Genomic DNA, 91759 nt, shown 5'->3' with positions numbered 1-91759 from the left:
GGTCCGCCGGCGTCGCGCCGACCCGCTGCGTGGGCGAGTCCGGCGTCACGAGCTCGGGGAACCGCTCCTCGAGCGCTCGCAGCTCCTTCATGAGGTCGTCGTACTCGACGTCGGAGACCTCGGGGTCGTCGAGCACGTGGTAGCGGTACGAGTGGTAGTTGAGCTTCTCGCGCAGCTCCTCGACCCGGACCTGCGCGTTTGCGAGCTCGCGCTCGAGGGCCTTCGTCACGTCCGATCCGAGCCGCGAGCGATCACGCGGCGAGCTCCTGGCCGTGCCTCACGCGGCGAGCTCCAAGCCGCCCGCCATCCCGATGCGCTCGCCCACGAACACGACGCCGCCGATCACGCCCGGGACGCGATGGAGGTACTCCATCGCGCCCTGCAGGCCGTTCTCCTTCGGAAGGATCGCCCGAACGCCGGCCGCGGCCGCGCTCGCCAGCATGCAGGACTCCGCCAGGACGGCGAGGCCGTCGACGGCCGCGCGCCCGCCCGTGGTCGTCATCGAGACGCCGATCCCGCGCCGGCTCGACGGAACCACCACGGCGACCGAGGAGCCGGGCCGCTTGTAGACGGTGAGCTTCTGCCGCCGGCGCGACTGGATGAAGTAGTCCCCGCCGCAGTTCACCGTCACCTCGTGCACCTCGCGGGCGAGGAACCGCCCGACGTGGTCGGTCACGGCGCCCTGGAACGAGAACATCGGTCCGACGCTGGCGCGACCCGCCGCTGCGGCCATCTCCCGCACGATCTCGGGAGCGTCGTCGGGGACGGCGACGGGGCGCTTCGACGCGCGGAAGTCGGGGTTGCGGATCGTGTAGGCGTGCAGGACCTCCCAGAAGGACAGAGCTGCGGCTCGCGACTCCTCGTCCACGTCCGTCGCCGCCTGGACGTGCAGCGTCATGTCCTGCACCTGGATCTCGAACGTGCGCGACTTGCGCCGCAGCAGCCTCACGCCGGCCGGTCCTTCACCGGCCGATGATATCCGGGCCCGCCGACCTCCTTGCGCTGCTCGACGACCTTTCGGCGGCCGTGCTTCTCAGCGAAGGGACGCGACGATCCGGCCGCCGCCCAGGAGCTCGTCCCCGCGATACACGACCACGCTCTGGCCGGGCGCGACGCCGCGTTGGGTCGTTCGGAACTCCACCTGCATGCGCTCGGCGATGGCCTCGACCACGGCCGGCACGTCGTCGCCCCGGTACCGGATCCGAACCTCGGCCTCGAAGGGTCCGCCCGGCTGCGGCTCGCCCGCCACCCACGAGCAGCGGTCGGCGACGAGCCCTCGGCGCGCGAGCAGCTCGCCGGGCCCCACCACGACGCGGTTGGTCCCCGCGTCCACGTCCAGGACGTACGCCGGATCGGGACGCGAGACGCCGAGACCCCGGCGCTGTCCTACCGTGAACGACGCGGCTCCGGCGTGACGCGCCAGGACGCGGCCGTCGACGTCCACCACGTCGCCCTCGCGCATGAGATGCGGCGCGACGGTCCGCAGGTACGCGCCCGCCTCGCCGCTCGGCGCGAAGCAGAGTTCCTGCGAGTCGGGCTTCGTCGCGACCGGCAGGCCGAACCGCTCGGCGAGCGCCCGGGTCTCGGCCTTCGGGATCGCGCCGACGGGGAACAGCGACCGCGAGAGCTCGCGCTGGCCGAGCATGTGGAGCATGTAGGACTGGTCCTTCGACGGGTCGGCGCCGCGCAGCAGGCGCACCCGGCCGCCGGCGCGCTCGGTCCGAACGTAGTGGCCGGTCGCCACGGCGTCGATCCCGAGCTCGTCCGCCCGCCGCAGGAACGCCCCGAACTTGATCTCGCCGTTGCAGCGCGCGCACGGGTTCGGCGTGCGGCCGGCCTCGTGCTCGGCGACGAAGTCGGCAACGACCGTCCGTTCGAAGGTGTCCGAGAGGTCGCAGATCTCGAACGCGAACCCGGCGATCCGCGCGACCTCGGCCGCGTCGCGCCGAGCGCTCGGGCCGCAGCAGCCGTGCTCGACGCCGTCGAGATGCACGAGGCGCATGTGCGAGCCCAGCACCTCGTAGCCCTGCTCGAGCAGCAGGCAGGCGGCGACCGAGGAGTCGACGCCGCCGGACATCGCGACCAACACGGACGGCATGCCCGAAAGGCTAACGCGGCATCGCGCTCGTGAGCGGCACGGCCCCGCGGGTATCCTCGGCACGCCGACTCGAGCGAAGGGATTCCCGTGCAGGTCGTCGTCCTGGTGAAGTACGTGCCCGAGCCGATGGGGACGCCCACGCTCGGCGAGGACTTCCTGCTCGTCCGCGAGGGCGTCGACGGCGCGCTCGACCCGGGCGACGAGTTCGCGGTCGAGGCCGCGCTCCAGCTCGTCGAGGCCTACGGCGGCGAGGTCGCGTTGGTCTCGATGGGACCCGAGGTGGCGACCGCCGCGCTCCGCAAGGGGTTCTCGATGGGCGCGAGCTCGGGCGTGCTCGTGACCGATCCAGCGCTCCGCGGCGCCGACGTGCTCGCGACGGCGCGGGTGCTCGCGGCGGCGGTCGGGCGGGCGCCGTTCGACCTCCTGCTCGCCGGCGTCGAGTCGACCGACGGGTATACGGGCACCCTGCCGGTGGCCGTGGCCGAGCTCCTCGGCGTGCCGAGCGCCACCTTCGCGCGGAAGGCCGAGGTCGCGGATGGCTCGCTGCGCGTCGAGCGCCAGACGGAGGCCGGCTACGACGTCGTGACCTGTCCGATGCCGGCCGTCGTCACGGTGACCGGCAGCGCGGCCGAACCCCGCTACCCGACGCTCAAGGGCATCATGGCCGCGAAATCGAAGCCGCTCGAGCAGCTCTCGCTCGGCGACCTCGGCCTGTCGGAGGCCGATGTGACGCCGGCGCAGCGCGTCTCCGCGGTGTCCGACGCGCCCGAGAAGAGCGCGGGCGTCGTGATCCAGGCTGGCGACGACGCCGCGGCCAAGGTCGCGGAGCTCCTCGCCGAGGCGAAGGCGATCTGACGTGTCCGGTGTGTGGGTCTACGCCGAGGTGACGCCGGAAGGCCCGAGCGCCTCCGCGCTCGAGCTGCTGACGAAGGCGCGTTCGATCGGCGATGAGGTCGCGGCGGTGGCGCTCGGCCCCGGCGCGGCCGGCGCCGCGCCCGCGCTCGGCGAGCACGGCGCCGCGACGGTGTTCGCGAGCGACGACGCGGTGTACGCGGACACGCTCGGCCAGCCGGCCGCGCACGCGCTGCACACGCTCGTGCAGGAGCACGCGCCAGACGTCGTCCTGTTCTCGACGAGCTACGACGCGCGCGACGTGGCGGGTCGCCTGCAGGCCAAGCTCGGCTGCACGCTCATGAGCAACGCCACGGACGTCTCCGGTCCCGACGCCGCCCAGACCCAGATCTTCGGCGGCAGCCGCGTCGTCGAGGTCGCCCTCGACGGCCCCTCCCCCCGGCTGGTCCTGGTCCGCCCGAAGTCGTTCCCGGCGGAGCCCTCGGGCGGGACGGCGACGGTGGTCCCCGTGCGGGTCGAGATCCCCGACGATCTCACGGTCGCCCGGCGCGTCGAGCGTCATGAGGAAGCGGCATCCGGTCCGCGGCTGGAGGACGCCAAGGTCGTGATCGCAGGGGGGCGCGGCCTTCAGGACGCCTCGAACTTCAAGCTCCTGGACGACCTCGCGGCCGCGATCGGCGACGCGGCGGTCGGGGCGAGCCGCGCCGTCGTGGACGCCGGCTGGGTGCCGTACAGCTACCAGGTCGGCCAGACCGGCAAGACCGTGAAGCCCGAGGTCTACATCGCTGTCGGGATCAGCGGCGCGACGCAGCACGTCGTCGGGATGAAGGCGGCGAAACGGGTCGTCGCGATCAACAAGGACGCGGACGCGCCGATCTTCCGTCTCGCGGACCTCGGCGTCGTGGGCGACGCGCTCGCCGTCGTCCCGAAGCTGATCGAGGAGATCCGAGCCCGGAAGGGCTGACGTGATCGAGGCGCGGTTCGACGACCTGGTTGCCGGCTCCGAGCGGTCGTTCCGCCTCGCCGAGCCCGTCGGCGTGATCGAGGCGCGCCGCCCCACCGAGGTTCCCGGAGCGATCGAGGCCGCGGAGGCCGCCGCGGAGCGCGGCCTGTGGGCCGGCGGGTTCGTGGCGTACGAGGCCGCTCCCGGTCTGGATCCCGAGCTCTCGGTCCGCGTCCGGGCGCCCGACGACCCGTTCGCCGAGCTCCCGCTCGCGTGGTTCGCTTTGTTCGAACGCGCCGAGCCCGTTCCACCGCTCGAGCCTCCCGGCGCCGAACCAGCCGCAACGCTTCGCTCGCCGTGGCGACCGACGAGCGACCGGGCCGCGTACGACGCGGCGATCGAACGGATCCGCGAGCTGATCGCCGCGGGCCACTCGTACCAGGTCAACCACACGATCCGGCTGCGCGCCCTGATCGAGGGCGACGAACGCGGCCTCTACCGGGACCTGTGTCTCGCACAGCGAGGCGGGTACGCGGCATATCTCGACCTCGGCCGTTACCGGATCCTCTCGGCGTCCCCCGAGCTGTTCTTCCGGATCGACGGCGGACGGATCACGACGCGTCCAATGAAGGGGACCGCGCCCCGCGGTCGGTGGCTCGCCGAGGACGAGGAGATCGCGGCGCGCCTCGTCGCCTCGGCAAAGGAGCGCGCCGAGAACGCGATGATCGTCGACCTCCTCCGCAACGACCTGGGCCGGATCTGCCGTCCGGGATCGGTGGAGGTCGCCGGCATGCTGGAGGTCGAACGCTACGAGACCGTCTGGCAGCTGACCTCGACGATCGAGGGCGCCCTGCGCTCGGGCGTCTCGGTCGTCGACGCGTTCCGGGCCCTGTTCCCCAGCGGGTCGGTGACCGGTGCGCCGAAGGTGCGCTCGACCAGGATCATCGCGGACCTCGAGGACTCGGCTCGGGGCCCGTACTGCGGCGCGATCGGGTACCTCGCGCCTTCGGGCTCGGGCGAGCCCCGCGCGAACGTCAACGTCGCGATCCGCACGGTGGTCCTCGACGCCCAGACGCGAACGGCCGAGTACGGCGTCGGCGGCGGGATCACGTTCGACTCCTCGGCCGACGACGAGTTCGAGGAGGTGCTCGCGAAGGTCCGCGTTCTGTCGACCGCGAGACCGGCGTTCGAGCTGTTCGAGACGCTCGCGCACATCCCGGGCGATGGGTTCCGGCACGTGGACGAGCACCTCGAGCGCTTGGGCGCCTCGGCCGCGTACTTCGGGTTCCGCTTCGATCCCGAGGACGCGACCGCGGCGCTGAAGGCCCTCGACGAGTCGGAGCCGCGTGCCGTCAGGCTCACGCTCGATCGCGACGGCTCGCTCACCGCCGATGCGCGTCCGTTGCCACGAACGCCCGACGGACCCGCGCGCCTGGCCCTCGACGACGAGCCCGTCGATCCCTCCGACGTGTGGCTGTTCCACAAGACGACGCGGCGGGCGCCCTACGACCGCCGGCGCGAGAAGCGTCCCGAGGTCGACGACGTCCTCCTCGTGAACGACCGTGGCGAGGTGACCGAGTCCACGATCGCGAACCTCGCCGTCCGGATCGGGGAGAGCTGGGTGACCCCGCCAGTCGACGCGGGGCTGCTGCCCGGGACCTACCGCGCGGTCCTCGTGCGCGAGGGCCGCGTCACCGAGCGACCCGTCTCGATCGCGGAGCTCCGCGCCGCACCGGAGATCGCGCTCGTGAGCTCGGTGCGCGGATGGCGCCCGGCCGTCCTCGAGCAATGAGCGACGACGTCCACACCGTCCACCTCGGGGCGTACACCCACGAGCACGCCGAGGCGATCGCGGCCGAGCTCGAGAGCGCCGGCATCGTCTGGTGGTACAAGGCGCCCGGCTTCTTCAGCCAGATCTGGGAGCGGAGCGTGCGCCTGTTCGTCGATCGCGACCGGCTCGAGGAGTCCCGCGCGATCGCCGAGCGCGTCCTCGCGTCGGATCGTCACTCCGAGGGCGACGGCTCCTCGTCGGGCCAGGCGTAGGGGCGCATCCGGTCCTCGTCGAGCGGACACGCGCAGAGGGGGCACCGGGGCGGGTCCTCGTAGACGAGGACCTCGCGTTCGCAGAAGGGGCACTCGGCCTCCCGCATGTCCGGAGCGCCGACGGCGTCCTGTGGCATCGATCGTCTCGCTTCTTCGGGGGAGCGGGTTCCTGCCCGAGTTGTCGGGAACGCGGGTGCCCTCCTTGATGAGACGTTCACCTTAGGCCGGAAGCCCTCCCGCGTTCGCGGGAGGGCTTCCGTGGGGAAGGCGCGTACGTAGTTACGCGGCCTCCATCTCCTTGCGGCTTCGGCGCTTGCCTCGCGAGATGTACGTGTGGACGGGCTCGTGCTGCCAGCAGAACTCCCATCGGTTGTAGACCGACAGCTTCGTGGTGCACCCCTCGGCCGCGCAGACGCGTCCGCCGGGGTACGTCCGGTTGGGTCGTGGGAGCTCGCGGATGCGGGCTCCGCGGTATGCCGAGTCGGCCATCGCTCCTCTCCTGTGCCTCGGCGGGACGCCGGGGATCGCCGAGGCTTCAATCCGATCATTCGAACCATCCGCGGGCGCGGTTCGTTCCCGGGCGGCCGTGATCGGGCCGCTGGCCCGCGGCCCGGGAGGGGGCTACTCGCCCTCGAGGCGCTCGAGCAGGACCTTCGTCGAGGTCGTGAGCTGGACGACCCGGGAGGTGAACCCCAGGTCCTCCCAGAACTGCATGGCGCCTCGGTTGGGGGCGAAGGTCTTGAGCTCGACCCAGCGGATCCCCCGCTCCGAGGCGAAGCGTCCGGCCTCGTGCACGAGCTCCCGGCCCACCCCGCGCCCCCGGTACCCCGCCCGGACGACCACGCCCGAGAGCTCCAGGGCGCGCTCGTCGGAGAACCTGGACGGCGTGCGGGCCTCGCCGTAGGCCATGCCCACGACCTCGCCCTGATCGTCCTCGGCGACCAGGACGACGGCGTCGGGGTGTCCGAGCGCCTCCCGGTACTTCGCACCGACCTCGTCGTAGAAGCCCGGCCGCGGCGTGAAGACGCGCCAGTCGGCCTGCATGCGGTCCAGCTCCTGGAACAGCGCGACGAGGGACGGGACGTCCTCGGGCGTGGCCTGTCGGACGCGCATCGCTACCGGCCCTCGAACGTCGGCTCGCGCTTCTCGAGGAAGGCGCGCATGCCCTCCTTCTGGTCGTGCGTGGCGAACAGCGGGACGAACGCGTCGCGCTCGGCAGGCAGGCCCTCCGAGAGCGGCCGGTCGCTGGCATCGAGGGCGCGCTTGGCGGCCGCGTACGCGAGCGTCGGGCCCTCGGCGTACCGGCGAGCCTCTTCGACCGCCGTCGCCTGGACCTTCGCAGCGGCGACGACCCGGTCGACGAGCCCGATCTCGAACGCCTCGGCCGCGTTCACGCTGCGGCCCGTGAGGACGAGCTCGCGCGCCTTTGCCAGGCCGATCAGCCGGGGCAGCCGCTGCGTGCCGCCCGAGCCGGGGATGATGCCGAGCTTGATCTCGGGCAGGCCGAGCTGCGCGTCTTCGGACGCGAACCGCAGATCGCAGGCCAGGGCCACCTCGAGCCCGCCGCCGAGCGCGAACCCGTTGATCGTCGCGATCACGGGCTTCGGGATCGCCGCGACGTCGCGGCACGCCTGCTCGAGCGCGCCCACGTGGCCCGCGATGTCCTCGGGCCCGGCGTCGACCATCTCCTTGATGTCGGCGCCGGCCGCGAAGATCCTCTCGCCGCCCCAGATCACGACGGCTCGGATCGCCTCGTCCGCGCCCACGGCCCCGGCGGCCTCCGACAGCTCGAGTGACACCTGCCGCGCGAACGCGTTCGCGGGCGGACGATCCAGGCGGATCGTGGCCACCGCCCCGTCGCGCTCGACGCGCACGAACTCGCCCATCGCCGGCCTATCCTCGCAGACCACGGCGCCGCGCAGCCGCCGGCGTGCACGGGCCGTGATGACGGCCGCGATGCGATGGACTTGCACCTGCAACCCGCTGCTACACTCGCGTCGTGGAACAGGCAACCACCGCCGACCCGATCGCTGTCCTGCGCGATCGCGGCCTTCGGATGACCCCCCAGCGCCGGGCGATCGTCGCCGAGATCATGCGAACGCAGGGCCACATCTCCCCCACGGCCCTCGCCCGCAAGGTCCAGAGCGACATGCCGGGCGTGAACGCGTCGACGATCTACCGGACGTTGGCGCTCCTGGAGGATGCAGGGGTGCTTGCGCACGCGCATCTGGAGGGCGGCGCGGAGTACCACCGGACGGAGGAGGCCGGCCACGTCCACCTCACCTGCTCAAACTGCGGCGCCGAGGACGACCTGTCGATCGAGGAGGCCGCTTCGCTCGTGCGGCTGATCGAGCGGCACCACGGGTTCGAGCCGGACCTCACGCACTTCGCGATCGGCGGCCTGTGCGCCGACTGCGCGCGCGCCCCGGCGAGCTGACGGCCGCTACCCGCCGAACAGCGCGGGGAGCACGGAGCCCTCGCCGAACAGGAACAGCACACCGATGACGAGGCTGAACGTCGCGGTGAGGACGGCGATCGTCACGTAGAGCGTCCAGTTCTTCGACGCCTTCACGAAGCCGAACGCCGACCCCATCGTGATCAGGGTGTTCGACGACAACAACCCGAGGAGGAAGACGGCGAGGAGGAGGATGCCGGCCAGCCGCCCTCCGGCGCCGGCGGCGGTGAGGAAGATGACGACCTGCGTCGGCGTCTCGGCGCCGATCCCGTGGATCATGCCGACGGCGAACGCCGTCCCCCGCCCGTAGTTCATGAACGCCTCGTCGGCCTCCGGATGCTTGTGGTGGTGATGCCCCGGCCGGCCGTGGTGTCCGTGATGCCACTCCGAGACGGGGATGTCGTCGGCCACGGCAACCGACGTCGACGACGGGGCGCCCGCGTGCACGTGGACGGGCTCGAGCTCGTGATCCTCGATCCGCCTGTTCCTGCGCAGCCGGCGATAGAGGTGGGAGGCGCCGCTGAAGATGAGCATCCACCGGCTCCGCATCCGGAACTCGCGCCCGTGACGCACGAGAGCCGCGAACACGTACACGCCGAGGACGATCAGCGTGACCCCCACCACGCGTTCCATGAGGGAATCCACGCCGTCGGGAAGGCTCGACCCGAGGATGATCGCCACGACGCCGATCGCGAACACCACAACGGCGTGCCCGAGGGCGTAGATCGTGCCGAACAGCAGCGCCTGCCTCCGGTCGTCCTGCGATCCGGCGATGTCGGTGATCGCCGCGATGTGATCCCAGTCGATCCCATGCCGGAACCCGAACAGGAAGGCCGACACGAGCAGGCCGACCCCGAGTGCTCCTGCGGCTTCCGCCAGCACAGCCACACCCTTCCGTCGTTCCGACCATGAAACCATGCTGCCGCAGTATCTGGCAACTGCGTGGACTTGCAACTGGCCTCTGCCGCTTCGCCCGAGTTCTCGGAGTGCCGCCGGGTCAGAACCTCGGCGTCTCGGTGTAGGAGCCGAAGACGCCGCGCAGCGTCTCGACGATCTCCCCCTCCGTGCACAGCGCCCGGGCGCACTCGACGAGCGGCTCGATCAGGTTGGCCTCGGTCGCGGCCACCTCACGCAGGCGGTCCAGGGCCGCCCGGGCGGCTTCGGGGTCCCGGCGCTCGCGGACCGCTCGAACCCGTCCGATCTGCTCCACCTCGACCTCGGGAGGGATCTCGAGGAGCTCGATGGGCAGTCCACCCTCCTCGACGAAGTCGGTGACCCCGACCTTGACCAGGTCCCCGCCCTCGAGCCGCTCCTGCTCGCGGAACGCGGACTCTGCGATCTCCTGCTGGAAGTACCCGCGCTCGATCCCGGTCAGGACGCCTTCGAGCATCGAGCCCTTGCCCATGGCGTCGATCCTCGCGAACTCGGCCTCCGCGAGCTCCTCCATCCGGTCGGTGAGCGTCTCGAGGAAGTACGAGCCCCCCAACGGGTCGATCACGTCGGCCACGCCGGTCTCGTGGGCGATGATCTGCTGCGTTCGAAGGGCCAGCTTGGCCGCGTCCTCGGTCGGGAGCGCGAGCACCTCGTCCAGCGCGTTCGTGTGCAGCGACTGCGTGCCGCCCAGGACGGCGGCGAGCGCCTCGACCGCCGTTCGCACGACGTTGTTCATCGGCTGCTGCGCGGTGAGCGAGACGCCGGCGGTCTGCGTGTGGAAGCGCAGGCGCATCGACGACTCGTCCCGCGCTCCGTACCGGTCCCGGAGCCAGCGGGCCCAGATCCGCCGGGCGGCGCGGTACTTCGCGATCTCCTCGAAGAAGTCGATGTGCGCGTTGAAGAAGAACGACAGACCCGGCGCGAACCGGTCCACGTCGAGGCCCCGGTCGAGCCCGAGCTCGACGTAGGCGAACCCGTCCGCGAGCGTGTACGCGAGCTCCTGCCACGCGTTCGCCCCGGCCTCGCGGATGTGGTAGCCCGACACGCTGATCGGATGCCACTTCGAGACGCGTTCGAGGCAGAACTCCATGAGGTCGCCGATCAGCCGGAGATGCGGCCGCGGGGGGAAGATCCACTCCTTCTGCGCGATGTACTCCTTCAGGATGTCCGTCTGCAGCGTGCCGTCGAGGCGCTCCCACGGGACGCCCTGGCCCTCGGCCGCTGCGAGGAAGAAGGCGAACACGATGACGGCGGGACCGCTGATCGTCATCGAGGTCGTGATGTCGCCGAGCGGGATCCCCTCGAACAATGCGTCGACGTCCTCGCGCGTGTCCGTCGCGACGCCGCAGCGGCCGACCTCCCCCTCGGCCATGGGATCGTCGGAGTCCCGGCCCATGAGCGTCGGCATGTCGAAGGCGACCGACAGTCCGCCCTGGCCGTGCTCCAGCAGGAACCGGTACCGGGCGTTCGTCTCCTGCGGCGAGCCGAAGCCCGCGAACTGGCGCATCGTCCACAGGCGCCCGCGGTACATCGTGGGGTAGACGCCGCGGGTGAACGGATACGCGCCCGGCCGCCCGAGCTTGGCGTCGTGATCGAACGACGCGAGGTCCTCGGGCGAGTAGAGAGGCTTCAGCGGCTCGCCCGACAGGGTGAGCGCTTCCGATGACGTTCCTCGGCCGGGCTCGGAGGCGGACCCGGGGCGCTCGCGCTGCTCGACCATTCGCTCCCCGTCCTCGTTACGAACCGTTCTCGATCCGTTCCTCAAGGATAGCGGCGGCCCGGTAGGGGTCGGTGCGCCTCGACGAGAGGTCCTCGATCAGCGCGCCGTCCTCGGACAGCACGCGGCGGACGCGTTCGCGCACGGTCTCGAGCGCGAGGGTCTCGACCTCCCGGAGCAGGCGGTCTCGCCGGCCGCGCTCGAGAGCGCCGGTGGACTCGAGGTGGGAACGATGTGCCTGGACCGCCTCCCACAGCTCGCCGGTCCCCTCGCCGCTCGTGGCGGCCGTGAGCACGACCGGCGGCGACCAGTCCGGCTCGGGGCCCATTCGGAGCATCTGACGAAGGTCCCGCGCGGCGGCCTCGGCGCCCTCGCGATCGGCCTTGTTCACGACGAACACGTCCGCGATCTCGAGGATGCCGGCCTTCGCGACCTGCACCGCGTCGCCCCAACCGGGCGAGACCACAACGAGGGTCGTGTCCGTGGCCGCGGCGACCTCCACCTCGGCCTGCCCGACGCCCACCGTCTCGACGATCACGAGGTCCCGCCCGGAGGCATCGAGGATCCGGATCGCCTCCGGCGCCGCGAGCGCCATCCCGCCGAGGTGCCCGCGCGTCGCCATCGAGCGGATGAACACACCCGGATCGGTCGCGTGCTTCTGCATGCGGAGCCGGTCTCCGAGCAACGCTCCGCCCGAGAGGGGAGACGTGGGGTCGATCGCGAGCACCGCGATCGACCGGTCCGCGGCGCGCGCGACGGCGACGAGCTCGTTCGCGATCGTCGACTTTCCGACGCCGGGCGAGCCCGTGAGCCCGATCGTGTAGGCGCGCCCCGTGTGCGCGTACAGGCCCGCGGAGAGCTCCCGAAGCTCGGGCGCCCCGTCCTCGACCATCGAGATCGCCCGCGCGACCCCACGCGGATCGCCCGCCAGCACGTCGTCGAGGAGCCCCACGGCCGAAGCGTACCCGCACGACCGAGCGCGCCCGTGCGGCGCTACTTCGAGAGCTGGAGGCAGATCGCGCCGGCGACGGTCACGTACACGCCGATCCCGATCGTCGAGATCACGTCGCCGAACGAGCCGCCCGCCTGGTCGATCGACCGGTACAGCTGGAGCGCGAAGCCGAGCACGAGGGCGAGGGCGAGGCTGCCCAGGATCCGGCGGATCCCGACCGAGCGCTCCACGAAGGAGAGCACCGCTCCCGCAGCGCCCAGGACGAGGAACGCGTAGCCGAGCTTGAGCGCGCTGTCGCTCGCGTCGATGTTCCAGACCGCTTCGAGCGGAACGTCCAGGCCGGACAGGGACAGGCCGCCGGAGATCCACGGAAGGAAGACGGCGACCAGGATCACGACCCCGCCGGCCAGGGCCACCGGCTTGAAGGGCGGGATGCGGATCGGCGCCCTCGGCGCCCGCACGACCGGCTGTGGCGGCGGCGGAAGCGCCCTCGGGGGCGCCTCGGGCGCGGGTGTCGTCAGCGCGTCGGGCACCGAGGCGGGGACTCCGGCTGCCTGCTCGGCTGCCGGGCTCGCGGAGGACGCCGCGAGCGGAGCGGTCGTCGCGACCGGAGACTCGTGCAGCTTCGTCTGGCCGGTCCCGAGCGCGTGCCCGCAGTTCCGGCAGAACCGTTCACCCTCGCGACGCTCGAGCCCGCAGTTCGGGCAGTACCGGGTGACGGCCACGGCCGAACGCTACGTCCCGCCTCCGAGGGGCGCAAGACGCGGGGCGGTTACGGCGCCACCGAGAGGAGCCGCGTGAACCGGGAGAGCCGGACGGGGTGGCGGACCATGCCCGACACCCGCACGTCGCGCATGGCGAGGCTCCGGAGCACCGCCCGCCCGCGCGGGTCGAACGCGTCGGGCAGGCCGAACCGGAGCGGCGCCGCCGCGAGCTCGAGCAGGTCGTTCGCCCGGGCGAGGACGCGCAGGTGCGCCGTCGGGCCCGCCGTCCCGTTCGAGACGTCGATGCCGTTCGCGCCGAGTCGGATCGTCGCGCTCGTGTCCGCGTCCCACGCGGTGAGCTCGACGACCGCGGCGGATCGGACCAGCCGGCGGCGTTCGGGGTGTCGGGCGAGGTTCGCCTGGATCAGGCGGCCGACCAGGTCGGCGAGGCCGTTCGGCTCGGCCTGCGCGAACGTGACCCTCACGGCTCAGGGACGGCGAGGACCGCGCTCACGGCTCGAGCAGGACCTTCGTCGCCTGCCGCGTGTCGAACAGCTCATATCCGCGGGCGGCCTCATCGAGCGGCAGCCGGTGCGAGATGAGCGGGATCGGGTCGATCCGCCCGGACTCGACCTCGGCCATCGCGCGCTCCCACCACGCGTGGATCGGCGTCGTCCCCGTGAACCGGATGTCGAGCGCGCGAGCCCACCAGACCCCCACCTGCGCCTGGAGGATCTCGCTCGCGTACACACCCACGACGACGACCGTGCCGCCGCGACGCACGACGTCGAGCGACCGATCCAGCGCCGACAGCGAGCCGACCGCCTCCAGGACGACGTCGGCCCCGCGTCCGTCGGTGTGTTCGTAGACGGCCGTTCGGGCGTTCCGCGCCGACACGTCGATCGCGACGGCGCCGACGCGCTCGGCGAGCGCGAGCCGCGACGGCTCGAGATCCAACGCCAGGACCTCGGCGGCTCCGGCCGCGCGAGCCGCCTGCACGCAGAAGAAGCCGACCGGTCCCGCGCCCACCACGGCAACGGTGTCGCCGCTGCCGATCCGGGCGATCCCCGCCGCGTAGACGCCCGTCGTCAGGGCGTCGCCGACGAACAGCGCGTGCTCGTCGTCCATGCCGGCCGGAACACGAAGCAGGTTCACGTCGGCGACGGGAACACGCAGGAGCTCGGCCTGCGCTCCCCCGAGGTTGCCCCCGAAGATGCCGTAACCGAGGATCTCGAACGTGTCGCAGAGCTGTGTCTGCCCTTTCCGGCAGAACCAGCACGCGCCGCACGCGATGTCGAACGCCGCGACGACGCGGTCCCCCACGGCGAACCGCTCGACGTCCGAGCCGACGGCCTCCACCAGGCCCACCGCCTCGTGGCCCATCGTGTCCCCCGGCTCGAGCGGCGCCTTGCCGTGCAGCAGGTGCAGGTCCGATCCGCAGATCGCGGTCCTGGTGACGCGAACGATCGCGTCCGTTGGCTCGGAGAGGTGCGGTTCGGGAACCTCACTCACCTCGACCCGACCGACGTCCCGGAAGACGACCGCTCGCACGTCGACCGTCGCTCAGCCGTCGCCCAGGAACTCGGTCGGCACGAGCGTGGCAAGGCGCACGAGCTCGTTGGCCGCGCGCACGTGCCGAACGATGGTGGGCAGATCTCCGCGGAGCTTCAGCTTGCCCTGCATCATGCCCTTCACGGGATCGAGCGCACCCGCTAGGACCTCTCGCCACAGGGAGTAGGGAGCGGTGATCGCGTACGCGGCCTTCTCGCCCTCGGCGTCGGTGATCATACGCGCACCCCGGCAGTCGCCGTGCCACAGATCGAGCCACGCGACCAGGTCGTCCGGGACCCCGCGGTCCGGCTCGGCCTCGAGCACGAAGGCGACGTCGCCCTCCCACGTCGCGGCGGCGGCGCGGTACTCCTCGGAGCCGTTGATCACCTCTCGGTACCGCGCAAGCCATTCGGCGCTCGGGAACACGGCCATGGCCTCTCCTACCGGAGCCCCAGGATCAGCACGATGCCGATCACGTTGAACGTGACGTGTGCGGCGATCGGCGTGACGATCGTCCCGCGGCGCTCGTAGACGAACGCGAGCGCCACGCCCGTGAAGAACATCACGATCATGAGGAGGGCGGCGTCCACGGCGGGACCCGGGATGAAGTGGATCAAGCCGAAGCCGAGCCCCGAGCCGATCGCCCCGACGACGAACCCGTGCCGGTCGCGCAGCGTTCGGAACAGCACCCCGCGGAAGAACAGCTCCTCGCCGACCGGAGCGATCGCGATCGCGTACACGATCGTGATGGCGGTCCCGACCGCGGAGAGGTTCTGGCCGACCTGTTCGGGCGCCTCGACCCGCTGGCCCGAGATCGCCTCGAACACGACCACGAGCAGACCCCCGACGACGACGACCATCACCGGGTACAGACCGATCCCGAACAGGACGCCGGCGCCGACCGCTCGCCTCCACGCCCCGCGTTGCGGCACCCCCATCACCGCGGGCCATCCGCGGTGGCGGATCGACAGCCACGCGACGAGCACGCCGACGATCACGAGCGCCGCGATCGTGGTGACGACGATGGTGGCGAGGTCGGTGTCCTCGTCCACGAGGCCGATGAGCGGGAGCGTCGCGATGCCCGCGACGAGGAACGCGACGACGTAGATCCCGACGGCCTCGAGCCAGCTCCACGTCGCGAGAGGCCGCCCGATGGCGCGCGTGTCCGGACGGGCGGGCGCCGGCGGAGGCGGGTGCAGGCTGTCCGGGCGGGGTGGGACGTGCGGCTCGATGCTCACGGCTCCCCTATCTTCCTGGCTCCCGACAGGAGCGACACGCCCAGCAGCCCGCCCAGCCCCAGGCCGAACGCGAAGCCCGCCGCCGCGGGACCGGAGTCGTTCGCGACGTAGGCCACGACCCCGGCAAGCAGCGTCACGAGGATCGCGTCTCGCCACGCCGGGTCGCGTTCGAGGACGGCGCGCAGGCCGCCGGGTGGACGAAGGACGGCCGCGATCGCGACCGGCAGCCCGATCACCGGGACCAGGGCGAACGGGTTCCGCGCGACCAAGTCGAGTCCGACCCGGAGCCGGTCGCCGAACCGCTCGAACGCGCCCGCGAGGCCCACCTGCCCCTCGAACCTCGTGACGTGCGTCTCTATCGGAGAGATCGCGTGGCCGACCAGCACGACGGCGGTCCCGAGCACGGTCACGCCGACGACCGCGCCGATCCCCTTCCACACGCCGAGACGTTCGCGTTCGCGCACGGCGAGCCAGAGCCCGGCAGCCGCGAACAGCGAAACGGAGCCCCCGAGGTTCGCGCCGGCGAACGGCATCCCGGCGAACAGCCCGACGGCCACGATCAGCGCGAAGCCGACGCTCGTCCGCAGCCGCTGCGCAACCCAGAGCGACGATCCGATCAGCAGACCGACGAAGACGTTCGGCAGGCCGTAGAACCGGCCGCCGTCGAGCTCGGATCCGCCGACGAACGGCGTGAGCGCCGCCGTCCATCCGAGGACCGCTTCGATCGCGAAGAACGCGAGCACCGCCACCCCGATCCCCGCCGGCACGAGCAGGACGTCGCGTTGCTCGAGCGGCGCGAACGCCAGCGTTCCGAAGACGGTCACCAACGCGACGAACGGCACCACCGTGGCGTACGACAGCTCAGGCAGATGCCCGGCGGCGAGCAGGCCGCTCGCGAGCGCTGCGACCGACAGGGATCCCCATCCCACGACGCGCCGAAGGCGCCACGCCGTCGCGTTGCCGAGCCATACCCCCGCGATCGCGAGGAGGCCCATGAGGGTGACGTAGAGGGCTCCGGCGGTCCCGATCGGGACGTACATCCGTCGCTGGGCGAGGTACCGGTCGTGCAGCTCGAACGGCGGCGGCCCCTCGACGACCTCGATCGGCGAGCCGACCGAATCGGCGGGCGGGTCGACGCCCAGGAAGTCGGCGATCGTCGGGATCAGGTCGCCGTCCGTGACGACGCCTCCGCGCCGGGTCGAGTCGGAGGTGAGCGACCCAGCCGAACCTCGAGCCCGGAAGACCTCGGTCGGGCTGCCCGTCGCGATCACGATCGGGTGCAGCTCGTCGTTCTCGGCACGCATGCCGGCCGAGGAGCTCGGCGACGTCACGACCACGAGAACCTCGTCGGCTCCCGTGCCCGAGACGATGTCACGGATCCGCGGTCCGATCGCCGCGAGGTCGCCGTCGCTCGGGCACACCCAGCGGAACGCCGTGGCTCCTTTGCCGGGGATCAGCCCGCCTCCGCAGTCGACCGGAGCCTTCGTCCACCGGGCCCCCTGCACGCTCATGAGAGCGGCTCCGCCCGACGCGGCGAGGGCGTGCACCTGAGGAACCGACAGCAGCTCCTCGAAGGAGACATCCGGAACCCGGATCACGAACGCTCGCGGGACGAACAGCGTCGGGTTGCGGGTCGCCGCGGCGCCGACGGGCAGCATGATCACGAGGAACAGGGGCAGCGCGAGGAGCGCGCCCAGACGCGCGCGGGTCACGAGAGGGCCGGCGAGAGCTCGCGTTCGCGGCGGACGACGGCGCCGAGGGCCGTGAGCTTGCCCTCGAGGTCCTGGTAGCCGCGGTCCACGTGGTACATGTCCTCGATCGCGGTCACGCCGTCGGCCGAGAGCGCCGCGACGATCATCGCGGCGCCGGCGCGGATGTCGAGCGCACGGACCGGCGCCGCCGAGAGGCGTCCGACCCCGCGGATTACCGCGTGGTGCCCCTCGGTGCGGATGTCCGCGCCCATGCGGTTCAGCTCGTCGACGAACATGAACCTGCTCTCGAACACGTTCTCGGTCACGATGCTCGTCCCGTCGGCGGAGGCGAGCAGCGCCATCATCTGCGGCTGCAGGTCCGTGGGGAATCCCGGATACGGGAGCGTCACCAGATCGACACACCGCGGACGCGATCCCATCGAAACCGCAACACCGTCCCCCGTCGAGAGCACGTCGGCGCCGGCGTCGGCGAGCTTGGAGAGCACGAGGTCCATGTGGTCGCCCCTGGCTCCGGAGAGCACGACGTGACCGCCCGTCGCGCACACGGCGATCGCGTAGGTCCCCGCCTCGATGCGGTCGGGGATCACTCGGTGGTCGACGGGACCGAACCCCTCGACGCCTTGGATCTCGACGGTCGGCGTGCCGACCCCCTCGACGTGGGCGCCCATCTCGATCAGAAACTCGGCGAGGTCGACGAGCTCGGGCTCGCGCGCGGCGTTCTCGATCACGGTGGTGCCACGAGCGGCGACCGCGGCCATCAGGACGTTCTCGGTCGCGCCCACGCTCGGGAAGTCGAGGTTCACGACGGCGCCGCGCAGGCCGCCCGAGTCGCCGACCAGGAACCCGTGCTCGGACCGGAACCGGGCGCCCATCTTCTCGAGGCCGCGGATGTGCAGGTCGATCGCGCGCGACCCGATGTTGCAACCGCCCGGCATCGCGACCTTCGCCGTCCCGAACCGCGCGAGCAACGGCCCGAGGACAAGGATCGAGGCGCGCATCCGGCTCACGAGCTCGTAGGGCGTCTCGCGGGGCTGCACCCCCGACGTGTCGAGCGCCAACACGCCGTCCTCCCACACACACCCGACGCCGAGATGCTCGAGCACCTCGACCATCGTCACGCAGTCCTGGATCCGCGGGGCGTTGCGGATCGTCGTTCGGCCGTCCGCGAGGACCGCGGCGGCCATGAGCTTCAGGGCCGAGTTCTTCGCGCCCGCGATCCGGACGGTCCCGTCGAGCGGGGTACCTCCGGTCACCAGCAGCCGGTCCATCACCGCTCCCATCCTAGGGCGAGGTATCCCCTCGGACGCACAACCTAGCCGCCGAGTTCCGCGCGAACGAGCGCCTTGGCGAGCTCGCCCTGGAGCGTCGCGTTCTCGCCGCGGGCGATCCGCGCCCGGAGCTCCTCGACCCGCGAGGCGGCGGCCCGCACATCGATCTCGTTCGCCATCTCCGCGTGCGTCGCGAGCACGTCGACGCGGCTCGTGCCCTCGTCGCCCGTGACGTGCAGGAACCCGCCGTCGACGACCGCCGTCTCCCAGCGGTTGCCCTCGACCTGGATCCGCATCGCGCCGATCGCCAGGCGGATCAGCAGCGGGGCATGGCCCGAAAGGATCCCGACCATCCCCGCCGTCCCGCGCGCGATCACCATCTCGGCCGAGCCCGCCCACACCTCGCGTTCGGGCGTGACGAGATGGACGTCGAGGGCCATCTACGCGGCCTGTTCCATCTTCTTGGCGGCCTCGATGGCCTCCTCGATGCCGCCGACGAGCAGGAAGGCCTGCTCGGGGAGATGGTCGTACTCACCGTCGCACAGACCCCGGAACGAGGCGATCGTCTCGTCGACGGGTGTGTACTTGCCCGGGATGCCGGTGAACTGCTCGGCCACGAAGAACGGCTGCGACAGGAAGAGCTGGATCCGCCGGGCTCTGGCGACGGTGACCTTGTCCTCCTCGGAGAGCTCGTCCACCCCGAGGATCGCGATGATGTCCTGGAGGTCCCGGTAGCGCTGGAGGATCTCCTGCACGCGCCGCGCGGTGTCGTAGTGGTCCTGCCCGACGTAGCGCGCGTCCAGGATCCGGCTCGTCGAGTCGAGAGGGTCGACGGCCGGGTAGATGCCGAGGGAGGCGATGTCCCGCGAGAGCACCGTGGTCGCGTCCAGATGCGCGAACGCCGTGTGCGGCGCGGGGTCGGTGATGTCGTCTGCGGGCACGTAGATCGCCTGCAACGACGTGATCGAACGCCCCTTCGTCGAGGTGATCCGCTCCTGCAGGTCGCCCATCTCGTCGGCGAGCGTGGGCTGGTAGCCCACCGCGCTCGGCATGCGCCCGAGCAGCGTCGAGACCTCTGACCCGGCCTGCGTGAAGCGGAAGATGTTGTCCACGAACAGCAGCACGTCCTTGCGCTCGACGTCGCGGAAGTACTCGGCCATCGTGAGGGCCGACAGCGCCACACGAAGCCGGACGCCCGGCGGCTCGTCCATCTGGCCGAATACGAGGGCGGTCTTCTCGATCACGCCGGACTCGGTCATCTCCAGGAACAGGTCGTTGCCCTCGCGCGTACGCTCGCCGACGCCGGCGAAGACCGACACGCCGCCGTGCTGCTCCGCTTGGCGGCGGATCATCTCCTGGATGATGACGGTCTTACCCACCCCGGCGCCGCCGAACATCCCGATCTTTCCGCCCTGGACGTACGGCTCGAGGAGGTCGATGACCTTGATGCCGGTCTCGAGCATCTGCGAGCGGGCCTCCAGCTCCTCGAACGGCGGCGGATCGCGATGGATCGGCCACCGGTCGGCGGCGTGGATGTCCGATGCGTCGGTGTCGAGCGGCTCCCCCAGGACGTTGTACACGTGTCCGAGCACGCCCTCGCCCACGGGCACAGTGATGGGCGAACCGGTGTTCTCGACCGGCGAGCCGCGCACCATCCCGTCGGTCGGCTTGAGTGCGATCGTGCGGACCGTTCCGTGCCCGATGTGCTGGGCGACCTCGCAGGTGATCGTCCTCGTCTCGCCCTCGAGCTCGACGTTCACCTGAAGGGCCGTGTTGATCTCGGGCAACGACTCGGGCGGGAACTCCGCGTCCACCACCGGGCCGATCACCCGGACCACCCGTCCCGTCGAACGATCTTCGTCGGCCATGCCTCACTCCCCTTTCGCCGGGGGGCTAGCGCTCGCGCGTTCGCGCTCGCTTCTTCAGCCCCCCGCACCCCCCGATGCCTGAGCCAGGGCCTCGGCCCCGCCCACGATCTCCATGATCTCCGTCGTGATCTCGTCCTGGCGGGCGCGATTGGCCTGCCGGGTGAGCACCTTGATGAGTTCTTCCGCGTTGTCGGTCGCCGCCGCCATCGCCCGCTGCCGGGCGGCGTTCTCCGAGGCCGCCGACTCGAGCAGGGCGAAGTACACCTTCGTGATGACGTACTGGGGCAGCAGGTCGTCGAGGATCTGCGCCGGCTCGGGCTCGAAGATGTACTCGGGGTGCGGCACCCCCGGTCCCTTGGCGGCGACCTCTTCCGGCGCGATCGGGAGGAACCGCTTGTCGGTGGCTCGGAACGTGAAGGCCGAGCGGAAGTCGGTGTACACGGTGTGCAGCTCGTCGATGCCGCCGGAGCCGAACTCCTCGATCAGCCGCTCGCCGATCTCCTCGGCTGCGGCGTACCGCGGCACCTCCGAGAAGCCCGACCACGAGGCCTCTGGCGCGACGCCTCGGAACCGGAAGTACGAGATCGCCTTCCTCCCGATGAGGTAGAGCACCGGCTCGATGCCCCGAGAGCGAACGCGACGGAGGAGATCCTCGGCTCGCTTCAGCAGGTTCGCGTTGAACGCCCCCGCCAGACCCCGGTCGCTGGTCATGACGAGCACGCCGGCGCGAGCCGGCGCTTCTCGTTCCTCGAGGAGCGGATGGACGATCGATCCTGTCTGCCTGGCGACGTCCTCCATCGCCTGGGTGAGCAGATCGGCGTACGGGCGCGCCTCGATCACGCGCTGCTGCGCCTTCACGATCCGCGAGGCCGCGATGAGCTCCATCGCGCTGGTGATCTTCATCGTCGACTGGACCGAACGGATCCGGCGGCGAACGACGCGGAGCTTGGCGCCCACGTGCCGCTACTCGCCGGTGGGCTCCGTCTCGTCCTCGTCGACGGAGGAGAGACGATCCCAGCCCATGTCGGGGCGAACCTGATCGGGCGGCGCCCCCTGTCCGGCGGCGGCCTCGCTTCCGGGGCCCGCCTCGGTCGGGGCGAAGGCCTGCGCGAAGTCGCCCATCGTCTGCTTGAGGGTCGCCTCGGTCTCGTCCGAGAGCTCGCCCGTCTCCCGGATCGAGTCGAGCACGTCCGTTCGCGCCGCCAGGTGGTCGGTGAACTCCTCGACGAACCGCTCGGCGTCGTCGACCGGGAACTCGTCGAGGTGTCCGCCGGTCCCGACCCAGATCGCGACGACCTGCCGCTCGACCGGCACCGGGCGGTACTGGGGCTGCTTGAGGATCTCGACGACGCGAGCGCCTCGGGCGAGCTGTTGCTGGGACGCCTTGTCGAGCTCGGAACCGAACTGCGCGAACGCCTCGAGCGCGCGGTACTGCGCCAGGTCGATCCGGAGTCGACCCGCGATCTTCTTCATGGCTTTGATCTGCGCGTTGCCGCCGACCCGCGAGACGGAGATGCCCACGTTGATCGCCGGGCGCACACCGGCGAAGAAGAGGTCGGGCTCGAGGTAGATCTGTCCGTCCGTGATCGAGATCACGTTGGTGGGGATGTAGGCGGAGACGTCGTTGCCCTTGGTCTCGATGATGGGCAGCCCCGTGAGCGACCCGCCGCCCAGGTCGTCGGAGAGCTTGGCGCAGCGTTCCAGCAGCCGGGAGTGCAGGTAGAAGACGTCGCCGGGGTAGGCCTCGCGGCCGGCCGGGCGGCGCAGCAGCAGCGAGATCTGCCGGTACGCCTCGGCCTGCTTGGAGAGGTCGTCGAAGACGATGAGCGCGTGCTCGCCCTTGTACATCCAGTGCTGGCCGAGGGCCGAGCCCGCGTACGGGGCGATGTACTTGAACGAGGCGGGCAGCGAGGCGGGGGCGTTCACCACCACCGTGTACTCGAGCGCGCCGTTCTCCTCGAGCGCCCCGACCAGCTCCCGCACGGTGGACGCCTTCTGGCCGATGGCCACGTAGATGCACTTGACCTGCCTGTCGGTGCCCCAGTGCTGGCGCTGGTTGATGATCGCGTCCAGGCAGACGGCGGTCTTGCCGGTCTTCTGGTCGCCGATGATCAGCTCGCGCTGGCCCCGCCCGATGTTGGTCATCGCGTCGATCGCCTTGATGCCGGTCTCGAGCGGCTCCTTGACCGGCTGGCGCTGGACCACGCTGGGCGCCTGCAGCTCGAGGGCGCGGGTCTCCTCGGCCTCGATCTCGCCCTTGCCGTCGAGCGGCCGGCCGAGCGGGTCGACCACCCGGCCGAGGAAGCCGTCGCCGACCGGGACCGACAGGATGCGGCCGGTGTGGCGCACCTCGTCGCCCTCCTCGATGGCGGAGGCGTCGCCGAAGACCACGCAGCCGACCTCGCGGACGTCCAGGTTGAGGGCCACCCCGAGCAGGCCGCCCGGGAACTCGAGCAGCTCGCTGGCCATGGTCGACGGCATGCCCTCGACCATGGCGATGCCGTCGCCGGTCTCGGTCACCCGCCCGACCTCCTCGCGGGTGACGGACGGTCGGAACGACTCGACGTGCTTTCGGAGGGCCGCGGCGATGTCGTCGGGCCGGATGGACAGCTCGGTCACCGTTGCACTTCCTCTCGTGGTTCCTGCGACCTCAGGTGGGGCCGGGCTCGCCTGTCTCGGTCACGCCACGCCGAGCTGCTCGCGGGCGAGCTCCAGCCTGGTGCGGACGCTGCCGTCGAACAGGTCGTCGCCGACACGCACGACCACCGATCCCAAAATAGCCTCATCGACCGTGCAGCGCAGGTCGACGGGCCTGCCGGTGATGCGGGTGAGCACCTCGGCGAGCCGGGCCCGGCGCTCGCCGTCGAGCTCGACGGCGGTGCGCACCTCGGCCACCACCCGGTTGCGGCGCTGGGCGGCCAGCTCGGCCAGGGCCTTGGCCTCGCGGTCCAGGTCGTGGCCCTCGTCCATCTCGACCAGCAGGTCGACCAGGGCGGTGGTGCGGTCGCTGGCCCCGCCGGCGGCGAGCAGCTCGGCCACGAAGGCCCGCTTGTTCTCCACCGGCAGGCCGGGGTTGGTCAGGGCCGAGCGCACCCGGTGGTCGCGCTCGACCAGGGTGGCGAGGCGGAACAGCTCGTCCTCGACCCGCTCCAGCTCGCCCGCCTCCTCGGCGGCGGTGAAGGCGGCCCGGGCGGCCAGCTCGGCCACGACGCCGGTGAACTCCCGGGCCGGTACCCGCTGGCGCTCGGCCGCGGTGGCGAGCACCTCCACGGTGGCCTCGTCGAGCTGCCCGTGGCCGAGCTCGTGGAGCAGGGCGCGCTTGGGTTCGGGCGGCAGGCCAGGGTCGCTGAGCGCCTTGCGCAGCCGGACCTGGGTGGCGAGCAGGCGCGCGAACGCGTCCAGCTCGCTCGCGACCTGGTCGATCGACCGTTGCCGGGTGATCCCGCCGGGGCGGGCCGCCTGGTCGAACAGGGCCTGGGCGTGCTCGGCCAGGGCCGGGCTAACCCTGGCCACCGCTACCGCCCTCACGCCGCGCGGTCATCGCCCCGGAGGACGTCTGCAGGTTGAGGTCCTCGATGTACTGGTCGATCAGGCGGAGCTGACGCTCCCGGTCCAGGGAGTCCCCCACCACCCGGGTGGCGAGCTCCACGGCCAGGGTGCCGACCTCGCGCCGGAGCTCCTGGATGGCCTGGTTGCGCTCCTGGCGGATGGCGGTCCGGGCCCGCTCGATCTCGCGCTCGGCCTCGGCCTCGGCCTTGGCCCGCAGGTCCTTGCGGACCCGCTCGGCGTTGGCGCGCGCCTCGTCGATGATGCGCTGGGTCTCCTCCTCGGCGCTGGCCAGCTTGTTGCGGTACTGCTGCAGGAGCTTCTCGGCCTCCTCCCGCTCCCGCTCGGCCTTCTCGAGCTTGCCCTCGATGTTGGAGGTGCGCTCCTTGAGCGCCTCGTTCATGCGCGGGAACGCGGTCCGCGACAGCAGCACGAGCAGCACGATGAAGGCGAGCGCGCCGACGATGAGCTCGCTCACGTTGGGGATGATCGGGTTCGGCTCGGCCCCCTCGGCCGCGAGGAGGGCCGTGGCGACGACAGCGTGCATGTCGGCGTCTCCTCGGCTAGCTGCGCGCGAACGCGAGCACGAAGCCGAACAGCGCGAGCGCCTCGACGAAGGCGAGGCCGATGAACATGGTGGTGCGCACCTGGCCGGCCGCCTCGGGCTGGCGGGCGATTCCCTCGAGCGCCTTGCCGATCAGGAACCCGAGGCCGATGCCGGGGCCGAGGGCGCCGAGACCGTAGCCGAGCACGTTCAGGTTCCCGTTGATGGCGGCCAGGACGGGGGTGGCGAGGTCCATTGCTCCTGCTCCTTTCGTCAGTGCTCGGGCTCGAGGGCCCCAGCGAGGTACACAGCGGTCAGGATCGTGAAGATGTAGGCCTGCAGCAGCGCGACGACCAGCTCGAAGCCGACCAGGGCGACGGCCATCGCGAACGCTGGCACGGCGAACACGGCGGTCGCCGGGCGCTCGATCAGGTAGACCGTGCCCAGGAAGAACACCGCGAGGATGAGGTGCCCGGCGATCATGTTGGCCAGGAGCCGGACCGAGAGCGTCACCGGCCGCACGATCAGGGTCGAGACGAACTCGATGGGCGCGATCAGGATGTAGAGCGGCCAGGGGATGCCCGGTGGGAACAGCGTGTTGCGGAGGTAGCGGCCGGGTCCCTGCGCCCTGATGCCCACCCAGTTGAACAGCACCCAGGTCAGGATGGCCAGGAACAGCGGCAGGGCCATCCTCGAGGTGGCCGGGAAGTTGATCCCCGGGACGATCTCGAGCACGTTGGCGAAAAAGATGAAGAAGAACAGCGTGGCGAGGTAGGGCAGGAACCGGAGCCCGTCCTGGCCGATGACCTCGAGGATGATCTGCCTGCGGACGAACTCGACGCCGACCTCCATCAGGTTCTGCAGCCCGCGGGGCACGACCTTGGGCCGCCGGAAGGCGACCAGGAACAGCGCGAGCACGACGAGCATGGCCAGGAGCATCAGCAGGGCGGTGCGGTTGATCTCGAGGGTGAACCCACCCAGGTGGATCTCCCAGATCGCCGGCCACTCGAAGTCCTCGGTGCCCGGCGCCTGGAACCCCTCGCGCGCGAGAAGGGTCGGCAGCATCGTCACGTCAGCTCATCACTCCCAAGCTCCCTCGCCCGTCAACCCTGCCCGTAGCGCCGGACCACCAGATAGAAGGCGCCTACGGCACCGACGACGATGCCGACGGGCAGGAAGACGTTGGTTCCCGCCCACTTGTCGACCAGCCAGCCGATGCCGCCCCAGGCGATCACACCCGCCAGCAGGAGGCCGATGATGGACCAGGCCACCTCCGCCCCGCCCGGGCCCTTGCGGTCAGGTGATCCGGCCATGGGCGGGCGAATATACCAGGCCGTCGCGGGGAGCGGCGATCCGGCGGGCCGAGGGGGGCATGGCCGTCACTCCTCGCGGTCCCCGACCACGACGGCGGGGATGCGGGCGCGGGAGGCGAGCCGCAGCTCGGCGCCGAGGAACACGCAGGTCCCGACGACGGTCGAGATCGCGAACGCGGAGCGGTCGAACGCGGTGGTGCCGCCCAGGGTGAGGAACAGCACCCCGAGCCCGACCACCTTGAGCAGGTAGGTGCCGAGGGCGGCGGGCAGCATGAGCTCGTCCGACACCCGGGCCGCGGCACCGACCACCACGACGGTGAGGGCGAAGAAGGCGACGGCGAGCAGGGAGCCGAGCAGCGCCCCGACGACCCCCGCGCGGCCGGCCGCGACCCAGGCCACGCCCGCGACCACCGGGGCGGACAGGAGCGTGGCCACGGCGGCGCCCCGCACGATCCGTGCCTCCGCTGTCATCGGCGCTCCCAGTCCGGTCGGTGTCGAGTCCGTGACCCCGCTCCGCCCGCGCGGACGCGCTCCCGTTGTACGGGGGAGCCTAACCTACCAGGGGCAATCGCCTCCTTGCCAAGGGGCGCACCAGGCCGGGGTCAGGGATGGCGCTGCGGCGGGTCAGGTCCGGTGCCGCAGCGGGTCAGGTCCGGCGCCGCAGGCCGCTCAGGGACGGCGCCGGTGCCGCAGGCGGCTCAGGTCCGGGTGCCGCAGGCGGCTCAGGGACGGGTGCCGCGGCCGGTCAGGTCCGGTGCCGCAGGCGGCGGCGCGGGCCGAGCAGGGCGATGACGCCGACGGTGACCACGGCCAGGAAGCCGGGCAGGACCCGGGTCGGCCCGGTGAACGACAGGGCCACCGCCGCGCTGGCCAGCAGCGCGCTCCAGGCGTACAGGACCAGGACCGCCTTGCGGTGCGAGTGCCCGATCTCGAGGAGCTGGTGGTGCAGGTGGTTCTTGTCGGCGGTCATGATCCCCTTGCCCGACCGCATGCGCCGGCCCACGGCCAGGAAGGTGTCCAGGAAGGGCAGGGCGAGCACGAGCAGGGGGATGGCCACGGGGATCAGCAGGGCGAACTGGTCGCCGGCCTGGGGCTGGCTGGAGCGCCCGATCCCGGTGATGGTCGCGCCCGAGAGCAGCGTGCCCAGCAGCATCGAGCCGGAGTCGCCCATGAAGATGCGGGCCGGGTTGAAGTTGTGGGGCAGGAAGCCGACGCAGGCGCCGAACAGCACGCCGCTGAGCAGCGAGGCCGGCGAGGTGTCGGCGATGATCCCGGTGGCGCCGATCCGGTAGCTGTAGATGAAGTAGGCCAGGGCGCCGATGCCGACCAGCCCGGCCGCGAGCCCGTCGAGCCCGTCCACCAGGTTGACCGCGTTCACGGTGATCACGATGAGCAGCACGGTCACCGGCACCCCGAGGTCGGGCGAGAGCACGACCGTGCCCGCCAGCGGCAGCCAGAACGACAGCACGCGCACGCCGAACAGGGTCATCGTGCTGGCCGCGCAGATCTGCGCGGCCAGCTTGGCCGGGGCGGTCAGGCCCATGGTGTCGTCGATCATGCCGATCACGACCATGAGGGCTGCGCCGATGGCGACCCCGAGCACCTCCGAGACCACCACCACGGGCCCGAACCCGGGCAGGCCCGAGGCCAGGAACAGGGGCTGGAACACCGGCATGCGCGAGGCCACGGCGAGGCCGCCGAGGAAGCCGGCGAACATCGCGAGCCCGCCCAGGGTCGGGGTGGGGATGGCGTGGACCTTGCGACCACCCGGCCGGTCGACCGCGTCCAGCTTGAGTGCGACGAAACGGACGAGCGGCGTCATCAGGTAGGTGAGGACGGCCGCGACCCCGGCCACGAGCAGGTAGGAGCGGAGGTCTCGCACCGGGGCGACCGATCGTGGCTAGCGGGCGGCCTGGGGGTAGCCCGGGAACCGTCCGACGAGCTGGGCCACCTCGTCCCTGATCCCCGCGGCCTCGGTGCTGCCCGGCGCGGCCTTGAGGCCGCGCAGGATGAGCTCGGCCACGGCCGCCATCTCGCCCTCGCGCATGCCGGCCGAGGTCTCGGCCGCCGTGCCCAGGCGGATCCCGCTCGCCTTGGAGGGCGGCTGGGGGTCGAACGGGATGGCGTTCTTGTTCAGCACCACGCCGACCGCGTCGAGCCGCTCCTCGGCGTCCTTGCCGGTCAGCCCCTCGGGGCTCACGTCGGCCAGGAGCAGGTGGGAGTCGGTCCCACCGGAGACCAGCTGCAGGCCGCCCGTGCCCAGGCCCTCGGCCAGGGCGCGGGCGTTGGCCACGACCTGGCCCGCGTAGGCGGTGAAGGCCGGCGCGGCCGCCTCCTTGAGCGCGACCGCCTTGGCCGCGATGCTGTGCATCTGGGGGCCCCCCTGCAGCATCGGGAACACGGCCTTGTCGACGGCAGCGGCGTGCTCGGCCTTGGACAGGATCATCCCGCTGCGTGGGCCGCGCAGGACCTTGTGGGTGGTGAAGGTGACGATGTCGGCGTGGGGCACCGGGCTCGGGTAGGCACCCCCGGCGATCAGGCCGATGTAGTGGGCGACGTCGGCGATGAACACCGCGCCCACCTCGTCGGCGATCTGCCGGAAGCCGGCGAAGTCGATCACCCGAGGGTAGGCGCTCGCCCCGGCCAGGATGATGCGGGGCCGGTGCTCGAGGGCGAGGTCGCGAACCTCATCCATGTCGATCAGCTCGTCGTCCTTGCGCACGCCGTAGGCGACGATCTCGAACCACTTGCCGGAGAAGCTGACCTTGGAGCCGTGGGTCAGGTGCCCGCCGTGGGGCAGGCTCATGGCCAGGACCTTGTCGCCGTGGCCGGCCACGGCGAAGTAGGCGGCCATGTTGGCCTGGGCGCCGGAGTGGGGCTGGACGTTGGCGTGCTCGGCCCCGAACAGCGCCTTGGCCCGCTCGATGGCCAGTTCCTCGACGATGTCGACCTGCTGGCAGCCACCGTAGTAGCGCTTGCCGGGCAGGCCCTCGGCGTACTTGTTGGCCATCACGCAGCCGGTGGCGGCCATGACCGCCGGGCTCGCGAAGTTCTCCGATGCGATCAGCTGGAGCTTGGAGTTGAGCCGGCCGACCTCACCCTGGATGGCCTCGGCCACCTCGGGGTCGGTCGCCGCCAGCAGCTCCCAGTCCGGACCGTAGAACGTCATCGCTGGATCCCTTTCCCCCATCGTCACCCGGTGCAAGACCGATCGAGGCTATCACGCACCCGGAAAGCCTCGGGGGTCACCCCGAAGCCCAAGCAGGGCACCCGAGGTCTTGCCTGTGGCCTCCTGTGGCCTCGCAAGTCCTTTCCTGGTCGCAGCCCTGGTCGCAGCGTCGAGCTACGTGCAGGACTGCTGCGCCACCGCCTAGGAGGTAACCCGGGCGAGTCCGCGGACCACCCCTGGGACAAGCTCCTCCAGGCGCTGGGCGCACAGCGCGTACGCCTCGTCGGTGAGCCCGATCGGGTCGTCGATCTCGTCGCCCGGCTCCTCGGCGACCTCCTTGGCCACCATGGCCAGCAGCTCCTCGGAGGTGGCGGCCATGCGGTCGACCCGGGCCAGGGCACGAGCCCAGCTGGCGAGCAGGAACGTCCGGTCGGCCGCGGAGCGGTCGTAGGCGGCCACATACCCGAGGTGCTCCTGCGCCATGCACAGCACGAGGTCGGCGTCCTGGACCCGGCGCCGGGTGAGCTCGCGGGCGCGGTGCCATTCGAGGTCGGCGCCGAGCGCGGCCGCCGCGGCCACCGTCCGGCTGGTGGCCGGGTTGCCCTCGAGCGCGTGGCTGCCGGCCGAGCTGAACTGCACCGCCGCGTCGGGGTAGCGGGCCAGCTCCCGCCAGGCGACCGCCTCGGCGATCGGCGACCGGCAGATGTTCCCGGTGCAGACGAAGAGGATACTGAGCTCGGGCTCGTCCAGCATGCCCGGAAGTCGCCGTGGATAGCCCAGACCTACACCCCCCAGATCACGTGTGCGTCGGCCTGGCTGTTCTCCAGTCGGCCTGCCTGTTCTCCAATGGTGACACCCTCAGCTCGACTTCGTGGCGTCGACGAGCGGCTCGTCGAGGACGCGCTGGATCTCCTCGTCGGGGATCGCGCCCCGACGCAGCAGCCGCGGCAGGGGCCCGGTCAGGTCCACGATCGTCGATGCCGGGCCGCCGCCGGCCGGGCCGGCGTCGAAGAACACGCCGACCTCGTCGCCAAGCTGCTCGACGATGCCCGGCATGCTGTCAGGCGTGGGCATGCCCGAGCGGTTGGCGCTCGACACCGCGAGCGGGCCGGTCCGCTGGATCAGGGCGAGCGTGAACGTCTGCTTGGGCATGCGCACCAGCAAGGTCCCCCGGCTGTAGCCGAGGTCCCAGCCGATCCCGGGTGCCTCGCGCAGCACGATCGACAGGGGGCCGGGCCACCAGGCCGCGATCAGCGCCTTGGCCTGCTCGGTCACCTCGTCCACGAGCCCGACCGCCTGGCGCCAGCCGTGCACGAGCACGGGCAGGGGCAGGTCGCGGCCACGGCCCTTGGCCCGGAACAGCGCGTCCACGGCCGAGGGGTTGAACGGGTCGCAGCCGACCCCGTACAGGGTGTCGGTCGGGACCACGACGAGGCCGCCGCGGGCGATGACCTGCCCGCCGACCTCGAGCAGCCCGTCCCACAGGCTCTCGTCGTCGGTCACCCGGACCACCCGTGGCTCGTCGGCCAGGGGGTCGTCGCGCTCCACCTCGCCGGTGGCGCCCTGGCCCTCGCGAGTGGCTCGTCCGTCCTCGCCGGTGGCGCGCCCGTCCTCGCCGGTGGCGCGCCCGTCCTCGGCGGCGGCGCGCCCGTCCTCGCCGGTCACGGTCGCCTCCCTTCGATCACGCGGTCCCGACCGACCAGGTCGGGGTGGACGCCGACCTCCCGGAAGCCGGACTCCTCGAGCACACGCACGGCGGTCCCGCCCTGGTCGTCGCCGATCTCGCAGAACAGCCGCCCACCACCGGCGAGCCAGCGCGGCGCTCGCGCCGCCACCGCCCGCAGCACGTCCAGGCCGTCGGGGCCGCCGTCCAGGGCCAGTCGCGGCTCGTGCTCGCGCACGTCGCGCGGGAGCAGGTCGATGGCCGCGGTCGGCACGTAGGGCACGTTGGCGGTCATGACCCGCACCTGGCCGGCCAGCTCGGGCGGGAGGGGCCCGTCGAGGTCCCCCTCGAGCAACTCGACGCCGTGGCGGCCGGTGTTGCGCCGGGCCCAGGCGAGCGCGCCGGGGTCCAGCTCGGTGGCCACGACCCGGGCTCCGGGCACCGCGTGAGCGAGGAAGCACGCGACCGCGCCCGACCCGGTGCACAGGTCGACTGCCACGCGCGGAGCGGGCCCCGCCCGCAGCAGCCTGGCCGCCCGCTCGGCCAGCCCCTCGGTCTCGGGACGGGGCACGAACACGTCCGGGCCGACCTCGAGCCGCAGGCCTCCGAACGGAGCCCAGCCGACGACGTACTGCAGCGGCTCCCCGGACACCCGGCGCGCCACCATCGCGGCCAGCCGCTCGCGTGCCGGCCCGGGCACCGCCGTTCCCCGACCGGCCAGCTCCGGCCGGTCCAGGCCGAGCGCCTCCCCGACCAGCCAGCGCGCCTCGGCCCGGGCCGACACGCAGCCGGCCCCGGCCAGCTCGCGGGTGACCGCCGCGAGCAGGTCGCGGACGGCCGGCGCCTGCTCGGCCCGGGCGGTCATCGGCGCCCCTCCTGCCCGCGCGAGACGATCCCTGGCGAGACGATCCCTGCGCCCGGCCCGCTCATCGGCCGTCCCCGCTCAGCTCGGCCTGGCGGTCGCGCTGGGCCAGCTCGTCGATGATCTTGTCCAGCCCCCGGCCTTCGAGCACGCCGGGCAGGTCCCCAACGGTGAAGCCGATGCGGTGGTCGGTCACCCGGTCCTGCGGGAAGTTGTAGGTGCGCACCCGCTCGGACCGGTCCAGCGAGCGGACCTGCGACCGGCGCTCGGCGGCCAGGGCGGCCTGCTGCTCGCTGACGGCCCGTTCCAGCAGGCGGGCCCGCAGCACCCGGAGCGCCTTCTCGCGGTTCTGGATCTGCGACTTCTCGTCCTGCATGGCCACGACGATGCCGGTGGGCAGGTGGGTGATGCGCACCGCCGAGTCGGTGGTGTTCACCGACTGGCCCCCGGGCCCGGTCGACCGGTAGACGTCGACCTTGAGGTCGGCCGGGTCGACCTGGACGTCGACCTCCTCGGCCTCGGGGAGCACGTTGACCCCGGCGGCCGAGGTGTGGATGCGCCCCTGCGACTCGGTGACCGGCACCCGCTGGACCCGGTGCACGCCCGCCTCGTACTTGAGCCGGGAGTACGCGCCGCGGCCCTTGACCGCGAACACGACCTCCTTGACCCCCTCCAGGTCGGATGCGCTGGACGACAACACCTCGGTCCGGTAGCCATGCTGCTCGGCCCAGCGGGTGTACATGCGGAGCAGGTCGCCGGCGAACAGCGCCGCCTCGTTGCCACCGGTGCCCGCGCGCACCTCGACGATCACGTCCTTGTCGTCGTTGGGGTCGGAGGGTACGAGCGCCTGCTTGAGTCCGGTCTCCAGCTCGGCGATGCGCTCCTGGGCGGACCGGATCTCCTCGTCGAGCAGGGCGCGGCCGTCGGCCGAGCGCTCCTCCCGCTGGAGCTGGCGCGCGGTGGCCAGGTCCTCTCCGGCCGCCCGCCACTGCCGGTAGGCGCGCACCACGTCGCCCAGCTCCGCGTAGCGCCTGGAGAGCTCGACGAAGCGTGGCTGGTCGGCCAGGACGGCGGGGTCGCCGAGCTGGCCTTCGATCTCGTCGTAGGTCCGCTCGATCTCGTCGAGACGTTCGAACACGTGCTGCCTTCTCTCCCTCTCGAGGTGGCCTCAGGGCCACGCCGGGTGGTCCGGGTCGGGGCGCCAGCGCCGCTACCGGCCGCCCGGCAGCCGATCCACCGGAGGGCTCGGGCTCGCCCCCGGGACCGGCTCGGGGGTCGTCTCCGGTGCTGGCGTCGCGTGCACCACGGGCGAGGGCAGGAGTGGGATCTTGTCCCGCTCGGCCGGGGGCAGCACCTGCTCGAGGGCGCGGATGGCGACCTCGATCTGGTCCCGCGAGGGCGGTTTGGTGGTCAGCATCTGCAGCCACAGGCCCGGCTTCATGATCGCCCGGACCAGCGACGAGCGCTCGCGCCCGGCCCCCAGCCGGATGCCCTCGTAGGCGATGCCCACGATCACCGGGACGGCCAGCAGCTGGAGGGGGACGCGGACCAGCAGCGGCGGCCGGCCGGCCAGGGAGAACCCGACGGTGAACAGCACGAGCGTGACCACGAACAGGATGAGCAGGAAGTTCGTGCCGCAGCGGACGTGCAGGGTCGGGAAGCGGTCCACGTTGTCGGGGTCGAGCGGCAGGTCAGCCTCGTAGCAGTGGATCGCCTTGTGCTCGGCCCCGTGGTACTCGAACACCCGCCGGATGTCCCGGAACCGGGAGATCAACAGGATGTAGCCGAGGAAGAAGGCCAGCCGAGCCAGCCCCTCGATCAGGTTGAAGACCAGGTTGTCGGGCACCCGGTGGGAGAGCCAGTTGGTGCCGAACGCGGGCAGCAGGATGAACACGAACGAGAAGAACACCGCGCCGACCGCGAGCGACCAGTTCATCTGCTTGTCGGTGAGCTGCTCGTCCTCGCCCAGGGCCTGGTTGCCGGAGATGGCCAGGGCGCGCACGCCGATCGCCAGCGAGTCGGCCAGCACCCCGATTCCCCGGAAGAACGGCAGCCGGAACAGCCGCACCCGCTTGGCCAGGGGCGAGAGCTGCCGCCGCTCGAGGTAGATCTCGCCCTGGGGACGGCGCACCGCGACCGACCAGGCGTCCTGGCCGCGCATCATCACGCCCTCCAGGACCGCCTGGCCGCCGTAGTAGACCGGCTGGCCGCTCACGGCCTCGTCGGCCATTGCCGCGCTCCGCTTCCCGGCGCGGGCCTCAGGCCCGCGTCTCGGGGGTCTTGCGCTTGCCGTAGCGGCGCTCGAACCGCTCCACCCGGCCACCGGCGTCGACCAGCTTCTGCTTGCCCGTGTAGAAGGGGTGGCACTTCGAGCAGAGGTCGACCCGCAGGTCGGAGACTGTGGATGTGGAGCGGGTCTGGAAGGTCTCGCCGCACGAGCAGTGCACGGTCGTGACCTTGTACTCAGGGTGGATGCCCTGCTTCATGGTGTTGGCGCTCCTTGCAAAAGAAACCTCGGGTCCTCGTGCGCGTTGCATGGCTGCAACCCCTGCCGAACGGCGGACGGCCTCCGAGGCGAACCGGTCGATCCTACACCACCCGGATGCAGCGGCCTTGGCACGCACGCCGGGTACAACGCCGGCCCCGGCCCGCGCATTCCGGCACCCGCCTGACCACAGCGCAGGCACCCTGACCGGTGCGGGGGGTTAGTTGATGTTCGCCCGCTGGATCACCCGCAGAAACTCCGCGTTGCTCTTGCTCGCCCGCATCTTGTCGACCACCAGCTCGAGGGCCTGGGCCGGGTCGAGGGCGCCGAGCACGCGGCGGAGCTTCCACGCCACCACCAGCTCCTCCTCGGTGAGCAGCAGCTCCTCCTTGCGGGTGGAGGAGGCGTCGACATCCAGGGCAGGGAAGATGCGCCGCTCGGAGAGCTTGCGGTCCAGCCGCACCTCCATGTTCCCGGTGCCCTTGAACTCCTCGAAGATGACCTCGTCCATGCGCGAGCCGGTGTCGACCAGCGCGGTGGCCAGGATCGTCAGCGAGCCGCCGTCCTCCAGGTTGCGGGCCGCGCCGAAGAACCGCTTGGGCGGGTAGAGGGCGGAGGAGTCCACGCCACCGGAGAGGATCTTGCCGCTGGCCGGGGTGGCCAGGTTGTAGGCGCGGGACAGGCGCGTGATCCCGTCGAGCAGGATCACCACGTCCTGGCCGTACTCGACGAGCCGCTTGGCCCGCTCGATGGTCAGCTCCGACACCTGGCAGTGGTCCTCGCTCGGACGGTCGAAGGTCGAGTAGATGACCCGCGCCTTGGTCGAGCGCTGCATGTCGGTGACCTCCTCCGGCCGCTCGTCGACCAGGAGGATGATCAGGACGCACTCGGGGTTGTTGTCGGTGATCGCGTTGGCGATCTGCTTCATGAGCATCGTCTTGCCCGCCTTGGGCGGCGAGACGATCAGGCCGCGCTGGCCCTTGCCGATCGGGCACATCAGGTCCATGACGCGGGTCGAGATCTCGGTCGGGTTGTGCTCCAGGCGCAGCCGCTCCTGCGGGTAGAGCGGGGTCAGGTCCTTGAAGTCCGTGCGGTTGCGGGCCTCCTCGGGGTCCATGCCGTTGACCTTGTCCACCCGGGACAGGGCCGCGTACTTCTCGGAGTCGCGCGGTAGCTTGACCGTGCCCTCGATCTCGTCGCCCCGGCGCAGGCCGAGCCGGCGGATCATCGACAGCGGCACGTAGACGTCCTCGGGTCCGGGCAGGTAGCTGCCGACCCGCAGGAAGCCGTAGCCGTCCTGGGAGCGGATGTCGAGGGTGCCGGTGCGGACGACCTCGGGGCGGTCGTCGCCGCCCTGGGCGCCCCGGAAGTCGGGCCGCTCCATGACCGCCACGCCGCCCTGGTCGGGGAACTGGCGGCTGCGGTTGCGGTTCCTGTTGCGGTTGCGGCTCCGCCGGCCGCCGCCCTGCTGCTGGCTCTGGTCCCAGCGGTTGCCGCCCTGACCCTGGTTGGCGTTCCAGTCCCGGCGGGGGCCCTCGCCCCTGCCCTGGCCGTCGGGCTGGCCCTGGCTCTGCTGGCTCTGGCCCTGGCTCTGCTGGCCCTGGCTCTGCTGGCCCTGGGCCCCGCCGCCGGCCTGCTGGCCGTCGGCGGACCCGGACCGCGTCTCGGACGCCTGGCCCTGGGTCTGCCCACCGGGCTGGGCCTCGGCCGGGTCGCTCGCTTCGCGCGAGGCCGGGTCGTTCACGCGCGAGGCCGGGTCGTTCACGGTCGACTGCCGGTCGCCGGCGTCCTGGGCGGGCGGCGAGGCAGCCGTCGTGCTGCCGTTCGGGCTGGCCGCCATGGCCGGGGTCACCTCAGGGGCCGTGTCGCCGGCCGGGCCGGCCTCGCCGTTGGCGGCCGGGCCCAGCGCCTGCTCGGCGTCCCCGCCCCGCCCGCGCCTGGCTGCTCTCCGCCGCTGGCCGCCGTCGCCGGCGCCCGGTTCGGCCGGGCGCCCTGCCGCTTCGGGCAGCGTGGGCTGGGCGGTAGCTGCCGCCTCGGTCAGCGTCGGCTCGGCCTCCGTGCCACGCCGGGACCGGGTCGACGGGCGGGTGGACGGCACGAACTCGACGCCCTGGGCCTTGGCGACGATTGCACCGATGAGGTCGGCCTTGCGGAGTCGCTGGTAGCCCTGGACTCCCATCGACGAGGCGATCGCCTGCAGCTCGGGCAGCACCTTTCCCTGGAGGACGTCTCGTTCGGTGGTTGCCATCTTCACCTTCCTGTGGTCATTCGTGGGCGACCGCGCGCCGCCCGCTGTGATGCTTCGGGCGCACGCCGCCCGTGTCGTCGAGTCGATTGGTCGAGGCAGCTGGAGGACTCGGTGCCGCGGAGGGGCACCCTGGAGGAAGATCCCGCGTCTGCTCCTGTTCCTGCCACCCAGGCTCCAGCTCAGCCAGCACGGAGCCCCGCGCAACATTGCGAAGTGTCGTCTACCGTCGTGCCGGAGACACCCTCAGCCGAAGAGCAACCTCCGCCGAGATGTGGAATCACGCGAGCTCGGCAGCTCATTCGATTAGGAACTGGCAATCTGTCGCCGCTGGCCGGCTGGACGTCCACCCCCAGGAACAGTGACTACCCTGCCGGGCATTCCCGACTATCGCAAAGACGATCTGCGCTTGCGGCTACAGGGTTCGCTCGTAGCGATGAGACAGGGTGGCGGGGGCGTCGACCGAAATGGCCAGCGACGGAGACCTCTCGCATTGTAGGGGCCGAAGGCTGCCCCGCGCAACAGTCTCAACGCGGGGCGGGTCCCCTGGTCACTCCTCCTCACCACGGCCGGACCCTTGATCGCCCCCCCGCACGCAGGGCCGGGCCCTGGTCACTCCTCCATGAGCACCCGGACGTTGCCCTCCTTCTCCAGCAGGGAGAAGCCGGTCGTCTCGCCCTGGCGGCGGAAGACGACCGAGATCGTCGACTGGCCCACCCGCAGGTTGTGCAGCTCGACCATGTTGAGCCAGGGGGGCAGCAGCGGCTTGTTGATGGTCACCTGGTTCTCGGGCGCCCGGGCCGAGATGCCGAGCATCGCCTGCAGGAGCAGGAACGGGGCGCCCGCCGCCCACGCCTGGGGGGCGCAGGCCACCGGGTAGGCCACCGGCCGGTTGGGCGCCCGCCGCGTGAAGCCGCAGAACAGCTCGGGCAGGCGCATGTAGTCGACGTTGACCGCCATGTCGAACATGGCGGTGGCGACCCGGTTGGTCGCCTTGGAATGCCCGTAACGCTTGAGCCCGGCCCCGATGAAGGAGTTGTCGTGCGGCCAGATGGAGCCGTTGTGGTAGCTCATCGGGTTGTAGGCCAGCGCGGACTTCGACATGGTCCGGATGCCCCAGCCGGAGAACATGTCCGGTGCCAGCAGCCGCCTGGCCATCGCGCCGGCCTTGTCGGGGTCGACGATGTCGCAGTACAGGCCGTGGGCCGGGTTGGAGGTCACCGTGGTCACCTGCCGCTTGGCTCCGTCCAGGGCCATGGCGAAGTACTCCTCCTCCTCGACCCAGAACCGCTCGTTGAACCTGGCCTTCAGCTCGGCCGCCTCCCGGCGCAGGGCCGCCCCGCGGTGGGGCTGGCCGAGCGCGTCGTAGACCTCGGCCACCCGCCACTTGGCCAGGTAGACGTAGGCCTGCACCTCGGACAGGGCGATCGGGGGCTCGGCGAGCCGGCCGTCGGGGTGCACGACCGAGTTGTGGGAGTCCTTCCAGCCCTGGTTGGCCAGCCCGCGGGGGCTCGAGCGCTGGTACTCGAGGAAGCCGTCGCCGTCCCTGTCGCCGTACTGGTCGACCCAGGCCAGGGCCCGCTCGGCGTTGGGCAGCAGCTCCCGGCAGAAGTCGAGGTCGCCCGTCCAGCGGTAGTAGGTCCCGAACAGCAGCAGCCACAGCGGCGTGGAGTCGATCGAGCCGTAGTAAGGGGTGTGCGGGATGATGTGGGCGCCGGCCAGCTCCCCCTGGCGCAGCTCGTGCAGGATCTTGCCGGGCTCGGCGTCGCGCCACTCGTCCACCTCGTCGGCCTGGTAGGCGGCCAGGACCTTGAGGGTGGTCTGGGTCAGCTCGGGGTTCAGCATCAGGGTCTGGTGGCAGGTCATCAGGGCGTCGCGTCCGAAGGGGGCCACGAACCAGGGGATGCCGGCCGCCACGATGTCGCCGGGCGGGGTCGGTGTGCGCAGCGCCCGCAGGTCGCGCATGCCCCGGGTGAGCAGGGAGTTGTACAGCTCGTTGTCGGTCCAGATGCGGGTGCAGGACCGCTCCCACGCCTCGTAGGAGCGGCGCAGGTCCTGCACGGCGTTGTCGAACGGCCTGGGTGGCGCGTGGGCGCCGTCCACCCGGGGCTCGACGGTGATCGGGATGACCTCGAACTCGCCGTGCTCCAGACGCACCCGCCAGGAGGCGACCACCCGGTCGCCTTCCACGTCGATCTGGGTCGGGGGCAGCTCGAACGCGATCCGGGTCTCGCGGAAGACGCCGTCCTCGCCCTTGTAGGCGAACACAGCCGAGCCCTTGTCGGCCTTGGGTATCGCCAGCTTGCCTCGCACGGTGCGCTTCAGGCCCCGGACCTCGAAGATGTCGGCGAAGTCGGTGCCGAAGGAGAGCTCGACGGTCAGGTCGACCGGCGTCTCGTTGTAGTTGCGGATGCGGATGCGCTCGTACAGCCGCCCGTTGATGACCCGGGTGCGCCGGATGTTGACCGTGCCCTGCAAGGCGGTGACCTCGCCGTCGTCGCCTTCGTAGAGGTCCTGGTTGGCGACGTCGATGTGGCTCATGTAGGCGCGGTCGGCCGAAGTCGACAGCAGCAGCGGGTCGCGGCCGTCGACCTTCATCACGAAGTCGGAGAGGAAGCGACAGTCCTTGTAGTAGAAGCCGGCGCCGATCGCCTTGTCCGGGTCGAGGTTCCCCTCGGCGTCGGCGAACAGGAACATGTCCCCTTCCTTGGTGGACCAGAGCTGCTCGGTCCGGGCCCGCAGGACGGCGGTGACGCCCTTGACCAGGACGCGGGTGGCCGACTCGTCCGCCAGCACGAACTCCTCGCCCTCGGGCGAGGTCACCTTCTCGGGCAAGGTCACGTTGCTCAGGTCGTTGGCCACCGGGGGCACGCTCCGCACGGGTGCGATGCAGGGGAGGGAGTCCGCGAACCTCTTCGGCGCAGGCTCCCAGGACTTGAGCGAGTCTACGCATGGGCTACGGGATAGCTCAATGGTGCTGCGTAACCTTGCTCAAGTCGTTGCCCTGCGTGACCTTGCTCACGTCGTTGCCGTGGCCTCCGCGCCCGAGCGGGAGACCTCGAGGGCCTTGACGCGCCAGGCGGACCCCTGGACGGCCTCGTCGGCGACCGCGCGCACGTCGTCGAGGCCCGAGCGCGGGGCCAGGACGAGCAGGGACGGCCCGGCCCCGGACAGGAACGCGGCGTGGCCCCGGCTGCGGAGCAGCTCCAGCAGGGCCGCGGTGCCAGGGACGCGGGCGAGCCGCGGCGGCTGGTGCAGCACGTCGTCGGTTGCCGGCAGGAGCAGGTCGAAGTCACCGGCGAGGGCGAGCGGCAGCAGGGCGGCCCGGCTCGCGGTGCGCGCCGCGTCGGCGAAGGGCACCCGCTCGGGCAGCAGGCGGCGGGCCTCCCGGGTCGGCATCGCCTCCGGTGCGACCAGGCCGAGCGCGACCAGGTCGGGGTGCACCTCCACCGGCCGGGAGCGGACCAGCCCGCCCTCCCGCCAGCTCAGGGTCGCGCCGCCGGCCAGGCAGGGGGCGACGTTGTCGGGATGGCCCTCCAGCTCGGTGGCCAGGTCGAGGACCTCGGCGGCGGGCAGGTCCGGGGCGACCAGGGCCCGCGCCGCGAGCAGGCCGAGCACCACGGCGGCGGCGCTCGAGCCGAACCCGCGGCCGAGCGGGAAGCCCTTGACCAGCGAGAGGTGGACCTCGGGCAGGTCGGCGCCCACGCGCTCGGCGAGCCGGGCCATCGCGCGCCTGACCAGGTTGTCGGAGCCGGTGGGGATCAGCTCGGCCTGCTCCCCGGTCACCTGCATGGAGGTGAGCGCGCTCCCGGGCGCGGGGTCGGGGATCAGCTCGAGCCGGTCCCACCAGTCCAGCGCGAGGCCGGCGGTGTCGAACCCCGGGCCGAGGTTGGCGCTGGTGGCGGGCGCCTGGACGTGGACGCGGGCGGTCATGGCCGGGAGCCTACCCGGCCGGCCGCGCCTCCGAGCTGCAGGTGTTTGAGAAGTAGGCGCAGCAGGATGTCGGGGCCAGCGAAATCGTGCCCGCGCCGGGTCGCTCCCGGCGGGTGGGCCCTAGCCCTCCAGGCCCAGGGCTTGGGCGGCGGCCTGGACGTCCACCGGCACCCGGACTGGTGGAGGGGCTCCGGCCACGGCCCAGTCGGGGTCCTTCAGCCCGTTGCCGGTGAGGGTGGCGACCACCAGGCCGCCCCGCTCGACCGAGCCCTCGGCGGCCAAGGCCAGCAGGCCCGCCACGGAGGCGGCCGACGCCATCTCCACGAACACGCCCTCCTCGCGGGCGAGCAGGCGGTAGGCGGCCATGATCTGCCGGTCGGTCACTGCGGCCAGCCCGCCGCCCGACTCCTGCACCGCCTGCCTGGCCCCGGCGGCCGAGGCCGGCTTGCCGATGCGGATCGCGGTGGCAATCGTGGACGGGCTGGCCACCGGCCGGCCGAGCACCAGCGGGGCTGCCCCCGCCGCCTGGAACCCGCGCATGGCCGGGCGCGCAGCGGCCAGCCCGAACTCGGCCGCCTCGCGGTAGCCGAGCCAGGTGGCGGTGATGTTGCCTGCGTTCCCGACCGGGATGCAGTGGACGTCCGGCGCCCGGCCGAGCGCCTCGACGATCTCGAACGCGACCGTCTTCTGCCCCTGGATGCGGAATGGATTCACCGAGTTCACCAGCGTCACCGGGTAGTCGTCGGCGAGGTCGCGGGCGAGCGTCAGGCAGTCGTCGAAGGAGCCGTCCACGGCGAGCACGGTGGCGCCGTGGACCAGCGCCTGCGCGAGCTTGCCGGCGGCGATCTTGCCCTCCGGGACCAGCACGGCGCAGGTGAGGGCGGCCCGGGCCGCGTAGGCGGCCGCGGAGGCCGAGGTGTTGCCGGTCGAAGCGCACAGCACGGCCCGGCTGCCCTCCTCCACCGCCTTGGAGACCGCGACGGTCATGCCCCGGTCCTTGAACGAGCCGGTCGGGTTGGCGCCCTCGATCTTCAGATGCACCTCGCAGCCGGTGCGGGCCGACAGCACGGGTGCGGGCAGCAGCGGGGTGCCGCCCTCGAGCAGGGTGACCACCGGCGTGCTCGGACCGACCGGCAGGCGGTCGCGGTAGCGTTCGACGACCCCGGGCCACGCCCGCCGCGCGGTCATGTTCATCGAGGCACCCCCCTGGGCTCCCCCGAACCCCCACCCGTTCTCATCGGGCACCCCCCCGGGGCTGCCCGAACCCTCCGGCGGTTCACCTGAGCATCACCTCGTCGGCCTCCTCACCTTCGACCCGCATGACGCTCGCCAGGCTGCTGACCACGGGGAGGTCGGCCAGCCGGGCCAGGGTGGCCCGCATGGCCCCCTCCTTGGCCAGGTGAGTGACCAGCACGAGCTGGGCCTGGTCACCCTTGCCCCGCTGCAGGACCGACCGGATGGACACGCCGTGCTCGCCGAACACGGCCGCCACCTGCGCGAGCACGCCCGGCCGGTCGGCCACGTCCAAGGCCAGATAGTACTGCGTGTCGACGTCCTCCATGCCGCGCACCCGCCGCTGGTACACGCAGGTGCAGCCCACCCCGCGGGCGCCCTGGGCGCGGTTGCGGGCCACGCCGACCAGGTCGCCGAGCACGGCCGAACCGGTCGGCAGGCCCCCGGCCCCGCGACCGTAGAACATGAGCTGGCCGACCGCGTCGCCCTCGACGAAGACCGCGTTGTACGCCTCGGTCACGCCGGCGAGCGGATGGGTGTCGGGGACCATGGCCGGGTGCACGCGCACGCTCACCTCGTCGCCCACCTCCTCGGCGATGGCGAGCAGCTTCACCGTGTAGCCCATCCGGGCCGCCGCGGCGATGTCGGCGGCGGTCACGTCGGTGATGCCCTCCCGGTAGACGTCGCTCGCCACGACCCGGGTGTTGAAGGCCAGGCTGGCCAGGATCGCGCACTTGGCGGCGGCGTCGAACCCCTCGACGTCGGCTGACGGGTCTGGCTCGGCATAGCCGAGCTCGGTCGCCTCGGCCAGCGCCTCGGCGTAGCTCGCCCCGGTCGACGCCATGCGCCACAGGACGTAGTTGGTGGTCCCGTTGACGATCCCGAGGACGCGGCGCAGGCGGTCCCCGGCCAGCGACTCCTTGAGGGGGTGGATGATGGGGATCGCGCCGGCCACCGCCGCCTCGAACTTGAGGTCCACCGCGGCCGCGTCTGCGGCCTCGAAGAGCTGCTCACCGTGGGTGGCGAGCAGCTCCTTGTTGGCGGTGACGACAGGCTTGCCGAGCCGCAGGGCCTCCACGATGAGGCTGCGGGCGGGCTCGATGCCGCCCATGACCTCGACCACGACGTCCACCTCGGGGTCGGTGACCACGTCGGCGGCCCTGCCGGTGATCCGGGTCGGGTCGACCGCCGGGTCGCGCTTGCGGGTCACGTCGCGCACCGCGACCCGGTGCAGGAGGATGGGCGCACCGGCCCGGTCAGCGACCCGCACGGCGTGGTCGACCAGAAGCCGGGCCACCCCGGTGCCGACCACGCCGCACCCCAGCATGCCGACCCTGACCGGCTCGCCCACGTGCTCCCGCCCTTTCGTCCCGCGCGCCTGGCACCGGTCGACCCAGACCCGGAGCCCCCTCGACCCAGACCCGGAGCCCCGTCCTGCGGAGGCCGGGCTGGGCCGGGGTCCCTGCGCGTCCACCCGGAGCGAGGTCAGCCCCGGACCACCGCGCCGCCCAGGGTCAGCAGCCCCCAGGCCACGGCATCGGCAGGCGACCATCTTGCCGGACGCGAGGGGTCAACGGCACCCCCGGCCGCGCGCCCACCCCCTGGGCACCTGCCGCCCGGAACCTCGCAGGTCCTTCTGGTCACCGCGTCGAGTTCCGTGCAGGACTTCTGAGCTCCTGCGTGGCACGCCGTCCGGCCGGGTGGGCGATCCGGCCACACCGCGGTCACATGCGCTCGGGCGCGTCCACCCCGATCAGGCCGAGGGTGTTGGCCAGCACCTGGCGGGTTGCCACGGACAGCCACCAGCGGGCGCTCGACAGCGCCAGGTCGTCGGTGAGGACCCGGCACTCGCCATAGAAGCGGTGGAACGCGGCCGCCAGGTCCTCGGCGTAGCGCGTGAGGCGGTGGGGGGCGCGCTGCCGCACGGCCAGCGCGACCAGCTCCTCCATGGCGGCGAGCTGGCGCAGCAGGGCCGCCTCCATCGGGTGGACGAGCAGCCCGAGGTCGGCCTGCTCGACCGGCACAGGCGTGAACCCCTGCTCCTGGCCCTGGCGGAGCACGCTCGAGATGCGGGCGTGGGCGTACTGGACGTAGTAGACCGGGTTGTCCATCGACTGGCGGGTGACCACGTCGATGTCGAGGTCGATCGCGGCGTCGGGCGAGTAGCGCAGCATCGTGTAGCGCGCGGCGTCCTTGCCGACCTCCTCGACCAGCTCGTCGAACAGGATGTAGTCGCCCGAGCGCTTGCTCATCCGCACCGGCTCGCCGCCCCGGAGCAGGTTCACGAACTGGAACACGAGGAACTCGACGGACTCGTCCCCGTGACCGAGGGCCCGGGCGATCGCGCGCATCCGGGGCCCGTACCCGTGGTGGTCGGCGCCCCAGACGTAGACCACCGTCTCGAAGCCGCGCTGGAACTTGTCGCGCATGTAGGCGGCGTCGGCCCCGAAGTAGGTCGGGATCCCGTTCGAGCGGACCAGGGGCCGGTCCTTGTCGTCGCCGAACGCGGTCGTGCGCAGGAACACGGCCCCGTCCCGGTCGTCCACCACCTCGAGCCGGCGGAGCTCCTCGACCGTGGTGAGGATGGCGCCCGACTCGTGGAGGGTGCGCTCGGAGAACCACACGTCGAAGTGGACGCCGAAGCGCTCGAGGGTGTCGCGGATGGAGACCAGCATCTGCCGGTAGGACCACTCGGTGATCAGCTCCCGGCGGGTGTCGGGGTCAAGGCCGGCGAGGGAGGCGCCGCGTTCGGCCTCGAGCGCCTTGGCCAGCTCCCCGATGTAGTCGCCCTTGTAGCCGTCCTCGGGCGGGTCGACCGGGCGCCCTAGCAGGGACAGGTAGGCGGCCTCGACGCTCTGGCCGAGCAGGTCGATCTGGCGGCCGGCGTCGTTGAAGTAATACTCGCGTTCCACCTCGTAGCCGCCGGCGTCGAGCAGGCGGGCGAGCGAGTCGCCCAGGGCGGCACCGCGGGCGTTGCCGACGTGCAGCGGGCCGGTCGGGTTGGCCGAGATGAACTCGACCTGCACCTTGCGGCCCTCACCGATCGCGACCCGGCCGAAGGCGTCGCCCGCTGCGACGACCCGGCGCACCAGGTCGGCGAACCAGCCCTGCGCGAGCCGCACGTTCACGAAGCCCGGCCCGGCCACCTCGACCCCGGCCACCCAGTCGGGGATCTCCAGATGGGCCACCATCGTCTCGGCCACCTTGCGGGGCGGGGCCTTGGCCGCCTTGGCGAGCACCAGGGCGACGTTGGTCGCCCAGTCGCCGTGCTCGGCCTGGCGGGGGCGCTCGAGCACCGGCGTGCCGACCGCGTCAGGGTCGAGGTCGAGCGCGCCGGCCTCGACGGCGCGGCGAAGGGCCCCAGCGAACAGGTCGGACAGCTCCCGCTGGACAGGCAGCACGGCGGCCGCGCTCATTGCAGCCCCGGGCTCGCGCCGTGGTAGTCCCGGCGGGTCAGCAGGTCCGCGACCAGGTCGAGGAGCTGGATCGGATCGAACGGCTTGGTCACGTACGCGGCCACCCCCAGCTCGCTGCCCCGTTTGACGTCGGTGTCCTGGGCCCGGGCGGACAGCAGGACGATCGGGACGGTCGGGCCGCCGGGCTGGTCCTTGAGCCGGCGGGAGACCTCCCAGCCGTCCAGTTTCGGCATCATGATATCGAGCAGCACGAGGTGCGGCTGGAACATCCCGAACGACGCGAGCGCCTCCTCACCGTCCGAGGCGATCTCGACCTCGTAGCCCTCGAGTTCGAGGTTGACCTTGAGCAACTGCTGGATGACCCGATCGTCATCAACGACCAGGATACGAGCATTGGTCATAAAGGGGACCCAGAGAGCGCAGGCGGAAACTTCGGGCGGCGAGCGGGGCGGGCGGGAGCATAGCACAGGGCCTCTAAGCAGCAGCTTCCATGACACGGACGCGATCACGTCCGGATTGGTAACGATACGCGCCGCCCCCCGCCCGGCACCACCCGCAACCCTGCCCACAATGTAGCGTGATCCTCTCGACCTGCCCGGAGCGGAACGGATGGACCGCCGAGCACATCCTCGTCATGCCCGAGCTGCTCGGACGCCCGATGACCCAGGGGAGGATGGCCCCAGGGGAGGATGGCCCCAGGGGAGGAGGTGCATCACCGCGACAAGGTTGCGGGTCCTCGCCTCCTTCCTTAGGATCGGGCTCCAGAGAAGCGTCAAAGAGGCCCGCGTAGCTCAGCGGAACAGAGCGTCTGCCTCCGGAGCAGAAGGCCGCAGGTTCGATTCCTGTCGCGGGCACCCAACTGGACATTGTGCGAACCTTGCCGTGCGGTGGTTGCCCGCCGGGACCCGGAACACCGGGATGATGGCTGCGCGGCTGGTCACCCGAACCTCGTGGACCAGCACGCCGATGAGCGCCTTGCGGGCCGGGGCAGGGCCAGCCTGGATCGTGGCGCGGAGCTGCTGGGTGAGCGCTGCCAGGTCGGCGGGAGTGGGCGGGGGGACTTGGGCGTTTGCGAGCAGCTCGCGGAGCTCGTCCTGGCGGCCGCGCAGGTCGGCGATCTTGGCGGCGAGGGTCTCCAGCCGCTTGCCACACTGCGTTTCCGGGAGGGTGCCCGCCTCGAAGGCGTCCAGGTAGCGTTCGATGGCGGCCTCGGCCTTGCCGATCTCGGTGGTAATCACGACCAGCTCGCCCTGGCAGTCAGCATGGAGCGGCCGGCCCCGTTCCGCAGGTACCAAGTGCGTGGGTCATCCACGATGGTGCGGACGGAGCCACATACGGAAGGAGCCGGCCGTGCCCAGTGTCTCGCATCTCGCCCCGACCCACCTCGGCTTGGACGTCCACAAGGACACCATCTCGGTGGCGATCCTCGCGCCGGACCGCGACGGTCCTGACGTCGAGCGGATCACCCACGACGAGGCGTCGGTGCGCAGGCTCGTTGGCCGCCTCGGCGATCCCCGGCTGCTGCGAGCCTGCTCCCAGCACCGGCCCGACCGGCTACGAGCTGGCCCGGCTGCTGCACAGCATGAGGGTTGGCTGCGAGGTGATCGCGCCCTCGCTGATCCCCAAGGCCCTGGGCGACCGGGTCAAGACCGATAAGCGCGACTGCCGCCGGCTGGCGCGGCTGCACCGGGCCGGGGAGCTGGTCGCGATCCGTATCCCCAGCATCGAGGAGGAGGCGGTCCGGGACCTGTGCCGCGCCCGCGGGGACATCGTCCAGGATCGCACCCGGGCCCGGCACCGCCTGTCGAAGTTCCTGCTGCGCCACGGCCGGCCCTGGCGGGGCGGGAACGCCTGGACGCTGACCCACGAGCGTTGGCTGCTGGCCCAGCGTTTCGACAACCTAGCCCTGGCTGCGACCTATGCGCACTACCGGGCGGTGCTGGACGCCCGCGACGCCCAGCTGCTCGCGATCGAGGCTGACCTGGCCGCCTGGCATGCCATCCCGCCGTTCGCTGCTGCCGTGCACCGCCTGGCCGCCTACCGGGGCAGCACCCGGCCGGGAGCGCTCACGCTGGCCAGCGAGGTCGGTGACTGGCGCCGGTTCGGTCGGGCGGCTGCGTTCGCCGGCTTCTGCGGCCTGGTGCCAAGCGAGTATTCCAGCGGGGCGTCGACCCGGCGGGGCCACATCACTAAGACCGGCAGCGCCCACCTGCGCGCGCAGCTGGTGGAGTCGGCCTCCCGCCTACCAGTACCGCCCCGCCGTCGGGCTCGGGCTGCGCGAACGCCAGCAGGGCTTGGACCCTCAGGTGGTGGCCCGGGCCTGGGCGGCCCAGCTGCGGCTGTGCGGCCGCTTCCGGCGCCTGGCCGCCCGCAAGGATTCCAAGAACGCGGTCGTCACCGCGGTCGCCCACCGAGCTCGCTGGGTTCCTGTGGGCGGAGCTGCTGGCGGCCTGACATGACCAGACCAGCGGGCACCTTGCTCGGCGCCAGGTGCCCGGTAGCTGCACGCCGCGCCGGGACGCCGCCGCTGCAGGACCGATCCCCGTGAGCACTATGCGACGGCCATGCCGGAGCGCGTTTCGTCAAGGGGCACCTTCCTGCGAGGAGCCGACCTGCGGTTTCGACCCGCGTCCAGCAGGGTGGCGGTCCGCCGATCCACCATGCCCCGGCGCGGCGTGCCGACCAGAGAGCCCGCCCACCCCCGATCCAGGACGGGCGCTTCCACCTCGCTGATGAACATGCCACCCGGAACCACGCGCGACGAGCGCTGTTCTCACCTGCACCAAAACCATGCCATCTACCAGGCAAAACAGTTCCCTTGACAAGCCGCTCCACATCAGTGCTCTGGTGCATAAGTTCGATCACGTATCCGCGTAGAGTCTTGGTTCTGTCAGGTTCGTTCGTTTGGCCCCACCAAGACGGCTCGAGATGGCCCCACCCCGTTACGGTTCGTGGCCTGTCCTCGTAACAATCGGTGACGGAACTGGCAACGGCGGATCTCCGGCTGCGCTCGCCCCGCCCGCCAGGGCAGAATGGCCGCATGGATCTCGGATTGCGCGACAGGGTCTACCTCGTGACCGGCGGCAGCCGCGGTCTTGGGTTCGCCGCGGCCCAGGCACTCATCGCAGACGGTGCCCGCGTCGTGCTCAGCGCGCCCCACGAGGCTTCGGCCTCTGCGGCCGCGGCCCGCCTCGCGCAAAACGCCGCCGCGGCTGACACCGCCACCTGGGTCGCCGCCGATAACGCCGATCCCGCCACCCCAGGCCGGCTGATCGCGGCCGCCAAGGACCGTTTTGGCCGCCTGGATGGTGCGCTGATCAGCGTGGGTGGAACGCCAACAGGGACCGTCGCGACCACGACGGACGAAGCGTGGCGGCTCGCGTTCGAAAGCGTCTTCCTCGGTGGCGTCCGGCTGGCGCGGGTTCTCGCGGCAGATCTGGGCGGCGTAAGCGAGGGCGGTACCGTGACCGGCTCCGTCACCGGGACGGGCGGCTCCCTCGTCTTCGTGCTGGCCTCGTCGGTGCGCGTGCCGCTCGCGGAACTCGCCATATCCAATGGGCTATTCCCAGGCCTCGCCGGCGTGGTGAAGACGCTCGCCGGCGAACTCGGCCCGGCCGGGATCCGGATCAACGGGCTGCTGCCCGTCAGGATCGCCACCGACAGGGTCCGTGAACTTGATGCCCTCAGCGGCGACCCTGATGAGGTGCGTGCCCGCCAGTCTGAGCACATCCCGCTGCGCAGGTACGGCGAGCCCGAGGAGTTCGGACGAGTTGCTGCGTTCCTGCTCTCCCCTGCCGCGTCCTTCATTACGGGCGCGATGATCCCGGTTGATGGCGGTGCCATCCCCTCGATCTGAGTACGCAGTCGCTGGCACCGCCCCAGGACCACGGTGTCGGGCGACTCCGTCAGTGAGCACAGCATCTGGGATGGCGCGTCTACGACACCGGAGCGGGACGGCGGTCATGAACGGTCACCGCGGAAATCGCATGGGCGGACGCCTCGTGGGACCATGTCGAGCTGTCCTGGTTGGGACGCTGTTCAGGCGCACCGGCTTCCTCACCGCAGAAACCATCCTTTGGCGAGCCCAGACCTTACGTTGCCATACTTCTGTAGCGGTGTAGTTAGCCGCCGCCTGGTCCCACCATGGCCCCGGCCCGCCGCCGGGGTCATTGGCATCCTGGACGGCAGCCGCTGCCTCGGGGCGGCGCGGTAGCGCCCTCGCCCGCCGGGGACGCTGCGCGTCGGGCGGAACGCCCGACCCGTGGCTTCGAACACCTCGGCCGGTGGCGCCCCCTCCGCCACCAGGGTCGCCACCCGCCGGAGCGCCGCCTGCTCCTCCGCAAGCCGCGCCAGCTCACCGCGATCCTTCGCGCGCGGCTGCTCGAGCTGGCCGGACATGCCCATCGCGTCAAGGTACCCCATAATCGCCGGTGTGCCGACGAGCCGAACGCGGGTGGTGCTGGCGGACGACGACGTCCTCCTGCGCGAGGGCCTGGCGGGCCTGCTCGAGCGCTCCGGCTTGGAGGTCGTGGGCCAGTCCGACAACTCCTCTGAGCTCATCTCGCTCGTTCGCGAGCATCGACCCAAGCTCGCGATCATCGACATAAGGATGCCGCCCACGCATACGAGCGAAGGTCTCGATGCCCCCGCGTGATCCGCTCGGTCGTCGATCCCGTGCTCGTCCAGACGCTCGCCGCCGCCAGCTGCGTCGAAGACCCGCTCGACGTCCTTTCGCCTCGCGAGCGCGAGGCGCTCTCGCTCATGGCCCACCCGCGCTCAAGCGCCGGCATCGCGCATCAGCTCTGGATCACCGACAGGGTCTCGGCAACGTGCCGGAATGTCTGGTTCATGGGCTTGTGACGCCGAGGAGGGCCAGGGGCCGGGTGACGTCGCGGGCGTTGCGGCGTACGGCGGCGATGTTGCGAGCGCCGCGGAGACGCAGGGTCCCGATGGCGACGGAATTTGCGCAAGCGTCGTCGACGGGTGGTACCGAGTGGTTCTCACCGCGGGCAGCCTTGTCATCCCGATCCTGGATGCCCGACGGAGCAGCTCGCTTCGCCACCGCCAGGTCGGCTAGATACTGAACCCACCCGCGATCACCCAGCGGGTCCCTCCAAGCCACGGGAGCAGCAGGATGGAGCAGCAAGCACGCGAGCAGGCGTTCATCAGTGCCCTGACCACCGAACAGTTCGTGCTCCAGGCCGCCCGCAGCGCCAACATCGGCGAGATGAGCGGGCGCGCCACCGTCTACATGGGGACCGTGTCGAGCACGCTGATCGCCTTGGGTTTCTGGCCCAGGTCGCCACCCGCCTGGACCCGTTTGTCGCCGCCGTGCTGCCGGCGGTGTTTCTCCTTGGTGAGTTCACCTTCTTTGCCCTGCTGCGCAACACCCTGGAGAACCTGGTGTTGTTGCGGCAGATGCAGCGGATCCGCGGCTTCTACCGCACCCTGGTGCCCGAGGCCGACCAGTTCTTCGGCCCAGCTGAGGAGGATGAGCGGTTCTCGGCTGCAATGGCGACGGTCGGGCTGCGGGCCTGGCCAGCGACGATGCTGTTCACCGGGGCCAGCGTCATCGCCACGATCAACAGCATCGTGGGCGGTGTCGGCTTGGCGCTGCTGGCCGCCAAGGTCGGTCACCTGGCGGCCAGCGCCGCGCTGCCGGTCGGCATCACCGCCGCCGTGGTCCTGTTCGGGCTGCACCTGCTCTATGAGCACCAGCGAGCCACCTACCTCGCACCGCAGCCTCAGGTCGAGCGGGGTCATCTTGACGCTGAATGAGCGGGGGATGGATCGCGGTGTTACCGTCGGGTGATGCCAGGTCTTAGGGTCGTATCGGGTGCGGTCGCCGCGGGCCTGGTCGCGGCGGGCGCGGCCGCTACCGCCCAGGCGGCGGTGCAGCATTCGCGGGTGGTCGCGGAAGTACAGCGCCGGCTTGCGGACACCACCTACCAACGGCTGGGCGACATCGGCACCGTTGACGCGCTGAGCGTGTTGCCACTGGTCGACCGGCGTGTGCAGCGGCCCGGACTGCGGGGCGAGCCTGGCGTCTCCTACCTGGTGCGCGCCGGCAGGGAGGTGCTGCTCTTCGACACCGGCCTGAACCTGTTTGGCCGCTCCCGCTCCGCCCTGGTCGACAACGCTGAGGCGCTGGGCGTGGACCTCGCCCAGGTGCCGGCGGTCGTGTTGTCGCACCAGCATGACGATCACGTCGGTGGGGTCCGGGCCCGGCGGGCAGGCTCCTTTGCGTTCTCCGGCGACCCGATCGAGCCACCAGGCCTGCTTGCCTACGCCCCCGTGCACCTGCAGCACCCCTCCGCTGAGGTGCGGGTGACGACCCGAGCGACGGTGCTCGCGCCTGGCATCGCGTTGCTCCCGCCGCTTCCGGCCGCGCTGTTTTGGGACGGCGCGCCCGTGCTGGAGCAGGCGCTGGTCGTCAACGTCCGCGGCGTGGGGCTGGTCCTGGTGTCGGGCTGCGGGCATCCCGGTGCGGCAGCGATGCTCAACGTGGCGCAGGAGGTGCTTGACGTCTCGCTGCACGGCGTCATCGGTGGACTACACCTGCCGGTGCGTCCTTGGCCGAGGCATCTGCCGCAGGCACTGACCGGGTCGCCGCGACCACCATGGCGACCGTTGTCGGAGCCCGACATTGATGTTGCGGTGACGCGGCTGCGTGCGGCTGGGGTGTCGCTGGTGGCGGTGAGCGGGCACGACAGCACGCCCCACACCATGAGCCGGTTCGCGGCGGCGTTCGGTGCGGGCTTCCGGGAGGTCCAGGTCGGTGACGAAATCCGCGTCGAGGGCCGCCAGTAGGGTTACGGGCAGGCTGGCGCTCACCGCAGGGTATTGCGGGCCGACGCTCGCCCGGCACCTGCGCGACCTGTGGGTCCACAGCGCTCGGTGCTCAACCATCCGTCTCCGCCTCTGGCGGTTGGGGGTTCGAATCCTCGCGGCGCGCACCAACGCCCAAGGTCAGCGCTCCAGAACGCTTGCTTTTCTTGCCTGGCCGGTAGACCGGTGGTAGTTCAGTCGTAGACGGCACGGACCATTCGGGCGCTGAGATTCTGGGCGAGGCGTCGGGTCCCAGCGCGACCGAGAGGGAGTGATCATGCAACAGCACCCTCGACCTGACAGGCCGATGCCGAGCGAGTCGTTCCCGACCGACCCCTCCGGGCTACCGGAGGCCACCCGGCCGGCGCTGCTGGAGCTGGCCGACGGCGACACGTTCGACCTGCGGATCGGTCCGGTCGCCAAGCGCCTTGGCGACACGACCGTGCGGATGCTGGGCTACAACAGCTCCATCCCCGGCCCCACCATCAAGGTCCAACAGGGCTCCGAGGTGATTGTCAACGTCACCAACCAGGGCGACCTGGAGGCGACCGTCCACTGGCACGGGCTGCGCCTGGAAAACCGCTACGACGGCGTGCCGCACGAGACCCAGACGCCGATCCCGGTCGGCGGGGAGTTCACCTACCGCATCCGGTTCCCCGACCCGGGCCTGTACTGGTACCACCCCCACATCCGCGAGGACTACACCCAGGAGCTGGGCCTGTACGGCAACATCCTCGTGGTCCCCGCCGAGCCCGACTACTGGCCGCCGGCCAACCGCGAGGTCGTCCTCACCCTGGACGACCTGCTGCTCGAGGACGGCAAGGTCGCGCCGTTCAGCCCCTCGGAGACCACCCACACGGCGATGGGCCGGTTCGGCAACCTGCTGCTGACCAGCGGCCAGCCCGACCTCCAGCTCACCGCCATGGCCGGTGAGGTGGTGCGGCTGTGGCTGACCAACACCGCCAACACCCGGGTGTTCAACGTGGCGCTGCCGGGTGCTCGCATGAAGCTGGTCGGCGGCGACAGCGGCCGCTACGAGCACCAGGAGTTCGTCACCGAGGTGCTGCTGGCACCCTCGGAGCGGGCCGTGGTCGACGTGCTGATCGAGCAGCCGGGGCAGCTGACCCTGGAGCACCACACTCCCGACCGGGTCTACCCGATGGCGTCGATCACGGTGGGCGAGGAGCGGGCGGCGCCGTCGCTGGCCGACCAGTTTGAGGTGCTGCGCAGCGCGCCGGAGCTGGAGGCCGAGCGGGAACGTCTCGATGCGTACTTGGCAGCCCCGCCGGACAAGACCCTGGCGCTGGTCGCCGAGATGGATGATCTCGGCGCCCCGCAGGACGGCGGAGGCTCGGTGGTGTACGCCTGTCCGATGCACCCGGAGGTCACCAGCGAGGAGCAAGGCCGATGTCCCAAGTGCGGCATGAAGCTGCTCGCGGCCCAGGTCGTCACCCAGCCGGCGGCCGGCCACCCCGCTGCGGTGGAGCATGACACCGGACACGGCCCCCACGACCACCACGCTGAGGGCCGCGGGCACGGCGAGGGCCACGGCCATGGCGCGGCTGATGGCATCGAGTGGGAAGACGACATGGTGGAGGTCAACCGGCGGACTACCGCCGCCAACATGCGCTGGAAGTTCGTCGATCGGACCGCCGGTGCCGACAGCGCCGCGATCGACTGGCGGTTTACGGTCGGGGATCGGGTGAAGATCCGGTTGGTCAACGAGATGGACTCCGATCATCCCATGCACCATCCCTTCCATCTCCACGGAGCCGGCCGCTTTCTGGTGCTTTCTCGGGATGGGGTGGTGGAGCCCAAGCTGGTGTGGAAGGACACGGTGCTGGTCCGGACCGGGCAGACCGTCGACATCCTGTTCGATGTCAGCAACCCGGGCCTGTGGATGGCGCACTGCCACATCGCCGAGCACATGCAAAGCGGCATGATGTTCAGCTTCACCGTGGCCCGCGACCCGGAGGCGGGTCGACCATGAGCAACACGCAGCACTCCCCTGACACACCAGGCGATCGGTTGCTGGACGTGGTTGTGGTCGGCGGCAGCCAGACCGGCCTGGCCATGGCCTGGCACCTGGCACGGCAGGGACTGCGGTTTGTGGTGCTGGAGGCCGGCCCCGAGCTGGGGCACACCTGGCGCTCGCGCTGGGATTCACTGAAGCTGTTCACCCCAGCCCAGTACGACGCCCTGCCGGGCATGGCATTCCCCGCCCCGGCCGACACCTACCCGACCAAAGACCCGGTCGCCGACTACCTGCAGGCCTACGCGAACGCCGCCGACCTGCCGGTCCGGCTCAACGCCAAGGTGAGCGGACTCCGGCAGCTCGGGGAGGGCTTCGAAGTCCGCACCGCCGACGAGACCTACCACGCCCGCCAGGTGGTGGTGGCGACCGGGCCGTTCCAGGTCCCCTTCGTCCCACCAGCGGCCCGACGGCTGGACGCCTCGGTGACCCAGGTCCACAGCGCCGACTACCGCAGCCCGCAGGCTCTACCCGACGGTCCGGTGCTGGTCGTCGGCGGCGGCAACTCCGGCATGCAGATCGCCGAGGAGCTGGCCGCCACCCGCCAGGTGGACCTGTCGGTCGGTGCCAAGTATCCGATGCTGCCGCAGCGGCTGGGTGGCGAGGACCTGTTCTGGTGGCTCACCCGGCTCGGCCTCATGCGAGTAACGGCCGCCTCCCGGCTCGGCCGGCGGGTGCAGGCCCGCGGGGAGTTCGTGATCGGCACCAACCGGCGCAAGCTCAAGCGAGCAGGGGTCAGGTTTGGGCCGCGGCTGGTCGACGCCGAGGGGCGCACCGTCCGGTTCGCCGATGGCAGCACGCTGGATGTCGGCGTGGTGGTCTGGGCGACCGGCTACCGGTCCGACTACGCCTGGATCCACATCCCCGGCGTGGTGGACGACGGCCACGTCCAACATCGGCGTGGTGTCACCAACGTGCCCGGCCTGTACTTCCTCGGCCTGTCCTGGCAGCACACCCGCGGGTCGGCCCTGCTCGGCTTCGTCGACGACGACGCCGCCTACCTCGCCGACCGCATCGCCAGCTATCAGCACGCCACCGCTGGCGCCGAAGCCGCCACGCAGCAGCCGTCTGGCTGACCAGGGTCCCGCATCACCGCATTCAATTGGGTGCGTTGGGTGCGGCTCAGTTGAAGGGAGTCGTCACGCGGCGGGGATGACGCCGTTGGCGTAGCGCGCTTGGTGTGTTCGTCGTTTCTCTTGGGCGAGGTGGTAGCGCCAGTACTCGGTCAAGTCGCCGTTGCCATGTAGGGCCCGGAGCTTGAGGATCGCCTCCGCGCCGGGCAGCCCCCAGCGTGCGCCGGTGAGGTCCATGCGGTCGTTGACCAGGTGCCGGCAGGCGCCCTCGATGACAACGCCGGTGGCGATCGGCCAGCCGCATTCCAGCGCGGTCGCGTAGTCCAGGTAGGGCCGCTTGCTGGTCAGGTAGTTGGCGCAGGTGTCGGCGTTGCGGCGCTGGCCGGCGGTAAGGCCGGCCCAGGTGGCCTTGCGGCGGATCGCACCGGCCACGTCGCTGCTGCGCCCTTGGAGGATCCGCAGCGCGTGGGTGCGCACCCACGGCTTGGCGTGGGGGTCGCCCTCGTCAAAGCAGCACCAGGCCGCCCGCCACAGGTACTCCAGCACGTGGACGAAGTCGACCACGACGGTCACGCGCACCCCGCGCGCTTGGGCTTCGGCGCGGATGCGGTCGAGCTGGTGGGTGTTGCCGTCGACCAGGGCGACCCAGGTCCGGTGGTGGTTGGGGTCGCGCCGGTCCGCCTCGTCGAACACCGCCGCGATGACCCAGGCGGCGTCGGCGACGACACTGGCCACAAGCCACTTCGAACGCGCCTTCGGCCCTGCGGCGCGCTGATCGTCGCCGCTGGCGAGGATGTCACCCGAGGCGCGAGGCGCCGGCGCGCAGTCATAGACGGCACCGACCTCGGCCATCCGCTTCCGGTTGCGCTGCTCCCCTTTGGACAACCGCGTGGTCAGCTTCTGGGTGGTCTTGGCCGCTGTCTTCCGCGTCGTGGCCCGCAGCCCCTCCGGCCGCATCACGATGCCCTTGCCGTCACAGCTTCCCACCAGCACATTCCCGACCGCGCTCAGGTGCCTTGGCCGCTGGGCGTAGAAGTCGTCGAAGTCACAGGCGGCCCGTTCGGCGAGCTGCTGCACCACACGCTTGCCCAGCCGCTGCCCCGTGGCCCGCTGGACCGCCTCGACCGCGGTGTCGAACGAGCCGCGTGCGCTCTCGACGGCCGCCAGCCGCCGAAGCCCATGGGAGTGCTTCTCGGTGGGCAGGTTCAGCACCCCATCGGCCGGGTGCAGGTTGCCGTACCCGCGGCGACGGTAGGCGATCCGCTCGACGCTCACCGCACCAAACACCGTCGCCAGCCTGCGCTGGTGTCCCGCCTCGGCGCTGCCCCGCACCACGCCATCGGCGCCCACCACCCCGTCCAGCCTGCGCTCCCGCTGCGCCCGCAGGTCCAGATGGTCCTCCCAGCAGCTGCCGGAACAGCTCCCGGCCCTCGACCTGGAGCCGTTCCCCCAGCTCCGCGTGCGTCAGGCCCGCCGATTCCTCACCGTCCAGCCAAGACACCACCGTCTCGAAGCGGTCACACGACCCGCTGAACGGCCCACCTGAGGTCTCCAACGCGTAGGCTTCCACCAGGCTCCTTCTCGTTGTCCACGTTCTGGTTCGACACCCAAGAACGTAGCGAGAAGGAGCCCCTCAAGCGCCCCCACCAACCACCCAGCCCACCACCGGGACTCCGACGCCGTCAGGTCCCTTCAACTGAGCCGCACCCAACTCATAATCCGCCGGTCGCAGGTTCGAGGCCTGCCGGGCCCACTACCTCTGAACAGCGCTGTTGCCGCTTGTAGGGCGACCGGCGGGGTGACCAGGAACAGCGCCTGAGACGACAGGCGGCGTGAGGGCGACGATGAGGGCAGCCCTGGGCGTGCCCTTGGCGGAAGCGTCCTGACCGGCTGGTGGCTGACAAGGGCTACAGCTACAGCAGCGTGCGCGCCGAGCTGCGACGGCGTGGCGTCGGCGTGGTGATCCCGACCCGGGCCGACCAGCCTCGCCTCTCCGGCTTCGACAAGGTCGCCTACCGGGACCGTAACCGGGTGGAGCGCAGCGTGGGCCGGCTCAAGCAGTTCCGCCGGATCGCACCCGCTACGACAGGCTCGCGGTCAACTGCCTGGCGTGGGTCATCCTCCACGTCATTCTGATCTGGCCATGACCCTTTGCGGACACACCGCAGGCGTTGGCGTTGGCCCGCGGGCGTGTGTGTGTCAGTTGGTGACGTTCGGGGGAGCGGCCAGCGTGTCGCCCGAGCGGGTCCGCCGATAGAGCACCGAACGGCCGACGCGGGACCGGGCGGCCAAGCCGCAGCCGAGCAGGACCGACAGGTGCTGGCTGACCGCGCCCGGCGTGACCGACAGGCGGCGGGCGAGCGCCGTGGTGGAGATCGGCTCGGCCAGGGCGACGAGCAGCTCAGCGCGGGTCCGTCCCACGAGGGCGGCCAGGGCGTCCGGGGCTGGTGATCCTCCGGTCTCCCACAGGGTGGCGATCCCGCGGGCTGGATAGGTGATGGTGGGCTGATACGGTTGGATCATCTTGCGCACGGTGGGCCAGCACATCGCGCCCGGCGCCAGCAGGAGCCCTTCCCCCGACAGTCGGCCCGAGTGGTCGTGCGGGTCCCAGACCGACAGCCGATCACCGTGCCAGGTGACGGTTTCGTGCAAGTCGTCGAACACTGCGCGGGCGCCGCCTGTCGCCAGGCGCCGGGAACGCCAGAGGACGTCGGCCTCCAGCAATGCCTGGATCCGCGGCCAGTAGTCGGCGAGCGCGAGATCCCAGTACGCCTGAAGAGTGTCGGCGATGCGGTGGGCGGCGCCGGCGGGGTCGTCACGGATACGCTGCGCGATCGGTGGCGGCACACCGGCAACCTCCGCTGTCTCGGTGACCACACGGTCGGGGGGTGTGCGCCGTACCTGCTCCAGCTCGTCGGCGAGGTCCGGCAAGGGAGACGACGGCGGCGGGGTGAGAAAGTCGGCGGTGTCCCCGCGCAGCGGCACCAGGGCGAACAGCTCCGACAGGTCGAGATCGGTCAGGAGCGGTCGCACTGTCCGAACCCATGGGAGATGCAGGGCGTGCTGCGACGGTGCACGCAGCACGATCAGACTGAGCACCAGTTCCCACAGGGCAGAGAAGGCGAACCGGATCCGGGCGACGTCGTCCGGGGTGAATCTCCACTCGATCACGCGTCCTCACCTTTTAGCTCTGGCTAAAAGTATCGCTCGATGGACAAGCCGCGTCCAGAGTCGACCGCATGACGACGGCGGAGATGCCGGACACCGAGAGGATTGTCATGGGAAGCGTTCTGTTGGACGTCTCGATGTCGCTGGACGGCTTCATCGCCGGGCCGAACGTCGGCGTCGGGCTGCCGCTGGGTGAGGGCGGTGAGCGGCTCCACGACTGGATGTCCAGCGCCGATCCCGATCGAGCCGGCGACTGGCACCGAACGGGAGCGAGCGACCTCGACGCCGAGGTCAAGCAGGAGCTGTTGGTCACGACCGGAGCCGTCGTGATGGGCAGGCGGACGTTCGACGTGGGCGTGGGGCCATGGGGGGACACCCCCTTCCCGGTGCCCTGCTTTGTGCTCACCCATGAGGCTCGAGACCCGCTCGTCAAGGAGAGCGGAACGTTCACCTTCGTCACCGACGGCATCCAAGGTGCACTGCGGCGAGCCCAGGCCGCCGCGGGCGGCAAGCACGTCAGCCTCATGGGTGCGGACCTCGCCCAGCAGGTTCTCAGCGCCGGCCTGCTCGACGAGCTGCACATTCACCTCGCGCCCGTGCTGATCGGTGCAGGTACCCGCCTCTTCGACAACCTCGGTAGCAACCACATCGAGCTGGAGCGCACCAGGCTGATCGAGTCCCCGCTCGCCACGCATCTGACATTCCGCGTCGTACGGCGAGCGGTCGCGGCGGCGGCCGGTCGCGCTGGCCGGTGACCAGGGCTACTCGTATCCCAGCGCGAGGACCGCGCTGCGCCACCCGGGCATCCTCGCGGTGATCCCCACCAGGTCCAACAGCCAAGCTAGGCGGACTTCGACCGGCAGCGGGGGCTGACCATTTCGTTGTGGACGGCCTGCCTGTTCGGCGGCTCGGCGCTGGGCCCGATCGTTAGTGGGGTCATGTTGGAGTACTTCTGGTGGGCTCGGTGTTCCTGCTGGGTGTGCCGGTCATGGTGCTGCTGCTGGTGACCGGCCCATGCTGGCCGGGTTGGTGTGCTCTGCGGTCGCCCTGCTCGTGCTGACGCAGGCTGGCAGGTCGGGCTGGTTGTTGACCGTGGTGGTTTGCGTCGCCGTGGCCGCCTTCGGTGTGGGACCGTTGTTCGCGCTCGGCACCGGCATGGTCGTCGGGTCCGCCCCGCCGGAGAGGGCCGGGTCTGCGGCGTCGCTGTCGGAGACCAGCAACGTGTTCGGCTCCACCCTGGGTCTGGCCATCCTGGGCAGTGTCGGAGCGGCTGTCTACCGCAGTGGGATGGCCGACACCACGCTGGCGGGCGTCCCGGGCGCAGTCGCCGAGGCCGCCCGCCTCAGCCTGCCGCTATCCGGGCCGCCCGCCCGGTGAGGTAGCGCTGTTCGGGCAGGCTTCTGGTGCGCCTGGCGGCGCGCTGGTAGCTGGCCTTCGCCGCTGGCATGTCTCCGGCCAGCTCCAGCAGGTGCGCCCGCACCGCGTCGAGCCGGTGCTGGCCGGAGAGTGCTTCCTCCAAAGTGGACAACAGATCCAGTCCGGCTTGCGGGCCTTTGACCATGGCCAGCGCGACCGCGTGATTGAGCCGCACCATGGGATTGGGCGCCATCCGTTCCAGCAGGCTGTAGAGGGCCAGGATCTGCGGCCAGTCCGTCTCCTGGGCCGTCGGGGCCTCGGCGTGCACCGCGGCAATGGCGGCCTGCAGCTGATACGGCCCCAGTGGCCCGTGCGAGAGCGTCCCGCTGACCAGGGAGATGCCTTCGGCGATGGACCGCTGGTCCCAGCGGGAACGGTCCTGTTCGGACAGGGGGATGAGGCCGCCGTCACCGGCGGTGCGGGTGGCGCGGCGGGCGTCGGTCAGCAGCATCAGCGCCAGCAGCCCGGTCACCTCACCGTCGTGCGGCAGTATTTGGCGCAGCGTCCGGGTGAGCCGGATCGCCTCGCCGGTCAGGCCGGTATCGATCAGCTGCGGCCCGGAGGTGGTGGTGTAACCCTCGTTGAAGATCAGGTACAGGACCTGCAGGACCACCCGCAGCCGCTGCGCCTGCTCGGCCGGCAGCGGAAGGGTGAACGTGGCCCCCGCGGCCTTGATGGCCTGCTTGGCCCGGCTGATCCGCTGGGCCATCGTGGCCTCCGGCACCAGGAACGCCCGGGCGATCTGCGCGGTGCTCAGCCCACCGGCCGCGCGCAGCGTCAGCGCCACCTGCGACGGCGCTGACAGCGCCGGGTGGCAGCACAGCAGCAGCAGTTTCAGCGTGTCATCGGTGCCGGGGACCTCCGCCTGGCCCGCCGGTGCAATTGCCGCCACGGTTTCCTCGCGGCGCCGGCGGGCGTCGTCGCTGCGCCACTGGTCCACCAGCCGCCGCGATGCCACGGTGACCAGCCAGCCGCGCGGGTTGCCCGGCACGCCGTCGTGTGGCCACTGCTGGGCCGCGGCGAGCAGTGCTTCCTGCACCGCGTCCTCAGCCTCGCTGAACTGGCCGTAGCGGTCGATAAGGGTGCCGAGGACCTGCGGCACGAGATCGCGCAGCAGATCCTCGGGCGGACCGGAAGCCGTCACATCTCCGTCCCCGTCTCATCCATGATCGCGCGGACCTCCATGGCGCCAAACCGCGCATCCGGCCAGCGGGCGGCAATGTCCAGGGCACGTTGCTCGGTCTCCACATCCACGATGAGGTACCCGGCCAGCTGTTCCTTAGCCTCAGCGAACGGCCCATCGATCGTCACCGGCAGCCCATCACGGACCCGCACGGTCTTGGTGTTCGACGGGTGTCCCAGCGCCTGGCCGCCGAGAAACTCCCCGGTCTCCCTCAGCTCAGCTACGATCTTATCGACGTCGGCCATGATGCCGTCGCGTTCCTGCGCAGACAGCGACTCCAGGAAATCGGCGTTGTTCCGGATCAGCAGAATGTACTTCATGTCATCTCCCTCTTGAGGTGTGCCTCTGCCAAGAGGCCGGAGCTGCCGCAGCGTGCTCTGGTCCATCCAACCCACCCGTGGCGGGCCCTTATCGCTACCCGGTAGTCCAAGAGCCGGACGCTCGGCCTGTCCACGCCAAGCCACTCGTGTGGGAGGAAGACGACGCGCACAGGCAGGCCCAGCATCAGTTGCCCGGAACGCAGCGGGCAAGGCCGCCTGAGACCCAACCGTCACATCCATCAACCGGCACAGGCCCGATCCTCTCGGCAATCCACTGCCCGACGAGCATCTCCACCCCGTCGGTCCTCCCAGACGGTCAACGCCGGTAACACAGCCTCCCGCCACCCTGAAACTGGCCATCTGCGCGCCACGGTAACGCTGCGGTCAACGGACGCAGCCCACCCTCGCGGTCGGATCAGTCAGGGTGTCCGTGATGCTCGCCCTGGCTTGGCGCAACGCAGTAGCGCCGCCGCGCGCCCCACACCCGGCTGATGCTGGTGACAGATGACGGTTGACCAAATGTTGAAGTTGGTCGTACAGTAGGTGCAACGGCGTCGATGACAGGAGCGCGTCATGAGCAACCAGACCGTGTTGATCTCCGGAGCCGGCATCGCCGGGCCGACGCTGGCGTACTGGCTGGCGCGGCACGGATTCCATCCCACCGTCGTCGAACACGCGGGGGCGCTGCGGTCCAGCGGAAGTCCAGTGGACGTCAGAGGGCGGGCCGTGGACGTGGCCGAGCGGATGGGCGTCATGCCACGCATCCGCGACGCCGGCACGCACGTAACGGACATGAGTTTCGTCAACGCCACGGGCCGGCGCGTCGGCAGGGTCAACATGCGGGCCCTGCAACGAGCGGCCGGCAGCCGCGAGGTTGAGCTGCCACGCGGCGACCTCGCGTCGATCCTGTACCAGGCGAGTCGGGACCAGGCCGACGCCGTTTCGACCTGGTGATCGGCGCCGACGGGCTGCACTCGGCGGTGCGTCGGTTGGCATTCGGGCCGGAATCCGACTTCGTCCACCACATGGGCCTCTACGTCGCGACCATGCGGCTGGATGGTCTGGATGGTCTGATCGAACGGGGGCGGGAGGTCATCATGCACAACACCCCCGGCAGGGCGGTCGCCATCCACCCGTCGCGCGGCGACGCCCTGGCGTTCTTCGCGTTCCGAAGCCCGGCGGTGCCGGACTTCGACCCCCACGACACCGCCCAGCACAAGCGGCTGCTGGCCGCCGCGTTCGCGGACGGCTCCTGGCGGGTGCCCGAGCTGCTGCGCCGCATCCACGCCGCCGATGACCTCTACTTCGACTCCGTGAGCCGAGTGCGTCTGCGCCCCTGGGGGCACGGCCGGGTCGCGCTACTCGGTGACGCCGCGTCCTGCGTATCGCTGTTCGGGGACGGCTCCACCCTGGCCATGGCGGGGGCGTTCACCCTCGCCGACGAGCTGGCGGCCAATCCCGGCGACCACCGGTTGGCCTTCCGCCGCTACGAGGCCAGGCACCGGACCCTGGTGGACCCCAAGCAGCGGAACCTCGCGCGGGGCGCCTCGCTGCTCATCCCGGCGACGCGGCGCGGCATCCTGGCCCGGAACCTGGTCACCCGGCTGTGGCCGCTGGGAGCCGCCGCCGGATGGCTGCGGCGCCGCCCTGCCCCTGTGAGTTGACGAAAACTCGAACTTGGTCATATGGTGGGTGCATGAGCGCGACCGTCGACCGGCTCCGAGACCCGCGGCAGCGGCAGGAACGTGCCACGCGGATCCTCGACGTGGCGGCAGCGTTGCTGCTGCGACACGGCTACCGGCGGGTGACCGTCGACGACGTGGCCGCCGGCGCCGACATCGGCAAGGGCACCGTCTACCTGCACTGGAAGAGCCGCGAGGAGCTGTTCACCGCCGTCTTCGAGCGGGAGGTGCTCCACGCGATCGGCGAGCTGCTGCAGGCGCTGCGCCAGGATCCGCAGCTGTGCCTGCTGCACCGCTTCGCCCGCGCGTACTTCCTGGCGATCATGAACCGGCCGCTCCTGCAAGGGTTCGTCCTGGGCGACGCCGACCTGCTGGGCAAGCTGGCCCAACCCCGCGGCAGTGCCCGCGACGACCGGCACCGCCTGCTGTCCCGCACCTACTTCGAGCTGCTCGCCGAGCACGGCCTGCTGCGCGACGATCTGGACGTCGACGCGATCGCCTACGCGTTCCAGGCCACGTTCGAAGGGTTCCTGCAGGCGGAGGCGGCCGCCGCAGCACCGACGACCGCCGGCCACGCCGCGGCCGGCCTGGACCAGCGGGCGGACCTGCTCGCACGGACCGTCCAGCGGGCGTTCGAGAGCGGGCGCACGATCCCTCGCCGCGCGCAGCAGTCTCTCGCGACCGCCGTCATCGACCTGCTCACCGACCTCACCGACGCCGACCGCGACGACCTCGGCATCGCCGAAGCCTGACAGGGCAGGTTGGCCGCGCTCATCGCCGGGGCTTGGTCACGCGAATTCGCTACTGAAGTCACTGACGCCTGCTGGGGAGCGTGGCACGCTGGCTTCGGCAGACCTGACCAATCGAGCAGGGTGTCGGTCGTCAGCACCGGGACGGTCGAGATCCACCCGGAGCATGCCTTCGGCAGCACAAAGCCGCTGTACTGGTGGCTGCTGACGTCCCGCGGCCGGTCAACGCCTACGTCGTCGAGCATGCCAGGGGGCTCATCCTGTTCGACACCGGGCAGGACCGCGCTTCGGTCACCGACGACTCGAACTTCCCCGCTGGCTTCACGGGATTCCTCTTCCGGCTCAACCACAACATTCCGCCGGCGAGCCAGGCACCCTGGCAGCTCACCGAGGACGGGAGACGATGAGCGGCGGAGGGGGTCTTCGCGGACACCACGATGTCGCTGGACGGGTTCATCATGGGCATCGGCTGATCCTTGACACGTACATCCGCCGCAGCTAGAGGCAGCACCGAACGTCTGGTCGCCGCAGGAGGGTGAGCCGACATTGAACCAACAGTCGCCTTGGTCCGCCTTCGAGCAGTCGGCGCCGCAGCTTGCCACCCACGGGCGTGGGCTCATCGAGCGGTTCGGCTTCGTCTTGCTTGGAACGATTCGCGGTGATGGGACACCTCGGATCAGCCCCGTTGAGGTCCACCTGGTCAACGGCCACCTGATGCTCGCCATGATCCCGCACACCCACAAGGCGCGAGACGTGCAGCGCGATCCCCGCATCGTCCTGCAAACGCCCGTGACCCATGCGGGCGACCCAGGCGACGAGCTGAAGCTGCGCGGCCGCGCCGTCGAGGTCGACACCGAGCAGAGGGAGGCGACCGCGGATGCGATCCAGGCAAGCAGCGGATGGCGTCCGGAGTCGTCGTGGCTCTTCCTGTCAGTGGTGGTGGAGGACGCGGCCTACTTGGGCTGGGAGAAGGGGGAGATGCTGCTGCTGCGTTGGGACCACGAGCGTGGGCTGCGGAGGCCAGAGCGACGCCGCCTCGACGTCCCTGCCGGAAGGTACAAGCCCGTTGAGGCATGAACCATCGACCGAGGCAGATGAGCAGGCCGCGATCGACGCCGACCAGATCCAGGCGACCGGCATCCGGTATGCCAGCAAACGGCGCTGATCCAGCCGCCGACTGTTGGGCTTCGGCACCGACTGTTGGGCTTCGGCACCGACGGAGCCCTGCCTGGATGGGGGACTTGAGGTCAGCGCGACCGTGCTTACTCGACCCTTGGGCCGCCGTCATCCGGCCGCGAGGTTCGCCACCTTCCTGGCCCCCAGCATGCTGCCCACCTACCAGCCAGGCCGCCGGCTGGACCAGCCTCACCCAGACCGCTGCCGGCCCCTGACGCCCTGCGCGGTGGAGGAGGATGCGTCGGAGGCGGCTGCGGCCTGGCGGAGCCGTCCCAGCACGTGGTCGAGGGTGCTGACGAAGCTGGCCAGATCGGCGGCAGGGACGTCACCGAGCAGCAACCGGGCACCCTCCTGATAGTCGGCATGCAGCTTGGCCGCGGCCGCCGCACCTTGCTCGGTGAGGGCGACCAGCGTCGCCCGCCGGTCGGTTGGGTGCCGGCCCCGAGTCACATACCCGCCGGCTTCCAGCGCGTCCAGCAGCCCGGTCACGTTGCGTGGGGTGACCCGCAGCGCCTGGCTGAGCGCCCGCTGGGTCACCGGGCCCTGCTGATGCAGCTGCCAGATCACCGCGGCGCGGGCCCGGGTCAGGCCGCGGTCGAGCAGCCCCAGCTCCATCTGCTCGCCCAGCAGCACCGCCAGCTCGAACAGCCGCATCAGCGCGTCGTGCGCCATCGCTGATGCGAGAGAAGATTCATTGTGTATTTTCTTCACTATGTTGTATCCTCCGGGTTCATCGTAACCCATCCCACGCAAGGCAGGACTCACAGGCGAGGTGGACGCATGACGGACGTTGCCGGTCGGATCGTGGTCTCCGGCCTGAGGAAGACCTACGGCGGCACCACGGCGGTCGACGACCTGAGCCTCACCGTGGAACCAGGCACGATCACCGGGTTCCTCGGCCCCAACGGCGCTGGCAAGACCACCACCCTGCGCATGCTGCTCGGCCTGGTCACCCCGGACGCCGGCACCGCCACCATCAGCGGCCGCAGCTACACCGCCCTGCCGGTCCCCAACGACGAGGTCGGCGCGGTACTGGACGCAGCAGGCTTCCACCCTGCCCGCAGTGGCAGCAACCACCTGCGCGTCTACTGCACCGTCAACGGCTACCCGCCCGCTCGCGCCGACCAGGTCCTGGCGCTCGTCGGGTTGACCGGCGCGAGCCGCCGACCGGTGGGTGGCTACTCGCTCGGGATGCGCCAACGGCTCGCGCTGGCCACCGCGCTGCTCGGCGACCCCCGCGTGCTGGTCCTGGATGAACCCGCCAACGGCCTTGACCCCGAAGGCATCGCCTGGCTACGCCGGCTGCTGCGCGAGCTCGCCGATCAGGGTCGCACCGTGCTGGTCTCCAGCCACGTGCTGTCCGAAGTCCAGCAGCTCGTCGACCACGTGGTCATCCTCCACAAGGGCCGCCTCGTCCGCCAGGGCACCCTGGCCGAACTCTCCGATCGGCATGGGCGGGTGGTGTCGGTTCGCACCCCGCAGCCCGACCGACTTCTCGCCGCGCTCGCCGGGACGGGAGTCGACAGGGCGCGGATCCAGCGGACCGGGCCGGACAGCCTGCAGGTCATCGGCTTGCAGGCCGCCGAGGTCGGCCATCTCGCATTCCTCGAGCGGGTCGAGTTGCACGAGCTGGCCGTCGGACGCAGCGACCTCGAGCAGGCCTTCTTCGCACTGACCGGCCAGACCGGCCAGCAACCAGCCCTCGTGCTCAAGGAGGTGAGCTGACATGCGCCGCCTGGTCGCCGCCGAGTTCCACAAGCTGTTCACCACCCGGCTGTGGCTGTGGCTACTGCTCGGCTCGATCGCGCTGACCGCGCTGTACGCCAGTCTTGCCATCGCGTTTGGCGATTCCCCAGACAACCCGACCCCGCCACTGTCAAGCCCGGGCGGGCAGCGTACCGTGTTCTCCGTCGGCCAGGGCGCCGGCACGCTGCTGGCCGTGCTGGCCGCCATCGGCCTCACCGGGGAGTTCCGGCACAAGACGGCAACCCCGACCTTCCTGGCGACCCCGCGGCGTGGCCGGGTCGTGCTCGCCAAGCTGGTCACCTACGGGCTGGTCGGTGTCGGCTACGCGCTGGTCTGCGTCGCGGTCACGGTTGCGGTCGCGCTGCCATGGCTTGGCGCCAAGGGCATCGACGTGCCGCTGTCCAGCAACGGCATCCCGGCCACGCTGGCCGGCGTCGTCGCCGCGGTCGCGATCTTCGGCCTGATCGGGGTGGGGCTGGGGGCTCTGCTCCGCGACCAGGTCGCCACCGTGGTGGGGCTGCTGGTCTACCTGTTCGTGGTCGAGCCCATCGTGACCCGGATCCCAGCGCTGCGCGGCTGGACGGTCTACCTGCCCGGCGCGGCGGCCAACGCGCTCACCCAGGTCGCCCAGGCCAACCAGCAGTTCCTCCAGCCGTGGCAGGGCGGCATCGTGCTCGCCGGCTACGGCATCGTGCTCGCCGCGGCCGGCACGTTCCTCACCGTCCGCCACGACGTCACCTGACGGCTGCCAAGCGCTCCATCGCCCTGGCGTCGGCTTCGTCAACCTGCGGCTGCAGGACGGCTGGCTGACCAGGCAGGCGCTCCCAGGCGCCCAGCGGCTCGGCGTGGCGCCCGACCCGACGTGCACCGATGAGTCTCGAAGGCGGAGCGCCTTGGCGGGAAGCGGATGATGGGCCCGGACAAGGTGATGGAGGGCGTCGAGATCGGCCAGCTCGCAGACCCCGAGGGACACCTGATCGGGCTCCTCAAGGCAACTTCATAGCGGTCTTGCGGTGTGCGTGACAGGGGCCTGCTGACCGGGCCCCTGTCAGCCATCGGTTGCTGGGCAAGAGGTGGTTTCACAACGTCGGTGGTGATGCGGGATGATCCGCGGCCATGGCGACCTCTTCGTGCTCGGATGAGATGAGAACTGAGCGAGCTACTCAGCTTCATCTGCCTCGGCCGCGCCGTCGGCGATGTCCCGGTCCACTGGCCGCGCGAACACGAGCATGCGGAAATGCTCTGCCAGGTTGGCGAGGTCGCCGCCAAAGGCCCGCGGCTCGGTGAGCGGAGGGAAGTGCTCGCGCGTCTCGGCGACGAACTGGACCAGCTGCGGTGGAAGCCCTCGCTCGGTAGCTGGGAGCCAATGGCAGGCGCCGGCTGCGAGCAGCGCGAGCACGGCAACACAGCACTCAGCGGCGGCCCGTTCTCGTGACCACGCGAGAAATGCCGGCGAGGCGACATCGTTTTGGCCAGGCCCTCCGCGTGGAAGAACCAGCGGCTGCGCTGCCCCACGCGCCTCTTCCGCGTAGCCGACCGCGACCATCATCAGCAAGCGTAGCAGCTCGCGCCTGTCGGACGGCGTACCTGAAGACACGGCGGTGGCGTTGAAGACAAGGTGCTCGACATGGCGCTCGGCAAGCTGACACAGGTCCGCCCAGCAGACAGCGAGATCGTGCAATGCGGCAGAGGCAGCCGCGTTGTGGTAGCCGCCCGTGCTGAGGACGCGGCCGTCCGGATAGCCCGCCGAGGGTGGCAGGTAAACCGGGTTGTCCGACACCGAGCGCAGTGACTCCGTGGCTGTGCGCGAGGCAGCCTCCAGCACACGCTCCGCCTGGCCGAGCACGCGGGGTAAAATGCGGTAGCTGACGGGCGCCTGGTAGGGTCGGCGTCCGGGCGGCGCGTCAGCCAGCAGCACCCGCAGTCGTTGCAGCGCCCGTGCCTCATACTCGTCGCCCCAGAGCTCCTCCAACGCCGCGTCGTAGGCATCGAGGGGCGCACGCAAGGCCTCCACCGACAGCGCGAAGACTGCATAAGCGAGCCTCAGACGGCTACGCGTGGCGAGCACGGCGTCAGCGATCAACGCGGCTGCACAGGGCGAGCCGTTGATCAGCGCGAGCCCCTCCTTCTCGCCGATGTCACGCGACTCGATCAGCGGCCCGAACAGATGGCTCAGCGCGAGGATCTCACCTGATCCGCCGTTGCCCTGCAACGGTACAGAGGGCAACGTCCGGCGATCCAGCAGCTCAGCCACCGCGGCCAGGAGCCTCCCACTGACCGCGGCATGACCTTCGAGGAGGTTCGCCAGCCGAGCGAGCACGATGCCGCGGACCACGCGCTCGGGCAGCGGCTCACCAAACGAGGCAGCGCGGTAGGCTGCGGCCCACGTCTGCTGACGACGCTCCTGCCGACCGAGCCGGACGGCGGCACGTTCGCCATAACCGCTCGTCACGCCATAGACGGTGACCTCTGGGTTCTCCAGCAGCCGGAGGAAGGCGGCGCGCGCCGCGTCCGCCCCCGCCAGCGCGGTGGGCGCGATCCGAACCGGCTCGCCCTGCCATGCAACGCGCTCGAAGAAGTCGAGGGTGATCTGTGAGCGCGACGCAAGCCTGAGAACCATGCCTCTCACAGTATTCCCAGCTGGTGGGCCAGTCGAAGACTCAGCGTGTACGCCTGGCTGCGGCGCGAGGGCACGCTCGAGATGGCGACGGACTGGGGCACTCGAGCCCCGCTTGAAGGGACCGGACGCCACTACGGTAGTTCTGTCCGCTCAAGACGTAAGTGACTTCTTCCTGTCTCGCCATGCGGTGACCGCAGCGCCTGCACCTGGCCTCGCTCAGGCGAGCGCTGCGGCCTCTGGCGACTGCTCCAAGGCTCTGCCACGGGCACCCGGCAGCAGGAAGATCAGCAGGAAGCAGACGAGGTACACGGCGACCTCGAACAGCAGGGTGCGCTCGAAGGCGTCGGAGAAGTTCTGCCTGCGGGCGTCCTCGGCGGCCGCCGTCACCACCTGGCCGATCCGGTCCTGGCCAGGGGCCTGCGCCCGGGTCTGCGCGCGCTGGCAGCTGGCCGGGGTGGCCGACGGGTCCTTGGCGTTGGCCCGGTCCTGGAAGCAGGCCTCGAAGCCGGCGACGACCTGCCGGCTCACCGGTGCGGGCGCCCCCGCCGTCTCAAGGTCGGCACGGAGCCGCGGGGCCAGGTCGGCGGTGACCGCAGCGGCGTGGCTGCCGAGCAGCCCGAAGAAGATCACCCCGATCACGGCCACCCCGACCGCGCCGCCGACCTGCTGGATGGTGGTGAGCACCCCCGAGGCCGAGCCGGCGTCCTGCCCGCGGATGCCGTCGAGCACGATGTTGACCAGCGGCGCGATCACGCAGCCCAGGCCGAGGCCGCATACGGCCAGGGCGGGGATGAGCTGCCAGGAGTCGACCCCGCCGCCGTAGCGGTCGACGGTCCAGCTGAGCCCGGCCATGCCGGCGGCCAGCAGCAGCGTGCCGAGGCTGAGGATGCGCCGGCCCAGCCGGGGCGCCAGCCGCGCCGAGGCGGCCGAGGCGAGCGCCGAGCCGACCGCGAACGGGATGCCGGTGAGCCCGGCGTGCAGGGCGGTGAAGCCGAGCCCGATCTGCAGCCAGAGCGTGAAGGTCAGGAAGAAGGCCGGGATGCCCATGAAGAAGATGCCGGCCACCAGCAGACCGGCGACGAACGCCCGCTGCCGGAACAGGGCCGGTTCGACCAGCGGGGAGCCGTCGGCCGCCTTCTTGCGCCGCTCCCAGACGGCGAAGGCGGCCAGCACGGGCACGGCCGCGGCCATCGACAGGAACGTCCAGGCCGGCCAGTCGAGGTCGCGGCCCTGGACCAGCGGGTAGACCAGCAGCAGCAGGCCGGCGCTGACGATGCCGACGCCGACCAGGTCCAGCCGCAGCGCCTGGGGCGACCTGGACTCGTGCAGGAAGCGCGTGGCCGCGACCAGGGCGGCGATGCCGATGGGGACGTTGACCAGGAAGATCGGCCGCCAGCCGAGGCCCAGCAGGTCGGCCTCGATGAGCAGCCCCCCGACCAGCGGGCCGGTGATCGTGGCCAGCCCGATGGTGGCGCCGAAGCTGCCGAGGGCGGCGGCACGCTCCCGGGGCGGGAAGGTCACCTGGATGACGGCCAGGATCTGCGGGAACATGACCGCGCCCATGAGGCCCTGAAGGAGCCGGGAGCCGATCAGCATGCCGGGGTTCTGGGCCAGGCCGCACAGGGCGGAGGCGAGGGTGAAGCCGGTCATGCCGAGCATGAACATGCGCTTGCGCCCGAAGATGTCGCCGAGCCGGCCGCCCGTGATGAGGGTGACCGCGAAGGCGAGCTGGTAGCCGGCCAGCACCCACTGGATCTGGCTGTAGGTCGCGTCCAGGTCGCGCTGGATCGACGGGATGGCGACGTTGACGATGCTGATGTCGACCAGCTGCATGAAGCCGGCGATCAGCACGACGGCCAGGGCGACCCAGCGGCGCGGGTCGGCGTCCTGGTGGCCGGGCCGCCCGGCCGGGGTGGTCGCGGTAGTGCTCATGCGCGTGTCTCCGTGTCACTGGGTGGGTAGTTGTGTCGGTGAGCCCCGCCAGCAGCGCCCGACCAACGCGGCGGCCGGGCTCGGGCGGTCGCGAAGAGGGAGCAGGTCGGCCCATGAGTTGCTCGACGAAGCCGTACTGCCAGCGCTCGGTCACGTCAAGGGGAGGAACCTCCTTACCCCGGCCGCGGCACGGCCGGCACGCTCCACCCAGTCCTCGCCGCTGATGGCTCGACCCTCGTTACTCATCGGGGCCTCCCCCCGGGAACGCCGATGGCTGAACCCCGGGCACGACCAGGTACTTGCCGAGCGGCGCGCCGGTGAGGGCGCCGGTGAGCGCCGCCTCCAGGGCCTCGAGCCCGATCCGGGGCCCGCACAGCTCGGCCCAGGGCTCGGGACCTCCGGCAAGCAGCCCGAGCGCCTCGGCGATGCAGCGCGGCGTGTGGTGGTAGGCCCCCTGGAGGCGAAGCTCCTCGTAGTGGACCCGGTCGGTGGGGACCGGGACGCGGCTGTCGCGTGGGCAGCCCCCGAACAGGTTCACCACGCCGCCCGGCCGCGCCATGTCGACGGCGAGCTCCCAGGCCTCGGTCCGGCCCACCGCCTCGAAGACCTGGTCGGCGCCCCTGCCCCCCGGGGTCGCCCGCTTGAGGCGCTCGACGTCGGCGGGGCCCCGCTCGGCGCCGACGGTGGCCTCCGCGCCGAACCGTTCGGCCAGGCCGAGCCGCTCCTGGTGGGGGTCGAGGACGATCGGCCTGCCCCCGGCCCGCCGTGCCAGCGCGCAGAGCATGAGGCCCAGGGCGCCGCCGCCCACGATCGCCACGCGGTCGCCGGGTGCGATGCCGGCGCGCTCCACGGCGTGGAGCGCGCAGGCCAGCGGCTCGGCGAGGGGCGCGACCTCGAGGCCGACGCCGGCGGGCAGGGCGTGGAGGTTCCCGGTGACCAGCCGTGCCGGGACCAGTACCTGCTCGGCGAACCCGCCGAGCAGGTAGCGGAGGTCCTCGCAGAGGTTGGGGCGCCCGCCACGGCACTGGAAGCACGCGCCGCAAGGGGCCGAGTCGGCGCAGAAGACCGGCTCGCCCGGCGAGAAGCCGGCGACGCCCTCGCCGACCGAACCGACCACGCCCGCGAACTCGTGGCCGAACCGGGAAGGGTACGGGCCCAGGGCGGGGTGGCCGCGCAGGTACATCTTGCGGTCGGTGCCGCAGGTACCGGCGGCCCGGATCTGGAGCACCACCTCGCCAGGGCCGGGCTCGGGTGCCGCCACCTCGACGATGCGCAGGTCGGCCGGCCCGTAGAGCAGCGCCGCCTTCATGGCCGCGTGTCCCCCAGCACGACCACCTTGATGGCCTGACCGGAGCGGGCGGTCTCGAGGGCCCGTGCGGTGTCGGCGAGCGGGAAGCGGTGGGTGATCACGCCCTCGGCGGTGACCGCGCCTTCGGTGAGCAGCCGGAGGGCCTCGCGGGTGTCCAGCGGCCCGGCCGAGTAGCTCGCCTGGATCGTGATCTCCCTGAAGAACACCTCGTTGGGGTCGACGGTGAGCGCCGTGCCGGGCGTGGACGGCGCGAACAGCTGGACCAGCCCCCCCTCGTCCAGTGCCTGCATCGCGAGCCCGAACGCGTCCGGCTTGCCGGTGCACACGATCGCCACGTCCGGTCGCGCCCCCATGGCCCGAACGACCGCCCCGGCCGTCGCCTCGGCCGGGAGCCCCCCATAGCGGGCCACCGCCCTGCGGCGCCCCTCGAGCGGCTCGGCCACCACGACCGCGCTGCAGCCTCGCGCCCTGGCGGCCTGCACGTGCAGCAGCCCCATCTGCCCGGCGCCCACCACGAGCAGGCGCGTCTGTGGGCCCACGCCGGCGCGGCGCTGCGCCCGGACGCAGCACGCCAGCGGTTCGACCAGCGTCGCCGTCTCCGCCGGCAGCTGCGCTGGGACGGGCAGCAGGTCCAGGCGTGCGTTCTCGGCCGGGACGAGGATCTGCTCGGCCAAGCCTCCCGGGCGGATCCGCGTCTGCTTGAAGGTCGCGCAGAGCGTGTGGTGGCCGCGCCGGCAGCGGTCGCACACCAAGCACGGGACATGGTGGTGGACGACCACGCGGGTCCCCAACGCGACGTCGCAGCCTGCGGGGGCGGGCTCGCCGACCGCGACCACCTCGCCGACCGGCTCGTGCCCCAGCACGACCGGCGCCCGCTGCGACACATACCAGTCCAGCAGGTCGCTGCCGCAGATCCCGCACGCGAGCATCCGCACCAGCACCTCCCCAGGGCCGGGCGGGGGCAGGGTGAGCTCCTCGATCCGCAGATCACCCGGCCCGTGATAGACGCTGGCTTTCACGCTCCGAGTTGAACCACACCCCCGCGGGAACCACAACAGCCGGCCGAGGAGCGGCCCGTGCCGTCGCAGCCCGCCGGCCCGGTCGCCCCGGCGCGCTTGGTCGGCTCATCCTCTTCGACCTTCCCACGGTGCTCCGCGCGTCCCAGGCGGGGTGGGGCGACGCCAGCGCAGCGGCCGGGGGCGAGATCCGTTACGTCGGGGCGTAACGGATGAGACGGGGTCTGGACGGCCGCGCGGAATGCGGCAACAACCCGGCCGACTCGCCTGCCGACCGGGAGGAGCAGCGGACCATCGTCGAGGCCACCAACCGCGCCCTGGGGTACGCCTGGGGGCATGGCGTCACCCTGGTCAGCTCGGCCGGGAACGCGGCGATCGACTACACCAAGCCGAGCGTCGACGGCTCGAGCCCCGACTTCGCCGACGTGCCCGGCGAGGCACCCTACGACCGCGACATCGACCCGGGCGACTGCCTGAGCATGCCCGGCCAGGGCAACCACGTGCTGTCCACCAGTGCGACCGGCATCAGCACCCGCAAGGCCTACTGCTCGAGCTACGGCTACCGGTACGTCGACATCTCAGCCCCGGGCGGCGACGTGTACGACACGCCCGACAACAAGCGCGACATCACCCGGGCGGTGCTCGCCGCCTACCCGGAGAGCGTGCTGCGCGGGCAAGGCCTGCTCGACCCGGCCGGCAACCCGCGGTCCACCGCGGTCGTGCGCGACTGCCAGGGTGGGGTCTGCGGCTACTACCGCTACCTGCAGGGGACCTCGATGGCGTCGCCGCACGCCGTGGGCGTCGCCGCGCTCATCGTGAGCCGCTACGGCTCCACCCTGCCCAGCGGCTTCGGGCTGCGGCCGGCCGTCACCGAGGCGATCCTGCGGGCGACCGCCACCAGGCACGCCTGCCCCGACCCCCGGGCGTTCACCTACACCCGGCTCGTGGCCAACCCTGACGGGACCTTCACCACCGAGACCGACACCCACGTCTGCGAAGGCCCCACCCACAACAACGGGTTCTACGGCAACGGGATCGTGAACGCCCTGCGCGCCGTCCGCCCGCTGGGCGGCTAGCCGACCGGCCACCGGGCGCCGTCCCCCCCGCGGGGGGACGGCGCCCCCCCGCGCCGGGGCGGTGGACCAACACACGGCCCGGCGGACACCCACCAGGCGGGCGCGTCGCCCGCCCGATTTGTGGCATGCTTCGCCGGCATACCAAGCCGATCAGGGGAGATGGCGTCGTCGTGAGGATCATCGTCCGCATCCTCGTCAACGCCGCGGCCCTCGCCGCGGCCGCCGCCCTGGTGGACGGCATCACCATCGGCCAGGGCACCACCGGGGAGCGGGCGCTCGCGCTGCTCGGCGTCGCGGTCGTCTTCGGCCTGGTCAACGCGATCATCCGGCCGATCGTCCGGCTGTTCACCTTTCCGCTGTTCATCCTCACCCTGGGGTTGTTCACCTTCGTGGTGAACGCGCTCATGCTGCTGCTCACATCGTGGCTGAGCGACCAGGTCGACCTGCCCTTCAAGGTCGACGGCTTCGGCGCCGCCCTGCTCGGCGCGCTCGTGGTGAGCGTGGTGAGCTTCCTGCTCAACGTCCTGCTGCCCGACAGGTACGAGCGCTGACGCCCGGCCCGGCCGGTCCAGGTGGAGCCAGGACCGCCGGGGCTGGAGCAAGGACCGCCGGACCGGGTGGAGCCAGGACCGCCGGGGGCGGGTGGAGCCAGGACCGCCGGGGCAGGTGGAGCCAGGACCGCCGGGGCAGGTGGAGCCCAGAACAGGTACGGCGGGAGGGCTAACGGGGGCCTCGCCCGGCCCTGCCCCGGCGGTCCCCCAACCGCCGGCGGGGGGCTACACCCGTTCCCCGTCCCGCCGTACCGCAGGGACCTCTCCCCGGTTCGGTCCCGGGCCAAACCTCCCGTATGCAGGAATCGCAACCGGCAGGCTCGGGCGCCCGGCGCAGCGTGGATCGCCAGCGTTTGCGCGTCCGCTTGATCGGCTACAAAAATGCAGGAGCTGCGCTCGTGACGCGCATGGTCGCAGCTGCCTTGCGTTCGTGCTCGGATGGCGCGTGCGACCGACGGGACGACGGTGCAGCAGAAGCTGGAGTTGCCGCCGGTAGGCGGCTCGCAGGGACGCCGGCGGTGGTGGAGCGACCGCCCGCGGGGGGCGCGGCCCCTGGTCGCTGCGGTGCTGTCGTGCCTGCTGCCAGGAGCCGGCCAGCTCTACCTCGGCCGGACGCGCCGGGGTGCCGCGATGGTCGCGGTCACGGTCGCCTGTGTCCTTGCTGGCGTGGCGCTCTGGCAGGACCGGAGCGGGCTGGCCCGCATGCTGGTCCGGCCGGAGTGGCTGCTCGGCCTGCTCGCGGTCGACGCCGCACTGCTCGGATTCCGGGCCTCCTCGGTCGCTGACGCCTACCGTCTGGGCGCCGCCCACCTCGAGCGCGGGCCGGTCCGGCACCGCGGCATGGCTCGCCTGGTCGTCGTCCTCGTTCTCGGGCTGACAGCCGCGCCCCACGCGGTGGCCGCCTACTACGACCTCGAGGCGTACGACCTGCTGGCGTCGGTCTTCGGCAGACGCGACCCCAGCTGGACGGCAGCGGACCGGCCGGTGCGGGGGGCGACCCCGGCGGTCCCCGGCGACCGCCTCACCGTCCTGCTCCTGGGCGGCGACGCCGGGTGGGGGCGGACCGGCCTGCGCACCGACACCATGATCGTGGCCAGCATGGAGCCGGCCACCGGCAGGGCCGTGCTGTTCGGCCTGCCGCGCAACCTGATCCAGGTACCACTGCCCGACGGCCCGGCCCGGGCGTTCGCCTGCCGCTGCTTCCCCCACCCCCTGAACGAGCTGTACGGCTACGCCGAGGAGCATCCCGACCTGTTCCCGGGTAGCCGGCGCCCTGGTGTCACCGCCGTCATGGGCGCGGCCGAGCGGTTGCTCGGCATCCGCATCGACCACTACGCGCTGGTCGACCTCAAGGGGTTCGTCGAGGTCGTGGACGCGCTGGGCGGCGTGACGGTGACCGTGTCGGAGCCTGTGCGGGTCGAGATCGACCGGCTCGGGGAGGGTGACGGCGGGCCGAGGTTCCACATCAAGCCCGGGCGGCACCATCTCGACGGGCTGACCGCGCTCGCCTTCGCCCGTGCCCGCAAGGAGACCACCGACTACGACCGCATGCGCCGCCAGCGCTGCCTGCTCGGCTCGCTGGCCAGGCAGACCGACGCACGCCGGCTGCTGCGGGCCTTCCCACGGCTCGTCCCGGTCGTCAAGCGCAACGTCTCCACCGACATCCCGCTCGACCGCCTCCCAGACCTGGTCGAGCTGGCCGGCCGGCAACGCGTGAACCTGGCCACGGTCGGCTTCGGGCCCCCCGGCTTCGTCGCCGGCTGGGCGTCCGGAGGCTATCCGGTCCCCGACGTGACCCGCATCCGCGCCACGGTCCGGGCCATGCTCGCCGGCCGCGCCGCCACGACCGTCGCCGAAACCGACCACGGGGGGACGGTGGGGACGAGCCGGCCGAGCAGACCCGCCGCCGGGGGGTCTGCGACCGCCGCCGGGGGGTCGGGGCCCGTGGCCCAAGGGTCGGGGGCCGGTGCCGGGGGGTCGGGCACTGCCACCCAGGGGTCGCATGCCGCCGCCGAGGGGTGGGTCGTAACCGCCCGGGGATCGCACGCCGCCGCCCAGGCGCCGGACGCCTGCACCTCGGTCCGCCGGCTCGAGCCCTGAGTGTCGCCACGGTCTGGCCGGCTCATGTCGCCACGGTCTGGCCGGCTCAGAGGAGCTGGAGCTGGTCGCCGGCTGGCGTGGCGGGCCGGCGCGGCGATCTGGCCGCGGCGTGGACGCGTTCGAGGAGCGTCTCGGTGATGTCGGACAGGAACGGGGAGGGCGTGGCCTCGCGGATCGTGCCGTGCCGGGTGCGGCGGCTGGCACGGGTCAGGTACAGGTGGGACCTGGCCCGGGTCATGCCGACGAAGAACAGCCGGCGCTCCTCGCCGAGGTCGAGGTCGCCGGTCCTGCCCCAGCGGAGGGGGAGCAGGCCGTCCTCGCAGCCGGTGAGGAATACCACTGGGAACTCGAGCCCCTTGGCCGCGTGCAGGGTGAGCAGCGACACGCGGTCGGCCCGCGGATCCAGCGCATCCACCTCGGCGCCAAGCGCGAGGTCGGCCAGGAAGCGCCCCAGGTCCTCGCCGCACCGCTCGGCCAGCGGTGTGAGCAGGTCCATGGCGGTCCGGACGTCCGCCTCTGCGTCGGGCTCCGGGGTGGGGCCGAGGGCGTCGACGGCCGCCTTCACGGCCCGGTGGACCCGGGTCAGGACCGGCACCGGCACCGAGGGTCGGTCCGGGTCGCCGGGCCCGGCCGCGGCGGCCTGGACGCGAAGCAGCGCGATCACAGCGCGGACGCCTGGCCGGTCGGTCAGGCGGTCGTGCGAGCGCTTCTGGAACGGCATGCCGGCGCGGGCCAGAGCCTCGGCCAGCGGCCCGGCCTGGGCGTCGGTGCGGTACAGGACGGCGACGTCGGCGAAGGACAGGCCGCCGTGGCCGTGGCCGCCCGCGCCGGCCCGGCCGCTGTCGATCGAGTAGAACGAGGACCCGCCGAGCAGCTCGTCGATGGTGCGCACCACCAGGTCGGCTTCCCCCTGCTCGGTAGCGGCCTGCTGCACGACGATCCGGGGCGCCGACGCAGCCGCCTCGCCATGGGCGGCCAAGACCCGGCCGCGCACCAGCGTCGAGGGGGCGATGGCCTGGAGCGCGCCGTCGACGATGGCGCGGCTCGAGCGGTAGTTGCGCGTGAGGCGGACGGTCCTGGCCGCCGGGAAGTCCTGCCCGAAGCGGAGGAAGAACCCCACGTCGGCACCGCGGAAGCCGTAGATCGCCTGGTCCGGGTCGCCGATCGCGCAAAGGTGGCCGTCCGGGCCGGTCAGCAGACAGAGCAGCCTGTACTGGAGCTCGTCGACGTCCTGGTACTCGTCCACCGAGATCGACGGCCAGCGGTCCCGGTACGACCTGGCCAGGTCGGGGTCGGCGCCGAGCAGCGCCACCGGCAGCGTGAGGAGGTCGTCGAAGTCGAGCAGGCCACGCTCGCGCAGGGCCCGGTCGTAGCCGGCGAGCCGGTCGGCCAGCTCGCCGGCCTCCGACCCCGGCCTCGACCCCGGCCCCGGCCCCTGCCCCGGGCCGGCGGCCCGGGCCCTTTTGGCGCGCGAGAGCGCATCGAGCAGGCGGCGGGCGTCGCGCTCCGAGCCGCCCGACACCTCTCGGACAAGCTCCAGCCGCTCGCTCTCGTCGGCGATGCCGACGCCTTCTTCGAGGCCGAGCAGTTCGCGTTGCTCGCGCACGATCTGCAGCCCGAGCCCGTGGAAGGTGGTCACCAGGACCCGCTCGGCCGCGTCGGGGAGCAGGGCGCGGAGCCGCTCGTGGAGCTCCTCGCAGGCCCGCCGGGTGAAGGTGATGGCCAGGCAGCGCTCGGGCGGGACGCCATGGTCGCCCACCAGGTGGGCGATCCGGTGGGTGAGCGTGCGGGTCTTGCCCGTGCCCGGCCCGGCCACGATCAGCAGGGGCCCCTCGACGGTCGCGGCGGCCGCCCGCTGGTCCGGGTCGAGCCCACCCAGGACCGTCGTGACCACGCCGGCGGCGTCCACGCCGGCCAGCTGCGGCGGCTCCACCCCGGAGCCGTCTGGCGTCTCGACTACCTCCTCGGTGGGTGGCGGCCCGGCGGAGCGCCCGCTGGGTGGCGGCCCGGCGGAGCGCTCGGTGGGCTCGGGGCCGGCGGAGCGCCCGCTGGGTGGCGGCCCGGCAGCCTCCTCGGTGGGCTCGAGGCCGGCGGTCTCCTCGGTGGGCTCCAGGCCGGCGGCCGCCCGGGCCGGAGGGGACTGCACGGGGTCGGGGGGGTCGAACAGGGTGGCCGTGAGCGAGCCGTGGCCACGCAGCTCGGCCGGGTCGAACAGGCGGATGACGCCGTACTCGCCGTCGTAGCCAGCCTCGCGCACGACGGCGCCGCGGCGGAGCCGGCCGATGGCCTCGGCGAGCAGCGGCGGCCCTGACCGCCCGATCTCCTCGAGCGGCACGTCCTGCAGGATGCCCAGCTCGGGGCCGAGCCGCTCGACCAGGGCGGCGACCTCCTGGCCGACGGCCTTGCTCCTCGGGCCCACCCCGAGCAGCTCGCCGAGGATCTCGGGCAGGGGCACCAGGCAGCGGAAGCCTGCCGCGCCAGGAGGGCGGGCGCCGTCCGAACGGTCCGCGAGCACCTCCACCCGGTGCAGCACCCCGATCGTGAGCGGCTTGCCGCAGACCGGGCAGCGCTCGCCACGCCGACGGGTCTCGGCCGGCTCCTGGCAGACGCCGCAGTTGCGATGGCCGTCGAGGTGGTACTTGCCCTCCTCGGGGAAGAACTCCACCGTCCCCCCGAAGCCCTCGCCGGTCTCGAGCGCCCGCCGCAAGGCGAAGTAGTCGAGCTCGGTGCCGAACACCGACGCCTCCCGGGCCAGCGCGGGCGGGGAGTGGGCGTCGGAGTTGCTGACCAGCCGGTACCGGTCCAGCGAGGACACCCGCCAGTTCATGGCCGGGTCCGATGAGAGCCCGGTCTCCAGCGCGAAGACGTGCCCGGTCAGGTCCCCGAAGCACTCCTCGACCGAGTCGAACCCCGATTTGGAGCCGAGGATGCCGAACCAGGGCGTCCAGGCGTGCGCGGGCACCAGGTAGGCGCCGTCGCCGCTCTGCAGGGTGATGTCGAGCAGGTCGCGCGAGTCCAGGCCGAGGATGGGCCGGCCGTCCGAGGCCAGGTTCCCGATCCGCCCAAGGCTGCGGTTGAACGCGGCCGCCGCGTCCAGGTCGGGCATGTAGACCAGGTGGTGGAGCTTGCGAGTGCGCTCGGCCCGCTTGTAGATGGTGGCGATCTCGACCGAGAGCAGGAAGCGGACCGGCCCGTGGCAGGAGGGTGGGAGCCGCTGGGACACGGCGCGCTCGACGTCGTCGGGGAGCCGGTAAAGGCCGGGCTCGGCCGGCACCAGCGTGGAGCGGAGCGTTTCGAACCAGACCGGGTGGGTGAAGTCACCGGTGCCGACTACCGAAAGACCTTTCCGTCTCGCCCACCAGGCGAGGTGCTCAAGGTCGCAGTCCCGACTGCAAGCCCTTGAGTACTTCGAGTGGATGTGGAGGTCTGCGTAGAAGGGCATGGACCGAACCTATCACGGTGCCCCGACGCGTCTCGGATGGACCGCTCGGAAGGTTGACGGGGGAAGCTGTTGGAAGGTTGACGGGCACCGGGAGGCGGGTTCTCGAAGACGCCGCCAAATTGGGCAGAAACCTGCGCGTTTGTCCACCCCAGACAGACCGCCCGTATGCAAGAATTCCCCCCTTCGCGGCGGTTCGTGCCTCGCCGGGCACGAGCGCCTCGCAGCCAGCCGTGACGGAGGGGGACCCGAAGATGGGCGCTGACGTGGGCCGGAGAGCGTGGGCGGCGGCCGGCGGCCGCGTCCCTTGACGGCTGGCGACGCCGCACCCCGGATCCGGTCCGCCGATGAGAGCCTCATGACCCACCCCCACCGAGACCCCAGACCAGGTGGTCCGTGAGCGACCGACGCGGGTATCCCGCCTGGCTTCTGTACCTGCTGGCCGGCGGAGTGGCCGCCGTGGCCTACCTCACGGTCGGCTCGGACCTGGCCCGGGAGGTGCTGTACGTCGGGCTCGGGCTCTCCGCGGCGCTGGCCACGGTCACCGGAGTCAGGACCCACCGGCCCAGGCGCGCGCTGCCCTGGTGGCTGCTGGCCGCCAGCCTGCTCTCGAACGTCGCGGGCGGCGTCCTCCTCCCCAGCGGCGGGCACATCCTCCCCAGCGGCGGGCACATCCTCAGCGGAGGCCACATCCCCGGCGTCCAGCTCGTGCCGACCGCTGCTGACGCCTTCTATTTAGCCTGCCATCCCCTGTTCGGCGTCGGCCTGCTGCTGCTGGTCCGCGCCCGCGTCCCCGGCCGCGACCGTGCCGGGCTCGTCGACGGGTTGATCGTGGCCACCGGCACCGCCCTGGTCGCCTGGGTGTTCCTCATCTCCCCCCACCTGCGTGACCCGGGCCTCGACCTGGCCGCCCGGGCTGTCTCGACCGCCTACCCGCTGTTCGACGTGCTCATGCTCGCGGTGGCCGCCCGCCTCATGGTGGGCGGTGGTGCCCGGCCTCCCGCCTACCGCCTGCTCGGCGCCGGCGTGGTCGCGATGCTCGCCACCGACGTCTGCCACGTGGTGCTCGGTCTCAACGACCGGTACCAGGCCGGCAGCCCGATCAGCGCCGGCTGGATGGCGGCGTACGCCTGCGCGGGCGCTGCCGCGCTGCACCCGTCCATGGCCCGGGTGGCCACGCCGGCCGACGTGCCAGCGCCCATGCTGCGCCGCCGCCGGCTGGCCGTCCTCGCCGGGGTCTCGCTCCTGGCCCCGGCGCTGCTCGCGGTCGAGGCGTCCGTCGGCACGCCAGCCGACGTGCTGGTCATTGCGGCCGGCTCCGCCCTGCTCTCGGTGCTCGTGGCGGTGCGCATGGCCGGGCTGCTCGGCGTCCTCGCCGGCGCGCTCACCGAGCTGCAGCACCGGGCGCTGCACGACGTGCTCACCGGGCTCGCCCAGCGCGAGCTGTTCGTCGACCGGGTCGAGCAGGCGCTGCTGCGCCACCGTCGGGTGCCCGGCCAGGTCGCGCTGCTCTTCATCGACCTGGACGACTTCAAGCGGGTCAACGACACCCTCGGGCATGCCGCCGGCGACCGGCTGCTCGGCGAGGTGGCCGGGCGGCTGCGGACCTGCCTGCGTGCCGGCGACACCGCGGCACGCCTGGGCGGCGACGAGTTCGCGATCCTGCTCGACGGCGTCCCCGATCCCGGGCTTGGCGCCGTGGTCGCCCGCCGGGTGCTCGCGGCCTTGCGCGAGCCGGTCGACCTGCACGGCATGCGGGTGACGGTCGATGCGAGCATCGGCATCGCGACCACCACGAGCGGGTTCGACCAGGCTGGGACCCTGCTGCGCCGGGCCGACGTCGCCATGTACGCGGCCAAGGGCGGTGGGAAGGGACGCTACAGCTGGTTCGACCCGGCCACCCACGCCGACGAGGAGCACGACGCCGCCTGTCAGGCCGTCGTCGGCACCGGGCCGCCAGGCCACGGGGCCCGCCCCCGTCCGGGCGTGGGCATCGCCGGGCCGCTCGCCGATCCACGCTGGCCGGACGTCGGGGCCATCCTCGGGCAGGTCTCGGCCCGCGCAGCGCCACCGCCTGCCGGGACGCCCGGCCCGGGGGCCTCCGCCCTGCATGCGTTCGCCAATCTGGTGGCCGAGCGCATGCAAGCCGACGAGACCATCCCCGCGCACGCCGGCGACTACGCCAGGCGTCTGGCCCAGGTCCAGGCCGTCACCGACGCCGCCCTGGCCCACCTCGCCGTCGACGACCTGCTCGCGGCCCTCCTCGAGCGGCTCAAGGCGGTGCTCGCGGTCGACGTGCTCACCCTGTTCCTCCCCACCGAGGACGGTCGCTCGCTGCGCCTGCGCGCCTTCCTCGGCCTGGGCGACGAGCTGGCCGGGACGGTCATCCCCATGGGCGAGGGCGTCACCGGCCGGGTGGCCGCCACCGGGACGCCCATGCTGGTCGCCGACCTTCCCATGACCAGGATGCAGACCGCCGCAGCGGCCGGGGCCCGGCTGCGCGCCGTCGCCTGTGTGCCCCTGCGGGTCGAGGGCCGCATCATCGGCACCCTCGGCGTTGGCAGCGAGATGCCCAGCTACTTCGGCCAGGCCGACCTGGAGCTGCTGCAGCTCGTGGCGGACCGGGCCGCTCTGGCGATCGAGCGGACGCGGCTGCTCGAGGCCGAGGCGCGGGCACGCGCCGCGGCCGAGCGGACGGTGGACCGGCTCTCCCGGCTCCAGGCCATCACCGCGGCGTTCTCCCAGGCCCTGACCTCGGGCGAGGTCGCCGAGGTGGGTGTCCGCCAGGGAGTGGCTGCGCTGGACGCGCAGGGCGGTGCGCTTGCCCTGGTGGATGGGGACGACCTCGAGGTCGTCGCCACCCTCGGGTACCCGCCAGAGGTCGTCGAGCAGTGGCGCCGCATGCCGCTCACCGGGGCCGCGCCGCTCAGCCAGGCGGCGCGGTGCTCGACTCCCGTGTTCCTCGGCTCCCCGGCCGCGCGCGAGCGCTGCATGCCCGGCTGGCGCCCGATCATGACCGACGTGCAGGCCTGGGCGGCCGTCCCGCTCGCCGTGCAGGATCGCTGCCTGGGCGTGCTCGGGCTCACCTTCGACGAGCCGCACGCCTTCGCCGAGGAGGACCGCCTGTTCATGGTCGCGCTCGCCGGCCACTGCGGGCAGGCGATCGAGCGGGCCCGGCTCTACGAGGCCGAGCGCGTGGCCCACCGGGCGGCTGCGGCCCGGGCCGAGGAGTTCGCCCGGCGGGCCGGGGTCGCGTTCGACCCGAGCGCGGCTGGCGACCACTGAGCCAGCCTGTGTCCTTGACCGATGTCGAGGAGGGATGGCATGGGGGATCTGGCCGAGCGGCCCGTAGCGTGGTCGCTGAACAGGGCGGCCACGCTGGGGAGCCTGCTGCTCTTCGTCGCCTTGGGCGCGTTCCTCGCCCTGTACGGGCCGGCCATCCCCGTGCTGCGCGAGACGTTCCGGGTCGGCGCCGGAGCGTCGGCCCTGGTGCTCAGCACGCACTTCGCCGGGGCGGTCGCCGGCATCGCAGGCTGGGCGCTGTTCGGACAGCGCCTGCGGACCCGCGCCTGGACGAGCGTGGATCGTGTCCCAGTCCTCGTCGTGGCGGCGGCTAGAACCAGCGCTGGGTGATCACCTTCTGCCGGGTGTAGAAGCGGATCGAGTCGGTGCCGGTGGCGTGCAGGTCGCCGAAGAACGAGTCCTTCCAGCCAGTGAAGGGCAGGAACGCCATGGGCGCGGCCACCCCGATGTTGACCCCGAGCATGCCGGCCTGGATGCGGCGGCGGAACTCGCGCGCGTTCCTGCCGGAGGTGGTGAAGATCGAGGCCATGTTCCCGTAGCTGGAGCGGTTGGCGGTGGCGAGCGCCTCGTCGACGTCGCGGGCCCGCACGACCGACAGGACCGGGCCGAACAGCTCGGTGCGCCACACGTCCATGTCCGGGGTGACGTGGTCGAGGATGCTGGGACCCAGGAAGAAGCCCTCGGAGTCGACCGCGTCGCGGCCGTCGGCGACCAGGGTCGCGCCGGCGTCGCGGCCCTCGCCGACCTGCCTGGCGATGGCCTGCTTGCGCTCGGCCCGGATCACCGGGCCCATGTCGGTGCCCGGCTCGGCGCCCGGCCCGACCTTGAGCGCCGACGCCTGCGCGGCCAGCTCCTCGACCAGCGCGTCGCCGACCGAGCCCACGCCCACCGCAACGCTGCCGGCCAGGCAGCGCTGCCCGGCGTTGCCGAACGCGGACGCGACCAGCGCGGGCACGGTCGCCTCGAGGTCGGCGTCGTCCATCACCAGCAGGTGGTTCTTGGCCCCGCCGAGGGCCTGGACCCGCTTGCCGTTGGCCGCGCCCTGGGTGTAGACGATCCGGGCCACCCGGGCCGAGCCCACGAACGACACCGCGTCGACCTCCGGGTGCTCGAGCAGGCGGGTGACGGCCTGCTCGGCGCCGTGGACGACGTTGAACACACCCTCGGGCAGGCCGGCCCGCTCGAGCAGCTCGGCCAGCTTCATCGCCGACAGCGGGGTCTGCTGGGAGGGCTTGTGCACGAAGGTGTTCCCGCACGCCAGCGCGGTCGGGATCATCCACAGGGGCACCATGTTGGGGAAGTTGAATGGTGTGATGCCGGCCACCACCCCCACGGGGAAGCGGATCAGCCGCTCGTCGATGCCGCTGGCGATCTGGTCGATGGCCGAGCCCATCAGCAGGGTGGGGGCGCCGCAGGCGAAGTCGACCACCTCGATGCCGCGGCGCACCTCCCCGCGCGCCTCGTCCAGGGTCTTGCCGTTCTCCCGGGTGACCAGCGCGGCCAGCTCCTCGAAGGCGTCCTCGAGCAGGGCCTTGAAGCGGAACAGGACCTGCGCCCGGTCGGGGACCGGAGTGTCGGCCCAGCCCGGGAAGGCGGCCCGGGCGGCGGCGGCCGCCTCGTCGATCTCGTCGGTGCTCGAGTAGGGCAGCTCGGCGATGGGCTGGCCCGTGGCCGGGTCGGGGATGGGATGGGTCTCGGCCGCGCCGGACTCGCGCACGCGGCCGGCGATGTAGCTCGGCACCCGGTCGGTCATTGGCGCTCCTCCTGTCCGCGTGGCTTCGGGGTGGCGCCCGCCGTGGTCATCGACGCTCCTCCTGTCCGCGTGCTCTCGGGGTGGCGCCCGCCGTGGTCATCGGCGCTCCTCCTGCCCGCATGGCTTCCGGGTGGCGCCCGCCGTGGTCATTGGTGCCTCCTCTACAGGCCGGAGCGGCTCCGCTCGAGGAACCTGCCCTGGCCGGGCCGGCCCAGGAAGGTGCCGTGGTCGACCAGGATCTCGCCGCGCTGCATGACCACCTCGGGGATCCCGTGCACGCGCCGGCCCTCGTAGCAGGAGTAGTCGACGTTCATGTGGTGAGTGGAGGCCGACAGGGTCCGCTCGGCCTCGGGGTCGAACACCACGACGTCGGCGTCGGACCCCGGCGCGATCGTGCCCTTGCGGGGCCACAGGCCGAACAGCTTGGCCGGGGCGGTCGCGACCAGCTCGACGAAGCGGTTCAGGCCGATGTGGCCTGGCCGCACCCCGCCGTCGTAGATGAGGGTGAAGCGGTCCTCGACCCCGGGCAGGCCGTTGGGGATCTTGGCGAAGTTGCCCCGCCCCATCTCCTTCTGCTCTTTGTAGTCGAAGGGGCAGTGGTCGGTGGAGACGACCTGGAGGTCGTCCTGGCGGAGCCCCTTCCACAGCTCGGCCTGGTGGGCCACGGGCCGCAGCGGCGGCGAGCAGACGTACTTGGCGCCCTCGAACCCCTCCCGGCCGAGGTCGTCGAGGCTGAGGTACAGGTACTGCGGGCAGGTCTCGGCCAGGGTGGCCAGGCCCCGGTCGCGCGCCTCGCGGACCGCGTTGAGCGCGTCGGCCGAGGACAGGTGGACGATGTAGACCGCCACGCCGGCCAGGTCGGCCAGGGCCACGGCCCGGTGCACCGCCTCGCCCTCCATCGACGAGGGACGGGTCAGACCGTGGTTGATCGGGTCGGTCCGGCCCTCGGCCAGGTAGCGCTGGATCAGCACGTCGATCGGGCCGCCGTTCTCGGCGTGGAGCATGATCAGGCCGCCGTTCTCGGAGGTGCGGCTCATCGCCCGGAACAGCGACGCGTCGTCGACCATGAACACACCCGGGTAGGCCATGAACAGCTTGAACGACGGCACCCCGCGGTCGACCAGCGCGTCCATGTCGGCCAGGGTCTGGTCGTTGACCTCCCGCACGATCATGTGGAAGCCGTAGTCGATGTGCGCCTTGGGGCCGGCCTTCTCGTGCCAGCGGTCCAGTCCGGCCTGCAGGGACTCACCGTACTCGTGGATGGCGAAGTCCACGATCGTGGTGGTGCCGCCCCAGGCGGCCGCGGCGGTGCCGGTGGCGAAGTCGTCGGCCGAGAAGGTGCCGCCGAACGGCATCTCCATGTGGGTGTGGACGTCGATCGCGCCAGGCATCACGTACCGTCCGGTCGCGTCGACGGTCCGCTCGGCGCCGGTACCGCCGCCGAGCCCGGTGCCGACCGCGACCACCTTCTCGCCGTCGACCAGCACGTCGGCCCGCATCGTCTCGGCCGCGGTCACCACCGTGCCGCCCTGGATGAGGGTTCGCACTCCGTGCACCTCCTCGTGTTGGAGTCGGCCTCGGGCGCCTAGACGCCCTGGGCGGCCGCGACCGCGGCCCGGATGGTCTCGACCGCCTGCCCCACGTCCTGCTCGGTCACGGTCAGGGGCGGCGCGATCCGCAGCGTGTTGGCGTACAGGCCGCCCTTGCCGACCAGGAGGCCGCGCTCCCGGCAGCGCTCCATCACCTCGGCGGCCGCCTTGACGTTGGGCTCCTTCGAGTCGTGGTCGGCGACCATCTCGACCCCGACCATGAGGCCCTTGCCCCGCACCTCGCCGACGATCGGGGACTCGGCCTCGAGGGGCTTGAGCCCGTCCATCAGGATCCTGCCCGTCCGGGCCGCGTTGGCCTGCAGGTTCTCGCGGCGGATGTAGTCGAGGTTGGCGACCGCGTAGCGGGAGCTGACCGGGCCGCCGCCGAAGGTCGAGATGTGGTTGGCCCGCAGCGAGTCGACCCACTCCGCCTTGGCCACCACCCCGCCGATGGCCAGGCCGTTGCCGAGGCCCTTGGCCATGACGATCGCGTCCGGGCGGACCCCGTAGCTCTCGATGCCCCAGAACGCCTCGCCGGTGCGGCCGAACCCGGTCTGCACCTCGTCGGCGATCAGCGGGATGCCGAAGTCGTCCAGGATCGACTTGACGATCCCGAAGTACTCCGGCGGCGGGGTGACGAACCCGCCCACGCCCTGGATGGGCTCGACGATCATCGCCGCTGGCGCTCCGGTGGTGGTCGTCTCGATCACGTTGCGCAGGTCCTCGGCGCACGCCACGCCGCAGTCGGGGTACTTGAGGCCGAACGGGCAGCGGTAGCAGTAGGGCGTGAGCGCGTAGGACACCTGGAACGGGCTGTAGGAGGAGGCCGACCACGACTTCTGCCCGGTGATCCCGATCGCGGCGAACGAGCGGCCGTGGTAGGAGTTGCGCAGCGCGATGACCTCGTTCGACCTGCGGTACCCGGTCGCAAACAGCAGGGCCGCCTCGTTAGCCTCCGACCCCGAGGTGGTGAAGAACGCCTTGGTGGGGGGGTCGACCGGGGCCAGCTCGGTGAGCCGCTCGGCCAGCTCCACCATCGAGCGGATCAGGTACAGCGTCGAGGTGTGGTTGAGCTTGCCGGCCTGGTCTTCGAGCACCCGGGTCAGCTCGGGCACGTTGTGGCCGGAGATGGTGGTGAGGATGCCGCCGAAGAAGTCGAGGTAGCGGTTGCCGGCCGAGTCCCAGACATGCACGCCCTCGCCGCGCACCAGCTCGACCGGCTCGGCGTAGTAGAGGGTGAGCCAGGCGGGCAGGACCTTGGCGTGCCTGGCCAGCAGCGCGGCCGCGTCGCCGGCGCCGCCCCCGGTGCCGGTCCCGCTCCCGGTGCCGCCCGCGGTCCCGGTGCCGTCGGCCGTCACGGCAGCAGCTCCGTCAGCTCGTGGTAGGTCTCCGGACGCCGGTCGCGCATGAACTGCCAGGTGTTGCGGACCTCGCGGATCTTGTCGAGGTCGAGGTCGGCGACCAGCACCTCGTCCTCGGAGTCGCTCGCCTTGGCCACGATCTGCCCGCGCGGGTCGCAGAAGTACGACGAGCCGTAGAACTTGTTCGGGTTGACCGGCGCCTCGACCCCGACCCGGTTGATCGCGGCGATCCAATAGCCGTTGGCCACCGCGTGGGCCGGCTGCTCGAGCTCCCAAAGGTACTTCGACAGCGACTCGACCGTGGCCGACGGGTTGAACACCAGCTCGGCGCCTTTGAGGCCGACCTGGCGGGCGACCTCCGGGAAGTGCCGGTCGTAGCAGATGATGAGGCCGACCCGGCCCACCGAGGTGTCGAACACCGGGTAGCCGAGGTTGCCCGGCTTGAAGTAGTACTTCTCGAAGAAGCACGGGCCGACCTGCGGGATGTGGGTCTTGCGGTACTTGCCGAGCAGGGTTCCGTCCTTCTCGATGACCGCAGCCGAGTTGTAGTAGACGCCGGTCTGGGCCTCCTCGAACCAAGGGACGACCAGCGCCATCTGGTGCTGGCGGGCGAGCTCGCGCATGCGGGTGACAGTCGGCCCGTCCTCCGGCTCGGCGGTCGCGTACCACTTGGGGTCCTGCTCGGCGCAGAAGTACGGGCCGTGGAAGATCTCCTGCAGGCAGGTGATCTGGGCGCCCTCGGCGGCCGCCTTGGCGATCAGCCCGACGTGCTTGTCGACCGCCTCGTCCTTGGGCATGTTGGCATGGGCCTGGATGATGGCCGCGCGCACGATGGTCATGAGCTTGCTCCTCGATGCTCCTCGGTCGGTGGTGGGTCCTGCGCTCGTCGGTGGGTCCTGTGCTGGTCAGTGGGTCCTGCGCTCGTCGGTGGGTCCTGCGCTCGTCGGTGGGTCCTGTGCTCGTCAGTGGGTCCTGTGCTCGTCGGTGGGTCCTGCGCTGGTCGGGGGCCTAGGCTCGGGGCCCCCGAGCCCCTGCCGAGTTGCCCAGGGACGGGATCAGCTCCTTGCCGAAGGCCCGGATGACGCCCTCGGGGTCGTCGACCATCGAGTAGATGTTGAACTGGTGGACCCCGGCCGCCTCGAGGTCGCGCAGGCGCCGCTCGCACGCGTCGGCCGTGCCGATGACGCAGAAGCGGTCGACCACCTCGTCGGTGACGAAGCCGGCGTGCTCGGCCCCGACCCGGCCGTGGTCGGAGTAGTCGTAGTGGTCCCGCGCGGCGATGTAGTCGGTCAGCTCCTTGGGCAGGTCCTTGGGCTCGTACCGCTTGACCAGGTCGACGACGTGGTTGGAGACCAGCGCGGGGAACCAGCGGACCTGCTCGCGGGCGTGGGCCAGGTCGGCGGTCACGTAGGCGGGCGCCGCGCTCATCACCTTGATGTCCTCGAAGCGCCGGCCGGCCTCCTCGGCACCCTCGCGCACGAACCTGAGCAGCCACTCGACCAGGTAGGGGTCGGCGAGCTGCAGGATGACGCCGTCGCCGACGCGGCCGGCGGCGCGCAGGGCCTTCGGCCCGTACCCCGCGATCCACACCGGCAGGCTGCCCTTGGCCCACTTGAGCCGGAACTCGGTGCCGCCGTGGGTGGCCGGGCGCCCCTCGGCCAGGTCCTTGATGACCCGGGTGGCCTCCTCCAGCTCGGCGACGGTCACGGGTCTGCGGCCGATCACCCGCCGGGCGCTGTCGCCCCGGCCGATGCCCATGTCCATGCGCCCGCTTGAGATCTCGTTCAGGGTGGCGAGCGCGCTCGCGGTCACGGTCGGGTCGCGGGTGGCCGGGTTGGTCACGCACGGGCCCATGCGGATCCGCGAGGTGGCCGCCGCCATCAGCGCGAACACCGGGTACACGTCCTGCCAGAGCACGTGGGAGTCCCACAGCCAGGCGTACTCGAAGCCGGCCTCCTCGGCCGCCCGGGTCAGCTCGACGACCCGGGACGGCGGGGGATCGGTGGCGAAGCAGACGCCGAACGACAGCATGCGTTGGCCTCCTATCCGGCGGACCCGTCGGCGGCGCGGACCGCGGGCTGCGGTCGCACCAACATGCTAGTTCCGGGGGATGAGGGTCGTGAAGGGGTGACGGGTGGATGGCCGGCTACCCAGCCGGGTGAGCCCGTGAGCAGGGCGGGCGGCCGCGGCGACCTCCAGGCCGATGGTCATGGACCACATTCGGTGAGACACCTCTGGCACAATCACCGGCCCCATCCGTCCGTAGAGAGGACCCCGATGTTGCGCAGGATCACCACCGTCGTCGCGCTCGCGGTCCTGGCGGCGCTCTCGATGGTGTCGCCGGCACGAGCCGACCACGACACGGCGCACACCATCGCGCAGATGACGGCGCACTACCAGGACCCCGGGCTGGAGACGCAGAACAAGCCCTTCGCCCTGCTCTACCTCCGCACCACCGAGGGGATGCGCGACGCCAACAACCAGGGCGAGTTCTCCGACCCGGAGTTCTGGGACCAGGTGGTCATCCCCACCTTCGCGACCTACTACCTCGACGCCTACAAGACCTGGAAGCACGGCGACGACAACGACGTCGACATCGCGTGGCGCATCGCGTTCCGCACCGAGCCCGAGCGGCTCAACTGCACCCAGATGCTCTACCTCGGAATCAACGCCCACGTGAACAACGACCTGGCGTTCATGATCGAGCAGGTGGGTCCGCGCTACCTGTACCCCGACCACAAGCACGTGGACGACGTGCTCGTGTTCCGCACCCGGCCGGTGGTGTACCCCGAGATCCAGCGGGACCTGTGCCCCGGCCTGTTCTCGGAGACGGTCCCACCGACCGCCGACCGGGACATCTTCGCGTGGAGGCAGCTGGCGTGGGACAACGCGCAGCGGCTGGTGAGCGCGCCCACCCCGCAGGCGCGGGAGGCGATCGCGACCGAGATCAGGCAGCACGCGCAGGACAAGGCCCGCGAGATCATCCGCTGGTACCGGTAGCCACGAGTCCCTAGTGTCCCGAGTTACTGATTCGCTCCATATTCGTGGCCGTGAACCTCCTGGTCGGAGGACCAAGAGTCGCCTTAGTGGCTGACCGGGCTGGCCGCCGCGCTGGCGGGCCCTGACCGGCCGGCGTCGCTGGTCAGGCGGGAGGGCAAGCACGTCCATGTCCTGCTGTTGCGGTACGAGTGGTCGAAGGTGGCGGGTGGATGTCCGGGATGGGCCGGTGGCCCCGACGTCTCTGGTGAGAGGCACCGGAGTGGTGCCAGCAGACAGGAGAGACCCGTGAAGTACATGATCTTGCTGTACGGCTCGCAGCAGGACTACGACATCCTGGCCGGGAAGGCCACCGACAAGCCGGCCTGGTCCGCGGAGGATGTCGCGGCGATGGGCGCGTTCATGGAGTCGTTCAACAAGGACCTGGTCGAGTCCGGGGAGCTCGTCGACGCCCAGGGCCTGGCCGCCCCCGTACACGCCAGGAGAATCCAGCTGCAGAATGGGGTTCCTGTCGTGACCGACGGGCCGTATCCCGAAACCCAGGAGGTCCTCGCCGGCTACACGATCGTCGAGTGCGAAAGCTTCGACCGGGCGACC

83 protein-coding genes, 1 tRNA gene and 2 pseudogenes are annotated in these 91759 nt (G+C 71.6%); 30 read left to right on the top strand and 56 right to left on the bottom strand.

From position 1 onward, the window contains the following. The 3 genes from VG276_03440 to mnmA all read right to left on the bottom strand — a co-directional run. Window positions 1-229 (bottom strand): NAD-dependent DNA ligase LigA (locus VG276_03440; GenBank protein ID HEV8648462.1); only part of this gene is annotated, 229 nt, incomplete at its 3' end. 48 nt (window positions 230-277) lie between these two features. Beyond that, window positions 278-949, bottom strand: a complete 672-nt coding sequence (locus VG276_03435) for a hypothetical protein (GenBank protein HEV8648461.1) — start codon at window positions 947-949, stop codon at window positions 278-280. An 84-nt stretch (window positions 950-1033) separates the two neighbouring features. Continuing rightward, complete coding sequence (gene mnmA, locus VG276_03430; GenBank protein ID HEV8648460.1) at window positions 1034-2098, bottom strand: tRNA 2-thiouridine(34) synthase MnmA; 1065 nt, start codon at window positions 2096-2098, stop codon at window positions 1034-1036. Between the two features lie 87 nt (window positions 2099-2185). Between mnmA and VG276_03425 the strand changes: the two genes are divergently transcribed. The 4 genes from VG276_03425 to VG276_03410 are packed head-to-tail and all read left to right on the top strand — an operon-like array spanning window position 2186 to window position 5936. Next, window positions 2186-2953: an electron transfer flavoprotein subunit beta/FixA family protein gene (locus VG276_03425; GenBank protein ID HEV8648459.1), complete on the top strand. Its 768-nt coding sequence runs from the start codon at window positions 2186-2188 to the stop codon at window positions 2951-2953. Window position 2954: 1 nt separating this feature from the next. Further along, complete coding sequence (locus VG276_03420) at window positions 2955-3914, top strand: electron transfer flavoprotein subunit alpha/FixB family protein (GenBank protein HEV8648458.1); 960 nt, start codon at window positions 2955-2957, stop codon at window positions 3912-3914. A gap of 1 nt (window position 3915) precedes the next feature. Continuing rightward, on the top strand, window positions 3916-5685 hold the full coding sequence (gene pabB, locus VG276_03415; protein ID HEV8648457.1) for an aminodeoxychorismate synthase component I: 1770 nt from the start codon (window positions 3916-3918) through the stop codon (window positions 5683-5685). Continuing rightward, the gene (locus VG276_03410) at window positions 5682-5936 is read left to right on the top strand and encodes a hypothetical protein (protein ID HEV8648456.1); all 255 of its coding nucleotides are present in this window, start codon (window positions 5682-5684) and stop codon (window positions 5934-5936) included. Before pabB ends, VG276_03410 begins: the two co-directional genes overlap by 4 nt. Window positions 5937-6215: 279 nt before the next feature. Here VG276_03410 and VG276_03405 read toward each other — a convergent pair whose 3' ends face one another. The 3 genes from VG276_03405 to VG276_03395 form a co-directional block, all read right to left on the bottom strand. After that, window positions 6216-6425 (bottom strand): hypothetical protein, encoded by a 210-nt coding sequence (locus tag VG276_03405; GenBank protein ID HEV8648455.1) that lies wholly within the window; start codon window positions 6423-6425, stop codon window positions 6216-6218. Window positions 6426-6557: 132 nt separating this feature from the next. Then, a complete protein-coding gene (locus tag VG276_03400; protein ID HEV8648454.1) occupies window positions 6558-7049 on the bottom strand; it encodes a GNAT family N-acetyltransferase in 492 nt (163 codons plus the stop codon). A gap of 2 nt (window positions 7050-7051) precedes the next feature. Further along, window positions 7052-7822, bottom strand: a complete 771-nt coding sequence (locus tag VG276_03395) for an enoyl-CoA hydratase-related protein (GenBank protein ID HEV8648453.1) — start codon at window positions 7820-7822, stop codon at window positions 7052-7054. A 170-nt stretch (window positions 7823-7992) separates the two neighbouring features. On the opposite strand from VG276_03395, the gene VG276_03390 reads away from it, so the two are divergent. Continuing rightward, window positions 7993-8373 carry a transcriptional repressor gene (locus tag VG276_03390; protein HEV8648452.1) on the top strand — a complete coding sequence of 127 codons (381 nt, stop codon included), beginning with the start codon at window positions 7993-7995 and terminating at the stop codon, window positions 8371-8373. Between the two features lie 6 nt (window positions 8374-8379). Here VG276_03390 and VG276_03385 read toward each other — a convergent pair whose 3' ends face one another. From VG276_03385 to VG276_03215, 35 genes are all read right to left on the bottom strand, one after another. Continuing rightward, window positions 8380-9279 carry a hypothetical protein gene (locus tag VG276_03385; protein HEV8648451.1) on the bottom strand — a complete coding sequence of 300 codons (900 nt, stop codon included), beginning with the start codon at window positions 9277-9279 and terminating at the stop codon, window positions 8380-8382. Between the two features lie 109 nt (window positions 9280-9388). Further along, window positions 9389-11044 carry a methylmalonyl-CoA mutase family protein gene (locus VG276_03380; GenBank protein HEV8648450.1) on the bottom strand — a complete coding sequence of 552 codons (1656 nt, stop codon included), beginning with the start codon at window positions 11042-11044 and terminating at the stop codon, window positions 9389-9391. 16 nt (window positions 11045-11060) lie between these two features. Then, window positions 11061-11993: a methylmalonyl Co-A mutase-associated GTPase MeaB gene (meaB, locus tag VG276_03375; GenBank protein ID HEV8648449.1), complete on the bottom strand. Its 933-nt coding sequence runs from the start codon at window positions 11991-11993 to the stop codon at window positions 11061-11063. A 41-nt stretch (window positions 11994-12034) separates the two neighbouring features. After that, the gene (locus VG276_03370) at window positions 12035-12718 is read right to left on the bottom strand and encodes a zinc ribbon domain-containing protein (protein ID HEV8648448.1); all 684 of its coding nucleotides are present in this window, start codon (window positions 12716-12718) and stop codon (window positions 12035-12037) included. Window positions 12719-12765: 47 nt separating this feature from the next. Beyond that, the gene (locus tag VG276_03365) at window positions 12766-13182 is read right to left on the bottom strand and encodes a hypothetical protein (protein HEV8648447.1); all 417 of its coding nucleotides are present in this window, start codon (window positions 13180-13182) and stop codon (window positions 12766-12768) included. A 25-nt stretch (window positions 13183-13207) separates the two neighbouring features. Next, window positions 13208-14248, bottom strand: a complete 1041-nt coding sequence (locus tag VG276_03360; protein HEV8648446.1) for an alcohol dehydrogenase catalytic domain-containing protein — start codon at window positions 14246-14248, stop codon at window positions 13208-13210. Between the two features lie 12 nt (window positions 14249-14260). Continuing rightward, entirely contained in the window at window positions 14261-14680 is a 420-nt protein-coding gene (locus VG276_03355; GenBank protein ID HEV8648445.1) for an SCP2 sterol-binding domain-containing protein, read from the bottom strand. Window positions 14681-14688: 8 nt separating this feature from the next. Beyond that, complete coding sequence (locus VG276_03350; GenBank protein HEV8648444.1) at window positions 14689-15486, bottom strand: type II CAAX endopeptidase family protein; 798 nt, start codon at window positions 15484-15486, stop codon at window positions 14689-14691. Beyond that, on the bottom strand, window positions 15483-17198 hold the full coding sequence (locus VG276_03345) for a hypothetical protein (protein HEV8648443.1): 1716 nt from the start codon (window positions 17196-17198) through the stop codon (window positions 15483-15485). The genes VG276_03350 and VG276_03345 overlap by 4 nt, the downstream gene beginning before the upstream one ends. Then, window positions 17195-18466 carry a UDP-N-acetylglucosamine 1-carboxyvinyltransferase gene (gene murA / locus VG276_03340; GenBank protein HEV8648442.1) on the bottom strand — a complete coding sequence of 424 codons (1272 nt, stop codon included), beginning with the start codon at window positions 18464-18466 and terminating at the stop codon, window positions 17195-17197. Before murA ends, VG276_03345 begins: the two co-directional genes overlap by 4 nt. A 44-nt stretch (window positions 18467-18510) precedes the next feature. Next, the gene (gene atpC / locus VG276_03335; GenBank protein ID HEV8648441.1) at window positions 18511-18906 is read right to left on the bottom strand and encodes an ATP synthase F1 subunit epsilon; all 396 of its coding nucleotides are present in this window, start codon (window positions 18904-18906) and stop codon (window positions 18511-18513) included. Continuing rightward, complete coding sequence (atpD, locus tag VG276_03330; protein HEV8648440.1) at window positions 18907-20334, bottom strand: F0F1 ATP synthase subunit beta; 1428 nt, start codon at window positions 20332-20334, stop codon at window positions 18907-18909. It lies immediately after the preceding gene. Window positions 20335-20388: 54 nt separating this feature from the next. Beyond that, entirely contained in the window at window positions 20389-21291 is a 903-nt protein-coding gene (locus tag VG276_03325) for a F0F1 ATP synthase subunit gamma (protein ID HEV8648439.1), read from the bottom strand. A 6-nt stretch (window positions 21292-21297) separates the two neighbouring features. Further along, window positions 21298-22953: a F0F1 ATP synthase subunit alpha gene (gene atpA, locus VG276_03320; GenBank protein HEV8648438.1), complete on the bottom strand. Its 1656-nt coding sequence runs from the start codon at window positions 22951-22953 to the stop codon at window positions 21298-21300. A 60-nt stretch (window positions 22954-23013) separates the two neighbouring features. Further along, on the bottom strand, window positions 23014-23847 hold the full coding sequence (locus VG276_03315; GenBank protein ID HEV8648437.1) for a F0F1 ATP synthase subunit delta: 834 nt from the start codon (window positions 23845-23847) through the stop codon (window positions 23014-23016). After that, on the bottom strand, window positions 23834-24427 hold the full coding sequence (atpF, locus tag VG276_03310; protein ID HEV8648436.1) for a F0F1 ATP synthase subunit B: 594 nt from the start codon (window positions 24425-24427) through the stop codon (window positions 23834-23836). Before atpF ends, VG276_03315 begins: the two co-directional genes overlap by 14 nt. A gap of 16 nt (window positions 24428-24443) precedes the next feature. Further along, window positions 24444-24680, bottom strand: a complete 237-nt coding sequence (gene atpE, locus VG276_03305) for an ATP synthase F0 subunit C (GenBank protein HEV8648435.1) — start codon at window positions 24678-24680, stop codon at window positions 24444-24446. 17 nt (window positions 24681-24697) lie between these two features. Then, a complete protein-coding gene (atpB, locus tag VG276_03300) occupies window positions 24698-25489 on the bottom strand; it encodes a F0F1 ATP synthase subunit A (protein ID HEV8648434.1) in 792 nt (263 codons plus the stop codon). A 38-nt stretch (window positions 25490-25527) separates the two neighbouring features. After that, window positions 25528-25695, bottom strand: coding sequence for a hypothetical protein (locus tag VG276_03295; protein ID HEV8648433.1), 168 nt, complete (start codon window positions 25693-25695; stop codon window positions 25528-25530). A gap of 108 nt (window positions 25696-25803) precedes the next feature. After that, window positions 25804-26208, bottom strand: coding sequence for a hypothetical protein (locus VG276_03290; protein HEV8648432.1), 405 nt, complete (start codon window positions 26206-26208; stop codon window positions 25804-25806). 274 nt (window positions 26209-26482) lie between these two features. Beyond that, a complete protein-coding gene (locus VG276_03285) occupies window positions 26483-27619 on the bottom strand; it encodes an MraY family glycosyltransferase (protein ID HEV8648431.1) in 1137 nt (378 codons plus the stop codon). Window positions 27620-27637: 18 nt separating this feature from the next. Next, window positions 27638-28906 (bottom strand): serine hydroxymethyltransferase, encoded by a 1269-nt coding sequence (gene glyA, locus VG276_03280; GenBank protein HEV8648430.1) that lies wholly within the window; start codon window positions 28904-28906, stop codon window positions 27638-27640. A 201-nt stretch (window positions 28907-29107) separates the two neighbouring features. Further along, window positions 29108-29659, bottom strand: coding sequence for a hypothetical protein (locus VG276_03275; GenBank protein HEV8648429.1), 552 nt, complete (start codon window positions 29657-29659; stop codon window positions 29108-29110). A 105-nt stretch (window positions 29660-29764) separates the two neighbouring features. Further along, window positions 29765-30571 (bottom strand): L-threonylcarbamoyladenylate synthase, encoded by an 807-nt coding sequence (locus tag VG276_03270; protein HEV8648428.1) that lies wholly within the window; start codon window positions 30569-30571, stop codon window positions 29765-29767. Continuing rightward, window positions 30568-31434, bottom strand: a complete 867-nt coding sequence (gene prmC, locus VG276_03265; GenBank protein ID HEV8648427.1) for a peptide chain release factor N(5)-glutamine methyltransferase — start codon at window positions 31432-31434, stop codon at window positions 30568-30570. Before prmC ends, VG276_03270 begins: the two co-directional genes overlap by 4 nt. Window positions 31435-31495: 61 nt before the next feature. Then, complete coding sequence (gene prfA / locus VG276_03260; GenBank protein ID HEV8648426.1) at window positions 31496-32569, bottom strand: peptide chain release factor 1; 1074 nt, start codon at window positions 32567-32569, stop codon at window positions 31496-31498. 72 nt (window positions 32570-32641) lie between these two features. Continuing rightward, window positions 32642-33661, bottom strand: coding sequence for a DUF1385 domain-containing protein (locus VG276_03255; protein ID HEV8648425.1), 1020 nt, complete (start codon window positions 33659-33661; stop codon window positions 32642-32644). A gap of 28 nt (window positions 33662-33689) precedes the next feature. Further along, window positions 33690-33917 (bottom strand): 50S ribosomal protein L31, encoded by a 228-nt coding sequence (gene rpmE / locus VG276_03250; protein ID HEV8648424.1) that lies wholly within the window; start codon window positions 33915-33917, stop codon window positions 33690-33692. A gap of 219 nt (window positions 33918-34136) precedes the next feature. Then, window positions 34137-36164, bottom strand: a complete 2028-nt coding sequence (gene rho, locus VG276_03245; protein HEV8648423.1) for a transcription termination factor Rho — start codon at window positions 36162-36164, stop codon at window positions 34137-34139. A 609-nt stretch (window positions 36165-36773) separates the two neighbouring features. Then, complete coding sequence (locus VG276_03240; GenBank protein ID HEV8648422.1) at window positions 36774-39023, bottom strand: amylo-alpha-1,6-glucosidase; 2250 nt, start codon at window positions 39021-39023, stop codon at window positions 36774-36776. A gap of 156 nt (window positions 39024-39179) precedes the next feature. Next, a complete protein-coding gene (thrB, locus tag VG276_03235) occupies window positions 39180-40094 on the bottom strand; it encodes a homoserine kinase (protein ID HEV8648421.1) in 915 nt (304 codons plus the stop codon). Window positions 40095-40214: 120 nt separating this feature from the next. Then, entirely contained in the window at window positions 40215-41282 is a 1068-nt protein-coding gene (gene thrC / locus VG276_03230; GenBank protein HEV8648420.1) for a threonine synthase, read from the bottom strand. A gap of 88 nt (window positions 41283-41370) precedes the next feature. After that, window positions 41371-42654 carry a homoserine dehydrogenase gene (locus VG276_03225; GenBank protein HEV8648419.1) on the bottom strand — a complete coding sequence of 428 codons (1284 nt, stop codon included), beginning with the start codon at window positions 42652-42654 and terminating at the stop codon, window positions 41371-41373. Window positions 42655-43051: 397 nt separating this feature from the next. Next, entirely contained in the window at window positions 43052-44743 is a 1692-nt protein-coding gene (gene argS, locus VG276_03220; protein ID HEV8648418.1) for an arginine--tRNA ligase, read from the bottom strand. After that, a complete protein-coding gene (locus VG276_03215) occupies window positions 44740-45144 on the bottom strand; it encodes a response regulator (protein ID HEV8648417.1) in 405 nt (134 codons plus the stop codon). The genes argS and VG276_03215 overlap by 4 nt, the downstream gene beginning before the upstream one ends. Before the next feature lie 379 nt (window positions 45145-45523). Here VG276_03215 and VG276_03210 point away from each other — a divergent pair. From VG276_03210 to VG276_03175, 8 genes and pseudogenes are all read left to right on the top strand, one after another. Continuing rightward, window positions 45524-45597, top strand: a tRNA-Arg gene (locus VG276_03210). A 641-nt stretch (window positions 45598-46238) separates the two neighbouring features. Continuing rightward, window positions 46239-47291, top strand: coding sequence for an IS110 family transposase (locus VG276_03205; protein ID HEV8648416.1), 1053 nt, complete (start codon window positions 46239-46241; stop codon window positions 47289-47291). 492 nt (window positions 47292-47783) lie between these two features. Further along, complete coding sequence (locus VG276_03200; GenBank protein ID HEV8648415.1) at window positions 47784-48599, top strand: SDR family oxidoreductase; 816 nt, start codon at window positions 47784-47786, stop codon at window positions 48597-48599. Window positions 48600-49139: 540 nt separating this feature from the next. Then, a pseudogene (locus tag VG276_03195) lies at window positions 49140-49558 on the top strand (response regulator). A 528-nt stretch (window positions 49559-50086) separates the two neighbouring features. Beyond that, a complete protein-coding gene (locus tag VG276_03190; protein HEV8648414.1) occupies window positions 50087-50521 on the top strand; it encodes a hypothetical protein in 435 nt (144 codons plus the stop codon). Between the two features lie 129 nt (window positions 50522-50650). Next, the gene (locus VG276_03185) at window positions 50651-51553 is read left to right on the top strand and encodes an MBL fold metallo-hydrolase (protein ID HEV8648413.1); all 903 of its coding nucleotides are present in this window, start codon (window positions 50651-50653) and stop codon (window positions 51551-51553) included. Window positions 51554-51848: 295 nt separating this feature from the next. Next, window positions 51849-53561, top strand: coding sequence for a multicopper oxidase domain-containing protein (locus VG276_03180; GenBank protein ID HEV8648412.1), 1713 nt, complete (start codon window positions 51849-51851; stop codon window positions 53559-53561). After that, entirely contained in the window at window positions 53558-54679 is a 1122-nt protein-coding gene (locus VG276_03175; GenBank protein ID HEV8648411.1) for an NAD(P)/FAD-dependent oxidoreductase, read from the top strand. The genes VG276_03180 and VG276_03175 overlap by 4 nt, the downstream gene beginning before the upstream one ends. A 63-nt stretch (window positions 54680-54742) precedes the next feature. Here the strand turns inward: VG276_03175 and VG276_03170 are convergent, their stop codons facing one another. Beyond that, entirely contained in the window at window positions 54743-56062 is a 1320-nt protein-coding gene (locus VG276_03170; protein ID HEV8648410.1) for an ISKra4 family transposase, read from the bottom strand. A 507-nt stretch (window positions 56063-56569) separates the two neighbouring features. Here VG276_03170 and VG276_03165 point away from each other — a divergent pair. Continuing rightward, window positions 56570-56812, top strand: a complete 243-nt coding sequence (locus tag VG276_03165) for a transposase (protein ID HEV8648409.1) — start codon at window positions 56570-56572, stop codon at window positions 56810-56812. 63 nt (window positions 56813-56875) lie between these two features. Here the strand turns inward: VG276_03165 and VG276_03160 are convergent, their stop codons facing one another. After that, window positions 56876-57847, bottom strand: a complete 972-nt coding sequence (locus VG276_03160; GenBank protein ID HEV8648408.1) for a DUF5937 family protein — start codon at window positions 57845-57847, stop codon at window positions 56876-56878. A 107-nt stretch (window positions 57848-57954) separates the two neighbouring features. On the opposite strand from VG276_03160, the gene VG276_03155 reads away from it, so the two are divergent. Further along, window positions 57955-58599 (top strand): dihydrofolate reductase family protein, encoded by a 645-nt coding sequence (locus VG276_03155; GenBank protein HEV8648407.1) that lies wholly within the window; start codon window positions 57955-57957, stop codon window positions 58597-58599. A 280-nt stretch (window positions 58600-58879) separates the two neighbouring features. Continuing rightward, window positions 58880-59194: pseudogene (locus VG276_03150) on the top strand (MFS transporter). Here VG276_03150 and VG276_03145 read toward each other — a convergent pair. Together VG276_03145 and VG276_03140 are read right to left on the bottom strand one after the other, a co-directional pair. Then, window positions 59187-60404 carry a DUF6596 domain-containing protein gene (locus VG276_03145; protein HEV8648406.1) on the bottom strand — a complete coding sequence of 406 codons (1218 nt, stop codon included), beginning with the start codon at window positions 60402-60404 and terminating at the stop codon, window positions 59187-59189. The pseudogene VG276_03150 and the gene VG276_03145 sit on opposite strands and share 8 nt — an antisense overlap. Further along, entirely contained in the window at window positions 60401-60763 is a 363-nt protein-coding gene (locus tag VG276_03140; protein HEV8648405.1) for a YciI family protein, read from the bottom strand. Before VG276_03140 ends, VG276_03145 begins: the two co-directional genes overlap by 4 nt. A 573-nt stretch (window positions 60764-61336) precedes the next feature. Between VG276_03140 and VG276_03135 the strand changes: the two genes are divergently transcribed. The 5 genes from VG276_03135 (at window position 61337) to VG276_03115 (ending at window position 64271) form a co-directional block, all read left to right on the top strand. Next, window positions 61337-61717, top strand: coding sequence for an FAD-dependent monooxygenase (locus VG276_03135; GenBank protein ID HEV8648404.1), 381 nt, complete (start codon window positions 61337-61339; stop codon window positions 61715-61717). A gap of 35 nt (window positions 61718-61752) precedes the next feature. Next, window positions 61753-62427: a hypothetical protein gene (locus VG276_03130; protein ID HEV8648403.1), complete on the top strand. Its 675-nt coding sequence runs from the start codon at window positions 61753-61755 to the stop codon at window positions 62425-62427. A gap of 32 nt (window positions 62428-62459) precedes the next feature. Then, window positions 62460-63197, top strand: coding sequence for a helix-turn-helix domain-containing protein (locus VG276_03125; GenBank protein HEV8648402.1), 738 nt, complete (start codon window positions 62460-62462; stop codon window positions 63195-63197). Between the two features lie 194 nt (window positions 63198-63391). Then, a complete protein-coding gene (locus VG276_03120; GenBank protein ID HEV8648401.1) occupies window positions 63392-63601 on the top strand; it encodes a hypothetical protein in 210 nt (69 codons plus the stop codon). A 139-nt stretch (window positions 63602-63740) separates the two neighbouring features. Then, complete coding sequence (locus VG276_03115) at window positions 63741-64271, top strand: pyridoxamine 5'-phosphate oxidase family protein (GenBank protein ID HEV8648400.1); 531 nt, start codon at window positions 63741-63743, stop codon at window positions 64269-64271. A gap of 288 nt (window positions 64272-64559) precedes the next feature. Here VG276_03115 and VG276_03110 read toward each other — a convergent pair whose 3' ends face one another. Further along, window positions 64560-65042, bottom strand: a complete 483-nt coding sequence (locus VG276_03110; protein ID HEV8648399.1) for a MarR family transcriptional regulator — start codon at window positions 65040-65042, stop codon at window positions 64560-64562. Window positions 65043-65150: 108 nt separating this feature from the next. Here VG276_03110 and VG276_03105 point away from each other — a divergent pair, with 108 nt between their 5' ends. Together VG276_03105 and VG276_03100 are read left to right on the top strand one after the other, a co-directional pair. Further along, on the top strand, window positions 65151-66095 hold the full coding sequence (locus VG276_03105; protein ID HEV8648398.1) for an ABC transporter ATP-binding protein: 945 nt from the start codon (window positions 65151-65153) through the stop codon (window positions 66093-66095). Window position 66096: 1 nt separating this feature from the next. Further along, window positions 66097-66858: an ABC transporter permease gene (locus tag VG276_03100; protein ID HEV8648397.1), complete on the top strand. Its 762-nt coding sequence runs from the start codon at window positions 66097-66099 to the stop codon at window positions 66856-66858. Between the two features lie 417 nt (window positions 66859-67275). Here the strand turns inward: VG276_03100 and VG276_03095 are convergent, their stop codons facing one another. The 4 genes from VG276_03095 to VG276_03080 all read right to left on the bottom strand — a co-directional run bounded on the left by VG276_03095 (window position 67276) and on the right by VG276_03080 (window position 72996). Beyond that, window positions 67276-68736, bottom strand: coding sequence for an aromatic amino acid lyase (locus tag VG276_03095; GenBank protein ID HEV8648396.1), 1461 nt, complete (start codon window positions 68734-68736; stop codon window positions 67276-67278). A 216-nt stretch (window positions 68737-68952) separates the two neighbouring features. Next, a complete protein-coding gene (locus VG276_03090) occupies window positions 68953-70668 on the bottom strand; it encodes an MFS transporter (protein HEV8648395.1) in 1716 nt (571 codons plus the stop codon). Window positions 70669-70906: 238 nt separating this feature from the next. After that, complete coding sequence (locus VG276_03085) at window positions 70907-71977, bottom strand: alcohol dehydrogenase catalytic domain-containing protein (protein ID HEV8648394.1); 1071 nt, start codon at window positions 71975-71977, stop codon at window positions 70907-70909. Beyond that, on the bottom strand, window positions 71974-72996 hold the full coding sequence (locus VG276_03080; protein ID HEV8648393.1) for an alcohol dehydrogenase catalytic domain-containing protein: 1023 nt from the start codon (window positions 72994-72996) through the stop codon (window positions 71974-71976). The genes VG276_03085 and VG276_03080 overlap by 4 nt, the downstream gene beginning before the upstream one ends. 209 nt (window positions 72997-73205) lie before the next feature. Between VG276_03080 and VG276_03075 the strand changes: the two genes are divergently transcribed. From VG276_03075 to VG276_03065, 3 genes are all read left to right on the top strand, one after another. Beyond that, window positions 73206-74069 carry a S8 family serine peptidase gene (locus tag VG276_03075; protein HEV8648392.1) on the top strand — a complete coding sequence of 288 codons (864 nt, stop codon included), beginning with the start codon at window positions 73206-73208 and terminating at the stop codon, window positions 74067-74069. A gap of 125 nt (window positions 74070-74194) precedes the next feature. Next, on the top strand, window positions 74195-74620 hold the full coding sequence (locus tag VG276_03070) for a phage holin family protein (GenBank protein ID HEV8648391.1): 426 nt from the start codon (window positions 74195-74197) through the stop codon (window positions 74618-74620). Between the two features lie 438 nt (window positions 74621-75058). Continuing rightward, on the top strand, window positions 75059-76720 hold the full coding sequence (locus VG276_03065; protein HEV8648390.1) for an LCP family protein: 1662 nt from the start codon (window positions 75059-75061) through the stop codon (window positions 76718-76720). A 46-nt stretch (window positions 76721-76766) separates the two neighbouring features. On the opposite strand, the gene VG276_03060 is transcribed toward VG276_03065, so the two are convergent. Next, window positions 76767-80162 carry a UvrD-helicase domain-containing protein gene (locus tag VG276_03060; protein HEV8648389.1) on the bottom strand — a complete coding sequence of 1132 codons (3396 nt, stop codon included), beginning with the start codon at window positions 80160-80162 and terminating at the stop codon, window positions 76767-76769. A 393-nt stretch (window positions 80163-80555) separates the two neighbouring features. Between VG276_03060 and VG276_03055 the strand changes: the two genes are divergently transcribed. Continuing rightward, window positions 80556-83444, top strand: a complete 2889-nt coding sequence (locus VG276_03055; protein ID HEV8648388.1) for a diguanylate cyclase — start codon at window positions 80556-80558, stop codon at window positions 83442-83444. A 39-nt stretch (window positions 83445-83483) separates the two neighbouring features. Further along, on the top strand, window positions 83484-83792 hold the full coding sequence (locus VG276_03050) for a hypothetical protein (protein ID HEV8648387.1): 309 nt from the start codon (window positions 83484-83486) through the stop codon (window positions 83790-83792). On the opposite strand, the gene VG276_03045 is transcribed toward VG276_03050, so the two are convergent. The 5 genes from VG276_03045 to VG276_03025 all read right to left on the bottom strand — a co-directional run bounded on the left by VG276_03045 (window position 83773) and on the right by VG276_03025 (window position 90193). Further along, complete coding sequence (locus VG276_03045; GenBank protein HEV8648386.1) at window positions 83773-85215, bottom strand: CoA-acylating methylmalonate-semialdehyde dehydrogenase; 1443 nt, start codon at window positions 85213-85215, stop codon at window positions 83773-83775. The two genes, VG276_03050 and VG276_03045, sit on opposite strands and share 20 nt — an antisense overlap. 161 nt (window positions 85216-85376) lie before the next feature. Next, entirely contained in the window at window positions 85377-86762 is a 1386-nt protein-coding gene (hydA, locus tag VG276_03040) for a dihydropyrimidinase (protein ID HEV8648385.1), read from the bottom strand. Between the two features lie 38 nt (window positions 86763-86800). Further along, window positions 86801-88162, bottom strand: a complete 1362-nt coding sequence (locus tag VG276_03035) for an aspartate aminotransferase family protein (protein ID HEV8648384.1) — start codon at window positions 88160-88162, stop codon at window positions 86801-86803. Further along, on the bottom strand, window positions 88159-89004 hold the full coding sequence (locus tag VG276_03030) for a nitrilase-related carbon-nitrogen hydrolase (protein HEV8648383.1): 846 nt from the start codon (window positions 89002-89004) through the stop codon (window positions 88159-88161). The genes VG276_03035 and VG276_03030 overlap by 4 nt, the downstream gene beginning before the upstream one ends. A gap of 169 nt (window positions 89005-89173) precedes the next feature. Beyond that, a complete protein-coding gene (locus VG276_03025) occupies window positions 89174-90193 on the bottom strand; it encodes a TIGR03842 family LLM class F420-dependent oxidoreductase (GenBank protein ID HEV8648382.1) in 1020 nt (339 codons plus the stop codon). Window positions 90194-90442: 249 nt separating this feature from the next. Between VG276_03025 and VG276_03020 the strand changes: the two genes are divergently transcribed. Both VG276_03020 and VG276_03015 read left to right on the top strand, forming a co-directional pair. Beyond that, on the top strand, window positions 90443-91165 hold the full coding sequence (locus tag VG276_03020; protein ID HEV8648381.1) for a DUF5995 family protein: 723 nt from the start codon (window positions 90443-90445) through the stop codon (window positions 91163-91165). Window positions 91166-91450: 285 nt separating this feature from the next. Beyond that, a partial coding sequence (locus VG276_03015) for a YciI family protein (GenBank protein HEV8648380.1) occupies window positions 91451-91759 on the top strand: 309 nt, incomplete at its 3' end.

Source organism: Actinomycetes bacterium (assembly GCA_036000965.1).
In the GTDB taxonomy this organism is placed as follows: Bacteria; Actinomycetota; CALGFH01; order CALGFH01; family CALGFH01; genus DASYUT01.
This window is presented reverse-complemented; position numbering and strand designations above follow the sequence as displayed.

What these genes read in the sequence shown, in the direction of transcription:
- VG276_03380 (HEV8648450.1), bottom strand. Translation starts at nt 11,044, where the DNA reads ATGGTCGAGCAGCGCGAGCGCCCCGGGTCCGCCTCCGAGCCCGGCCGA.
- VG276_03090 (HEV8648395.1), bottom strand. Translation starts at nt 70,668, where the DNA reads ATGAGCACTACCGCGACCACCCCGGCCGGGCGGCCCGGCCACCAGGAC.
- VG276_03400 (HEV8648454.1), bottom strand. Translation starts at nt 7,049, where the DNA reads ATGCGCGTCCGACAGGCCACGCCCGAGGACGTCCCGTCCCTCGTCGCG.
- VG276_03290 (HEV8648432.1), bottom strand. Translation starts at nt 26,208, where the DNA reads ATGACAGCGGAGGCACGGATCGTGCGGGGCGCCGCCGTGGCCACGCTC.
- atpC (HEV8648441.1), bottom strand. Translation starts at nt 18,906, where the DNA reads ATGGCCCTCGACGTCCATCTCGTCACGCCCGAACGCGAGGTGTGGGCG.
- atpE (HEV8648435.1), bottom strand. Translation starts at nt 24,680, where the DNA reads ATGGACCTCGCCACCCCCGTCCTGGCCGCCATCAACGGGAACCTGAAC.
- VG276_03125 (HEV8648402.1), top strand. Translation starts at nt 62,460, where the DNA reads ATGAGCGCGACCGTCGACCGGCTCCGAGACCCGCGGCAGCGGCAGGAA.
- VG276_03175 (HEV8648411.1), top strand. Translation starts at nt 53,558, where the DNA reads ATGAGCAACACGCAGCACTCCCCTGACACACCAGGCGATCGGTTGCTG.
- VG276_03395 (HEV8648453.1), bottom strand. Translation starts at nt 7,822, where the DNA reads ATGGGCGAGTTCGTGCGCGTCGAGCGCGACGGGGCGGTGGCCACGATC.
- VG276_03225 (HEV8648419.1), bottom strand. Translation starts at nt 42,654, where the DNA reads ATGCTGGGGTGCGGCGTGGTCGGCACCGGGGTGGCCCGGCTTCTGGTC.
- rho (HEV8648423.1), bottom strand. Translation starts at nt 36,164, where the DNA reads ATGGCAACCACCGAACGAGACGTCCTCCAGGGAAAGGTGCTGCCCGAG.
- VG276_03390 (HEV8648452.1), top strand. Translation starts at nt 7,993, where the DNA reads ATGACCCCCCAGCGCCGGGCGATCGTCGCCGAGATCATGCGAACGCAG.
- VG276_03110 (HEV8648399.1), bottom strand. Translation starts at nt 65,042, where the DNA reads ATGGCGCACGACGCGCTGATGCGGCTGTTCGAGCTGGCGGTGCTGCTG.
- VG276_03045 (HEV8648386.1), bottom strand. Translation starts at nt 85,215, where the DNA reads ATGACCGACCGGGTGCCGAGCTACATCGCCGGCCGCGTGCGCGAGTCC.
- murA (HEV8648442.1), bottom strand. Translation starts at nt 18,466, where the DNA reads ATGGACCGGCTGCTGGTGACCGGAGGTACCCCGCTCGACGGGACCGTC.
- VG276_03410 (HEV8648456.1), top strand. Translation starts at nt 5,682, where the DNA reads ATGAGCGACGACGTCCACACCGTCCACCTCGGGGCGTACACCCACGAG.
- VG276_03255 (HEV8648425.1), bottom strand. Translation starts at nt 33,661, where the DNA reads ATGGCCGACGAGGCCGTGAGCGGCCAGCCGGTCTACTACGGCGGCCAG.
- VG276_03095 (HEV8648396.1), bottom strand. Translation starts at nt 68,736, where the DNA reads ATGGTTCTCAGGCTTGCGTCGCGCTCACAGATCACCCTCGACTTCTTC.
- VG276_03140 (HEV8648405.1), bottom strand. Translation starts at nt 60,763, where the DNA reads ATGAAGTACATTCTGCTGATCCGGAACAACGCCGATTTCCTGGAGTCG.
- VG276_03200 (HEV8648415.1), top strand. Translation starts at nt 47,784, where the DNA reads ATGGATCTCGGATTGCGCGACAGGGTCTACCTCGTGACCGGCGGCAGC.
- argS (HEV8648418.1), bottom strand. Translation starts at nt 44,743, where the DNA reads ATGAGCGCGGCCGCCGTGCTGCCTGTCCAGCGGGAGCTGTCCGACCTG.
- VG276_03135 (HEV8648404.1), top strand. Translation starts at nt 61,337, where the DNA reads ATGAGCAACCAGACCGTGTTGATCTCCGGAGCCGGCATCGCCGGGCCG.
- VG276_03405 (HEV8648455.1), bottom strand. Translation starts at nt 6,425, where the DNA reads ATGGCCGACTCGGCATACCGCGGAGCCCGCATCCGCGAGCTCCCACGA.
- thrB (HEV8648421.1), bottom strand. Translation starts at nt 40,094, where the DNA reads ATGACCGCCCGCGTCCACGTCCAGGCGCCCGCCACCAGCGCCAACCTC.
- VG276_03020 (HEV8648381.1), top strand. Translation starts at nt 90,443, where the DNA reads ATGTTGCGCAGGATCACCACCGTCGTCGCGCTCGCGGTCCTGGCGGCG.
- VG276_03355 (HEV8648445.1), bottom strand. Translation starts at nt 14,680, where the DNA reads ATGGCCGTGTTCCCGAGCGCCGAATGGCTTGCGCGGTACCGAGAGGTG.
- mnmA (HEV8648460.1), bottom strand. Translation starts at nt 2,098, where the DNA reads ATGCCGTCCGTGTTGGTCGCGATGTCCGGCGGCGTCGACTCCTCGGTC.
- VG276_03065 (HEV8648390.1), top strand. Translation starts at nt 75,059, where the DNA reads ATGGCGCGTGCGACCGACGGGACGACGGTGCAGCAGAAGCTGGAGTTG.
- VG276_03155 (HEV8648407.1), top strand. Translation starts at nt 57,955, where the DNA reads ATGGGAAGCGTTCTGTTGGACGTCTCGATGTCGCTGGACGGCTTCATC.
- VG276_03180 (HEV8648412.1), top strand. Translation starts at nt 51,849, where the DNA reads ATGCAACAGCACCCTCGACCTGACAGGCCGATGCCGAGCGAGTCGTTC.
- VG276_03100 (HEV8648397.1), top strand. Translation starts at nt 66,097, where the DNA reads ATGCGCCGCCTGGTCGCCGCCGAGTTCCACAAGCTGTTCACCACCCGG.
- rpmE (HEV8648424.1), bottom strand. Translation starts at nt 33,917, where the DNA reads ATGAAGCAGGGCATCCACCCTGAGTACAAGGTCACGACCGTGCACTGC.
- glyA (HEV8648430.1), bottom strand. Translation starts at nt 28,906, where the DNA reads ATGACGTTCTACGGTCCGGACTGGGAGCTGCTGGCGGCGACCGACCCC.
- atpF (HEV8648436.1), bottom strand. Translation starts at nt 24,427, where the DNA reads ATGCACGCTGTCGTCGCCACGGCCCTCCTCGCGGCCGAGGGGGCCGAG.
- VG276_03105 (HEV8648398.1), top strand. Translation starts at nt 65,151, where the DNA reads ATGACGGACGTTGCCGGTCGGATCGTGGTCTCCGGCCTGAGGAAGACC.
- VG276_03070 (HEV8648391.1), top strand. Translation starts at nt 74,195, where the DNA reads ATGCTTCGCCGGCATACCAAGCCGATCAGGGGAGATGGCGTCGTCGTG.
- VG276_03030 (HEV8648383.1), bottom strand. Translation starts at nt 89,004, where the DNA reads ATGACCATCGTGCGCGCGGCCATCATCCAGGCCCATGCCAACATGCCC.
- atpB (HEV8648434.1), bottom strand. Translation starts at nt 25,489, where the DNA reads ATGCTGCCGACCCTTCTCGCGCGCGAGGGGTTCCAGGCGCCGGGCACC.
- VG276_03215 (HEV8648417.1), bottom strand. Translation starts at nt 45,144, where the DNA reads ATGACCAATGCTCGTATCCTGGTCGTTGATGACGATCGGGTCATCCAG.
- VG276_03060 (HEV8648389.1), bottom strand. Translation starts at nt 80,162, where the DNA reads ATGCCCTTCTACGCAGACCTCCACATCCACTCGAAGTACTCAAGGGCT.
- VG276_03275 (HEV8648429.1), bottom strand. Translation starts at nt 29,659, where the DNA reads ATGCTGGACGAGCCCGAGCTCAGTATCCTCTTCGTCTGCACCGGGAAC.
- VG276_03085 (HEV8648394.1), bottom strand. Translation starts at nt 71,977, where the DNA reads ATGAAGGCGGCGCTGCTCTACGGGCCGGCCGACCTGCGCATCGTCGAG.
- VG276_03050 (HEV8648387.1), top strand. Translation starts at nt 83,484, where the DNA reads ATGGGGGATCTGGCCGAGCGGCCCGTAGCGTGGTCGCTGAACAGGGCG.
- prmC (HEV8648427.1), bottom strand. Translation starts at nt 31,434, where the DNA reads ATGACCGCCCGGGCCGAGCAGGCGCCGGCCGTCCGCGACCTGCTCGCG.
- thrC (HEV8648420.1), bottom strand. Translation starts at nt 41,282, where the DNA reads ATGACCGCGCGGCGGGCGTGGCCCGGGGTCGTCGAACGCTACCGCGAC.
- atpD (HEV8648440.1), bottom strand. Translation starts at nt 20,334, where the DNA reads ATGGCCGACGAAGATCGTTCGACGGGACGGGTGGTCCGGGTGATCGGC.
- VG276_03075 (HEV8648392.1), top strand. Translation starts at nt 73,206, where the DNA reads ATGAGACGGGGTCTGGACGGCCGCGCGGAATGCGGCAACAACCCGGCC.